Consider the following 115,343-nt stretch of genomic DNA (forward strand, 5'->3'; position numbering starts at 1 on the left):
GGCAACTAATGCATTTGCAGAGTCTTTTAATGCTAAAATTAAGGCGTTTAGAGCTGCTTTAAGAGGAGTAACGGATATAAAATTCTTTCTTTTCAGACTTACAAAGCTGTATGCTTAATCCCCCAGGTTTATCGGGTGAGCCCCGGAGACTCGGATCTCTATCAATACATCATCAATGAGCCGGATAGCTGAACACAAAAAGAGCCTCTCTTCACAGGGAGGCCCTTTTTATGTGATGCCGGAAATAACCAATAAAAACTTCCCGACACTACGGTGTTAATCATCTTATATGCTTACATAAAATTAGCAGAAGGCTTTGGTTTGCGATATACTAATAGTGTTACATTCTTTTTGACATTGCAAAGATACGTCGGCCTATAAGGGTGCGCAATACCTATATATATGTAAAAAAGGAGAGTTCGTACCTATTAATTGCTATATTCTTCTTCATGGCCAGTGAAATATGGCGTAAAAAAGGCGTGAAACCAAGTGGAATCACGCCTAAATCTATCTATGCCTTTATTTTTAATGGGCAAGCTTCAACTGATTCTCCAAAGCCTGTTTTATATACCCGTTAATCGTAGTTCCCGCCTCTTGCGCCAATGCTGCGATTCGGCTATGTATTTCTGGTGAAATACGGATATTTAACGTGCCACTATAAGGTTTACGAGGTTCCACGCCATCAGCCAAACAGCCGGCAAGATAGCTTTCTACTCCGGCTTCAAAATCCGCACGAAGTTCATCGATAGTATTACCTTCATAAAGAATTAAATCTTTACTCATACCAAGTACCTTTCCGCAAAGACAGTTATCAGCCTTACTGTACTCAACAGAACCTTTATAACCTTTGTATTCCAAATAGTCCATATTGAATCATTTCATTTAATTAAACCATTACTTTTTAAATGCTGATATATCGCTTTCATCATCCACTCCTTCATAATACTACCCGGATGCGGTTTATGAATATCAATATATTGTCCCGTCTGTTCATTTTTAAATCTCACGCGAGAACCTGACGTTGCACCTTTATTATGCTCGTTATAGCCATAAGAAGAAAGCAATTTTAAAGTTTCCTCGTAGGTGAAATCTTTAGGTAGTTTACAAAAATGCTCGATCAACTTTTCTTTAGAACCCATATCCTTGTTCTTTCTGCAAATGTAACTAATATTAGTTGCAAAACAAAAGAATATGGAGGAAAACTTCCCGACACTACAGTGTTAATCATTTAATGATCTTCTCGCTTGTAATAACTAACGCTTACCTCTGAAATAATACAAAACCGTATTTTCCAAAATTAACTATCAAGTTGTCTTGCGGGTCAATAATGGGGCCTATTGGGTGTGATGTCCTGAAAATATTCTTCCGGGATACCTATGAGTAGGTAATTAGGGTCTTATTTTACCTACTTCGGGCGATTGTAGCAAATTCTCAGCCCCTGTAATTTTGCTAAAAATTATAAAACGCAATGAGAACGTTAACAAATTTATTAGCGATTGGATTACTTTCCTTTACCGCTCTACATGCTCAAGAGAGTAATATGAGCTCTACCGTAAAGGCATCGGAGATGTATGCCGACGGTTTTTCTAAATTCCGTTTTGGAGGATATGGTGAGATGGCTGCCAGTTATATGGATTATGATTGGAATTGGGTGACACCTCAAGGTACATCACATATGAATCGGGCTACTGTCTCTATCCCTCGTTTTATTTTAGCTTTTGATTATAAGTTCTCTCCCAAATGGGTACTGAGTTCCGAGATTGAGTTTGAGTATGGAGGAACAGGCGCCGCACGGGAAGTGGAGTGGTACGAGGAGAATGGAGAATATGAGACCGAGATCGAGAAAGGTGGCGAGGTCGCCTTGGAGCAGTTCCATATCTCTTATCTGATGAACAAGCATTTAAACTTCCGTTTTGGACATATGATCGTACCGGTAGGCTTGACCAACGCACATCATGAACCCTTGAACTTTTTCGGTGTATATCGTCCGGAAGGAGAGACTACCATATTACCTTCTACTTGGCATGAGACGGGTGTGGCTCTATTTGGTGATTTAGGAAATTTCGATTACGAGTTACAAGTCGTTTCCGGTCTGGACCCACAAGGTTTCCGTATGGAGAACTGGGTTGGCAAAGGTACGCAAGGCGCTTTCGAGGAAACTCAATTTACGCATCCTGCCTTTGTGGCTCGTGTCAACTATAATGGAGTGAAGAAATTTAAAGGCTTACGTGTGGGCGCTTCTTTTTATTATAACCAACCCTCTAAGAATAGTAGCAAACCGCTGCGTAACCAAGGTGAGAAATATCCGCTTACCATCGTGACGGCGGACGCTCAATATAAAAGTCCGAACAATAATTTGATCGCCAGAGGTAATATCGTTTACGGCCATCTGGGCAACAGCAACGCTTTGACAAAGGTAAACAATAACTCATCTTCAGCTTCCGGATATCCTAATTCAACCGTGGCGGAGACCGCTGTCAGTTATGCGGCTGAGGTTGGCTATAATGTAGGTTCCTTCTTTAGTCGGAAAGCCCCTAGAATTTATCCTTTCGTTCGCTACGAATATTATAATCCGATGCAATCCGTGGAGAAAGGCAGTAATAAACTGGCGGATAGACGTCTTCAAAAGAGCGTGATTACGGCTGGCCTTAACTATTACGCATTGCCTAATCTGGTCGTAAAGGCGGATTATGCGCACCGTATTGTAGGTAAGGGTGATTATAATAGCCAGAATATGGTTTCTGTCGGTATCGCTTATATCGGCTGGTTCTTATCAAGATAATAGACTATTAACAAATATATATGTAAGAATATGAAAAAAGTACTTTTATTACCCATGATGTTGATGGGTGTGGCTTTGAGCTTCACTTCTTGTGGAGACAACGATGATCCGGGCAAGGACCCCGATGTTGTAACTTATGACTTTAAGAATCTTCCTGCGGATTCGGATGCAAAACCAACAGAAGATCAGATGAGTGCGGTTGTCGCTACTTTCGTTGATGAGGTAGCTTTGCCTACCTATAAGGACATGTTGACAAAGATGACCGCCTATAAAAATGCGGTAGACAAGTTCATCGCGTCTGGTTCTAAGAATGATTTAGCGGATGCCTGCGACGCTTGGCGTGCGGTTCGTGTACCTTGGGAACAAAGTGAGGCATTCTTGTTCGGTGTGGCGGATTTGGCACAGCTCGACCCGAGCTTGGATAGCTGGCCTTTGGATAAGAACGGTATAGAGGAGATTATAGCTACAGGAGAATTCAGCAAGATTTCAGGAGCTGTAGACGAAGATGCGGAAGATGGTCCTCAAAATTTACGTGGATTCCATACGGCGGAAAAGATGTTATTCTTAGACGGCGAGCCTCGTGATCTGGAAACAAGCCCGTTCGCAAAGAATGAATTGGAGTATTTGAAGTTAGTGTCCGAACGTATGTTATCTGATACTCAAGACTTATACAATGGTTGGTTGAAAGGCTTAGGAACTTCGGATGTTCCTTCTTCTTATGCGGAGGCTATGAAGAAACATGACGGTTCTGCCTATTCCATTGGTAATGTGTATCAGGCGATTGAGCTTATGCTGAATGGAAATAATGGTATGGCTGGAATCTCCAATGAAGTAGGTTCCGCTAAGATAACTGACCCGGTGACCGCATGGAATGGAAGTAATAAAGACGCTACTGACCCGAATAACCCCGGTGTCTTGGCTGTAGAGTCTTGGTATAGCTGGAATTCCTTGGACGACTATAAGAACAATATCGTAAGTATCAAGAACGCTTATTTCGGCGGTCGTGATTTGGATGAGGAATCCGCTTCCGAGAGTAGCTTGCATGCGTTGACTAAAATGATTAATCCTACGTTGGATAGTTTGATGGTAGTTCAAATTGATAAGACAATCAACGCTATCAATGCGATCGGCTATCCTTTCCGTAACAATCTAGGGGATACGGAGCATATCAATACAGCTACAGAAGCTTGCGCTGATTTAACGACAGGTTTGGGCGTTGTTAAGTCTAAGTTCACGAACTAATCGGACAAGCCGATACGATGAAACGAAGATTACTTCTATTATTCGCTTTATCCGGTAGTCTGCTGTGTAGTTGCGAATCCGAGGACTTGGAAAATTGGCAGGTTAAGAAACCCAATGGGCAGGTAGCTTCCGAGAAGGAATTGTCCGCGGGTATCTCAACCATTTTCTCCAATGCCCCGGATGCGTACGATACGCAGGCAAACTGGGTTACGGGCGAATTAGAGACGCGATTTAATCGTGGTGATGGATTGTACGACGATGCTCGCGGTGTTGAGAATGTGGATGGTGGAGGACTAGGGCCGCTTTATGCCGGATATTCTTGCGGTTCCTGTCATAAAAGTACCGGGCGGACCCGTCCGGCTATAGCCGATGGAGGTTCCGGCCCCGGCTTCTCATCCATGCTTATTTATATATCACGTAAAAGTGGCGGCTATTTTCAAGATTACGGCCGGGTACTACATGATCAAGCGATATACGGAACGAAACCGGAGGGAAGGGTTAAGATTACTACTACTTCCCAAAAATATACGTTCCCCGATGGGGAGGAATATGAGTTGGTCACCCCTCATTATGAGATAAAGGAATGGTATGCTGATAGTATCCCGATGTCGGATTTACGGATTTCCGTACGTCAACCCTTACGGCATGTCGGAATGGGGCAGATGATGGCGCTCGACTTGGATATGCTAAAGCAGATCGCTGCTAAAAGCAATTATCCGGAATATGGTATTAGTGGACGTATAAACTATGTGACGGAAAAGGGAAAGAAGCAGATCGGTATCTCTGGTAATAAGGCGAATCATGCCGACTTAACGGTGGAATTGGGATTCTCTTCCGACCTCGGTGTAACGAACGATCGTTTCCCGCATGAGGTAGGAGAAGGACAGAGTAATATGATGGGTTTTGCCATGACCGGGGCGCAGGTCTCTACGGAAGATATGGAAGATGTGGATTTATACCTCCAGACCTTGGGGGTACCCGCCCGTCGGAATGTGGATGATCCTACGGTTCTTCAAGGAGAGCAACTTTTCTATCAAGCGAAATGTCATTTATGCCATGTGACTTCCTTGAAGACACGCCCTCGCGGATCTGTCCTTTTGAATAATACGGAATTGCCTCAATTAGGTAATCAGGTGATCCATCCTTATTCGGACTTTTTATTGCATGATATGGGGGTTGAGCTAGGGGATGATTATCCCAGTGGCTTGGCCAACGGTAATGAATGGAGGACTACCCCGTTATGGGGATTGGGATTACAAGAGGTCGTAAACGGCCATACCTATTATTTACATGATGGCCGTGCCCGGAACCTGACGGAGGCTATTATGTGGCATGGTGGGGAAGGAGCTGCGTCGCGTACCCTATTCTCTCGCATGACAAAAGACGAGCGGGCCGCTCTGATTAAATTCCTACAAAGTTTATAAATAAATAACGCATAGAATCGAAATGAAAAAAATATATAGGACGTTGCTTGTGGTGCTTCTATCAGCAGGTGTTTTCTCCGTGAAAGCTCAAGATACAAAGAAAGAGATGGATGATAAATATGTAGAGAACGATGTGGTTTCACTAGCGGGAAAGAAGGGCTTTTCTTTTTCTACCAAGGCCGGTGATTTTTTGTTTAAGCCCTATGCGTTGGTACAGGCAAGCGCTTGCTACAACCGATATGACGACCAAGGGCTGGAAAGCCATTATGCCAAGAGCGTAGCGAACTCCGGTTTCGCGATCCCTAACGCTATTCTCGGTTTTACGGGTAAGGCTTTTGGACGGGTTACTTTCAATTTATCGCTGAATGCCGCTAAGAGTGGAGGTGCTTTATTGCAACAGGCTTGGTTCGACGTAGCGATCAAGGAGTCGTTTCGTATCCGTGTCGGTAAGTTCAAGACACCGTTTATGCATGGCTATTTAAGTACTTTGGGGGAGACGTTGTTTCCGGTACTGCCTTATTCCGCTTCCCAATCCGTATTGCTTCCTTACGACGTGAATTATGTCATACCGAATATGTCCACGGGATTCGACTTGGGTGTACAGGTACATGGTTTGATCCATGATAAATGGAATTATCAAGTCGGTATTTTTAATGGTACGGGTATCGACGTGAATTTGGCGACTAAGACAAACTGCGATGATCATAAATGGTTGCCTTCGCTGTTATATGCGGGTCGTCTGGCCTTTATGCCGAAGGGGGAGATGCCAACGTCTCAAGGCTCACCGGAGAATCTGAACGACGATAAGATGTCTATCGCCGTATCTGCCTCTTATAATGCGGAGGCCGAGTTCTTGACCAGTAGCGACACCCGTGTGGGCGTTGAGTTCGCATGGATCAAGAACCGCTGGTATGTGGCTGCCGAAGGTTACTATATGAATATGCATTTTACCAAGATCATGCAAAAGCCGGATAAGAATTTCTGGGGAGCTTACGCTCAATTGGGCTATTTCATCACTCCGAAATTGCAGGGTGCTTTGCGATATGATTTCTATGATCGTAACGCTACGGATGAGGGTGGTTTGTTGAATATGCCCGCCGCTGGTTTGAATTATTATTTCTTTAATAATAATTTGAAGCTACAGGTTATGTATCAATATCTAGGTCGTAGCGGTCATGCTACGCAGAATGACCGGGATGAGGACGCTATTGGATTGGCTCGTCACTCCGCTACGGCTATGTTGCAGTTCACGTTCTAATCTTTGGGTATGAAACGATATAGTCAATATATAATGTATGCCTTATTCCTGTTATTCGGGCTGGGTTGTGATGAGGGTAAGATTTATCCGGATGAGACGGTTGATTCCGGGCGAACCGCTACCGTGTCACTTTCTTTCACTGGCCTGAAAGCTTGGCCGAAGGAGAATATGCTCTCGTTATGCGCTTTTGGCGAGGATAAGTCGAAACCTTTGCAAACCCAGCGTATCAGTAAGCCGGCGGAAGACGGCAAAAGACTAAAACTCCGATTGAATAATGTCACTCCGGATACGAGGAGTATAGAGGTCGCTGTGATTAGTAGGGGATTGCGGTTGGTTTACTCCTATTATACGTCTCCGGTGGATGATTCGGACGAACCGCTTGATTTGTCTGTGGGCGAATTGGATTTAGCGAGCTTCAAACGTGTACAAGCGCAGGTGTTCGACTTGAATTGCCTGTCTTGTCATGGCGGGGGATCGGGATTGGCCGGTCAGCTGGATCTTAGGGACGATGTAGCCTATAAATCCTTAGTGAATGTCAAGGCGCCCCTTTCGGAAGAGGGTAAGAACTACGTGACCCCGGGTGATATAAACGATAGTTTCTTGCTGGATATATTGGAGGATAATCCGGTACATAAGGATATGTTCAATAGTTCCGGGAAACAGGAGGTCCTTGCTTTGATCCAAGGTTGGATCTTAGGAGGGGCATTGGATAATTGATAAGAAAGAAAATGATGAATTATACGAGAAAAATAGATACGGATAAAGCGGTAGAGGTTCAGATCTCTTCATTCACGGGCAAAGGTGGAACAACGGAATATCAGGTGATGGTATCGATTACAGACCCTTGTTTGTCTTTCGTGGAGCAATTGCAAAACCTTTTGCGGGTTTATGTGACTGTCGTGAAGGAAGAGCTATCGAATGACGCTACCGCCGTTTTCCGCCGTTATTTTTTAAGTGACGCGGCTAATCAGACGGATAGCGTGATGGAGTGGGAGTGCGAGAGCGCCTTTTGTCCGCTCTCTATCGTGCAGCAACCGCCTTTGAATGGAACAAAGATCGCTATGTGGACTTATTTGCAAACGGGCATGTCGGTACAAACGTACGATTCCGGTTTACTGGAAGCGTCGCATAACGGTTATAGGCACCTCTGGGGGGGAGGTGCCTTCAATAAGGCGGCCAATTCGGAATACCAGATCCGGCTTTTATTGAATGACTATGTGATGCAATTGATGGGGCAGCGTTGTACGTTGGCCTCTCATTGTGTCCGTACTTGGTTCTTTGTGCAAAACGTAGACGTGAATTACGCCGGTGTGGTGAAAGCCCGGAAAGAAGTTTTTATCACGCAGAATCTTACGGAGAAGACGCATTATATCGCTAGTACGGGTATCGAGGGACGTCATGCCGATCCCTCGGTGTTGGTACAGATGGACAGTTATGCGGTGGATGGGTTGGAGCCGGGACAGATTCAGTTCCTTTACGCTCCCACGCACTTGAATCCTACTTATGAATATGGAGTAACCTTCGAGCGGGGTACGGCTGTTACGTATGGGGATCGTAAACAGGTCTTCATCTCGGGTACGGCGAGTATAGATAACCGGGGAGAGATTGTCTATCCGGGCGATATCGTAAAACAAACCGAGCGGATGATGGAAAATATCAGCGTGTTGCTGAAAGAGGCGGACGCTACTACTCGTGATATTACGCAGGCGATCACCTATTTGAGAGATATGGCTGATTATGCGGTGGTTAAGAAGTATTTTGAGGCGCATTACCCGGATTTGCCACATTTGATAGTCTTGGCCCCCGTTTGCCGTCCCGGATGGTTGATAGAGACTGAGTGTATAGCGGTCGTGCCGACGGAGTCGTCCTTTAAGCCTTTGTGAAATAATAATAAATGTACGAGATATGGAAGAAAAAGGAGTATATTTGGCTATTCAAACACCAAGACAAGTTAGAAAGAAGCCTATGTATAAAAATGGAATGTACCGGGAAACCGATAAAATGAGTGATCTGATCTGCGAGAACTATCCGATGGTTTTAGTCATGAGCCGTTTTGGTATAGCGCTCGGGTTCGGAGAGAAGAATATCGGGGAGGTTTGCCGGCAGAATGGGGTGGATGCTTGTACTTTCCTGACGGTCGTGAATTTCTTGGTCGAGGAAGTGAATACGCCTGTCGAGAATATCAGCAAATGCCTGTCGATCGAGAACTTGATCCGCTATTTGCATAATGCCCATGATTACTTCTTGAACTTCCGCTTGCCACATATCCGTCGTAAATTGGTAGACGCTATATCCGGGTGCCCGGAGGATGTCGCTTTTGTGATCACGAAGTTTTTCGATGAGTATGCGGAGGAGGTAAATAAACATATGTCTTATGAGGAACGTGCTGTTTTCCCTTATGTCCGTAATTTGTTGGAAGGAAAGAGAGATCCGAAATACAATATTACGATCTTCCGCAAGCGTCATGATCAGATCGAGATGAAGATCACGGAGTTGAAAAATATCCTGATCAAATACTATCCGGGAGCGGGTACGAATATGCTGAATAGTGTCTTGTTCGATATTTTTGCCACGGAGGAAGACTTGGCTTCACATACCCGTGTGGAGGATTATTTGTTTGTACCGGCCATATTGGCTTTGGAAAAACAATTATAAGCATGAATCGATGAGTACAAATCTAAAGATTGCGATAGCCGAACCTTCTGTTATCATAAGGAGCGGACTGGAGAACCTGTTGAAACGGTTACCGGGTTTCCGTATCCAGATGGTGGAGATTCATTCGGTGGAATCTCTTTTCGACTCGCTTCGTATGCACAAACCGGATGTGTTGATCGTGAACCCGGCTTTGCCCGGCTATTTCACGTTGCAGCATTTGAAGGAGGAAAGCGGCTGTGCCGAGATGAAATGTATCGCTTTATTATATTCTGTCTCAGACAGTGTGTTATTGCGTTCTTATGATGAACAAATTAACATATACGATAGCGCTGATGAGATCAAGCACAAATTGGAACGGTTGAACGCCGAGGTACTTCCGGATGACGAGCCGGAAGGGGATGACGAGCAACAATCGTTAAGCTCGAGGGAAAAAGAGATCGTAGTCTGCGTCGTGAAGGGAATGACAAACCGGGAGATAGCGGATCGTTTGTTTCTTTCTACGCATACGGTCATCACCCACCGTCGTAATATCGCTCGGAAACTTCAAATTCATAGTGCCAGCGGTCTTACGATCTATGCGATTGTCAATAAGCTGGTCGAATTAGGCGACATCAAGCAGTAATCGTATATTTATAAGTAAGTTAAAGGGAATGTGGATAAGCGATAAAAGCGCCTTCCGCATTCCCTTTACTATTAATATAATTAAATTTAATGATCATATCTTATTAACGCTTATCGAAAACTAAAACCCGTTTATTCCTGTTTCTTCTTCAAATCATTAAGCTTATAAGAAATGAAGAAAGCATTTTTACTTGGATTAGCATTGTTATTTTCCTTATCTATGAGCGCACAACATTTCGCGTTGAAGAACAATCTTCTCTACGACGCGACTACGACTCCGAACTTAGGATTCGAGGTGGGCTTAAGCAAAAAGGTTACATTGGATGTCTCGGCGGGATATAATCCTTTCAAGTTCAATGACGGTAAGAAACTGAAGCACTGGCTTGTCATGCCGGAAGTGCGTTATTGGACTTGCGAGAAATTCAACGGTACGTTTATTGGCGTGCATGCGTTGGGCGGACAGTATAATATCGCTGGGATTAAATTACCCTTTGGCATATTCCCTAATTTGAAGGACCATCGTTATGATGGTTATTTGTACGGTGGCGGACTTACGTTGGGACATCAATGGATACTGAATAAGCGTTGGAGTATAGAAGCCGCTATCGGCGCCGGTTATGCCCGTGTACATTATGATAAGTATAATTGCGGGGAATGTGGCACCAAGATCGAGACCAAGAACTCGAACTATTGGGGTGTAACGAAAGCGGCCCTTTCTATCATTTATTTTATCCACTAAAAAACGATCTAGAGAGATATGAGACATTTATTGAGTATATGTATCGCTTTATTGTTCCTCGGAGGTGTGAGCCTACAGGCACAGAACGGTGTGCGAGGAACTGTTAGTTTCGAGAATGTAAGCGCAAAGAAGGACGGAAGCCAGCTTATGATGAATTTTACGACCAATCTGAGCAATCTGCGTTTGAAATCCCAAGAGATGGTCATCCTGACACCGGTATTGCAATCGGTGGATAAATCGCAGTCTTACCAGTTTAACCCGATCGTGATTACCGGGCGGGCACGTATGAAGGCGTTGAACCGTGAGTTGGGTTTCAATAGTTATGAATTTCCCCAAACTCCTAGCTTGATTATCCGTCAGACGAAGAAGGGGCCGGAATTGATTCCGGTGGAATTGTCCGTACCCTATGCGGGATGGATGCGAAACGCTACCTTGATGGTGGATGAGAATACCACGGGATGCGCTTCTTGTGAGGTCTCAAATGACATCTATGGGGTGATGAGCCGTGTATTGCCTCCGTTAGCTCCTCCCGTTTATGAGCTTAGCTATGTTACTCCTCCGGTAGAGCCTGTGAAACAACGGAGCGAGACGCATTCCGCTTATTTAAACTTTGAGGTAGGCAAGTCCGTATTGTTACGTGATTTCAAGGATAACGCTACCGTGCTGAATGAGGTGAATAAGATTGTAACGGAAGTCCGTAACGATAAGAATCTAAGCTTTACCGAATTTAAGGTTACCGGATACGCTTCCCCGGAAGGTGGCTACGATTATAATATGAGATTGTCCGAGAGTCGTGCCAAGGCTTTTGTCGCTTACATGAAAGATAAGGAGAAGATAGATCCTTCCTTGATGAAAGTGAATTGGATGGGTGAGGATTGGATCGGATTGCGTCAAGAGGTTACGAAATCGGATTTGGCGAATAAGAAGGAGATTCTGGAGATCTTGGATATTCAAGATATAAACAAGCGCAAGGCTAAACTACATGCCTTGAACGGAGGTCGGACTTATAAGATATTATTGGATAAATACTATCCTCCTTTAAGACGTATTGATTATACCTTGGCTTATATCGCACGTCCGTTCGACGTGAACGAGGCCAAGCAAGTGATCAAGACGAAACCTCAATATTTAAGTTTGAATGAGATGTTCTTGGTAGCCAATTCTTATGATAAAGGTAGCGATCAGTTCAAGGAGGTATTCGATATCGCCGTTCGTCTTTATCCGACCGACCCGATCGCTCAATTAAATACGGCGGCCCTTGAGATTGAGACTGGTGCTTACGATCCGGCCATCAGTCGTTTGCAAGGTATTAATTTGCCGGAAGCATGGAATAACCTAGGTGTCGCTTATGCGATGAAGAAGGATTATACGACCGCTATGCAATATTTCGATCAAGCTGCCCAAGCCGGCGTGCAAGATGCCGCTGCGAACCGGGATGAGCTGGCTGCTTGGTTAGCCGAGCAATAATGGAGATACTTACCTTCGAATATAAAAAAAAGCCCCCGTTTCCGGAGGCTTTTTTTGTGCTTATAATTTCGCTTTCCATTCATTCATCAACTCGGTAATGGTTTCCCGTACCGAAGTGATCTTATTCGCTCGCCAAGCGTTACTGCCGGCGAAAGCGTATCCATTCTCGAAATTCCCTTTGAAGGCGTTGTATAAGGCGGTGACGATACAATACGGGCTGCGTGATATATCGCACGTCTTGATACAGTTGAAGGGACAAGCTTTCGGTTGCTTGATTCCCGCCTTTACTTTCTCAAGGAAACTGCAATGGATGGCTCGTCCGGGCATGCCGACGGGACTTTTGATGATCTCTATGTCCTTCTCCTCGGCCTGTATATAGGTCTGTTTGAAGGCTTCCGAGGCATCGCATTCCGTGGTGGTAACGAACCGGGTTCCTAACTGAACGCCTGATGCTCCAAGGTCTATCATGCGTTTGATATCTTCACCCGTATAAATGCCTCCTGCCGCGATTACCGGGATCTTTTTGTCGTATTTCTGCTCGAAATGAGAGACTTCCTCTACGACTTGAGGTAATAATTCTTCCAATGAGAAATGCTGGTCTTCCAACTGGTTTTCCTTATATCCCAGATGTCCACCCGCTTTCGGGCCTTCTAGTACCACCGCATCCGGAAGATAATCATAGTTATTCTTCCATTTCTCGCAGATGATACGTACGGCACGTGCGCTGGAAACGATGGGAACCAGCTTGGTGACGCTATCTTTCTTGAGGAAAGAAGGCAAGTCCAAAGGCAGTCCAGCACCGCTGAAAATGATGTCTACCTTTTCCGCTATACTGGTCTTTACCAGTTCAGCGAAGTCGGAAAGAGCTACCATTACGTTTACGCCGATGATACCTTTCGCTTTTTCCCGGGCCTTGCGGATCTCTTCCGCTAACCCGAGATTCCCAGCTTCTGTATAATTGCTGGGTGACAATTTCTTATATAAAAGTCCGAGACCGGCTGCGGAGATAACGCCGATCCCACCTTCATTTGCGACGGCCGAGGCTAAGCCGGAAAGAGAGATGCCTACGCCCATTCCACCTTGGATGATTGGAATACGAGCCTTTAGGTCTCCGATTGTTAATGTCTTCATTAAAAAAATAAATATAGTGTTTCAATAATCGAGGCAAAGGTAGCACAATATCCCAATAAATGTGCGAAATGGACCAGAATTATCGCGCAAATATTCTAGTCATGTGCAATGTATGGAACGAACCGATTATTTTATGTAAATTCGTCCCTGAATAATTAGGCAAGACGTCTGTAACAGGATTGTAATGTATGTGAAACGGGTGTGAAACAGGAGCGTTGTAACTTTGCGACGCAAATATAGTTTTTATAGTTAGGAATGAAATTTGGAAAAGTTATAGCGCTCATGTTAGTGCTGCTTCCATTCAGTATGGGAGCGCAGGAGGTGGATCAGTCGGTGGAAAAACGTATCGATTCCTTGGCTACGGAAGTGACTACCTTGGATAAGGTAGTCCAGAAGCTAAGCAATTTCAAGGTTTCCGCTTATATCCAAGGACAATACCAATATGGACAGGAGGACGCTACCTTGAAGGTGGGCGATAAGAACGAGAACTTGGATAAAGGGTTTAACCGGATCGGTATCCGCCGGGGCCGTATGAAGTTCGAGTACAATGATGGGATCGGAACAGGTGCTGTCCAGATCGAGGTGAATGATAAGGGAGTAAGTTTCCGTGATCTGTATATCGGTATCAAGGACCCTTGGACGAAGCGTAGCCAGTTGATGGCTGGTGTGTTCAACCGTCCTTTCGGTTATGAGGTCTGTTATTCCACGAGTTCTCTCGAATCTCCGGAGAGAGCGACTATTATCCAGTATTTCTTCCCGGATGAGCGTGACTTGGGAGCGATGCTTACCTTACGTACCAAGACTACCAGCCCATTGAGTTTCTTGCGATTGGATGCCGGTCTGTTTGCCGGAAACAGTATCAACCGGGAGACGGATAGCCGGAAAGATTTCATCGGGCGTCTGGGTGCCGAGAAGGCGATAGGCGACTGGGGAAAATGGGGAGCCGGTTTCTCCTATTACCATGGTTTTGTCTACAACCCGACTACCGAGGCATATGAGATGCGTGGCAATCATTTCGTTAAGAGGGATATGGGAGAGACGGGTACTTATATGAAGCGCCAGTATTTAGGTTTGGATGGACAGTTTAGTTTTCTTTCATCTTTAGGAAAGACCACTCTCCGTGCGGAAGGTTTGATCGGTACCCAACCCGGTATCGCCGGGAGCAGTAAAAGCCCGAACTACAGTACCCGACCGGAGAATTTGCCGGAAAATTCTTTGTTTAAGCGCCCTTTCCTTGGTTACTTCTTTTATTTGGTACAGGATATAGGCGCCTCTCCTTTCTCCGCCGTATTGAAATATGACGTTTACGATCCGAATACGAAGGTGAGTGGAAATGAGGTAGGGGCGGAAAATAGCTTCACCTCAAAAACCGACTTGGCTCAAAGCACGATAGGTATCGGCGGTATCTATAATTTCAATAAACATATCCGTCTACAAGCTTACTACGAGTTTAACTTCAATGAGAAAAGTAACCTCGTGAAGGGCTACGAGAACGACCGGAAGGATAATGTATTGACAGTCCGTCTTCAATATAAGTTTTAATTCATAGGATTGTAATATCTGTTTCATCCCATTGAAATACCGAAGTATTTATTTTGTATCGTAAATAAAAGATAAATACAAAGTAATGAAGAAGACGATTTTATTAGCTGCCATGGCAGCGTGTTTGTTTGCTACGAATGTGTTTGCCCAGAAGATAAAGGGTAGCGATACTTGTTTGCCTCTTACCCAGACTGAAGCCGAGAATTTCATGAATAAGAACAAAGCTGCTAAGATAACGGTGACGGGTGGTGGCTCCGGCGTGGGGATCTCCGCTTTGATGGAAGGCACTACGGATATAGCGATGGCTTCCCGTAAGATGAAATTCGACGAGCGCATGAAGTTGCAAGAAGCCGGGAAGAAAACGAAAGAGGAGGTGATCGCCTACGACGCTCTGGCTGTTGTCGTGCATCCTTCCAACAAGGTATCCAATCTGACCCGGGAGCAATTGGAAGGCATTTTTACCGGCAAGATCAAGAATTGGAAAGAAGTGGGTGGTGCGGATATGAAGATCGTGGCCTATTCCCGCGAGACTTCTTCCGGAACCTACGAGTTCTTCAAGGAGAGCGTGTTGAAAAATAAGAACTATATGAACGGTATCTTGAGCATGCCGGCTACAGGTGCCATTATCCAAAGCGTAAGCCAGACGAAAGGAGCCATTGGCTATGTAGGTCTTGCTTATTTGAATAAAGAAGTGAAGCCGATCCATGTATCGTATGATGCCGGAAAATCCTACGTGGAGCCTTCGTTGGAGAACGCAAGGAATAAGACCTATCCGGTTGTCCGTCCGTTGTTCTACTACTATGAGACGAAGAATGCCTCAAAGGTGCGACCGTTCATCGATTATGTGATGTCTGCCGAAGGACAAGCGACGGTGAAGAAGGTTGGTTATATCCCGGTAAAGTAAGCGGAGAATCCGGACAGCGTTGTATGAGCACATCATACAACGCTGTCTTATGTGTTGGGATAAGATTGTCCGTCCGTCTCTTCCAGAAACTGATCCATATACAGATTCTCGCCATCCCATACGATATAAGAGAAGAATTGCATCCAATCCCCGGCTATGAGAATACGGGAGGTACGGCTTAACATCAAGTCCAACATGATGTGGCGATGGCCGAAAATGAAGAAGTTTATATCGGGATGCGTCTTTAGATATTCCTTGGCGAAAACAACCATATATTCAGCGTCTTCCCCTTGATACTTTTTAGCCTCTTGCTTTTCCAGTCCACTCTTCCGGCTGTTGAGCGACCAACCTAAAGCGAACCCGAACGTCCAGCGGGGATGTATTCCTGCATATAACCATTGGCAGAACTTATTCCGGAAAATAGCCCTGATCAGACGGAATGCCTTACTCCGGAAATCTACCTCATCGCCATGCCCGAGGAAGAAACGTTTCCCTAATAAATCGACTGTCAAGGTATCCCGATGGATGATGGCGCCTATCTCTTTCGGCAAGTAGTCGAACATCCAGATGTCATGGTTACCGATAAAGATATGTATTTCTATGCCTCTGTCCGCTAACTCGGCCAATTTCCCCAGAAAACGTACATGTCCTTTCGGCACGACGTATTTGTATTCGTACCAATAGTCGAATAGATCTCCCAGAAACCAAATGGCGGAAGCGTCTTCCTTGATGCTATCCAGCCAACGTACCAGTTTCTTCTCGATGGCTAAAGGGTCCTTGTGGAAACGGGCTCCCAGATGTGCGTCTGAGGCGAAATATATTTTCATAGAAAACCTAATTCCAGTTTAGCCTCCTCCGTCATCATGTCCTTGTCCCATTCCGGCTCGAAGACGAGGTTTACCTCTACATTGTTCACCCCATCGACCGCTTCTACCTTCATACGGACATCTTCCAATATGAAATCGGCCGCCGGACAGTTCGGGGCGGTGAGGGTCATATCGATGCGTACATTTTTTTCCTCATCGATATCTACCTTATATATAAGCCCAAGATCGTATACGTTTACGGGTATTTCCGGGTCGTATACCGTCTTCAGCATAGCGACGATCGCTTCTTCTGTTTGGAGAAATTCGTTGTTCATCTTCTTTTGTTTTATACGCGAATATACATTAATACTTCTATATACTAAACCGGGGGAAAAGAGAATTTGTTTCACCGGACCAGCCTTCCTTCATCCGCATAGCTATAATAACCGCTATCGGACAGGATGATATGGTCCAGTATCCTAATATCCATCAGCTTCGCCGCCTTTTGGATACGCTCGGTCAAGGCATCGTCGTGCGTACTGGGGCGGAGGCTACCGGATGGATGATTATGGCATAGGATTATACCGGAGGCCAAGGCGTTGATCGCCGCTTTTAATACCAAACGGATATCCACGGAAGTCTGGTTTACTCCGCCCTGACTGATTTTTACCTTTTGTATCACCTTATTTAATGGATTGGTTAGAGCGATCCAGAGTTCCTCATAAGGTAAATCGCATAGTTGGGTACGGAATAGGAGATAGGAGTCTTTGCTGCTTCGGATAGCATCTTGAGGAGACGCCTCTGAGGTTTCCCGCCGTTTCCCTAGTTCCATAGCGGCGCAGATCGTGACCGCCTTCGCCTCTCCGATACCTTTAAAGCCGGAAGTTAATTCTTTGATGGAACGTTTACCCAATGTATTCAGATTGTTGTTTACGGAGTGAAGTATCCGTTGAGAGAGTTGTACGGCCGTCTCCTCATTGTTGCCGGATCCGATCAGTATGGCGATCAATTCGGCATCGCTTAATACGGAAGCGCCTTTTTGAAGCATTTTCTCACGGGGCCTGTCTTCTTCGGCCCATTCCTTGATGGAAAGTTTTCCTGTCTTTTCTTTCATAGTCGGGAAAGGTTTATGATTTGGTTAAAAAAATAGTTCCCGCCTGCTTATCAAGCGGGAACCGTATATTTTGACAAGACCCGGATTACTCGCGGATACGGCCTACGTAAGAACCATCAGTCGTATTGATCTCGATAATCTCGCCCTCGTTGATGAACAACGGAACGCGAACTTCCGCACCAGTCTCTACGGTTGCCGGTTTCAAGGTGTTAGTAGCAGTGTCACCTTTAATACCCGGTTCTGTATAAGTAACTTTTAATTGAACTTTTGTAGGCATGTCGGCGAAAAGAACCGTATCGGTAGATGCATCAGAAACAACGTCTACAATTTCTCCCTCTTTCATGAAATCAACGCCGTTGATCAAGTTTTTGTCGATGATCACGTCATCGAATGTCTCTTGGTTCATGAAATGATAATGCTCGCCTTCCGTATAAGTGAACTGATACGGGCGACGTTCTACGCGTACATCTTCCAACTTCTCACCGATATTGAAACGACGCTCGATCTGACCGCCTTTTACAACATCTTTCAATGTGGTACGCATGATGGTATTACCTTTACCCGGTTTTACGTGAAGGAAATCGACGCAGAAATAGAGTTTTCCGTCCAAACGGATACAAGTTCCTTTCTTAATGTCTTGTGAATTGATCATATTTATTTTCTTTATTTATATATGTTATAGAGTAATCCGTAACGTTTTTCGGGTGCAAAAGTAGTACATTCCTGCTAAAGTAGCAAAAAGTTTTGCGTATTTATATGGAAAAATAGTTGCAAATCAACCGAATAACCGGAACCAAGACCGCTGTCATGATACCCATCAAGCCAATCGCCAGTCCGCTTAATGCTCCTTCGATGGCCCCGATTTGAATGGCCGCTGCTGTTCCTACTCCATGGGAGGAAGCCCCTAACGCCAGTCCTTTAGCGATATGGCTATCTATTCCCAGTACCCTCATCACGATAGGGCCCACTATACTGCCAAAGATTCCTACCGCTACGACGATGACGGCGGTAAGTGAAGGTATGCCGCCCGCTTTCTCCGCTATCCCCATAGCGATCGGGGTGGTGACGGATTTCGGCTGGAGCGTGGCGATCAACGCTTGGTCGGCTCCCATCAATTTACCGATGATGATTACGCTTACGATTCCGACAATGGCCCCGACAAATACGGAAGTCAAGATCGAAACGACATTTCCCTTTAGATATTGGATTTGCTCATATAACACATAGCCAAGGGCCACTACGGAAGGCCCCAGCATAAAATGGATCAAATGACTGCTTTGCTGGAACGACTCATATTGAATGCCTAGGACTTCCAGTACCACGATAATCACGAAGATGGTCGTAAGCAAAGGATGCAAAAGACTGATATGGACTTTCTTGTAAAGAGCCAAGGAAGTCAGGTAGGTACCAATTACCAAGGTAAGAGCGAAAATCTCGGAATGCACCAGATTATCCATGGTCTATTTTCCCTTTTCCAGTTTTTGTTGCACCAACGCTACGCTGGCGATGACTAAAATTGTACTTACTACGGAAGCGATCAGCAGGACTGCCCAATACTCGGAGATGATCCCGAAGGAATTCATAAGCCCTACACCGGCAGGAACGAAGAATAATCCCATGTTTTGGGTAAGAACCGTGGAAAGACGTTTCACCTTTTCAGGTTTTACTTTCTTGAACGCGAGGGCTAAAAACAATAGCACCATCCCAATTACGCTACCCGGTATGAAACCGTCGATAAAGTAGCTGATAAACTCTCCCGTGAAATAGAAGAAGAGAATGTAAAATGCTTCTGTTAGCATAGTTTTTCTACCTTTTTTTTGATAACCGCTACAAAGATAACAGCTATTTCGTAGATATGTTCTATAACATATTATTTTAACATAATAGGGGCGGGGTTCGCCCACCCGTGGCATCAAGCTAACGCGGAAGTAATGAACATATAAATCATCATACCGATAATATCGTTGGTAATGGTGATAAACGGTCCGGTCGCCAAGGCCGGATCTATCTTCATCTTATCTAAGGTCATGGGAACTAACGTGCCGAATATACTGGCGAACATTACGACGGCGAATAGGCTTAAAGATACGGAGGCCGTAATCCCCCGGTCTCCCAGCATGAAGAAGTTGTAAATGAACACGACCAGACTGATAATGCTGGCATTGATTAACGAGACTACAGACTCTTTTAGGATTTGCGGTACGATATTCCCTTCCTTCAAGGTATTGTTTGCCAAGCCCTGTACCACGATAGCGGAAGATTGTATGCCTACGTTTCCACCGGTACCACCGATCAGCGGGATAAATAGCGCCATCTTCGGGTTAGTGGCGAAACTGCTCTCGAAACCACCGAGGATAACGGAGTTTCCCAATCCTCCGATCATGCCGATCAGCAGCCAAGGTAGGCGGGCGGCGGTTTGGGTGAATACATTATCCGAGGTTTCCACGTCTTGCGAGATACCGGATGCCAACTGGTAATCACGCTCGTGTTGCTCGCGTACCTCATCCATAACGTCATCGATCGTGATACGTCCTACCAGACGTCCGATACTATCGACTACGGGCAAGGCTACCAAGTCGTATTTCTCGATCGTCTCCGTAACCTCCTCGATACTGTCGCTGTCGCGAACGGAGATCGGGTCTTTTTTCATGACGTGCTTGATCTTGGAGACAGATGGGTGGGTGATCAGTTTCTGCAAGGGGAGCACACCTTTCAAGCGCTCGTCGTCATCCACTACATATACATAATAGATCTCGCTCATCTCCTCCGCTTGCTTGCGCATCTCGTCGATACATTTGGGCATACTCCAATTCTCGTTCACCACGATCATCTCGGTACCCATCAAACCGCCGGCGGTGTCCTCGTCGTATTTCAACAAGTCCACGATATCACCGGCCTGCTCTACGTCCTCGATATGCGAAAGGATCTCCTCTTGGGTATCCTCGTCCAACTCACGCATCAAGTCAACGGCATCATCCGTTTCCATGTTATCGACGAAACGCTTGGCGATAAGCTCATTGGGAAGTTCCTTCAATAATTTATGACGGTCTTCCTCATCCAGCTCCATCAAGACATCCGCCGCTTTGTCGCCATCCATCAATAGATAGAGATAAATGGCCTCTTGCAAGTTCAGTTCTTGATAAAGCTCGGCTATATCGGCAGGATATAGTTCATGAAGTACCTCCTGTGCCTTCGCGTCATCTTTGGCCTCGATGATGCTTTTCAGGTTCTCGATGTAATCTTTCGTCAGTTCGATCATTGGACTCTTATATTATTATAGGACATCACCAGCCTGCTTCTCCAAATGCTTTTGGCTGATCAAGGTCAGTTCCACGAATTGCTCCACGGATAACTGTTCCGGGCGCTTGTCGAATATCGGCAAGGCGTAATCCGGGCAATCTTTACCCAATAGGGGTTTCATGGAATTACGAAGCGTTTTCCTTCGTTGGTTGAATGAGGTCTTTACTACGGTCTTGAATAACTTCTCGTCGCATCCCAGCTCCTTGCGGTCGTTACGAGTCATTTTCAATACGGCGCTTTTCACTTTTGGAGGCGGATCGAATACTTTCTCACTGACGGTAAAGAGGTATTCCACGTCGTACCAAGCTTGGAGCAATACGCTCAAGATTCCGTACGTCTTGCTACCGGGACCCGCCGCTAGGCGTTCCGCTACCTCTTTTTGTAACATCCCCGAGCAGCAGGGAATCTGGTCCTTATAATCGAGGACCTTGAAGAATATCTGGCTGGAGATATTATAGGGATAATTACCGATCACGCAAAACTCACCCGGGAATATCTTCGAGAGATCCAATTTCAGGAAATCCTCGGCGATGATACGTCCTTTCAGATCGGGGAAATTCTGGTTCAGGTAATCTACGGATTCCATGTCCAACTCGACAACGGTCAAATCATGTCCCGCCTCCAGCAAGAACTGGGTAAGGACTCCCATTCCCGGTCCGATTTCCAAGACCGGCAAGGATTTGAAAGTATCGAGTGTGTCCGCAATGCGCTGTGCTATTTGCAGATCCTTTAGGAAATGTTGCCCTAATGCTTTTTTTGGCTTAACTAATCTCATCCACTTTTCGGTGTAATGTGTTTGTTTTTAAATATTATGCTTATCTTTGCGGATGCACAAAAGTACAATAAATAATTTAAAGTTCCCTATACCTAATGGATTTTAAGAGCATTCTACGTACGTTTCTGAAGATAATTCTACCTTTAGCCTTCGGCTGTTTACTCCTTTGGTTTTTGTATCGGAAAATGGATATCACTGAGATTTGGCGAGTAGTCAAGGAGGGGGTTCGTTATGATATTATTCTGGTTTCTTTACTGTTCGGCTTGTTCGCCAATATCGTCCGTGGTTTACGGTGGGGATTGCTGATCAGTTCCTTGGGCGAGCGTTTCAAGATGAGTAACGTGATTTACGCCGTGTTGGGTAATTACGCGGTGAATCTGGTATTGCCCCGTGTCGGCGAGGTATGGCGTTGCGGCATGATCACGAAATACGATAAGATCTCGTTTACCAAGCTTTTAGGTACCTTATTGATCGACCGTGTGAGCGATACGATCATGGTCGGTTTGATAACCTTGATGATATTCATATTTAATATAAGCTTCTTTACGAGTTTTTTCGCTAAGAACCCGGCTTTGCTCGAAGGGTTCCAATCCATGTTTAATTCGATATGGATTTACGTGGCGGTGATAATTTTTGTCGCTGTAATTTGGTTTGTATTCACTTATATGAGTAACTTTACGCTGGTACAGAAAGCCAAAGGCATGTTGAGGAATGTATGGACCGGTATGAAGAGTATCTGGTACATGGAGCATAAGATGCGTTTCGTGATAGAGACGTTATTGATTTGGGGAGGTTATTTCTGTTACTTTTATATTACGTTCTATGCTTTCGACTTTACCAAGGACTTGGGTATCGTGGTCGGGCTGATCACGTTTACGATGAGTAGTATCGGCGTGGCGGTGCCTGTTCAAGGCGGTATCGGACCGTGGCATTTCATGGTGATCGCTACCTTGGTTTGTTTTGGCGTGAACGAGAATGACGCGGCGGCGTTCGCCTTGGTCGTTCATACGGTACAGACGGTATGGACGGGATTGTGCGGATTATTCGGCGTGGTGGCTTTGCCGCTCACCAACCGGGAGAACAAAGAGGCTCCGGTCGCTGTTTCGTGATGAATACAAGATATGTATTAAATATGAACTGAACTAAATTATTAACATCTATGTCAGCAGAAATCAAAGATCTATCTCCGAAGCATGTATGGGGTTATTTTTATGACCTTACGCAAATCCCCCGTCCGACCGGACATATGGAGGCAGTAACCCGTTTTATGATATCCTTTGGTAAAGGATTGGGACTGGAAACCCTGCAAGATGAGGTGGGTAACGTATTGATCCGTAAGCCGGCCACGCCCGGAATGGAAGGTCGTAAGACCGTGACATTGCAGTCTCATCTGGATATGGTTCCCCAAAAAAACTCTTCCGTAAAGCATGATTTCGAGAAAGATCCGATCGACGCTTACATAGACGGTGATTGGGTGACGGCCCGTGAAACGACTTTGGGGGCGGACAATGGCATGGGCGCCGCTCTGGCGATGGCCGTGTTGGCGGACAATAGCTTGCGTCACGGACCGATCGAGGCCCTGTTTACGATTGATGAGGAACAGGGAATGGACGGCGCTTTCGGCTTGAAGCCGCATTTCTTAAAGGGTGATATTTTATTGAATTGTGATTCCGAGAAGGAAGGGGAGTTGTTCGTAGGTTGCGCGGGTGGCGCTAACGTGAATGTCTCTTTCCAATTTAAGGAGGATACTTATATTCCGGAAGGTGACGTGGCTGTCAAGGTTAGCTTGGCTGGCTTGAAAGGTGGTCATTCCGGTGTGGATATTCATTTAGGGCGTGCGAACGCGAATAAGTTGATCTTCCGTTTCTTGAAAGAGGCGGTATGCGATTATGGCGCTCGTTTGTCTTCTGTGGCGGGTGGTTCCTTGCCTAACGCAATCCCTCGTGAGGCTTTTGCCGTGATAACGATTCCGGGTGATAACGTGGAGTCTCTTTGGGAGCTAGTGGCTGATTACCAAGATATGTTCCGTACGGAGTATATGGGTGTGGAGGATAAGATCGATTTCGTCGCGGAGATGGTTGAATTGCCGTCTACGTTGATTCCGGAGGAGATACAGGATGATTTGATCAATGCGATCGAGGGTTGCCAGAATGGTGTGATTAGCATGTTGCATGATTTCCCGGGTACGGTTGAGTCTTCCTCTAACTTGGCGATCGTGAAGACATCTGATGAGTTGATCGAGGTGAAAATCTTGGTGCGTAGCTCATCCGAGTCTCGCAGGGATTCTGTTTGCTCAAGTCTGGAAAGTGTATTCGCTTTGGCAGGGGCTAAGGTGGAGGAGTCCGGTCATTATAATGGCTGGCAGCCTAATATCAATTCCCCGATCTTGAACTTGATGAAATCTACCTATCTGGATTTATTTGGTAAGGAACCTGAGGTGAAGGTGATGCATGCCGGATTGGAATGCGGTATCATCCAAGGTGCTTATCCGGATATGGATATGGTTTCTATCGGACCGGATTTGGAATATCCGCACTCACCGGACGAACGAGTGAATATTCATTCCGTACAGAAGATCTGGGAGTTTATTACAGCTACTTTGGAGAGAATCTAAGGATCTCTTTCCTTATAGATATTAAACAAGCCCTCCAGCCTTTGTTCTTCTAACCATTCGGTTAGCGAGAATAGGACTGGAGAGTTTATTTTTATAGTTTCTCTATATCCTCAAGAGAGAGCCCAGTGTATTTTTGGATAATTGAGTGGGATAATCCATCCGCTTTCATGTTGCGGGCCGTAGATTCTTTCCCTTTCAATATCCCTTTCTCCTCTGCGTAATCGATCGTATTCTTATAATCCCTGTATCGTTTCAGAGCCTCGTCGTATTGTATGCGTTCTTCCTTGCTGAGGTTTGCCACGTCGGCTACTTCCAGCAACTTATCGAAGACCGCCTTTTTCGCCTTGAACGGCATTCTCTCTAAAGTGTCCATATGCTTCAATAAATAAATCCAACGTTCAAAATCATTCTCGCACTCGTCCGGTTCTCTCCGAAGAACAACTGGTTCAGGAAATCGATTAGTAACTCCTTGTGTACCTCCTGCCCGAATATCCGGTGAAAGCCGAAATCGGTGAAGGGATTGATAAATTTCCCCATAGTGTTTATAGGTTTTAGTGATTAATATGAAAGGGATGGTTCTTTTCCCATCTCTTGCGGTAAAGATACGCTTTTAAAATTCAACACGTACGTCTTTTTGAAAAAACATGTACGTGTTTTTTGAAGGTCATAATGTTACCGTTATATCTAGAACCTTGAAAGAATCAGATGTCTTGAAAACGGTTGTTACCTTGACTTTTTGATTGATATAAGGCTTGAATCGTGACAATCCCTTTTTGCTAGCATCGTGAAATAGGGGGAAGGGGGAGACGATAATCGGGGTTTTTTATGGAAAAGTATGGCTTTTTACGCACGATATACGGTAAAAGCCTGCGCATATAGTCGCGTTGGGTAACGCCTATACTGCCGTTGGGCATTATAAACAGTCACGAATAGGATTGGCGGTAGTCGTGAATGGGCATTGTAACCCTGTTAGAACCCAGTCGTAACCCCATGGAATAGCCAAAAGAAGTCAATAGATATGAATTACGATGAATTAATTTCGCTAGAACGGAAGGCGGTTTTTGGACATTGTTCTGCCAATGAGTGGATTACTGATTTTTTCTTGCGTATTTGGCGATGAGTTGTACGTTGGCCTAGGAAAATCGATTCTTGGGAGGTTCAGTTTACAATTTGTCAAAATGTCAAAAAGGAAAGCTTTTGATAGATGTTAGACTGAATGGAGAATATTATTAAATATGTACGTGCGTACATTGATATTTATAAGGTATAAAACGATTAGTTTAAACCTTCGTTTAAATCTTGCATTTGCAAAGGTACGCGTTTCTTTGACACTTGCAACCCTTACCCATTATTTTTTCACATCCTTATTAGCTTTCTTATCAATACAATAGCCTATCACTGACAAACCCGTCGCTTCCTCTTACGAACACCCTTCCGAAGATCTAAAAAACGCAAGATTTAAACGAAGGTTTAAGCTAGCCGTTTTTACGGAGAATTGAATGCCTTCGAATGATTTAATAGCTTGATTATCTTAATAAACACTAGTATTAATATTAATTTCAGTATTATGAACAAAAAGTTTTCTACTCTTTTGGCGGCTGCTTTGTTCGGAACTTTCTCTGCTTTTGCGGTTGCTCCGACAAATGGTAAGTTGCATCAGATTAAGATTGGAACAGAGGGTACTCAGGTTCTGTCTGTCGTAAAAAATAAGGCGAAGACAGCTGATAGTTTGGTGGTTGTGGATGCTCCGAAAAGCTCCGACATCATGAAGGATGTTTACAAGAAGTCTTTGTGGAAGTTCGCTAGCTCTAAGGTAGACAATACCCAGACGGATGTTTGGACTATGACGAACTATGCTACGGGTAGCGTATTGAGCTTGGATCTTTCCAAGGAAGGTGCTTCTTTCGTAAGTAACGGCCAGTCTAAATGGTTGGTTTCTGCTGATGGCAAGATCACGGCTATCAAGAATGGTGATACTTATTCTATCCAATTGCAATATTTGGATAAGGATGGAGAAGTTGTAGATGCAGCTGTAGAAGGTGGTAAGACTCGCGTGATTGTGAAAAAGAACAATTCCGCAGAGGCGTTCAATATCGCTAAACCAACATCTGTTGGGGCTATGACTGCCGCTCAGATCAACGGTTTGTATGGTACTTCTTCTGTTCTTGATTTCGACAAGAACTTGGATGGTAACCCAATCGATGGCGTGGCTTTCCGTGCTGTGGCTACAGATGACGCGTCTTATGTAAACGTTCGTTTGAACTCCGGCAAGTATTTGGTAGTTGACTCCGCTCAATGGACGAACACCGTAAACAACAATGTTTATTTCAAATTAGCTACTGATGCTCTTCCTACAGAGGCAGCTAAAGAGGGTTCTGTAAACGCTGCTGTAGAGGCTGAATTGTTGAAGAACGGTCGTGCCGCTGATTTCTATGCGTTCCAATTCAAGTTGGATATCGCTGCCGGTTATGTGGTAACTATCACTCCGAAGGGTGTTCCTACTTATGCTCCGACAACTCCGGAAGAAAACAAGGCTCATGCTGGTATGTCTTATGACGTAGCAGAAACAACTCGTGCTTTGGTTTACGGTAAGTTCGCTAACAGCTTGGAGGTTTTGACAGCTACTGCGGCTTCAGGCGATAAGTTGACAGACGCTAAGGCTACATTCGGTGTTGCTGAGACTCCGGATGCTTTGGACGCTGACTACACTTACTATGTACAATACTACAACAAGTATAAAAAGAATGCGGACGAAACCAAATGGTTAAGCGATAGCCGCTACAAGAAATATGAGTACTTGAATTGCGACGGTGCTAAGAAGGAAGATGCGAAGGCTTCTTTGGAGACTCCGGCTTATATGTGGTATTTGACTTCAGAAGGTTCTTTGAAAAACATGATGGCGGAAGAAACTGACACAGAATCTCCTATCGAAGGCGCTATCATCTTGATTAACGAGAAAGAGGGAGTTTACGCTTTTGGTACGGATACGGTTAAGCTGACAAAAGGTCCGAAGGTTGAGGATGCTAAGAAGATGGGCTATAAGGTAGTAACTAAGGCTGATGAGGTGAACGGTGCTTTGTCATTCCGTTTGGTTTCTCTATTGGCTGATGATTTGTATATGGTTTCTAATAAGGACAACTTTATGTATGTTGCTAACAGCGAATTGGCTGACGCTCAGAAACTGAAAGTGGTTGCCGCTGAGGTTGCTGCTGAAGAGGGCGAAGAGGCTGAGTATGCTACTGTAGGTAACAAGGTTGTTAAACCTGTTTACTATATTACGGATCGTTTAGGCAAGAACGTTCTTGTATCTGCAGATAGCAATTATAAGTTAGAGGCTATCGAGAATGAAAATGGCTCTATCGAAAATGAGAACGCTTTGAAGGTTTCTTTCTTATCAATGGGTAAGGATAATCAATATAAGATTGTTTATGGCGAAGATGAGGAATCTGCTATTACAGCTAACGCTGCTTCCGGTATCCTAGAGGAAGGTACTAAGTGTGATGACAAAAACGTCATCTTCGAGTTCGCTACGCAAGAAGCTCCTGCTTATGGCGCTCCTGCTATCGGTCACGTACAGATCTCCACGATGGAGGATGATAACAAGGTGATCGCTAACCAGAAAGATGGTTTCGCGGCATTGAAGGCTGAGGGTCAATCCATCTTGAAGAGCGATGTTTATACTCAAGATACGTTGACTATGTGGTTGGATACAGCTTGTGTGACATTCAATGAGACTATGCCGTTGTATTATATCTCTACGAAGACATTCAACGCAGAGGCTGAGACTCGCAACTTCTTGATTAACCCGGCTAATATTTCTGCCGAAATTGAGAAGAATAATGAAGATCCGGATGCGGCAGAGATCGAGAATATCTATGATTATGCTCATGTAGCTGGTGATGATACTTATCGTGCGGCATTTGCGGCAGCTTCTGTATGTGGTCTTGACTCTATCGCTATCGATGGTGATACGATCGGTTTGATGCAATTGAATCCGGCAGCTGTTGCTTTTGAAGTAGCCGCTGAGATTAGCGATGAGGCTTATCGCATCGTTTCTAAGTTGCATGCTAAAAATGAGGAGTATGATGCAGAAGTTGAGGGTTCTCTTCCTTACGTGGAATCAGAAACGACTCTTTATCTGGCTCAATTGAACAACGTATTGTTCTGGACGGAAGATCAAGCTAAGGCTGAAATCTTCGTAATCAACCGCGCTTCCACTCCGACATCTAACGAAGGCTTCGAGGCTGAGTCTGCTGTTAAGGTTATCGCTGGTAACGGTACTGTAACCGTACAGGGTGCAGCTGGCCAGACTGTAACAATCGCTACCGTATTAGGTAAGGCAGTTGCTGACGAGGTGGTTGCTTCTGATAACGCTACGATCGCTGCTCCGGCTGGTGTAGTATTCGTAACTGTTAACGGTGAGACTACGAAAGTGGTTGTTAAATAAGCACTTTTGATATAGAATGCGAAAAGCATTTGAAGAAGATATATAATTCTAAGATTCCCGTGCGGAGATTCGTCTTCAAGTAAACCGTGAGGTTGAACATGCGGGGATATTAATACTAAAGTAAAAAATTAAAGCTCTCCGTCAGTATTTCCGTGAGGCAAGAAAGCGGAAAAAGAATAAGCCCCGGTCGGTTTCTCGATCGGGGCTTTTTGCCTATTCTTTATAATTGAAACCCAATTAGGAGATTTGCGGGAAATGCGCTATCTTTGCTTTCAGTTTTAAAAGGAGGATTTATCATGAAAGCAACCATCTCATTAGACGGTATTTTAGCTTTTCTAAAGTCATTGTCACTGAGTGCGAGCAATAAAGAATGGCTAGCTGAAAAGCTTATAGAGGAAGCTCGTAAAGAAAAGAAGGCCGCTCAAAGTGAATCTTATGAAGACTTCATTAATAGAATGTGTGGGGCTTGGAGGGATGACCCACGTTCGACAGAGCAGATAATTGCAGATATACGTGGTTCGCGCCAGTTTGATGTGACGCGTCATATTATGCCGTTGACAGATGAAAAAGAGTAAGTATTTATTGGATACTAATATCTGTATATCCTTATTGAGAGGTAACAGGGATGTTGCTCGAAAGTTGATAGGGATAGGTGAAGATAAGTGCTTCTTATCGGTCATTACATTATATGAGTTGATGTTTGGTGCCTATAACTCTGGACGTAGTCAACAGGAAATTCTTAAGGTGAAAGAATTTGTGAACCGTTTTCCTGTTGTCTCGTTGATGGACTCTGCCGAGGAATATGCTTTTAGAAAAACTCAACTTCGTGCTTCCGGCATTATGATTGATGAATTCGACTTGTTGATAGCAGCTACGGCTTTATCTGGTAATTATATTCTAGTGACAGATAATATAAAACACTTTCAAAGAATAACAAACCTTAGGCTAGAAAACTGGATCAAGAGATAATATCTCTTCTTGCGTAATTATGATTTGTTATACATGAATAGGAAAATTAGACAATGGCCAGCGATGATATAAAACAGGCATGGAAAGTGCCGGAACCTACGTTAAGGAGGTTGCCGTGGTATCTTGCGTTTGTAAAGTTGATGAAAGGAAAAGGGGAAACGTTTATCTCATCCACCCAGATCGCTAAGGAGATAAATGTAGATCCTAGTCAGGTCGCTAAAGATCTCTCTTTTGTGAATATCTCCGGGAAGACGAGAGTGGGATACGATATTAACGCGTTGGTTGACGTACTGGAGGATTTCCTCGGTTTTACATCCCAGCATAAGGCATTTCTGTTTGGGGTAGGGAGTCTGGGCGCTTCTTTGTTGCATGACACCGGACTGAGTCAATATGGATTGGAGATCGTGGCGGGCTTTGATGTTCGTGAGGATTTGGACGGGAGCATGATTAATGGCATTCCCGTTTTTCATATGGATGATTTTCCTGCCAAGCAGAAAGAATATGGCGCGACGATCGGGGTGATCACCGTGCCGGTGGAGAAAGCGCAGGAGGTGACAGACCGGATTATCGAGGGAGGAATCAAGGCTCTTTGGAATTTTACCCCGTTCCGTATACGGGTGCCGGAACATATCGTAGTCCAGAATACTTCTATGTATGCGCATTTAGCTGTTATGTTTAATCGATTGAACTCAATGAATCACTAAAATATGAAGATTATCGCCGTTGGAATGAACTATGCCGCTCACAATAAAGAGCTGCATCATTCGTTAGAATTATCAGAGCCTACTATTTTTATGAAGTCGGACTCCTCTTTGTTGAAAGATGGGAAACCGTTTTTTATTCCGGATTTTTCATCGGAAGTTCATTATGAGACGGAGATCGTGGTACGGATAGACCGTTTGGGGAAAAATATAGCCGAGCGTTTCGCTCATCGTTATTACAATGAGGTTACGGTCGGTATTGATTTCACGGCACGGGATTTGCAGAATAAATTGCGTGCGCAAGGGCTACCGTGGGAGATTAGTAAGGCGTTTGATAATTCGGCTGTGATCGGGACCTTTATTCCGCTGGAGCAAGCGGGGGATGTAAACCGGCTTCCGTTCCATCTGGATATCAATGGCTCGAAGGTACAGGAAGGCAATACCTCGAATATGCTGTTTTCGGTAGATAAGATTATCGCGTACGTAAGTCGCTTCTTTACGCTGAAAATAGGCGATTTGATTTATACCGGAACACCTGCTGGCGTAGGTCCCGTGAAGATCGACGATCATCTGGAGGGATATCTTGGCGAGCGGAAGCTTCTGGATTTTTATGTGAGATGAGAAGATTAATATATATATTCATTATAGGTTTATTACTTTGCTCATATACATGGGCGGATGGTAGCCGTTATGCTTCTAAATCCCTGTTATCGGAGGGGAAATGGGTGAAGATCCGGGTGGATAAGACCGGAATCTACAAATTATCCTATGCGGATTTGAAGAATATGGGTTTCTCGGACCCATCGAAAGTCTCTGTCCATGGCTATGGAGGATGGCCCTTGGATGAGGATTTCAGTAAGGAATATATCGATGATGTCCCTTCTACACCGGTTTGGCGTGGGAGTGATTACCTGTTATTCTACGGGAAAGGGCCGGTTAAATGGGAGTATGACTCGTCGAGCCAGACATTCGTGCATACGAATAATCCTTATTCATTGTATGGCTATTATTTTGTGACCGATGCCACTCCGACGAATGATATGACTTCCGTGGCTCAAGCGAGTGGCGCGACTAATCGGATCACGACTTACGATGATTATTTGGTGCATGAGCAAGAATTAGTATCGTTGGCGAAATCGGGTAGGGAGCTGTATGGGGAAGATTTTAGCGGAGCTACCCCCCGAACCCTATCAACATTCTCTTCAATTCCGGGAATCACGAATGAAGACGCTAAGGTAACCATGAGCTTTGTATCCAAAGTCACTTCCGGTACGGGAGTCGCTTCTTTGAGTATTAATCAGTCTAATGTTCTGGACGTTTCGATCCGCTCGAATAGAGAGGAATATGTGAAGGCGCTAGAAGGGGTAAGCACGGCGGTATGGAAAGGCGAGAAGAGTGAGAAAAACAGTGTGGTCGTGTCTTATAATTCGGCTTCTCATAACAATGTACGGTTAAATTACGTTCGGTTACATTTTAAGAGGACTTTGCAGCCGTATGGGGCCTATACTTTTTTTCGTAGTATAGCTTCTATCGGAAATGTTTCCCGGTTCGTGGTACAGGGCGCAAACGCGAATACCTTGGTCTTTGATGTGACGGATGCTCAGCGGGTAAGACTGATGGAGACGGAATTGAATGGCTCCGAACTTACTTTCTCTATTCCTGCCGGTACCTTACGGGAGTTCGTTTTGGTACGGACGGATCAGAGCTTTATCTCTCCGGAGGTTGTCGGTGAGGTGGAGAATCAAAACCTACATGCCTTGGAGCAAAAAGACATGATCATCATAGCGGCTAAAGCTTTCCAAACGCAAGCGGAACGGTTGGCGGAGGAACACCGGGCAACAGACGGATTGACCGTGGAAGTCGTGGATCCTCAGTCGATTTATAATGAGTTCTCAAGCGGTGCGCCTGACGCTACCGCTTACCGCCGGTTCATGAAAATGTTCTACGATCGTAGCGTGTCTGCCGGTAACGCTCCAAAATACCTGTTATTGTTTGGCGATGGTATTTACGACAACCGGGGAATTTGCTCGGACGTGAAAAATATAGCAAGGGATAATATGTTGCTGACCTATCAGTCGAGAGCGTCCTTGTTTGAATATTCAGGATCGTTCTATAATTCTAATTTCTCGTATGTAACGGATGATTATTATGGGCTATTGGATAATGTATCCGAGGAGGCACTTGATAAGCCGAACAGTATTTGCATAGGTGTAGGACGTTTTCCCGTGCGGACGGTAACGGAGGCTACCCAAATGGTAGATAAGGTAATCGGTTATATGCGGAACGAGGACAGAGGCGGCTGGAAAAACCAAATCACCTTCGTGGCGGATGATGGTAACAATGCGGATCACTATACGAGTAGTCATGCGGAACAAGCTGATCAGCTGGCCCGGTTTATAGAGGAAAATCATGGGGCTTTCCTGACGAATAAAGTTTATTTCGATGCGTTTAAGCGAGATAATAGCGGAACGTATCCGGATGTACGTAAGCGGATCTCTGAATTATTGAAGAAAGGGCAACTGTTGATTAACTATACGGGGCATGGTAATACGACCGCTTGGTCTGACGAATACGTGTGGACACAGACGGATATCTTACAATCTACTTATACGAAACTACCCATTTGGGTGACGGCGACTTGCGATTTTACCCGTTTCGATGACGTGAATACCTCGGCGGGAGAATCTGTTTTCTTGAATGCGAAAAGTGGAGGGATCGCATTGTTTACGACAACCCGTGTGGTTGTATCTAGCGGTAACTCGGCACTGAATAAGGAACTTTACCGCAATCTCTTTGAGAGGGAGAGTGACGGACGGGCCCGTACCTTGGGCGAGGCCATGATGGAGACCAAGCGGAAACTGTCTGGTATCAATAAACTTAATTTTATTTTGATAGGTGACCCTGCTTTGAGAATCTCCTATCCGGAGTATAAGGCGCAAGTGACAGCCGTGAACGGCAAGGCCATATCAGATGAGCCTTTTACGTTTAAGGCTTTGGAGAAAATAACGGTGGAGGGAGAGATCTTAGATACGAAAGAGGGCTTGGCTAACGATTTTACCGGTATCCTAAATGCTACGGTGCTGGATAGTAAAGCTTCATTGACCACCTTGGGCAATAATACGAATGAAAAAGGAGATACGGTCCGCTTCTCTTACACAGATTACCCGAATACGATCTATATCGGGCAAGATTCGGTACGGCAAGGAAAATTTAGTTTTACATTTATGGTACCGAAAGATATCTCTTATTCGAATAAGCAGGGAAAACTGAATCTCTACGCCTCGGATGAGGTGAACAAGCATGAGGCACAAGGATCTTTCTTGAATTATATCGTTGGCGGTACCGCTGATAATGCGGAGGCAGATACGATCGGCCCTGAGATCCGGCAGATTTACTTGAATGATTCTAGTTTTGTAGAGGGTGATCAAGTGAATACGACTCCTTATTTTGTCGCTAGGCTGTGGGACAAGAGCGGTGTGAATATAACAGGTAGTAGTGTAGGGCATGATATCATGCTGACGGTCGACAGTATGCCTTCCATGAGTTATAACTTGAATAATTACTATGCACTATTACCCGATAAAGAAGGGGAAGGACTTGTCCAGTTCTCCATCCCCGAGCTGGAGCCGGGAATGCATACGGCCGAGTTTAAGGTGTGGGATATCTTAAATAACTCCACGACCTATACCTTTACTTTTGAGGTGGCGGAAGGGTTGAAACCTAATCTGATCGAGATGTATGCCACCCCGAATCCGGCACGGGATCAAGTGGAATTCTTTCTGCATCACAATCGTCCGGAGTCGAACTTAAAGGTGACGGTTATGGTTTATGATATGACCGGTAAGTTCCTATGGAGTACCGAGAAGAGCGGTTCCTCCGAGTTGTTTAAGGCTTATATCGTAACTTGGAACTTGACGGATAACGGTGGCAGGCGGTTGCGCCCGGGAGTTTATCTGTATCGGGCGGCGATTAGTACGAATAACTCGAAAGAGGCGACGAAAGCGAATAAATTAATCATTCTCGCACAATAAAGTATCGGGTAATTAGTTTATAATAAGCATGGGGGTATGTTTATTACCCTCTAGGAATGATAAATGTAAATGTATTTTTAGAATAGAATATATGGTAAGAGTTTCAAGATTCAGTCTGTTACTAGCGGTTTTCAGCTTTTTGACGGCATTTACGGCTTTATATGCCCAAGGAGGCGCAGACGATGTTAAACATAAATTCGCCCCGATTAATACGGCGATACCGTCTTTGTCTATCGCGCCCGACGCTCGCGGAGGTGCTATGGGTGATAACGGTGTGGCTACTACGCCGGATGTGAATTCCCAATACTGGAACCCGGCTAAGTATGCTTTTAGCTATAGTAAGGCCGGAGTCGCTTTATCCTATACGCCTTGGTTACGTAAATTGGTGAATGATGTGGCTTTAGCGTATCTGGCCGGTTATTATAAATTAGGCGATAGCGATATGCAGGCGATCGGAGCTTCTTTGCGTTATTTCTCTTTAGGAGAAGTACAGGAAAGCCGGGATGGAGGAATGGGTAATCAGCTCATATTGAATCCTTATGAGATGGCTTTTGATGTAAGTTATAGCCGTAAATTATCGGATGTGTTTTCTATGGCAGTCGCCTTGCGCTATATTCGTTCGGACATGGGTGCCTCGTCGGATGCGGATATGGTTCCGGATAACGCTTTTGCCGCTGATATCGCCGGTTATCTGGAGAAATACGTGATCTTAGGGAATAGCGAGTGCCTGTGGAGCTTTGGTTTTAATGTCTCCAATATCGGTACGAAGGTCTCTTACGACGGCGGAAATACCAACCAATTCTTGCCTACGATGTTAAAGGTTGGAACCGGTTTGCTGTATCCGATCGATGATTATAACCAAATCGGTATCTATGTGGATTTGAGTAAATATTTAGTTCCTACCGAACCTATTCAAGAAGGTACGACTCCCGAGGATGAGGCTGCTTATAAGGAAAAACATGATGAATATAACAATATGTCCCCGATCACGGGTATCTTCAAATCATTCGGTGACTCGCCGAATGGCTTCAAGGGCGAGTTAGAGGAGATTATGGCCTCTATCGGTCTGGAGTATAATTACAATCAGCAGTTCTTTGTTCGTGGCGGTTATTACTATGAGAATAAATATCAGGGAAACCGTCAGTATTTCTCGGTCGGTGCCGGTTTCCGCATGAGTGTTTTCCAGTTGGATGCCGCTTATCTGATCAGTACGGTACAGAGTAACCCGTTGGACCAGACATTGCGCTTCTCCTTGTCGTTCGATATGGATGGAATCAAGAACCTTTTCAGATAAATGGGTATGAAGATACGTGTAGGTTTTGGTTATGACGTCCACGCCTTGGTGCCGGACCGGGAATTATGGCTGGGCGGGATTAAGATCGAGCATACGTTGGGCCTATTGGGACATAGCGATGCGGACGTGCTGATCCATGCGGTCTGTGACGCTTTACTGGGAGCGGCCAATATGCGGGATATCGGTTATCATTTCCCGGATACGGCAGGTGAATATAAGAACATTGATAGCAAGATATTGCTTCGTGACACCATGAAGCTTTTGAGAGACGCGGGCTATGAGTTGGGTAATATCGATGCCACCGTAGCCGCCGAACGCCCTAAATTGAATCCCCATATCCCTCTGATGAAGAAAACGCTGGCCGAGGTCATGAACGTGGACGAGGAGGATATCTCTATCAAGGCTACGACCACGGAGAAGCTGGGCTTCACCGGACGGCAGGAAGGGATCTCGGCTTACGCTACGGTCTTGATACAGCGCATGGGATCGTAAACCAGAAAGTACTCCCTTTTCCTTCTTCCGACTCTACGCCGATCTTCCCGTGAAGATTCTCTAGGATCGTTTGGCAAATGGATAGCCCGAGTCCGGTTCCTTGGATAAAGGAATCGAATTTGGCGAAACGCTCGAATACGTGCGGGAGGTTCTTCCGCTCAATACCTTTTCCGGTATCTTTTACGTAAAAGTATAATCCATCTTCCCTCTCCTTGTATCCCATGCGGATAGACCCTTGGAACGTGAACTTACAGGCGTTCGTGAGGAAGTTGGTGATCACTTGGGTCAAGCGATTCTTCTCGGAATAGATAACACAATCCTGTTCGGGTATCTCGCAATAGAGAGTGACTCCGCCTTTCACCCGGCTTTGGAAGGTCTGGTATAAGCTCCGGAATAGCGTGGATACCTTGAACTCGGAATAGATGAAATCCATTTGCCCGGCCTCGATCTTCGATAGATCCAGAATATCGTTCACGAGTTGAAGGAGAAGTTCGTTGTTCGTCTCGATGATCTCGCAAAATTCTTTTGTCTCCTCGGAGGGGTTTGTTTGGGCGAGCAGGTTCGAGAACCCTACGATAGCGTTCAGCGGGGTACGTATCTCGTGGCTCATGTTCGCTAGGAAGGCTGATTTCAGCCGGTTGGATTCCTCTACCTTCGCTTTGTCCCTCAATTCCTGCTCCATCAGCTTGCGTTGGTGGATCAGGGCAGTTCCCCCGATCAGGTAGATAGGTTTACCGACGGGATCGGTCTTGCCGGTGATGGCGTAAATTTCTATCCATATATAGTTTTCCCCCGTATCGTCTAGGTAGCGGATTTCCTCATCTACTGGTTGGCCCTCGCCGGAGGCAAGTGCTTCCATCTTATCACGGAGCCGGTCTAGGTCATCCGGGTACACGCCGCTATAGAACTCATTGGGTGACATCTTGAATATCCCGTTTACGCCTTTGTCACGGGCGGATCTTTGGGTGAGGTAGACATTATTGCACTCTATGATCTCGGCTCTTACGTCCCACGTCCATGTCATCATGTTGCTGGCTTTCAAGACGAGTTGATATTTCTGGTTTAAGTCCTGCGCTTGGCGTGCGATTCGTAGTTCCTTGTCTTTGCCCTTTTGCTTTTGGATAAAGAGGTGTACCCGTAATATCCCTATCGTTATCAATAACACCAGAATGACGAGTAGGCTTATGATATGGACCTTGTATTTCTGAAAGAAACCGGGAGGCTCTTGGAAATAAGTGGCGTTTGGGGGATATAAGCCGGGATCGATTTGGTGAAGCAATAGGTGTTGGTAATTCAGGTAAGTCTTCGGGGTTCCCGAAGTCAGGGTAGAGATTTCTTTGCTATCTTTTCCCGAGAGGATCATTTCGATCGTGTTGGCCGTCACCTGCGCGTAATCCTCCGGAGAAACATAATATCCCCCGGCGAAATTCCCGTTTTCTGTTTGTACGTCTTGCAAGGTAAAGACGGGGGGAACTGAGAAGCTGTTAATCATTTTCTGGACGTTATCGACTAGGTAACGATTCTCGTTGTCCTTCTGGGTCCTGTACCATGAGTAATAAAGGACGCCGGTCTTATTGTCGAAAGAGGCCAGCCTGTCCAATAAGTTCTCGGTGGAAATGGAAGTCGTAGACAACGGCTCGAATTGGATGCCCGGGAAATCTTTCCGTAGCACGGCCTCCACATCCGCTTTCGTTTGCTGACTTATATAACGATGGTCGAAAATAAAGGCCAGCTTAGTTAATCCCGGTTGTAGCTTTTTGATTAGCTCGATCGTCTGCTTGATATAGACTGAGTATTTTATAAAAGTGGCGTTATAGCCTTTTACTACGTCCGTGATGGGGGTTAAGGTCTCGAGTGCGTTGGTATCCAGATCTATCAGATATTCTTCTTTCGGGTACATATTATCTCTGGCATAGCAGATGATAGAGGGAACATCTTTCCATTCCTTGTCAAACAACGGGCGGGTGATAAGCCAAGAGGGATCTCCTATGCATACGACTAAGGTGGGTGGCACAGGTACTCTCTCTAGGATCATTTGTCTCTTCTCTTGAAAACCTTCCATCGTGCGGATACCGGGGATCTGTAAGGGAATCGCCTTTACGGTAAACCCTTCCTTCCCGAATTTATTTTCTATATCAAGATAGGTCTGTTTCGTCCAGCTTTCCTCAAAGTTGATGGAGTGCAGTACGACTATAGACGGTTTCTCGCCGGAGCCTCGCGCACTCATGTTCAAGTGGACCGTTAGTATAATAAAAATAAAAAGAATGATATTTCTCATGGCCGTTAATTCTAAGCGATATATGTAGCGAACGTGATTCTGGCAGCAAATGTAGTGATTCCGCTTTATTAAGCAAGAGGTTTGCCTGAAAATAAAGCTCTTGGGAGGAGATAGGGGATATACCCCGGCGGGATTTATCCGCCGGGGCATATTGCCGGGGTGATTTATTGGGCAGGCATGTCCGTTTTGTTTTTCTTTGCGTTGATAGTAGACCGGGTACGTAGGATCGTCTTTCGCTCGTCTATCATCACGTTCACGTGATCAATGAAGGTAGTGTATTTCTCCTCGCCCTCAATCAAGCAAAGGGCGTTTACGGTGCTCACCAGCTGCCTGTAGGCGTTGTCTGCCTCGGAACGGCATTGCTTCACGACACCTACGATGACTCTCGACTTTTCGTCCGTTCTTTTTTGGGCCGCCTCCTTGAAGGCTTTTTCTTTGTTCTCTAGGTTGTTGATCCATGGGGTGAGCGCCAAGAGCCGCGCTTTCTCGGCGTCCAGCGCCTTGAGGTCTTGGATGAGATTGTGCAGCACTCCGCTTTCCTCAGTCTGGGCGAGGCTGGTGGGGTCGCCATAGGTATCAAATAACCTCTTGACCTCCATAGCGGCGGTGGCGGTGGCTACGTCCGGATGCTCCGTCATGGCCTTTACGTAAGCGTTGGCGCCCCGCCACGCGCTGTCTCGCTCCACGTCAGCGTCTGTCGCCAAGGCTGTGGAAGGCAGGCTGCTGGATGATTTCAGCGCCTCGTCGAATGCGTCTAACTTGGTCTCGAACGCGCTGATCTGGCCGTCCAGCACGGGGTTCACCTCGTCGGCTATCTCGTCGGGGCTCTCCGAGTCTCCACCCGATCCGCCTCGTAGCGTTACCGCCTCATCGTGGAATTGTTTCAGGAATCCGAAATCCTCCTCCACGTGAAGTGGGGACAAATTGAAAGCTTTAATTGTTCTCATGTCTATTAGATTTAAAAATGAATGATCAAGAAACTTGTGATCTCCCAAATGTAAGGAGTTAGCGCTTACGATACAAATTTAAGGCTGGAATAACGCGGGATAACGCGCTAGAAACTTCTAGGACCCCGTACTCACCCCTCGACAGGGCCGCTGGAACTTCTACGGCCTTGTACTCACCCCTCGACAGAGCCGTAGGAATTTCTAGGACCCTGTACCTACCCCTCGACAGAGCCGTAGAAACTTCTGGGAGGCTAGATGTTAAAAAAACAAATAGAATGCACTCGTCCCGGTTGCTGCGAGGCGATTTTCTTGTCGATCTTTTTTCGAGGTTTATTATTTTGCTTTTTCTGTATTATTGATTATTTATTATGTAAATTGCGACATTGATTTTTGAGTCTATATTCTTTGTGAGCCGTGAACATTATTTTCTGTATTATTCATCTAAAAACGCAAGAAAATGAAAAAATGTGTATCTATTCTAGTATTGTTGGCCGCATTGCAAGCATGTGGTGATCCTCTTCTTGATTTTCCTCCGCAAGATAAGCCAACACCGGATTCGTTAAAAACAGAAACGAACCTGAATGTATCTATGGCGGAAGTCGTAAAAGTGATCAAACGAACGACTAAAATTCAGGAAACAAAATCGGGTGATTTAGATATAACTCCAATCGTCTTTCAGAATGATACGCTGTTGTACGTGGCGAATCTGAATCCCGGTTGGCAGGTTATATCCGGGGACAAACGAACTCCAATTATTTTGGCGTATTCAGAGGAGGGTTCTTTTGACCAAGAGTCGAACCCTTTTCAGTCTGTGTGGTTAGATCAAGTAGCGAGAGATGTATCTAAGATAAAGGAATCAAAAGATGAGGATTTGAATCTAGGATATGCTCGGCAGTGGAGTATAATTGATGAATCGAATGATACGGACTTGGCCCCATTAGAGGAGAATGGACATTGGGAATTAATTAAGCAAACGCCTTTACCTAATGAGATTAGCACGAGTGATCATTTAATTAAAACTAATTGGGGCCAGAAGGATCCTTGGAATAGTAGTGTTCCGTTTGTAGATGGTTCAACCGCAAAATGCGTGGCTGGTTGTGTCGCTATATCTGGTGCTCAGATGATGTATTTCTTGCATAATAAACTCGGAGTGCCAGCGCAAATGTATTCAGCGGGCGGATATGTCGGGTCTGTTAGTAATTCTACAGCTTCGTTTGCTAATCCTACTTCTGCGGTCTGGGCGGAGATGGGAACAAATAAATACGCTTCTTCTGCGGCGAAATTAAAATCTTCTATTTTGATAGCGTATATAGGATGTGAGGTCGGTATGAAATATGGTGCGGAATCTTCTGGTTCAGCTTCAGAAAAATTAATCCCTGTATTTTTGAATTGGGGAATTTCCTCTAGATATATCGAATTTGATGCGACAGTAGCATTAAATAGCGTTAAGAAAGGGATGCCGGTAATAATAGAAGCTTATGGAAACCGTACGAATAAGTTTTTAGGGATTATTTACAAATATGAAGATGGCCATTCTTGGATTATTGATGGTTATAGAGCGGTGAAGAGTTCTACAGAACGAACCTTTGAATGGGTGTCGGATGATTCTGATTCGTATGAGAAAGATCCGGATGGAAACATCATTGGAGGATCCGGCATTTTTAAAACGAATACAGTATCCAGTACGGCTAATTATTTTCGAATGAATTGGGGCTGGGGAGGAACTTATGATGAAGGTTTTTATCTCATAGGTGGCGATTGGATCATACATGGGGATGAAGGAGACTCTAACTTTAAATATAAGCGGCATATGATTATTGATTTTGCGAAGCGATAATTTTGTTTCCTCAAAATATTAATACCATTATTTATTCTGCCGGATCGAAAGGTTTATATATCGTTCCGGCAGATTTTTATTAATCAAGGAGGGATTCTTTTCGTCTTCCTCTGCTTGCCTATCCCAAGATTTATCCGTAGTTTTGATCTCCTAAAATCAGAATAGAGATGAAGACGAACGACTGGAAAGATCGATTAGGCGTGATGTACTCCACGAATCCCGATTTTCAATATAATACGGGAGATACGGAGGAGGAAGATACGTTGCCGAAGGAGAAACAAGCTTTGCGTATTTCCTTGGACAAACGGAACCGGGGAGGGAAGATGGTTACCTTGATCACCGGGTTCCGGGGCACTTCCGAGGATCTGACCGCCTTGGGGAAACTCTTGAAAGTGAAATGCGGCGTAGGCGGCTCCGCGAAGGACGGGGAGATAATCATCCAAGGGGACCTGCGTGCCAAGGTGTTGGATATCCTCCGGAAAGAGGGCTATTCGAAAAGCCGTACGATCTAATCCCCGATCGCTATGCTAACAATCTATAGGGCTTCCGCCGGGGCGGGCAAGACGCATAAATTGACAGGGGAGTACCTGATGTTACTCTTCTCCCAGCCGGGCGCTTTCCGCCGGATCTTGGCCGTGACGTTTACGAATAAGGCGACGGATGAGATGAAAACCCGTATCGTCCAAGAACTTTATCACCTTGCTTCCGGCCGCACGTCCGATTATATCCAGCTACTCTCTTCCGCCTATTCCTTAACGGAGCGGCAGGTGAGGGAGCAGGCCCGGAAGATTTTGGTCGCTATCCTGCACGATTACTCCGCCTTTAATATCAGTACGATCGACCGCTTTTTCCAGCAAACGATGCGTGCCTTTACCCGCGAGATCGGTTTGCAAGGCGGCTATGGCATCGAGATGGACCAAGAACTGGTCTTGACCGAGGCGATCGATAACCTGCTGGCCGATCTGGAGAAGCCGGAGAGCAAGGATTTGCTAGGTTGGTTGCTGCGTTTCGCCGAGGACAAGATCGAGGATGGTGGCGGCTGGAGCTTGCGGAAGGATATCATGTCGCTCAGTCGGGAGGTCTTTAAAGAGAGTTATAAGGCATTCAGCGAGGAGGTAGGCAGAGATATCGCGGATAAGCAGGCCCTTAATGCCTATAAGAATGAGCTATACGCCATTATCCGCTCCGTAGAGGCGGAGGCGAAACGTTTAGGAGAGGAGGGAGTGGCGTTGTTGAAACAGTTTGCGTTACAACCCTCGGATTTTAAGGGGGGAAGCCGTTCCCCGTTTTTCTATTTCGAGAAGCTGGCGAAAGGTGAGATGAAAGAGCCGACAGCCACGTTCCAAGCTTTGCCGGATAATCCGGAGGCCTATACGACCAAGACGACTCCACCGGGCCTCCGGCAGATCATCGGGTGTGTATATGAGGAAGGGTTGAATGCCTGCGTAAAGAATATCGTATCCCTGTTCGCCAACCTGACGGCCTATAACACGGCCCGGGAGATCGTGCGTTATTATTATACGTTAGGGATCTTAACCGATATCTCCCGGCAAATCGCCTCTTACCGGGAAGAAAAGAATGTGATGCTGATCGCCGATACGACCGAGTTGCTGAATAAGGTCATCAGTGGCAGCGACGCCCCCTTTATCTACGAGAAGACGGGTACGCACGTAGATCATTATATGATCGATGAGTTCCAAGATACCAGCGGCATGCAGTGGAATAATTTCCGGCCCTTGGTGGAGGAGAGTCTGGCGAATGGTAGGGCGAACTTGATCGTTGGCGATGTGAAGCAAAGTATTTATCGTTTCCGTAACTCGGATTGGAAGCTATTGGACGAGCAAGTCCGCAGGGATTTCGAGGAGGAACAGGTCCGTGAGGAAACCCTGATGGATAATTGGCGAAGCTGCCGCCATATCGTGGAGTTTAATAACGGGTTCTTCACCACCGCTCCGGCAATCCTGCAAGATCTATATAATGAAGCGTTGAAAACCTCCTCATTAAACGAGGAAGAACGCACGGCCTTTTTCACGAAGATCATGACCGCTTATGATAAGAGCATTCAGCGTGTCCCTCCCCCTTTCCAGAAGAAGGACGGACATGTACGGATCGATTTCTTGTCCGGCGATGAGGAGAAGAAGTGGGAGCAAGAGGCGATGGAGCGCTTGCCGGCTACCTTGGAGCGCTTGCAGGATAACGGTTACGCGCTAAAAGACATCGCCATACTCGTGCGTACCAATCAAGAAGGCGCTTTAGTGGCTGATACGTTGCTAGCCTATAAGGAAGAGCATCCGTCCGACCGGTACAATTACGATATCATCTCCGATGATGCTCTGTTTGTGGGTAGTTCTCCGGCGGTCCGTTTCCTGATCGCCGTATTGCGCTATTTGCGAAATCCGGAGGACCAGACGAACAGGAAATTGGCGATGTATGCCTATCAAGTATTAACCGGAAAATTCGGGGAGAGCGAGGCGGATAAGTCTGTTTCTCAAAACCTTCAGTCTATTTCCCGGCAATCCTTGTACGAGGTAACCGAAGGGCTCTTCCGTAACTTCTCCGCTTACTTCCCGGAAACGGAACAGGTATTCGTGCAAGCCTTTCTGGATATGGTTTCCGAGTACGCCCAAAAAGAAAGCGCGGATTTGAACCGTTTCTTGAGATGGTGGGACGAGACCGGTTATCGAAAGACGATCGCTACCCCGGATGGGCAAAACGCTATCCGCATCTTGACCGTACATAAATCCAAGGGCTTAGGTTTTAAGGTCGTTATCATTCCTTTCGGGGACTGGGAGATCGACCATAAGCCGACAAAGCCCGTTATCCTTTGGTGCCACCCGGAGAAGAAGCCGTTTGACCGCCTGCACTTAGTTCCTGTCCGTTACGGACAGATCCTGAGTAGCACGATTTTCGCCAAGGATTATTTCAAGGAGCGCTTGCATGCTTTCATCGATAACTTGAACACCTTATACGTCGCTTTTACCCGTTCGAAAGAAGAACTGATCGTATTCTCCCCCCGTCCGAGGAAGATCAACAAGGAAGGTAAGGTTGAGAAGATAACTTCCATCGCCGATCTATTGTGGGCGGGGGTGGAGACGGATATCGAGGATGATACCTTTGAAAGGGGCGAATGGTGGCATCCAGCTTCGGATAGAACGGCAGAAGATACCTTGGAGGAAATCCCCATGAGCCGCCTGTATTCCGTTTCCCCGGATGATCGTTTACAATTACGCCTGCATGGGAAAGGGTTCTTTTTCGATAATGCCAGGCGGAAGCACGGTACCTTGATGCATGAGGTATTGAGCCGGATACGTACGCCGAAAGATATTCCTGCTTCGGTCGAAAGTTATCGGTTAGCCGGGGTGATTAATCGGGAGGAAGCGGCGGAGTTGATCAGCCGTCTGGAAGAATTATTGCAAGCGGAGGAGGTAAAGGCTTGGTATGATGGTTCCGCCCGTGTCTTGAATGAAGTGGATATCCTGTTCGGTAAAGGCTTGTCTAAACGCCCGGACCGGGTGATGATAAAAGATAACAAGGTAATTGTCGTGGATTATAAATTTGGCGAACGGCAAGATAAGCGCCATCCTAATCAGGTAAGAAATTACCTGCAATTAATTCGTAAAATGGGTTTCGAGCGGGTCGATGGATACCTTTGGTATGTAGAGTTAGGTAAAATAGAGGCAGTGAATAAGTGATATATTTTTGATATTCGGTAAAAATGAATATTTTTGCAGATTCTTAGTATAAAACGATACAGTCAAAGAAGAATGAAAGTACATAAAGAAGGAACCGGTTTACTGCTTACGTTGTTTACAATATTATTTATTGTGAATATAACTTTGTACCATACGGTAGGTAAGGGTATGCTGTTTTATTCTGTCGCTTTTGTTTCTACCGTATTGTTCCTATTGGTATTAAACTTCTTCCGTAGTCCTTTCCGTCGGTTTCCTTATGATTCGGAAGGCTTGGTGATCGCTCCCGCCGATGGTACGATCGTTGCCATCGAGGAAGTGATGGAGAACGAGATCCTTCATAAGAAGTGCCTACAGATATCTATCTTTATGTCTATCTTCAACGTACATGCCAATTGGTTTCCCGTAAACGGTACCGTTAAGCATGTTTCCCACCAGAACGGGCGTTTTATGGCGGCTTATCTGCCGAAGAGTAGTACGGAGAACGAACGTTCGGCGGTCGTGATTACCACGAGGAACGGGGTGGATGTCTTGGCTCGTCAGATTGCCGGGGCGATGGCACGCCGCATCGTTACGTATGCCAAGCCGGGGGAGAAATGTCATGTGGACGAGCAAATGGGGTTTATTAAATTCGGTTCTCGCGTGGATGTCTACCTGCCGGTAGGAACAGAGGTGTTAATAGAGATGGATCAAAAAGTAACAGGCAATCAAACGCCTATAGCCCGTTTGTCAAAATGAGTATAAGAAAACATATTCCTAATACAATTACGTGTCTGAGCCTTCTGTCCGGGTGTGTCGCCAGTGTTATGGCCTTGCACGGAAATTTTTTATCTGCGTTGATTTGGATTATTATAGCCGCGGTCTTTGATTTCTGCGATGGCTTTGCCGCTCGTTTATTGAAGGCTTACTCGCCGATGGGAAAGGAATTGGATTCCTTGTCAGATATGGTAAGTTTCGGCTTCGCTCCGGGCATGGTGGTCTATTGGTTGTTGGGAGAGGCTTCTACGGCTTTGCCTTTTGGCTCATTGAATACGTATATCCCTTATCTGGCGTTCGTGATCCCTACGTTTTCAGGTTTGCGTTTGGCTAAGTTCAATATTGATGAACGGCAAACTACCTCGTTTATCGGCTTGCCGGTTCCGGCGCATGCTTTATTTTGGGCTTCGGCTGGGTATTCTGTTTTACCGGTTGTCCATGCGAATGAAGGCTTGTTCGTGTTGGTGACTGTTATCTTGGCGTTTATTACCTCCTTGCTGTTGGTGTCTGAGATACCGATGTTCTCGCTGAAGGTGAAATCCTTAGCGTGGAAGGGTAATGAGCTTCGCTATATATTGATCGCTTGTGCCATTATTTTCGTGGCGTTATGGGGATTCTTGGGAATCTCTGGAACCATCCTGTTATATATAGTCTTGTCTATTTTTAACAAAAAGGGATAAACAAGAATTCTTATCTTTGTGTTTGTGATAGTAAAGAATCATTTAAGTATCGGATTATGTTTAAGTTTTTGTTTGTAATATTCTTTTTCTTTATCCTGTTGGTGTTTCTGATGGGTTTCTCCATCTTGCGTACCTTTAAGAACATCTTTTTTGGTAGCGGAAACAGCACTCGTAAGGGAGAACAACGTCGTCAAACAAATAGCAATACTTCCGGACATCGTTCTACGACTACTACCGCCCGGGACGATGATGATGATCGTACACCTTATGTGCACCGTAAGAAGATATTCGCCAAGGATGAAGGGGAGTATGTGGATTACGAGGAAGTTAAATAGAGCTTAGCGTCTTTGCTTAAAGAAACGCTGCATTTCTTCCGCGCACTCTTTTTCAAGGATACCTTTTTTGATAATCGCTTTCGGATGGAAGGCTTGAGGGGCGAATTTGGAGAAACCTCTTTTATCATCGGATGCCCCGTATACGATCGTGCTTAATTGTGCCCATCCGATCGCGCCGGCACACATTATGCAGGGTTCCACGGTTACGTATAGACTACAATTTGTTAGGTATTTCGCTCCTAAGACTCCGGCGGCGGCCGTAATCGCCAACATCTCGGCATGTGCGGTCACGTCGTTCAAGCATTCGGTTTGATTATGCGCCCTCGCTATGATCTGGTTGTTGCAGATGATAACAGCTCCTACGGGAACCTCACCCTCGGACGCTGCCGCACGAGCTTCCACCAACGCTTGCTTCATGAAATATTCGTCATTGAAAGGATTCATCTTCTCATCTCATTTTCGTTGAAAAGAGTCGGATAATCCTCCTCCAAGGTCTTGAGGATGTGAGAAAGGATCGTCTCTCGGTACCAACGGGACTTATTCTCGATCTTGTAGCGTGAAAGGTAACGTTTTACCGCTTTATGCTCTTCGTCATTCAGCATAAAGGTCACTTTGTGTACCCTCGGATGATTGGGGTGAGCCGATGAATATTTACGTTCTTCTCTCATACATTTGCAAATGTACGAGTGAATAGCCGAATAACAAAGAAAATGGCTATATTTGTGCAAATTAATGCGATGGCAAGACAGAACGATATGGGTCGGGAAGGTGAGTCTGAGGCTCGTGCCTATCTGGTAAAACATGGATATAACGTGTTGCATACCAATTGGCATTGGCATCATTATGAACTGGATATTATCGCTGTCAAGGAAGATGAGTTAATCGTGGTGGAGGTAAAGACACGCTCTGAGGATTTTTTGCTTTCACCGGAAGATGCGGTAGACACCAAGAAGATTCGGAGGATTGTCGCCGCTGCGGATGCCTATGTCCGTTATTTTAATATAGACTTACCAGTCCGTTTTGATATCGTGACATTGATCAAGAAAGAGACGGGTTTCCTGATCGACCATATCGAAGATGCTTTCTATGCTCCTTGCCGTTAAAAGATAAAAGTTATGAATATAGAAGAAGTACGTGAATACTGCCTTTCCTTGAAGAATACCATCGAGTGTTTCCCGTTCGATGAGGTATCGCTGGTCTTTAAGGTAGAGAATAAGATGTTCCTGCTGCTTCCTTTGGATGCGGAGGAGCCTCATGTCTCCTTGAAATGCAGTACGGACTATGTGGAAGAGTTACGGGAACGGTATACGGCGGTTGAGCCGGCTTATCATTTTAATAAGAAATACTGGAATAGCATTTATCTGGATCGGGATATGGAGGACGAGGAGGTTAAACGTTGGATCTTCCACTCTTACCGGGAGGTGATCGCTAAACTACCAAAAAATATAAGGGAGATTTATAATGATGAGCACTGATAATGAATCTCCTCGCATCTTGCGTGTGGCGGAAACCACTTCTACGAATAGCCTGCTTCGTGAGCTGGTTATCAAGGCATCTCTTCCGGAAGGAAGTGTAGTTGTCGCTGATTTCCAGACAGCCGGACGTGGGCAGATAGGGAATGTCTGGGAGTCTGAGGCGGGAAAGAACTTGATGTTTAGTACAGTCCTGTACCCTACGTGTATCCCTGCAAATCGCCAATTCTTGATTTCTCAAATAGCGGCCTTGAGCGTAAAAGAGACGTTAGACTCATATACGGATCATGTCACGGTGAAATGGCCGAATGATATTTACTGGAAAGATAAGAAGATTTGCGGAATGTTGATCGAGAACGATCTATCAGGGCATAATCTATATTGCTCCATCATCGGGATCGGCATAAACTTGAATCAAGCGGTGTTTCGGGGAGATGCTCCGAATCCTGTTTCTTTGTTTCAAATAATCGGTAAGGAAGTAGATCGAGAAGAGGTTTTGGACCGTTTCCTCTCGGTATTCTATCGCTATTATTTATCTCTCCTCCAAGAGGAATACGAGGATATTCGTATCCGCTATCAATCCGCATTGTATAGGAGGGAGGGCTATCATGCCTATAGGGATGAGGCGGGAGAATTCGAGGCCTGTATCCATGATATTGAATCAACCGGGCATCTTTTGCTAGCGTTACGGGATGGCAGTATTCGGCGTTATGCTTTTAAGGAGGTTTCTTATTGTAAGTGATGTTTTTGAGCAGCGAAGGTACGTGTTATTAATATATCTAGTTCCAGATAGCTCTATGTATTATTTGCGGAAAATAATATATCTATATACTAAGGTACGTGTACATTATATATAAATCTCTATTTATTAATGAAATTAATCGGAAAATATATATCTTTTGTACCGAACAATAGTGGGTTTGTCTTTGTAATCGGTGGTTTTGTAATGAATAGTCTATTTGATTGATAAGAAAGCCTATATGGCGAGAAAAAAATGATAAAGAAGGGTTGCGCGAATCAAAGAAACGCGTACCTTTGCAAATGATGAATAAAGTCGATCGCCGTTTGTATTGATTTTTAAGAGAGCGATCGTTGTTAAAGAGCTTATTACACTTTAGTATTAATATTAAATTATTTAATTATGAACAAAAAGTTTTCTACTCTTTTAGCTGGTGTTGCGCTTTTAAGTGCGATGTCAGCAAATGCGCAGACAACACCGGCACAAAACGTTTTGCCTACGGCAAATGGTGCTTATTCAATCGGGAAATTAGTTGAGGGTGCTAACTCTGGCCTTTTCCAATTGAAAGATGAGGCATCCGGTAAGGTCTTGTCTATGGACGAAGATGGTGTTTTATCATTGGTTGCGTCTTCCTCTACTTCCACTGGCTTAGCAAACACGCTTTGGTGTGTTACTGTTTCTTCCGAGAATCAGGGTCAAGCTCCTAAGTTTGACTTCATGAACAAGGGTACAGGTCGTATGTTGGATATCACGATGGCTGAAATTCTGAAATCTGAAAGCCAAGTGGATTTGACTCCGACTACAGGTGGAGAAATCGCAGGTTGGGCTTTCTCTAGAACTATTACGAAATTGGAAGATAAGAGACCTTTGTTCTCTTACTTTACAACTGACTCTGTTGTTGGTTTCACTACTACCAATGGTGTGAAAGTCCAGAAATGGGCAGCTAAGGATGTTCAAAATAATACTTTTGCAGCATTTACATTGCAAGCTCCTGGACAGGTTTATTTGAGCGCTAACGAGTTGAACACTATCTTTGGTAACCAAAAAGCTGATGCTGGTGTTAAGTTAGGTTTCGATAAAGATATCCTAGGTACTACTTTAACGAATCCGTTTAACGCTAATAAGTTTGTAGCTGAAGGTGCTGGTGATGCTGATAGCCGTTATTTGTTTGTTTCTGACTTGAAGAAAGAAGCTTATTTGAAAGTTGATACAGCTTATACAAATGAGACTGGTTACAAGTTCTTAGCTTATAACTGGACGAAAAAGGGTGAGACTGGTACAGCTCTAGATGCAGTAGAGAATAGTGCTATTAAAGATCAACACAAGTTCGCTTTCCTTTATTCTCCTGCTTATGATAGCTTGTATATCTATGTAAAACAAATTACATGGAAAGAAGATAACGTTAAGTATTGGGAAGATGCTGCTGCAAATACTGGTGCTAACTGGCGTGTTTCTTTGCAGGATTTGATCAAGAACGAAACTCGTATCTTGACTGTTGACAGCAAAGACCAAAATACTCATATCTCTTTGGGTTACAAGGATTGTACAGCTGTAGAGTCTACTAAGACTTCTTTGAAGGATGGTGTATATTACATCACAAATAAGGCTGGTAAGTATTTGGCTTCTCCGATCTACAGAAATGGTGAGATCGAGTGGACAACTGTTAATGCTAATGAGCAGAATGTAGCTCATATGCCGGCTTATCAATGGGTAATCTTAAAGAAGAACGTAACAGATAAGAATAATATCTCTACTTTAGAGGTTTATAACCGTGAGTTCTCTGATGGTGTTCTTGCTGATTATACTTTGAATTTGAATAAGAAGGCTGGTGCTACTTATTGGTACTTGACAGCTGATGTAAATTCTGCAAATGGTGTTACTATCAATTCTACAGATTCATTGTTCTTTGAACTTGTTCCTGCTGCTTCTGTAGCAGATTCATTGTTAGGTTACAAGAACTTGGATAAAGAAGAGTTGATGATCAACAAGTATACATTCAACTACTGGCATCCGTATGCTACAGACAAATACATCGCTAAGTCTTCAAAAGACTCTACGTTGACTGTATTAGAAGGTAAGACTGCTTTCAATTTGGATACTTTGGTAAATGACGCAGCTGCTGTTAAGGCTCAATATGGTTTCCCTGTTACTGCTGCGGTTGCTAAACGTATCAATGGATTAAAGAACCTTTACAGAACTGTTTATGTAGCAAGTAATGACAATGCTAAAAAGAATATCTGGTCTGTAAATAAGGAAGAGAAATTCAACGTAAGTCAATATTCTACTGACAATAACACGAAATTGACATCTGGTTACTACTTCAAGGAAAATAACCAAATCGATGGTAAGTGCTATCATGCTGTTATTGCTGTAACGAAAGAAGCTGGTAAATATGTGATGAAACTTACTTCAACAAAGGCTGGTGTATCTGACTATGATGGTGCTGCTACATTGAAAGCTCAAATGTTGAACGAGACTAGAACTTCTGCATTCTACATCGCTCCGGATGAGACTCCGTTGTATCGTCAATTCAACAATGCACTTCTTGGTGAGAACGTTGATAATTCAGCAGATAGCTTGATGTTTAAGGAAACTATCCGTGGTGAATATTTGATGGATGAGCATAATGGAAACTTGTTGAACAAGGATGTTGATTACGCAGGTATCTGGGGTGAAGCTAAAGCTGATGGTAAGTTAGCTTTCCGTATTGACACTGCATGGTTAACTCGTGGCGCAGGTAAGGTTAAACCTCAATACTTGGTTTCTGCTTATCGTGAGTTGATCGAGGGTGAGAAGATCATTCCTTGTACTGAGACAGGTAAGCACATCACTGCTGATGGTCAAGTTACAGACGACCCATATCAATGTGTACACGCTATTCATGTGAAGACTCCGGCATTTATCTATGGTAAGTATTTGGTTAACTACTCAGACTCTGCTGCTGCTGTTGCAGATCGTAAGGAGGCTCTTAACCCATACTTGTTCAATACGAAGGCTGTTTCTAACAGTAGCTACACTCGTGTAGGTTTCGTTCCTGCTGTTCAATATGGTGATACTTTGTTTGTCTTGACTGGCAAATACAAAGGTATGACTGCTGATCAATTGAAGAATGAGGGTATCGAGGCAATCAGCGCTGACTACCATAAGAACTATGCTAAGTTCATCAATGTATTGACAGGTGACAAGCACAAGAACGTAACTTGGTCATTCCGTTATGTAAATCCGGATAAGGCTGCATTAGCTTATGTAGATGGCGAAGAGGGTGCGAACAACTCATTCTTGATTGAGTCTAATGTATATGGTGCAACTGATAATCAATATCAGACTGTAGCTGGTGATGTTGCTAGTGCGATTGCTCCGACTAAGAAAGCTGCTTGGTTGAAGATGCACAATGGTTGCTTAGTATTGACAGATGCTAGCTCTAGATTTGATGCCGCTAAGACTGGTGGTGATGGTGCATTAGTATTCAATGCTTATCCTAAGACTGATGCTGATGATATGGTAACATCTAACGATAACATCAACAATGTTGAAGGTGTATCTGTAGTAGCTGGTAACGGTACTGTAACTGTTCAAGGCGCTGCTGGTAAGTCAGTAGTTATCACTAACATCTTAGGTAAGGTTGTTGCTGAGACAGTTCTTACTTCAGACAACGCAACTATCGCTGTACCTGCTGGTATCGTAGCTGTAGCTGTTGATGGTGAAGAGGCTGTTAAGACAATCGTTAAATAAGTAGAAAACTGACCGGATTTCCGTAAGGAAAGACACAGTTCATAAGATAGAGCCCCGTCGATGTACTTCGGCGGGGCTTTTGTGCGTTCCCCTACGAGTGTTTCATATTTAAATATAAAAACAAGGTATCTTAGTTTCATTGAGCAAGTATCCTAAGTTCATTGGCGAAGTATCTTAGGCGTATGGGGCGATGAAACTAAGATACTTTTCTCATGAGCACCTTGTGTGAGTATCGGTGTTGTCATATGCGACTACCGGCGTGGATTGTAAGGACTACTCGTGCAGGTTCTAGGCTCTACTGCCCTGTTATTCTTTCTTTTTGATAAATAAATGTCTATATGTGTGACATCCCTTTTCGGTGGAGAGCGTAAAATAGCAGAGGCTGGATGACTGTAAACGGCATTTTTCATTGAAAAAGCCCCCTTTTTGTACGTGATAAGTGGTGAAAGCCTATGCGATAGGTCGCGTTGGGCAACGCCGGTAGTGCCGATGGGCATCGTGAATAGTCAAGAATAGGGTTGTTGATACTTGTGGATGGGCATCATAACCTTGTTACGACCCAGTTCTAACCCCATAAACCCCCTCAAGCAACCCACTAAATATGAATTACAATGAATGAATTCCGCTAGAATGAAAGGCCGTTTTTCGATAAGACGCTGTCATGTAAATGATTGCTGAAATTTTTTCTCGTATTTGAGAATGAACTGTCCATCAGCCCGGAAAAATCGATTCTCCGGGACTTGATATTACAAATTGTCAAAATGGTAAACGTGGTTTAGCTATGGTTTCTCGTTAGTCATATTTATGGGATTCTTGATATGGTATATTGTTTATTCTGCTTATATTTGCGATATCATGGAAGAAAGGAAATGGTTTGAGGAGCTACCGGACTTATGTCCACCTTCGGATGCTATGGCGTGTAGTGGGGTATTTTATAGAATTGCGGAAGGAGATCCTGTGAAATCATTGGATTTCTTCTCGCAAAGAAGATGGCATGATTAAAAAGACATTCGGTGTGGCTCATTATTCTTGGTGGCGATCTTATTGTTTTGATGTAAATAAGGCAAAGGTAATGATGTTATGACTAATTTGTTTTTAGATAGGATCCTAGAGTTTTATGGTGTGCCTCAAATCCTTGTGGCTAAAGATTCTTTTGGTACGCAATACTTATGCCTGCTTTTCGATGATGGGGCTGGATGCAGGTATACGGGTATTAAGATTTCATCCTCTAGGCTGGATGATTATTTGGGAGGAAGGATCGATTTAAGGACTCTTTATCTGAATCCGGAGAATGACAATGAATATTTCAATGTGTCTTATAATGATAATCATTATGAGCTACAGTCTTTTGAGGGAAAGGCCTTGCCGGAGGAAAGGCTTCCGGAAAAGGGATATTTTCATGTGGAATCACGGTCTGAGATCTATACGATAAAGGTTCCTTCCTGCGATAAAAATATATTCCAAGACATTGCCCGAAGGATGGGATGGGTCTGTATGTAACTTAAAACTTCGTTATCATTTCCAAAAAAACACCTATATACCAGCCTTATAACCCTCTATTTGATTTATTCTGCTTATATTTGCGAGTTATCAACAGTTAGGGCGATTTATCAACAAAACAAGCATTGTTTTGATTGAACCCTGTTTGGTTCAGTTTTTAATGTTTAGTTTTGCCCTCGAATTAATTAGGTATAGTATGGGAAAGATTATCGCTTTAGCAAATCAGAAAGGTGGAGTCGGGAAGACAACCACCACGATTAATCTGGCTGCGTCATTGGCCGCTCTTGAGAAAAAGGTGCTGGTCGTAGACGCTGATCCGCAGGCGAATGCCTCATCCGGTCTGGGTGTGGATATACGTAATGTAGAACTTTCTATCTATGAATGTCTGGTAAACGGTGAGGACGCGAGCGGCGCTATCACACAGACTGAAGTGGAAGGACTGGATATCATCCCCTCTCATATCGATTTGGTGGGAGCGGAGATCGAGATGCTAAACTTGGAGAATCGTGAACGGATCTTGAAGCAGATATTGACACCGCTGAAAGAGAAGTACGATTTTATCCTGATCGACTGCTCTCCTTCTTTGGGATTGATAACCGTGAATGCCTTGACAGCCGCCGATTCGGTGATTATCCCGGTACAATGCGAGTATTTCGCCTTGGAAGGTATCAGTAAGCTGTTGAACACGATCAAGATTATCAAATCAAAGCTGAACCCGGCACTGGAGATAGAGGGATTCCTCTTGACTATGTATGATTCCCGCCTGCGTTTGGCGAACCAGATTTATGAGGAAGTGAAACGTCCGTTCCGCGATTTGGTATTTACTACCGTGATCCAACGAAACGTGAAGTTGAGCGAGGCTTCCAGTTACGGTAAACCTGTCTTATTGTATGACGCGGATTCGAAAGGATCTATCAACCATATGCAGTTGGCACAGGAGATTGTTGAAAAAAATAAAGGATTATGGCAGCATTAAAAAGATCGGCGTTAGGCCGTGGATTAGACGCGTTAATTACGATGGATGACCTGAAGACAGGTGGTTCATCGTCTATTAGTGAGATCGAGTTAAGCAAGATCCAGCCTAATCCGGAGCAACCTCGGTCTGTCTTTGAGGAAGAGACCTTGGAGGAGTTGGCTACCTCTATCCGTTCGTTAGGCGTGATACAGCCGATTACGTTGAAGGAAATCGGCCCCGAGCAATATATGATCATCTCTGGTGAACGCCGTTATCGTGCGTCGCTTAAAGCAGGTTTGGAGCGTATTCCCGCTTATATTAAGACGGCGGCCGACGAGAACGTGGTGGAGATGGCTTTGATAGAGAATATCCAACGAGAGGACTTGAACTCTATCGAAATCGCGTTAGCTTATCAAAAATTAATCGATAATTACGGCTTGACCCAAGAGGGGTTGAGCGAAAGGGTTGGAAAGAAGCGTGCTACGATCGCCAATTACCTTCGTTTGTTGAAACTTCCCGCCGAGATCCAAGTAGGATTGAAGGACAAGAAGATCGATATGGGACATGCCCGGGCATTGATCCCTGTGGATGACCCGGAGGTTCAATTAGCTTTATATGAGCAGATATTGGCTCAAGGACTCTCCGTTCGTAACGTGGAGGAGATGGTGCGTAATATAGCCGAGGGAATACAACCGGAATTGCCGGAAAAGAAAAAATCGGATCGTAAGCCGATACTTCCGGAAGAGTTTAAATTGCTGAAAGATCATTTGTCCCGTTACTTCAATACGAAAGTCCAGTTGACTTGCAATGAGAAGGGAAAAGGTAAAATTACGATTCCTTTCGCCACGGAAGAAGAGTTGGAGCAATTGATCGGGTTACTGGATAAATTGAAATGAGAAATCGAATCATACTCCTTTTGATCGGATTCATGTGCTATGCCGGGATGGGTAACGCACAGGAGGATAAGACGGAGAAAGCCGTTCCTGCTATAGTTTCCGATTCCGTGGAGGTAGCTGCCCCGGATTCTACCGTGCAAGCCGTCTTGATGGCGGCCGATTCGGTGGGCGTACCGGAAGTGAAGATGAAGCTGGCTTTTAAGCCGAATCCGACAAAAGCGGTCTTGTTCGCCTTAGTTCCGGGTCTGGGACAGATCTATAACCGGAAATATTGGAAATTACCAATCGTTTACGGTGGCTTGATGGGATGTATGTATGCCGTGACTTGGAATAATAAGAATTATAAGGATTATTCGACGGCTTATAAGGATATCATGTATGATGCCGCTAAGAATCTGGAAAATCCGGATGCTTGGAGTAAAAGTTGGCAAGACTTGACTTCCATGGCTCCTGAGGATGCGATTAATAATTCAAATTTCAAGGATCAATTGAAAAGACAGAAGGATTATTTTCGTCGATATAGAGACTTGAGTATAATTATTACGGTCGGGGTGTATGCGTTGAGTATCGTGGATGCCTACGTGGATGCCCAGTTATTCGATTTTGATATATCACCGGATTTATCCTTGCATTTGGAGCCGGTTGTTAGTCCGAAGACGAGTGTCACGCCTCGTACTTACGGATTGAATTGCAGTCTAAAATTCTGATATACATGAAAAGATACCTGCTAGCACTCATTTGTTTAAATTGTTTGGTCTCATTGGTCTATGCGCAGGAAGAGACCCGAATTGAGGAAAAAGATACCTTAAGCTCGCTGGAGTCTGAGGTCGGATTGATTCCGGAAAGCTTGGATGCGAACGTGGATAGTTTGCTCCGTACTTGGCATGTGCAATATTTCTCAAAAAGAGAGGACTTTTGCCATGATGACGACGAGAATGTCTATTTCCCGGATTCGGTCTATATCGACCGCCTGTCTAGGCTTCCCAGCGTGATCGCTTTGCCCTATAATAATATAGTGCGTGATTGTATTGACTTATATGCGGAGCGTAAACGAAATTTAGTGCGTTATATGCTGGGGATGGCAGACTTTTATTTTCCGATAATCGAGCAGGTGTTGGATGAGCATGGCCTGCCTATTGAATTGAAATATCTCGCCGTCGTGGAAAGTGCCTTGAATCCGGTAGCCCTCTCTCGTGTGGGCGCTTGTGGTTTATGGCAATTCATGCTTCCTACGGGTAAGAGCTATGGCTTGGAGATTAATAGCTTGGTGGACGAGCGCCGGGACCCCTTGAAAGCGACCGAGGCCGCTTGTAAGTATTTCAAGGATATGTACGCTATCTATGGGGATTGGAATTTAGTGTTGGCATCTTATAACTGCGGGCCGGGCAACGTGAATAAAGCGATCCGTCGTTCGGGGGGCAAGACGGACTTCTGGGATATCTTCCCTTATTTACCGAAAGAGACTCGTTCATACGTCCCCTTATTTATCGCCGCCAATTACGTCATGAATTATTATTGCGAGCATAACATCTGTCCGATGCAAACCAGCTTGCCGCTAGCCACGGATACGGTCATGGTGAATAATGCCCTACATTTGCAGCAAGTATCGGATCTATTGCAAGTAGATATTGAGACGTTGCGTGCGTTAAATCCACAATATAAAAGAGACATCGTTCCGGGTAATACCCGCCCTTCGGTTTTGAAACTACCTGCGGCGGAAACCTATGCTTTTATCGATAAAGAAGATACGGTCTATACGCATCGGATCGAGGAACTGTTGGCGAATTGCATTTCCGCGAATAACTCTAATGGCTCTTTACCAAGTGGTGCGACCCGGGAAAAAATCACCCACGTGGTATTGAGTGGTGAGAATCTTTATACGATCGCTAATCGCTATGGAGTGACAGCGAAAGATATCCGTAAATGGAACGGGCTAGGCTCCAACCGGGTAGCGAAAGGAAAACGGTTAAGATTATATGTAGATAATGGGGGTGTCGCTTTTGCCTCGGCTGCCAAGACTCCGGTGAAATCAACTGCGACAACAACGAAAAAGTCGGCTTCCGTCGCTACAAAACAGATCGCTTCCGCCAATAAAGATTTTGTCTCTTATAAGGTTAAATCGGGAGATTCACTTTATTCGATTTCCAAGAAATACCCTGGGGTTACCGCTTCTTCCTTACAAAAGGTGAATGGGCTGTCAAGTCCGGATATCCGTCCGGGCCAAGTACTGAAGATACCGGTAGGATGATCATTCGGGGATAAATTCGTCTTTAACTCTTTTTTTTCGCTTTCTTCGTGCACTGGAGAAGGATGTGAATGATTTTTTATTCCTTTGTATACGAAAAAAGATACAATCGTATGGGTTCATTGGATGAAAAGATATCAGTGGTCAAGGCTAAACCTTGGTTGGTCAGTTTGGTTTGCGCAGTGTTTATCGCCTATCCGAATTTGGCATGGATCTTTTGTGACATGAGCTATCTGGCTCCGAACGATCATCAAGGGTTTTTGCTCTTCTTTGGGTTCCGTTTTCTTTACTTTTGGGGACTTATTTGGTTTTTGCTGAAAAGTAACTTGAAGCATGAGGATTGTACCTCCTTCTTCGAGCGGTTGTTCTGGAATGCCTTGTACGTTTCTGGAGGCTTTGTTGTCTATAAATTGATCTCCTTCCTGACTATTAGTTATGATCGTTTTTTGAGTATCATTATCTTCCAGTTTATCGTGTTGGCGTTGTTATGTACCTTGATCGGCTATATACAAATGCTATATCACAATCAACGGGAAAAGGATCAATTGATCGAGAATCTGCGTGTCGAGAATTTGCAGAGCCGCTGCGATGCATTGGTGAACCAGATCAATCCGCATTTCTTTTTCAATTCATTGAATGGAATCTCCTCCTTGATACGGAAGAAAAACGATGAGAATACCTTGTTGTATGTTACGAAATTGTCCGATATATTCCGTTATATCCTTCAGAGTGATAAAAAGAATTTGGTACCACTGTCGGAGGAGCTTGCGTTTATAGAGGCTTTTCAGCATGTAATGGTAGTCCGTTTCGCCAATAAGCTGACTTTTACGATCGAAGTTCCCGAAGATAAGCGGAACTTGCGAATTCCCGTATTATCTTTGCTTCCGTTGGTAGAGAACGTGACGGTACATAATATTATAGACAGCGAGCACCGAATGGATATCTTGATCCGGCTGAACGAGCGAATGGAACTGGTTGTTTCTAATCCAATCTATCCGAAATTGACCTTACCGGATACGAATGGAACCGGGCTTAAGAATCTGGAGAATCGTTTCTTTCTATTAATGAATAAACAAATACGGGTAGAATCTGATGAGGATGAGTTTCAGGTATACCTACCCCTAAAATGATGCTATATGAGAATACTGATCGTAGAGGACGAGACCGCCGCCTATGAGAACTTAGCGGATATGTTGGTTACAATAGATCCCACGATTGAGATCATGGGAAATACGGAGAGTGTCCGGCAAACGGTACGTTGGCTGCAAGCCAATCCGAGGCCGGATTTGATTTTTATGGATATTCATTTATCGGACGGTTCCGCTTTCGCTATTTTTGACCAGATAGAGGTGGAGGTACCGATCATCTTTACTACGGCGTACGATCAATATGCGATCGACACTTTCAAAGTAAACAGCATAGACTATATCTTGAAGCCGATTAAGCCGGAAGAATTGAAACGGGCCTTAGATAAGTTTAGCCGATGGAATCATCAAGATATCATCCATTATTTATCCCAATTAACACAGTTGTCTACTACTCCTAAATACAAGGATAAACTACTGATTCCTGTTAAGGATAAATTGTTGCCTATTAGCTTGAAAGATGTGTCTTGTTTCTATACGGCTGATAAGAATACATATGTTTATTTAAAGACTGGTAATTCGTATCCATATGCTAAAACATTGGAACAGATAATTTCTTCTTTAAGTCCTGCTGATTTTATCCGTGCGAATAAACAATTCATCATTTCTCGTGATAGCGTGAAGGACATAACAATTTGGTTTGATAGCCGTTTGCTCGTTACTTTGGATATAGAAGTGCCTGAGCGTATATATATTAGTAAAAATAAAGCATCCGAGTTTAAGTCTTGGATAGTAAGTCTGGAATGATAATTAAATAGAAATGCCGGTTCTCTTAAAGCCGGCATTTTTTTGCCCTTTTCGTGTTCAATCCCCATTTTTTCCTTTTCGTCAACAATCGGAAACTGCCTATCCGATAATTCTTCATCTTTGCAATACAAACAAGGAGATACATCAATAAGATGTAAGTTGAAATTTTGATGTTAATCCGAGTTTTATCATACACATTAGATAGGTTAATAGGTTTGTAAAAAAGGATTAGTCCGAAACAAAAGAATGTTTAGGCTATCTTCTCTAAAATGAGTGTTTGTTTTGTGAATGGTTTTGTAATAGGTAAATTGTAGGTATTATGAGAAAGTTAATTATGGCGGTAGCGGTTTTGGGAATGAGTGCTACAATGAATTTTGCGAAAGCGCAATGTGTGAATGAATATGGGAATAAAGAACCGTTTGCGGTAGAGTTTAGCCGATTGAGTTCTTATCTAGGATTGGCTCCTTACCAAATGGAGGAGGTACTTAACATTAATGATTATTTTGTACAAGAACAAAGAAAGAGTTTGAGCAAAGACCTGAAGCGTCAGGATGAACGATTGCAAAAAGCCGTGTATGGCAATTTGAAGCTGATGAAAGAGGCGTTGACTGCCGATCAGTATCGCAAGTATGTCATATTGTTAAATGTAACTAACAACAATAACCGATTAACCGGAGCTGTGACATTTACGGATATCTATTTGGCTGAGAATAAATGAGTGTAACCTTGGCTCGATGTGATGTTGATTAGAAAGGCGATCCTTGTGTCGAACAGGGATCGTCTTCTTTGCTTCTGTCCTTTTCCTTTTGGAAGTGCGCTATCAGATTTTAGCGAAAGCTTGATCCAGATCATCTATAATATCATCTATATATTCGGTTCCGATGCTCAAGCGTACGGTGGATGGTGTTATGTGCTGTTGGGCAAGTTCTTCCGGACTCATCTGGGAATGAGTGGTCGTGTATGGATGAATGACAAGGCTCTTTACATCGGCGACATTCGCTAGTAGGGAAAAGATCTCCAGTGAGTCGATGAATTTCCAAGCGGCTTCCTGCCTGCCTTTGATCTCGAAGGTGAAGATACTGCCGGCACCATTTGGGAAATATTTATTGTAAAGTTCGTGGTCCGGATGGGTAGGAAGTGATGGATGATTCACCTTTTCTACTTTCGGATGTTTTGATAAATAATCCACGACTTTCAATGCGTTTGCTACATGGCGTTCCACGCGTAGGGATAAGGTCTCTAATCCTTGCAACAAGATAAAAGCATTGAAAGGAGAGATCGTTGCCCCGGTATCGCGAAGAATGACCGCACGGATACGGGTGACAAAGGCGGCGGAACCTGCTACGTCCGCAAATATGGCTCCATGATAACTTGGGTCTGGTTTGGCTAATGTAGGAAACTTATCGGCATTCGCCTTCCAGTCGAAAGTACCTCCATCTACAATTACGCCTCCTAGACTACTGCCATGTCCCCCTATGAACTTTGTGGCGGAATGGATGACGATGTCAGCTCCATGTTCGATCGGACGAATCAAGTAGGGGGTTCCGAACGTATTGTCTACGATTAATGGAATATGCTGTCGGTGGGCGACTTCCGCTACCGCATCCAGATTCGTTACGTCAGAGTTAGGATTCCCGAATGTCTCTACATAAATGGCTTTCGTGTTTTCCCGGATAGCTGCTTCTAATGCGTTTAGGTCATTTACATTGATAATCGTATTAGTAATGCCTTGGGAGGCCAGTGTATGGGTGATCAGGTTGAAGGAACCGCCATACAAATTATCGGCTGCGATAATATGATCTCCTGCCCTCACTATGTTCTGTAACGCATAGGTGACAGCCGCTGCTCCTGAAGCCACGGCCAAACCTGCCACGCCTCCTTCTAAGGCAGCTACACGTGCCTCGAAAACGCCTTGCGTGGAGTTTGTCAAACGTCCGTAAATATTCCCCGTGTCACGTAGGCCGAAACGGTCTGCCGCATGTTGTGCGTTATGGAATACATAGGAAGTTGTTTGATAAATGGGTACCGCACGTGCGTCGGTTGCGGAATCCGGTTGTTCTTGTCCTACATGAAGTTGTAATGTCTCGAAATGTAACTTCTTTGTTGCCATAGTCATCTTGTTTATTTAGTTCTTATTCTGTTGGCAAATGTATGATGTGTGTGCTTTTTGGACAAGATTCGTTGAGAATATAGAAAATAATACTATTTTTAGGGCTATAAATAGAATACATCTTCGGCGAAGGACGTTGGGGAATCAATCCGATAGAATTTTTTTCTTATGAATGTTTCAGATAAGTTAGACAAGGTGGATCTGCAAATCCTCCGAACGTTACAAGATAATGCCCGGTTGACTACGAAAGAGTTGGCGGCAAGGGTCAGTCTCTCGTCAACCCCGGTGTTCGAGCGTTTAAAACGTCTTGAGAATAGTGGATATATAAAGAAGTATATAGCGGTACTAGATGCGGAGAAGCTGAATCAAGGCTTTGTTGTCTTTTGTAGCGTGAAATTGGTTCGGCTGAATAAGGATATAGCTTTTGAGTTTACCCGGATTATCCAAGAAATCCCCGAGGTAACGGAGTGCTATAATATTTCAGGCGATTATGATTACTTATTGAAGATACACGCTCCCAATATGAAATATTATCAAGAGTTTATTTTAAATGTGTTAGGAACGATCGATAGTTTGGGCTCGTTGAGAAGTACTTTTGTCATGGACGAGGTTAAACACGACTATGGGATCCATATTTAAGCAGTAGATATTCTATTTTTGTCTTTTGTTAGGGTTTCCTTCCAAATATTTGTATATATTTGTGGCTATACAGTATAAAAATGGGAGGTGTAAAACCATGGACGATACAAAGGACACAAAAGATATAAAAGAAACGGGCGAGGCTGCGTCCGTTCTCTCTGCGGACGAACAGATGATACAAGATGGGTTCAATGCGTTGTTGAACGATTATTTGAAGTCAAACCACCGCCGTAAGGTCGAACGAATCACGAAAGCTTTTAATTTCGCTAATCAAGCGCACGCCGGAGTGAAACGGCGTTCCGGCGAACCTTATATAATGCATCCTATCGCCGTGGCTCGTATCGTATGCCGGGAGATGGGTTTGGGCTCTACCTCTATTTGCTCTGCGTTATTGCATGATGTCGTGGAAGATACCGAGTATACGGTGGAGGATATCCGGGATATGTTCGGAGACAAGATCGCCCAGATCGTGGATGGCTTGACGAAGATATCCGGTGGCATTTTTGGGGAACAGGCCTCGGCTCAAGCCGAGAACTTCCGTAAGTTGCTGCTGACTATGAGTGACGATATACGGGTGATTCTAATCAAGATCGCAGACCGTCTTCATAATATGAGGACTTTGGGTTCCATGCTTCCCGCCAAGCAATTTAAGATCGCGGGTGAGACTCTTTATTTGTATGCTCCTCTGGCGCATCGTCTGGGGCTCTTCTCTATCAAGACGGAACTGGAGGATTTGAGTTTTAAATATGAGCATCCGCAAGAATATGACTTTATCAGCGCTAAGTTGAAAGCGACAGAAGAGAGCCGTAATAAATTATTCGAGCGTTTCGCTGCCCCTGTGGACGAGAAGCTGAAATCGATGGGACTTCAGTATGAGATGCGTGCCCGTGTGAAATCGGTCTATTCCATTTGGAATAAGATGGAAAGCAAGGGTGTCGCTTTCGAGGATATTTATGATATTTATGCGGTCCGCATTATTTTTGACCCGCTTCCCGGTGTGGACGAGAAAAACCAATGTTGGGATATCTACTCGGCTATTACGGATATTTACCGGATTCGTCCCGACCGTATCCGTGATTGGGTGAGCCGTCCGAAAGCGAACGGTTATCAAGCGCTTCATCTGACCGTTATGGGACCGGATGGACAATGGGTAGAGATCCAGATCCGTAGCCGCCGTATGGATGATATCGCAGAGAAAGGCTTCGCTGCCCATTGGAAATACAAGGAATCCAACGTGGAGGAGGATACGGAATTGGATAAATGGATACAAACCATTACCGAGATATTGGAGAGTCCGGACCCGAATGCGCTGGATTTCTTGGATACGATCAAACTGAACTTATTTACTTCCGAGATATTTGTTTTCACTCCGAAAGGAGATATAAAGACATTGCCCCAAGGGGCTACCGCCTTGGATTTCGCTTATGCGCTTCACTCCGATATCGGTAATAAATGTATTGGCGCTAAGGTAAACCATCGTTTGGTGCCATTGAGTCATCCGCTGTCCAGTGGAGATCAGGTGGAGGTCTTGACTTCCCGTTCTCAGGAGCCGCAACCGGAGTGGTTGAACTTCGTGACTACCGCTAAGGCTCGTGCGAAGATCGATGCCGTATTAAAGCGTGTCCGTAAAGAGGTCGCTAAGTATGGAGAGATAAAAGTTCTTGATGCCTTCAAGCGTTCGGAGCTTGAGGCGAGTACATCCAATCTGGATAAATTAGGTATGTACTTTGGATTCTCGAAACGCGAGGAATTCTTTTATGCGGTAGAGAAGGGGGATGTGGTTTTGCCCGAGAATTTAAAGAAGCTGTTGAAGGAGAAGACGGATAATGTCTTGTTTAAGTATGTGAAACAGGCGTTGGGTGTCGCTTCCAAGAAGGTGAAACAACCCGAAGAGGAGGAAGCCAAGAAAGAGAAGCCTAAATATGATAAGAAAAAGCCTTATTTATTGAAAGAGGAGGCTTTTGAGCGTAATTATGTAATTGCCGAATGTTGTAAGCCGATTCCGGGAGATGACTCTTTAGGTTTTATCAATGACGATGGTAACGTAGTGGTTCATAAACGTTCCTGCCCGATCGCCATGCGCTTGAAAAGTAGCTTTGGCGAACGTATCTTGAATACGGTTTGGAGCAGCCATATGAACGCTTCTTTTGAGGCCACGCTAGAGGTGAAAGGTATAGACTCGATAGGCGTACTGAATACGATCACGAAAACGATTTCCGAGGATTTCAACGTGAACATCATGCGCTTGCTGATCGAGGCGAAAGACGGCGTGTTCGAAGGTAAGATAAAGATGAAAGTTCATGACGTAGAAGATATCCAGAAAATGTGCGTGACTTTGTCGAAGATACAGAATATTAAATCTGTCGGACGTGTAGCGGATTAAGTGTAGCGAAGTGCTTCGCTACACTTTTGTTTTATAAAAGCTTTATCAGCCGACAATCAAATAAGTTATATAAGCTATATAACAAGCGATCAATAGGATTCCCTCCGGCCTAGTGATGGTCCGTTTCTTGAAGAAAAGGCCAAAAATATAAAGCAATACGCATGAACCGATCATGACGCCCAAATCCAGATTGGTAATGCCTTGTATGTTCATCGGCGTGATTGTCGCGCTACAACCTAATACGAAGAATATATTGAAGAGGTTGGAACCGATAACATTTCCGATCGCCATCTCCGGGTTCTTCTTTAAGGCGGCCACGACGGAAGTCGCTAACTCAGGAAGAGAGGTTCCTCCGGCCACTAAAGTCAAACCGATAATAGATTCGCTGACACCCAGTCCACGGGCGATACCAGAAGCTCCATCCACGAAAAATTGTCCTCCGTAAATCAAACCAGCCAATCCACCAATGATGAATAAACTCGCTTTCCAAATGGGCATTATTTTAATCGTGCTCTCTCCATTTTCCTCTCCATTATGTGCGATTGCGAATGTATAGCCAAGGAAAATGGCGAAGAAGCATAATAGTAACATTCCATCGCTACTACTGATACTATTTTGCGACGCGCCGTTGATCAAAACGTCATTCGCGCAAATAAATAATACGATTGAGGCAAGCACGCAAAGAGGGATCTCTTTGCTCAACGTACCTTTCGTGACGCTGATCGGTACGATAGCGGCCGTACAGCCGACAATCATCAAGGCGTTAAATATATTGCTTCCTACTACATTACCAATAGCGATATCTGAGCTTCCTTTCAAGGCAGATACGACACTGACCGTTAATTCCGGTGCGGAAGTCCCAAACGCCACAATAGTTAGCCCGATTACTAAGCTGGAAATATTGAAGCGTTTGGCTACCGAGGCGGCACCATCCGTCAAGGCGTTAGCCCCAACTAAAATTAGTAGTAAACCGCCAATTAGTAATACGATATCCATTAGTCTTTAGAATGGCAAATCATCGATAGGATTGGCCGGTCCGAAATCAGGAGCGGATGAGGCTGGAGCCGTAGGAGCGGAAGCCGGAGCGAAATTATCCGGAGTTACTCCCATCGGAGCGGCTTGAGAAGCTGCCGCCATCGGACGGTCTACTTTCCATGCGTTGATACTGGTGAACCAGCGGCCTTGGTACTCACGGCTGTCAATGTCGAAAGAAACTGTCAATTCCTCGCCCGGCTGAATGGCCGCTTGAGCGATCTTATCCGCTCCGAATATCTGGAAGCATACTTTCTTGGGATATTGATCGTGTGTCTCTAATACGTACTCTTGTTTTTTCCATTCGTTTCCGGCTTTGCTGACACCGCCTACTTCCGGTAGGACTTGAATAATTTTTCCTGTAATTTCCATGTCTTGTATTTTATTTGCTTATGTTTTATTTAATTGGGGACGAAGGTACGGTTTTGTTCTGGTTTTATCAACAGAATAATCACACTTTCGGGGCAAAAGCATCAAATGCGTCTTTCATAGCTAACAGCTCTTCTTTGATCTGTTTCAGGCGGTTTACGATCTCTTCTTGCCGGATCGTCGTCTCTTTATTGTCCTTCAGTTTTTGCCGTGCGCCGGCCAAGGTCATCCCTCTCTCTTTAACCAGGTGGTAGATGAGGCGTACCGCGTCGATATCCTCCTGCTTATAAAAACGGGTACCTTTGCTCGTCTTCCTTGGATTGATGATATCGAACTCCTTCTCCCAAAAGCGAAGGGTGGACTCGTTCACGTCGAACATCTGCGCCACCTCGCTGATGGAAAAATAGAGTTTGAGATCTTTATTCTTTTTTAGACTCATACTGCTAATGAAGTTTAATCCATAACCTGACCATGATTCTCGGCAATCTGGATCATACGGTCATATTCCTCAGGTGAGAGATCCATGTAATAGTATTTAGATGGGTTATCATACTTCCCTCGTACGATTACCTCATAATGCAAGTGAGGGCCGGTAGATTTCCCGGTATTTCCAACCTCGCCAATCACCTCTCCACGAGTAACCTTTTGTCCGACACGTTTCTTGAACTTACTCATATGACCGTATAAAGTCTGATAGCCGTAGCCATGATCGATAATCAAACAATTTCCGTATCCCTGTTTCCAAGCGGCGAAAGTGACAACGCCATTACCTGTCGCATAGATCTCCGTTCCCACTTTAGCCGAGAAATCCATTCCAGAATGGAAACGAGGTGTACGGTAAATCGGGTCGATACGCACGCCATAGCCGGAAGCGGTACGACGCAGATCCTTATTGGAAATCGGCTGGATAGCCGGGATACATTTACTTCTCTCTTCTTGGTTCTTTCCTAGGGAGATCAGTTCCTCCAAGGAGTTGGACTGGATATATAATTGCTTACGTAGCATATCCATCTTTTGGGTCGTGGAGACAACAAGCTCCGGATTGGACAGGCTCATCAAATGCTCGTAACGGTTTGTCCCTCCAAACCCGGCTTTCCGAACGGATTCGGGTATAGACTCAGCTTGGAAGATAGCCCGGTACAGATTCTCATCACGCTGTTGGATATCATCCAATACGTCCAACGCGTTATTTAAGCGAAGGGAAAGTACCTCGTATTGAGTTTGCAATAGGCGGTTCTCCTTACGTAACTGAGATTCCATCGGAGAGTCCACCAAATGCATCATGACGAAAAAAGTGGCTACGCCGAACGCTATTCCGGTGCTTAAATGGCGGAGAACGGTGAACAGCCGGTCTTTGCTAGATGGGTATACACGCTCATAATTGAGTGTGTTCGGATTGTATAAATAGTATGTTTTGCGACTTTTAAAGAGTTTCATCTACATTTTTTGTTATCTGAATGCACGCAAAAATAATAATTTGCAGTACTTTTGCAAATTGTTTTTCAGAATATTAACGAGAACTATATAAATAGATTATGTTGACAGCAAAAGAAATCCGTGAATCCTTCAAGCAATTCTTCGCTTCTAAGGAACACCAGATCGTGCCTTCCGCTCCAATGGTGGTAAAGGGTGACCCCACGTTGATGTTTACGAACGCGGGAATGAATCAGTTTAAAGATATTATCTTGGGCAACGTGCCCCGTAAGTATCCTCGTGTCGCGGACTCTCAGAAATGTCTTCGTGTTAGCGGTAAGCATAACGATTTAGAGGAGGTAGGACATGATACCTATCACCATACGATGTTTGAGATGCTCGGAAACTGGTCGTTCGGAGATTATTTTAAGAAAGAGGCGATCAACTGGGCTTGGGAATACTTGGTAGAGGTATTGAAGCTGAATCCGGAGCGTTTATATGCCACCGTATTCGAGGGAAGCCCTGCCGAAGGCTTAGATCGTGATAACGAAGCTGCTGGTTATTGGGAGCAATATTTACCGAAAGATCATATTCTGAACGGTAACAAACATGATAACTTCTGGGAAATGGGGGACACGGGTCCTTGCGGTCCCTGTTCCGAGATCCATATCGACCTTCGTTCGGACGAGGAGCGTGCGGCGGTCAGCGGCGCCGATATGGTAAATAAGGATCATCCGCAGGTAATCGAGATCTGGAACCTTGTGTTCATGCAATTCAACCGCAAGGCCGACGGCTCTTTGGAACCGCTGCCGGCTAAGGTGATCGATACCGGTATGGGATTCGAGCGTCTGTGTATGGCATTGCAGGGTAAGACCTCAAATTATGATACGGACGTATTCCAACCGATTATCAAGGTAATCGCGGGAATGGCGGGTACGACTTACGGTACGGATAAACAGCAAGATATCGCTATGCGTGTGATCGCCGATCACATCCGTACGATCGCTTTCGCTATCACGGACGGACAGTTGCCTTCCAACGCTAAGGCCGGTTATGTAATCCGTCGTATCTTGCGGCGTGCCGTTCGTTACGGTTATACATTCTTGGATCGCAAGGAAGCGTTTATGTATAAGCTTTTGCCTGTATTGATCGAGACGATGGGCGACGCTTATCCGGAATTGATCGCTCAGAAAACCTTGATTGAGAAGGTTATCAAGGAGGAGGAAGAATCTTTCCTTCGTACCTTAGAAACCGGTATCCGTTTGCTGGATAAGAAAATGGAGGAGACGAAGGCTGCGGGGAAGACGGTCTTGAATGGCGTAGATGCCTTTACATTATATGATACCTACGGATTCCCGTTGGACTTGACGGAATTGATTCTTCGTGAGAACGGCATGGAAGCCGATATCGAGGAGTTCAATAAGGCTATGCAGAAGCAGAAAGAGCGTGCCCGTAACGCCGCCGCTATCGAGACAGGCGACTGGATCACGCTGAAAGAGGGTGAATGTAAGTTCGTGGGTTATGATTTGTTCGAATGCGAGGCAGAGATCTTGCGTTATCGCCAGATCAAACAAAAGAATAAAGTATTATATCAGATCGTTCTGGATCAAACCCCGTTCTATGCGGAAATGGGTGGACAGGTCGGTGATACGGGTTGGTTGATCGCCGACGACGAGAAGATCGACGTGATCGATACGAAACGTGAGAATAATTTGCCGGTTCATTTGGTAGCGAAACTACCGAAGGACGTAACGGCTACATTTACCGCAAAGATCAACGTGAAAAAGCGTATCCAGTGTGAGTGTAACCACTCTGCCACGCACCTTTTGCATGAGGCGCTGCGTGAGGTATTAGGTACGCACGTAGAGCAGAAAGGTTCGTATGTTTCGCCTGATTCTTTACGTTTCGACTTCTCTCATTTCCAGAAAGTGACGGACGAGGAAATCCGTAAGGTGGAAATATTGGTTGGAGAGAAGATCCGTGCGAACTTCCCGTTGGAAGAGCATCGCAATATGCCGATCGCCGAAGCAAAGGCGCTAGGGGCTATGGCTTTGTTCGGTGAGAAATATGGCGATGAGGTACGTGTCGTGAAATACGGAAGCTCCGTGGAGCTATGTGGTGGTACGCATATCCCGGCAACCGGTATGATCGGTTCTTTGCACGTGATAGGAGAGAGCTCTATCGCCGCAGGTGTCCGTCGTATAGAGGCGGTTACGGCCGAGGGCGCCGAGCAATTCGTATATGCCCAGCAAGATCTGATCCGTGAGTTGCGTGCGTTGATGAACCATATGCCGAATTTGGCGCAAGCGATGAAAAAGTCTATCGAGGAGAATGCGGAGATGAAGAAACAGATCGAGGATTATATTCGTGAGAAGTCTATGCGATTGAAAGAGGAGATCGTGGCGAAAGCTTCGGAGAGCAACGGTATCAAGGTTATGCAATTTGTAGGCAAGGCAAATGCGGACGCTATGAAGAACGTGGCTTTCCAGATCAAGGCGGAGACAACCGATAGCTTTGTCTTTGTTGCCGGTATCATTGACGATAACAAATGCACGCTCATGCTTATGTTAAGCGATGATTTGGTGAAAGAGGGCTTGCATGCCGGTAAGATCGTAAAAGAGGCCGCTAAGCATATCCAAGGCGGTGGTGGTGGACAACCCCATTTCGCTACGGCCGGCGGTAAGAACATGGAGGGCCTTTCTATTGCGGTTGGCGCTGTGAAAGAGGCTGTTGGAGTACAGTAAAATCGGTTCGGAAGAAATTGACCTTTCTTTCGGACGCAATGATAGATTCCTTCGGATCGAATAAGAATTCCATCCGAAGGAATTTTTTTATGTCGTTTTGATAATCGGAATACATGTTTTACCTTTGTGGTCTAAGGTTTTAAATAAAAAAGATATGTCAGAGCAAAAAGTGGTTATTTGCAAGGACCTGAAATCGGAACTGCAAGATTTTCTCTCCTCTCTAAAATACGATAAGTTGTTCATCCTTATGGATACGAATACCAAAGAGAAATGTTTTCCCTTGGTAGAGGATATACCGGCCTTTCAAAAGGCGCCGATTCTCGTGATGGAAGCGGGTGATATGAATAAGGGTTTTGTCTCATTAGCCCAGATATGGACAGCTTTGTCGAATGAGGGGGCTTCCCGTAACTCCTTGCTGGTGAATTTGGGCGGCGGTATGATTACGGATATGGGTGGTTTTGCCGGCGCTACTTTCAAGCGGGGCATCCGTACGATCAATATCCCTACGACCTTGATGGCGTCCGTCGATGCTGCGGTTGGCGGTAAGACGGGTATAAACTTCAATGGGTTGAAGAACGAGGTCGGTTCTTTTTATCCCCCCTTGTGTGTATTCATCGATTGCGATTTTTTGCGCACGTTGGATCGCGATAATATCCTTTCCGGTTATGCGGAGATGATCAAGCACGGGTTGATTAGTTCGATGGAGAATTATGCGTCTGTCATGCTTTTTGATATCGACACCATGAATTATTCGTATTTGAATAGTTTGGTAGGCCAGTCGGTCGCCGTGAAAGAGCGGATCGTAGAGGAAGATCCCAAGGAACAAGGTATTCGTAAGGCATTGAATTTCGGTCATACGATCGGCCACGCTTTCGAGAGCTTGTCTTTCCTGAAAATGCGTCCGATCTTGCATGGTCATGCGGTAGCGGCGGGTATCGTGAGCGAGCTTTACCTCTCGCATAAGCTGTGTGGCTTCCCGATGGAGAAATTGAGTCAAGTCGTTTATTATATAAAAGAGTATTATCCGGCGCTCTTCTTTGACTGCACGGACTACGATACTTTATATGAGTTAATGACACATGATAAAAAGAATGAGGGCGGTATCATCAACTTCACTTTACTGAAAAATGTAGGGGATGTCCGTATCAACCAATCGGTCACCAAGGAAAAAATCTTGGAGTCTCTTGATTTTTATCGTGAAAGTTTTGGCATTTAACGGAAAAAAACTACCTTTGCACCCGTAAAATAAAAGCGGGATGTAGCTCAGCCCGGTTAGAGTACGCGTCTGGGGGGCGTGTGGTCGCTGGTTCGAATCCAGTCATCCCGACTAAAGCTGAGATAAAAGGAGTTAAGTCTATGGCTTAACTCCTTTTTTTGCTCTCTATCACTTTCCTAAAACAATGAGGCAGTAGAAATTCCGACTCATCCGATATTCATGGGGGATAGCCTTAAATCATGACAATAGATTAAAATTGATATATTTCCGTTTGAATTTAGTGCGGTCATTCCAGCCTATTTTAGCCATTATTTCTGTTAATGGTTGCTTAGTGCCGACTTATCGGTGTATGCTCTGTGAGTTCAAAGTCTTTTGGGGCACGATTGTTTATCGGAGTAGGGAGGCCTAGCTGTTTGATAGAGTGCCATTGGCTGCTGAAGTGAATAACTAACGGCTTGTCGAATGAATAACTAGCGGCTATATATAGCCGCTAACTAACGGCTCGGGAAGTGAATAACTGATCACTTGGAAAGCCTTCTACGGCCTGCGAAATCAAGTATGCGTTAACCTAGAGGAGGATTTTTGGAAATTATATTATATATGTACACGTACATTAAAGAATATGATGTATATGAATAGGCTTTAGTAATACATACCAATAATATCAAGGACTGATTTATCTAATAAAACGGCTAGTATAAACGATCGTTTTAATTCGTCATTTGCAAAGGTACGCGTTTCTTTGATACCTGCAACCCTTCCGGGCTATTTTTTTCATCCCTTATTCTCTTTCTTATCAATAGGATAGCCTATCCTTTACGAAACAACCGATTCCGTAAACGAACCTCCCGTTTTCCCTCTTCAAAAACGCAAGATCTAAACGATGGTCTAGACTAGTCGTTTTGGTATGGCGAAGGATAATTAAAGAGTTGGGAGATATTTAATTAACACTATTATTAATATTTAAATTAGAGATTATGAACAAAGGGATTTTTACTTTGATGACAGCGGCTTTATTGGCCTCTGGATCAGTTGTAACACCTGCTTTCGCTGAAGCGACGTTTGCGACTTATCAAGCCGTGAACACGAACAAGGTTTTGGCGAACGGTGTGAAGTTCTATTTGCAGGTAGGCAGCGATGAGGCTACCTCCACTCAAACTGATACGAAGTATTACAAAGTTAAAAAGTTAACAATTAAGGACAAGGCTACGGTTTGGTCTTTAGAAGAGACTTTAAACCCTGACGAGGCTTCTGTTTTCGAGGTTGGCAATTACACTAAGGTTGGTGGACAGTACACCTTCTCCTTGTCTGTTGACGGCAATAAGATTTCTTTGACGAAAGACGGTGTAATTAAATCAGACGCTGCTACTACTACAGAGGCTTCTAAAACTGTGACTACTTTAATCACAGACAAGAACAAATTAAGCGAATTGAAAAAATTCTCCGCTTCTTTGATGAACGCTACGGCTATCAACGTGGTTTTGGCTACACAAGAAGAGGTGATGACGGCTGCTATGTTGAACGAGTACAACACGGAAGGTTTCACTTTCGGCTTCAACGCTAAGACAGACTTGGAAGGTAACGCTTTCGCTAAACCGATGTATGCGGTAGAGATCGGGGACGATGCTGCTACTTTAGATGCCGGTACTTATTTCGTTGTAGGCGGTAAGGATGATGCTGTTAAGGCATTGAAAAAAGCAGTGAAAGATGAAGAAGGAGTAGAGGAGGCCTTGGCTACGGAGGATATCCAACTTCTTGCTTTGAATATAGATAAAAAATATGACGTAAGAGGCGCTAAATCTCCGGCTTACATTCTACAAGTTATCAACGGTGATAAGATCACTGGGAATAAGGCAGCTTTCTCTGTTAAGGAGTTCGATAAGTTGGCGAATGAAGGTGAGTATGAGCTGAAAATAGAAGATCCTAAACAGGATAAGACTGTAGAGGAAACTGAATATGTGTACGTAGGTGCTATGCGCTTTACTGATACAGATACGAAGACTTATGTGACAACGGTTAAGGAAAATGAGAAATCTTTATTGATCTCCGCTACTTTAGGCGCTAGCACTTATTTGGATGCTTCCGTTTTATTGAAGGAAGGTGTGGCTAACTACGTGAATGTTTACTTCACTAGCAACGAGGAAAGCGAAAAAGATAAATTCCAGACTGAGTATCATAAATATTTGGTTCCGGTATCTGTAAAGGCAGATGCTAGAGCTGAAGAAACTTATACTTTCGCTTTCGACGCTAAGGCTGCTAAAGACGTAAACTTCAACTCTGCTTTATCTCAATGGGCCGTGAAGGGCTTCGACGGTAAATATACATTTACGTTGGTGAACCGTGAAACTGCTCAAGAGATTACTTTAGGCTTGCAAGAGTCTGACGTGAAGGGCGAGTATAAGGTGGTTAACGCAGTAGATGAAAATAAAGATGCGGTTTCTTTCGCTTCCTTGAAGAAAGCTGCTACGGGTGAAGAGGCAGAAGTGGCTAAATCTGTTGCTTCTACTACTGTTAAGTTCATCCCGGTTGAGAAGGTCGCTGGTTTCTTGGATTTATCCAAGGATGAGATGGCTGCCGGTATCCAATTGGAATTTACGGGTAAGACCCCGTTAATTGGTGAGAAGACTTTCTTTGCTAAGAAAGACAAGAAAACAGAAGGCGAAACAACAACTGAAACGTTGGCTCCTAGCATGAAGGCTTCCGATGCATTCACGTTGGCTATCAATAAGGCTAAAGGTAAGATCAAAGAGGATGATAAAGATGCTGTCGTAAATTACACGATCCAACCTCTTGTATTATCTTGTCTGAAAGATGGTAAGATTGTGGAATTGAAAGATACATTGTTTGTTCCGACTTACAATATCTATTATACGACTCCGGTAGAGGGTAAAGATGATATCGTTACTTACTTAGGTAAGGATTTGAAATTCGCAAAGGTAAACGAATCTGAAAAACCTGCTGAATTCGTATTCCGTGTGAACGCTGACGGTTCTTACGCTATGATGGGAACTGATGCGGCTGTTTCATTTGATGAGGATATCACTGCCAACACAAAAGTTGTAAGCGTAAATTCTACTACAGGTACAGACTTCTCAACAAACGAGGCATTATTATATAACCTGTCAGAAGGTAGCTTCGCTAGCGTAGCTGTTAAGGTACAAGATAATTCAGACAAGACTACATTGCCTGCTGAGCCTCGTCACGCTTCATTCGACAATGCGCTGGGTTCTATCAACTATCAGTTGAATAAGAATGGTATCACTGAGGGTATCCTTTCCGCTGAGAGCATGATCTTCTGGTTGGATACAGCGGATAGCAAGGCTACAACTCCGTACTTCTATATCTCTAAGGGTATTGAGGTTGCTGAAGGCGAAGAGAAACCGGCCGAGAGAATGTTCATGTATAACGCTACAGACTCTATGTCTATCTTCGATGAGAACTCTGCTCAGGCTTCTTTCAACGAGAAGTATATGCTGGAAGGTACAACTAAAGAGGATAAGATCGCTAAGGTAATCTTCCGTCCGGCTACTATCGCAGGTGTTGACACGATCAATACGGTTGTAGAGGGTAAGGCTGCTGTTGTTGCTGCTAAGGAAAACAAGGCAGAAGAAGTATTGGCTGGCTTGGATAACTTCAAGTTCGGTATCTGCTTGGCTGACGATGCTGTGGATGGCGAGTATGTTATCTACTCAAAGGCAGATAACAAGTATGTATACGCTAAGAACGGTAAGTTAGGTTTGGGTGGAAAGGAAGAGGCTATGGTCTTCACGTTAGGTACTGAGGTTCCGACTTCTAACGAGTCTATCGACAACGCCGCTTCTTCTGTCGTAGTGATCGGCAACGCCGGTTCCGTAACGATCCAAGGCGCTCAAGGCGAGACTGCTTATGTTCGCAACTTGTTGGGTATGCCGTTGGCAGAGACAGTTGTCACTTCCGATAACGCTACGATCGCTGTTCCTGCTGGAATCGTTCTTGTAACGGTTGGCGACGAGACTGTAAAGGTGGTCGTTAAATAAGACATGTAAAGGAATAATGAAAAGATAAATCGAAAATCATTCCCGTGCGGATTATCCAAGTACCCCGAGAGGGCGAACAAGCGGGAATGGATTAATATTAATACTAAAGTAATAAATTAAAGTTCATCCGTAAGTACTTCCGTGAGGATGGAAACGGATCAAAGGCAAGGGGAGACAGTATTGCGCTGTTTCCCCTTATTTGTTGATAAAGGTAGATAAGGGCTTTGTTGGTGAAATGGACGGTATTCGATCTTTTTGATTGATATAAGGGGGATATCGTGACATACCCTTTTTGAGAGAGGTATGAAGTAGGGGAGATCGGAGGGGTATAAATAGCCTTTTTCATGCAAAAGGACCACTTTTTACACACGATAGGTGGTAAAAGGCAGTGCGACTAGTCGTGTTTGGCAACGACAGTAGTGCCGTTGGGCATCGTAAACAGTCATGAATAGGGTTGTTAGTACTCATGAATGGGCATCGTAACCCTGTTATATCCCTGTCGTAACTCAATGAGATAGCCCGGATAAGCTATAGGATATGAATTAGGATGAATTAAATTCGCTAGGATAAAAGGCTGTTTTTAACTAATGCGGTATAAGACAAATGATTGCTAATATTTTTTCTCGTATTTGGGGATAAGCTGTACGTTTGCCCGAAAAAAGTGATTCTCCGGCAGTTGAGTTTACAAATTGACAAAATGCCAAGGTGCTTTTTTTGTGAGCTTATAGGAAGGGCTAGATCCGAAAACAAACCTTGATTTTAGAGAATGGCATGGGATAAATACCATGCTTGTACGTGCTTTATTCCTTCTTTGGAAGGAAGCGGCAAATCATCGAGCGAGACAACGATCTTCTCGTAATTATCCTCAATGGCCTCTAACGAGGCATATTCCCGTTCGATGGTTTCTTTGTCGATTAGTAAATAAGTGGATTGGAGATAGATAACCCTCTCTCCTTTGATAGCGACGAAATCCACCTCTTTGTTCTTTATGCTGCCTACGTATATTTGATAGCCGGCCCTTAATAAATCTAGATAAATGAGGTTTTCTAGTTTATACCCAATGCCGTAGCCAAAGCCTTGATATAAATAATTGTTGAAACCTAGGTCATTGATGTAATACTTACAATTCCCGGCGATGGTCTCCTTTCCCTTGATTTGGTATTTCTCGACTTTATGTACCAAAAAAGTGTCCTCTATGTAACTAATGTAGGAGGCGATCGTATCATAGCTGGTCTTCCTTCCCGAGCTCTTGAAATAATTGGTGATATTCCGAATTGATATTAAATTAGATGCGTTATTTACCAGATAGACAAAAATGTCCTCAAGCAACTTAGCGTCTTTTATGTTTTGTCTTTGTATGATATCACGTAGTAATACGGTGTCTTTTAATGCGGATATATAATTTCTTTGTACTTCTGGTTGAGATAGATGGTATAATTCAGGCATACCACTACTTTGCATATATTCTAGGTAGTGTACCTTGTTGTTTTCTTTTTGGGTGATTCCAAGAAACTCTGTGTATGAAAAAGGATAGATGGCAAATTCCACATAACGTCCGGCTAATAACGTGGCGAGTTCTCCAGATAGCATTTTAGAGTTGGAGCCACTAATGAATAACTCATATTCGGCGGTATAGTCTTGTGAGTATGAGTTGGCGAAGCGTTCCCATCCCTCTACATTTTGGATTTCGTCAATGAACAGATAGATACGACCTTGAGGATTTATTTGTTTTAAGTAGAGATTAAACAGGGAATCAAGATCTTCATTGGTTTTCAAAAAATAGAAGGCGGATAGCTCACAGTTAATGAAGAATATATTTCGGGGATTTACTCCACTATTGGCGAGATGGCTAGCTAACTGACGAAGGAGATAGCTTTTCCCTACACGTCGCTGTCCTACCAAGACTTTGATTAATCTGTTTCCGGTGTAGGATAATATCCTATCTAAATAATCTTGCCGTTTATAGCCTGTTGGAAAATCGTTTCCACCCCATAGGTTATACTTCTCTAATGTCTTAAATCTATCGTCCATACTCGAAACTTTTGCGTAAAAGTACAAAAGTTTCGAATGAACTCGAAACTTTTCCCGTTAAGAATGGGATATACCCTCAAAAAAATAACGGCAACCGCCTTCCGCCGAAAGCCGAGTTGCCGTTCAAAGTTAGGAATAAGGTTTGGTTTGTTCCTTTGTAATGATTTTAACATTAATATGTAATGAGAGTTTTCTACATTTTATCGATACAAAAGTAAATGCCACTTGTTACGATTTGATTACGGGAGTGTTACATTTTTAGTAAAGGTCTCGCCAAATCGGTTGATAACCTTGATCTGTACGTCTTTGACTCCGGCTGAAGGGTGGCAACGGAATAAGTGCGATGTATGATATCCGGAAGGTTTTCCGTGCATGTCGATATAGTCTTGGTCTTCATCATCGAATTGCTCCATGCAACCTTTCTCTATGCCGTTTTCGCTCCATGTAACTTGGTAGGTCGGGTCCCAATCCCATACGTTCACCACTAGGTAATCCGCTTGCGATTTGAACTCATTCGGCCTATAAACCCTGAATTGATAATCCGAATCATGGCCGGTTGCCTTATAATACCAAGTAGCGGCATTCCCTTTCACCTCAACGACCAGATAACCGTTCGGGGCGCCGCACCGATTTACATGGCCGGCCCACCAAGCTCCGCAAGCGGCTCCGATATTATGCTCGTACAGATTCGGTGTGACTTGGTTGTTCTCGAAGAAATGCGTATGCCCGGCGAAGATATGGACATTATAAGGGCTGACGATCTCTTTCAGGCTCTCAGCGTCCTCGGCGTTTCCTCCCCCTTTATCCGTCTGGTTGAATACCGGGGCATGTACGTTGATAAATACAAGTGTTCCGGGTTTAACGTAACTCAGGTCGTTTTTCAGCCATTCCAGTTGTTCCTTTCCGAAGCGTTCGTCATATTTCTTGTCTTTATAATAATCAATATCTTTTAAGGTGATGATATGTGCATCCCCGACATTGAACGAATAATTGTAAGGGCCGAAATGATCCTCGTAGATACGCTCCGCATAGCTCTCCTCGGTTACCTTTTGATTGGATAAGGCCGGGTAACGTAAGTCGTGGTCGTGATTGCCGATCACGGAGAACATCGGGATGCCTAAGACCGAGACCGCTTCCTTATAAGGAGTGAATAAATCCATGCGATCCCAAGTAATGTCTCCCAGCGCCATACCGTAGACCTCTTTTCCTTGGTAGCGCTCTATAGTCTGCTTCAAGTCGGGGATGGTCTCTTCACGGAAACGTTTCATCTGCCGTTCGTCGATGGTCTGAGGATCGGAGATTGCCAAGTAGACAAACCCGTCGATTGGCTGTTTCCTAGGGGTGAGCGTAAAATCATGTTCATTGATCTCCTTACTTTTATCAAGTTGCTGATAGAAAAGATCCGGTATACCTTTTGTTTGCTCGATCTCATAGTCACCCGGTACGGAGAGGTAGACAAAGCGGCTTTTGTCCAGATTCGAATCTAGGCTATATTCTCCCCGCTCATTTGTTTGCGTGAAATTATAACCATCCGTAACGACTACGCCTTGTAGCGGTTTGCCTGCCGTATCGGATACAGTGCCTCTTACAGTAGCGGCTTGCGCTATCCAAGTGGATAACGCAAGTAAAAGCGTGAATGATAAGAATTGTCTCTTCATCGTAATTTTTTTATGATTTGAATATAGAATATGTTAGTTAGAATTTATAACGTACGCCGATTTGAATCTGCCAAGGGTTTCCGTTCATATTGGATACACCCGTGTTTTTGTTTACGTTATATACGTATTGCTTCTTCTCCGCGTCAAAACTCTTGATGGAGTAGATATTCTGCTTGCCTAGATTATGTCCGGCACCCCAGTCCTTGTTCAGCATATTCAGGAAATTGAAAAAGTCTATCGAGGCCTCGATGGAATGAGTCTTATAGATCTTGAAGTTCTTGTTCAAGCGCAAATCGAAAGTACCGTAGAAGCCATTTACGCCACCGTTACGCTCGGCAACCTTCCCATAGTTTTTACGGATATAATCTTTTACGCTCTTCTCCGCTTCCGGGTTGTCCAAGATCGCTTGGATACCCTCACGAAGATATTGAGGCGTATTACTATCGTTCGGGTCATAGATATAAGCCAAGTCGTTGGATGATACGAAATCACCGTTCATATTACCACTAACCGCTAAAGAGTAGCGGGTTCCACCGATCCCGGAGAAACGCAAGCCTACGCTGATTCCCCAGAAAGAAGGAGCCGTACCGTAGAATACGACCTTATGGCGGAATTGGTTGTCCGAGTAAGTCATGGTACTCAAATCACGAGGATCATCTTTTACCATCAAGGCTAGAGTCGCTGTATTCGCTACGTTACCGTTGTAAGAGGTGTTATCCTTGGAATCGTTCCACGTATAGCTGAAAGAAAGCTCGCCATCCTTGAAATAACGCCAAGTTCCATCTACCACGAACGCATATTGGTTGATTTTTCCATCGCTGATTAATTCCAGCACACGGCCTACCTTATCACTTTTACGTCCTTGCATCCAGTCGGTAGCTCCGTTCTTGGTATTGATACTCTCGGCGGGGACGAACACGCCACGATTCCCCTCGGCGGCGATACGGAAGTAAGGCTCATCCACCATATTACGGTCTACGTACATATAATTATGGCGTGCCCAGTTGGCGTAAGCACTGATACCTACCCGCAAGCGATCGGAGAAGAAATGCGTGTAGCTGGCGTTCAACTTATATACTACCGGTACACGGGCATCCTTACTATTCATATTGATCGTGCTGATCTTTTGGATATTCGGGTTGTTGAATAAATCAACGCCCGGAGCGGTAGAAGGATCTTTGCGGTATGCCGGGAAATTCGGTGTCGGAACCAAATTGCCTTGTATATCCACGGACGCTACCTTCGTACCGTCGAACAGCATATTGTTGATCATGGAATAGTTGTTTAAATCCGAACCGAAGATACCGGCGCCAAGGCGGATAATATCTTGATGTTTATCATTCACGTCCCACGTGAATTGAACGCGGGGTTGCAACTGGAAGGTGGAGATTACGTTGTCCGTACGTAAGCCTAGTTCGTCATAAACAGTCTGGTTAAAGTTCGCGTGGTTGAAATAACGGGTATAATCCGCACGGATACCGGCCATGACCTCGAATCCGGTGAAAAGCTTCGTTTGTAATTGTCCGTAGATAGCGGAGTTCAAGGTATTCATCTTTACGGTAGGATCATCTACCAAGGCGATTTCCCGGGCATAGCGGTAAGGAGTCATATGCTCGAAATTATCCAGTCCCGTGAAATAAAACCGTCCGTTCATCTCACTACCGTAGAGTGATTTCATATTGGTGTACATGAAGTCTGCTCCGAATGTATAGTTGATGCGGTCCGTATTATAATACATATTGTCTACCAATTGAAGTACATTATCCTTGAAATGTTCGGGAGCGTAGCGTTGACCTCCAAGTTGGATGGAAGTGTACATGCTCTTGTCACCAGAAATAGATTCCACGTTCTCTACGATTGCTCTTGGGATATTAGAGCTTGGCAATTGCTTGTTCGGGGTCGTAGCCTCGTAAACCAAGAAATGTTGAAGCTTCAACTCGTTGGTCAGCTTTGGGCTTAATACCGAGCGTAAGGTAGCGAGTAAGCTGTTGTTATGCGATTTGCGATCGATCCAAACCTCGTAGAGATTGATACTGGAGTTATCGCTCTCGCTCTGTTTATTATCCTCGTTGATGAAATTATTGCGAATGGTTAACAAGTTGGTTGCGTTCAACTGCCAGTCGATACGGGCGAAGACCGCGTTCGTCTGCTTCTTCTTACCGAACTCCCCGAATTGAGGTTCATTCGAGACTCCGTATTTAGTACGGGCGATATCCAGATAACGGTCTAGCGTAGATTGAGTGACATTATAGCGAGACTCGTCCGCCGCCGTCTTGATATCCGCTATATAAATCGGACGGGAATCCTGTTGGTGATCCCATACGACATAGAAATGCGCACGGTCTTTCACGATCGGACCTCCCAAAGAGAAACCATATTGATAGGTAGAGAAGTCGGAAGTCGATTTATTTCCCCGTATATCATAGGAGCTGGATAACCAATCGGCACGACCGAATCCGAATACACTTCCGGTGAAAGTATTGGTTCCTGATTTCGTAACAGCGCTCACGGTACCGCCCCCGGAACGTCCGTTGGTCACGTCATATTGATTGGTTACCACCTCAAACTCGCGGACGGCTTCCATGGATATCGTATAAGCGCCGGAAGTCGTTCCGCTCGCTACGGTTCCTTTAGCCGTCATACCGTCGATGGTGTAATTCGTTGAGGATGATAATTGCCCGGCGATATTTCCTCCGCTACTCAATGGCGAGAGATCCATCAGGGATGTGAAGTTACGGCCGTTTACCGGAAGCTTCGTGATATTTTGAGCGGAGATAGATGTTGCCGCGCCGATCTTCGGAACCATGTTCTTCAAGGAATTAGCGACTACCTCGACAGCTTGGATCTCCACCGATTCCTCCGCTAGCTTGAAATCCACTCGAAGCATATCCCCTTGGTTCAATGCGTATCCTGTCTTTTTCTGTTCCCCATAACCGATATAAGAAGCTGTAACGGTATAAGGAGAACCTAGCGGAAGCTGCTTGATGGTGTATTCTCCTTTATCGTTCGTGATAGAGCCCGTGAAGAATCCGGTAGATTCATTCTTGACTTGGATCGTGGCCCCGATCACTGATTCCCCTTTATTATCCACGACCGTACCGGTGATAATGGCTTGCGTTCCTTGCGCGAATAGGAGAGCCGGTAAGCAATTAAAAAATAACAAACAGGCAAGTAACCTGCAAGTAATGCGTTTGTTAAACATCCTCATAACAATCTTTTTAAAATTAAACCTAAATATCTTTTACGGCGCAAAAGTAAGTGTCCCGTTTTGCAAAGAGATTACATCCGTGTGTAGGTTTAAATAAAGAAAAAAGCCTAATGAAGGATATCCATTAGGCTCAACGAGAAAATTATAAATGTGTCTATAAAGAAGAAGGTTAGTCCTCATCCAACGTTTTGATAATGCTAGATGCTATCTTGGATGAACTCTTGCGGCTGCTCTTTCTGAGTTTATCCGGATTCTCAAGATTCATACAGGTAAAGAAGTTATTCCCCCGATATACCTCGTTTTTATCTTTATCGAATAGGGTATAGCTGACGATATGGAAAAGTGTGCGCAACGGTTGGTCTTGCCATTTAAGATAATGCTGGTTTAATACCAGCAGATAATCAGCGCCGGCATTATCCAATACCTTTTGTAACTCTTCGGTCGGCACGGCTGAAAGATCGGAATAGCAATCCTCGCTCTCCCCGTTCACCTTGATCTCATTCAGTACCTGTCCGGTCACTTGTGTAGCGTTTGCCGGGATAAACTTACAATCTCCGTTCTTTACGGATGCGGCGATATTCTCGGCGATGATCGTATTATACGTTTGGTCGATACTATCCGCTTTCATACCGGTCTCTTCGGCGATCATCCCATTGTAGAAATAGTTTGATTTCACGTTATCGTGCAAACCTACGATGAGAATTTGCTTCGCATGATAATTGTCACCTTCCTTCTTACTTTCTTTAGCGTTCGCTGCTATAGAAGCTACGGCTAAAAAGAACATAACCGTAAAGATTCTGATTTTAAATAACCTTTCCATGATTCTTCTATTAAATTCTGTGTCTATTAATTTCGAAGGCAAAGATATTAGCGGGGTGTTGCAGGGATATTACGGTTGTATAAAGTAATAGTTACCGATAATCCCCCTGTACCGGCTTGGATATTAAAATCGTGGATTCGTTGTAAAGTCTATTCTGCCGTGTGGATGAGTTCAATCAAAAGGCGGTTACCAAGAAACTTTAAGGAGATATAGAAACAGGGGTTGTTTTTAAGGTTCAAAGAACGCTAAAAACAACCCCCGTTATTTTTACTTATTATTCTCGATCCATTTGCGAGCGTTCACGAACGCCTCGATCCATGGAGTGACCTCGTCGTTCTCCTTACGGTCGGCGGGGTAATAACCGCATTGCCAAGGGAAGATCGCACGTTCGGGGTGAGGCATCATGGCTAAATGGCGGCCGTCCTTTGAGCAAACACCGGCAACGGACCAAGGAGAACCGTTCGGGTTGGCGGGATAGCCATCGTAGTTGTATTTAGCGATGATGTTGTACTCCTTCTCCTCGTACGGGAACTCGAACTTACCTTCACCGTGAGCTACCCATACACCCAACTTCGTGCCACTCAAGGAGCCGAACATTACGGAGTTGTTTTTCGGGATCTCCAAGCTAACGAAGTTAGACTCGAACTTATGGGAATCATTGTGAACCATCTTATGCTTTTTCTCGTGCTCCGGATAAACCAAGCCTAACTCGGCCATCAACTGGCAACCGTTACAGATACCCATGCTCAACGTATCCTTACGTGCGTAATAGTTGTCGATCGCTTTCTTGGCTTTCTCGTTATACAAGAAACCGCCGGCCCAGCCCTTGGCGGAACCTAATACGTCGGAGTTGGAGAAACCACCGCAGAATACGATGAAGTTTACATCCTCCAAAGTCTCGCGTCCGCTAGCCAAGTCCGTCATATGGACATCCTTCACGTCGAAACCAGCCAGATACAAGGCGTAAGCGGTCTCACGCTCGCATTGCGTACCCTTCTCACGGATTACCGCGGCCTTGATGCCGTTCGGAGTGCGGCGTTCCGCTGAGAGTCCGTAAGAAGAAAGTTTTCCGGTAAAGTCCTTGTGGAACTTGTACTGTACGGGCTGCATCTTATAGTTCTCGAAACGGTTTCCGGCACAAACGCTTCCGCTTTGCTTTACATCCAGCTTATAAGAAGATTCGTACCATACGTCACGCATATAGTCGATGCCGAAGTGATATTGGATGCCGTCTTTCGATACCAATACATGGCGCTCGTCGGTCGGTTTGGCGATGATGGCGAAACTTACGCCAGCTTCTTCCATCAACTTTTCGAATGCCTTCTTGTCCTTTACCTGAACCAAGATACCCGGATTCTCGGCAAACAGGATCTTCACGATATCGCTCTCGGAGATCTTATCCAAGTTGACATCCAAACCACCCTCTACGTTGGCGAAGCACATCTCTAACAGGGCGGTGATCATACCTCCCGCTGAGATATCGTGTCCGGCAAGGATGAGTCTCTTCTCGATCGCATCTTGTACGGCGTTGAAAGCGTCACGGAAGTATTCCGGATCTTTCACGGTCGGAACCTCGTTACCCAGCTTGTTCAAAGCTTGAGCGAAAGCGGAACCACCCAACTTCAAGGTATCGAAAGAGAAATCTATATAATAAATGGATGTATTCTTGTCTTGAGCTACTACCGGAGAGACGATTTTCTTGATATCGCTAACCTCGGCACCGGCGGAGATAATCACCGTACCCGGGGCGATCACCTTATCGTCACCGTACTTCTGCGTCATGGATAGGGAGTCCTTACCAGTCGGGATATTAATACCTAAGCTGCAAGCGAAGTCGGAAGCGGCTTGTACGGCTGTGTACAGACGGGCGTCCTCACCTTCGTTGCGGCATGGCCACATCCAGTTGGCACTTAAGGATACGCTCTCCAACTTATCTGTCAGCGGAGCGAATACGATATTGGTCAATGACTCGGCGATTGCCATAACGGAACCGGCGGCCGGATCAACCATGGCTACCTGGGGAGCGTGACCGATAGAAGTTGCGATACCAGCTTTCCCGCGGTAATCCAACGCTACGGCACCTAAGTCGCTCAACGGCAATTGTAATTCACCTTGACATTGCTGGCGGGCGATCTTACCGGTTACGGAACGGTCTACTTTGTTTGTTAACCAATCCTTGCAGGCTACGGCCTCCAATTGAAGTACGTTCTCCAAATAATGGTGAAGTTCGGATTCTTTGTAAACAACCGGTTGATAAGATTCAGTGACCGTATGGTCTGTCATAACCGTTCTAGGCGGTTTACCGAACATATATTCCAGCTTGATATCGATAGGTTTTACGCCGTCCGCTTGTTCGAAGACAAACTTCATGTCGTTAGTAGTCTCGCCTACCACATACATCGGGGCACGTTCACGATCCGCGATACGTTTTACACGGGCTACATCTTCTTCTTTCATCAATAAGCCCATGCGCTCTTGGCTCTCGTTTCCTACGATCTCCTTCGCTGAGAGAGTCGGGTCACCAATCGGCAATTTGCTCATATCGATGTGTCCGCCGGTAGCCTCCACCAACTCAGACAAGCAGTTGAGGTGTCCACCCGCACCATGGTCATGGATAGAGACGATCGGGTTCTCGTCAGACTCGGCGATCGCACGGATCACGTTAGCCGCACGTTTCTGCATTTCCGGGTTGGCACGCTGTACGGCGTTCAACTCGATACCGCTTGTATATTGTCCCGTGTTTACGGAAGATACGGCTCCACCACCCATACCGATACGGTAGTTATCGCCACCGATCACAACCACTTTCTCGCCCGGTTCCGGATCGCCCTTCAAAGCATCACGCATATTTGCGAAACCTACACCGCCGGCAAGCATGATTACTTTGTCGTAAGCGTACTTCTTATCGTTCTCCGTGTGCTCGAAAGTCAATAAAGAACCACAGATAAGCGGCTGGCCGAAATGGTTACCGAATGTAGAGGCACCATTGGAAGCCTTGATCAAGATCTGCTCCGGAGTCTGGTATAACCAAGGGCGGGGGTCTAGTATCTTTTCCCATTCGCGAGCGCCTTCTGTACGCGGGTAAGAAGTCATGTAGACAGCTGTTCCCGCTATCGGCAAGGATGCCTTACCACCGCCCAGACGGTCACGGATCTCACCACCTGTTCCGGTAGCGGCACCGTTGAACGGTTCAACGGTTGTCGGGAAGTTATGCGTCTCGGCTTTCAAGGAGATAACCGTCTTGATATCTTTTACGGCGAAGAAATCAGGTTTGTCACCGGATAGGGGAGCGAATTGCTCTACCGTCGGGCCTTCATTGAACGCTACGTTATCTTTATAAGCGGAAACCAATTTATTAGGGTTCTCGGCGGAAGTCTTCTTGATCAAGTTGAACAAGGAACTTTCTTTTTCCTCGCCGTCGATGATGAATACACCTCCGAATATTTTATGGCGGCAGTGTTCCGAGTTTACTTGAGAGAAACCGAACACCTCGCTATCGGTCAACTTACGTCCCAACTTCTGGCTTACCTCGTTCAAGTAAGCGATCTCCTCTTGGCTTAGTGCCAAGCCCTCTTGTTGGTTGTACACTTCCAAATCCTCAATATAGACAATAGGATCTGGTTTTTTACTGATCGTGAAGATCTCCTGATTCAAGCCATTGTAGATACGTTGTAACATCGGATCGTGATCCGCGTCGCCAGAAGAAACAGGAAAATATTCCTCAATACGGGAAATACCGGTCAGGCCCATGTTCTGGGTAATTTCAACGGCGTTCGTACTCCACGGGGTAATCATTTCCCGGCGTGGCCCTACGTACCAGCCTTCCAATGTTTCTGATTGAACAGGAGTTGCCTCGCTAAACAACCAAACCAGTTTTTGAGTGTCTTCAGGAGAGAAAGCGTGCGCGGCCTCTACAGCCAGCACCGTCTTTGTTGAAGATTGAAAGAATAGAATCATATCGTTGATTTATTAGTATTTATCACGAAATAACGAATAAGCCTCTTTTAGAGAGTGCAAAGATAATGATTTCCCGTGAATTATTATGTCAATACGTTTTAAAAGAAAAGAGGGCGGAACCTCCCGGTCTCGCCCTCTCATGTCCCCTACATAGTAAAAAATAAGAGTGTGTCTATGTTTACCAGCCTGCGTTTTGTTGTGCGGCTAGTGTGGGGTTACGTAATAAGTCGTTTTGCGGGATCGGCCAAATGAAACGTTTGTCCGTGTATGGAATGAACGCCTTGTTACTGCCGAACCACTCGGATTTCACCTCACCACCTACCACGAAGGCACCTTGCCCTTTCGTGTTGTTGTACTCTATCTTAGCGGGGATACCTCCGGAAGGACAGAGGTCGTCCGCTGCTAAACGGTGAATGTCTTCCCAACGACGTCCCTCTCCGTGGAACTCGATACGTCGTTCCCAAAGGATCGCTTCCGTCAAGGCCTTCGTGTCGGCGAAGTCATTTGCCTTATACGTTTGGCTGGCAGGATCCGCCAAGGAGCGATCGCGTACTTCATTCAGTTTCTTCAAGGCCAAGTCCTTGTCTCCTTGACGTGCGGCAGCCTCCGCCTCATTCAGCAATACCTCCGCATAACGAATGATCGGGGCATATTCCTCACGTGTAGTCGGATTCTGATACTTGTCGCAGAAATAGTATTGGTCAGACTCCCGATAGAGTAATAGATTGCGTCGTTTGTCATCACCTCTCCAAAACTTGGAATTGTAAAGAATCGGAGAAGACGGACACATCGCACGGCCACCGTCGCGTGCCGACATCATAGAAGACATCGCGCCGTTCACGCTGGCATTGTCATCCGAGCTATTGGCGATCGAGAAGATAGACTCCATGTTATTTGAATAGGAGGTAAATGGAGTGGCGGGATCCGACTCCAGTTTGAAGCGACTATTTTCCAGCTTCTTCGCATCTTCGATTACGCCTGCCCAATCACGCATGTGCAGGTGTACGCGGCTTTTCAGTGCGATAGCTGCGCCTTTGCTCGCACGGGCGATCTTGTTGACTTCGATCACATCTGGAAGCAGGCTCTCCGCTTCGTCGAGGTCTTTCAATATCTGCGCATATGTATCTTTTACGGAAGAACGTCCGATTTGCAATTGGTTTTCCACTTGCGCAGGGTCGCTTACCGCGTTCAGATAGATTGGCATACCATAATTATTGTTGCCCTCCACGTTGTAAGGTAGCGCGAAATGGATCATCAAGTTGTGATACGTCAGCGCACGCAAGAACAGTAACTCTCCTTTGTACTGGTTTCCTAATTCTTGGGAGATTATTCCGTTGGCAACAGCTCCCTCGATGCCGTCCCTTACGATGTTGTAGCGATTGATCGCCTCGAACGAGGTCTCCCACATCGCCACGTTATTGGCGGTAGACACGTTATAGGTCGCGGAATAAGTATAATCATAGAACACGGCGGTCAGGTTCATGTCCTCCCCGCGCATCTCGCCTTGTAAAATACTGGCAGCCCCAAAAGGGTAACCACGTGTACGGCCGTTGCCTGTGTTGATATACAGACCGCATTGTGCGGCATCATAAGCACCGATTACGGATAGCTCACAACGATCAGGCGTGCTGTAAGCTGTCAAATCCGAGAACTTGTCGATAGGTTGCAGATCCACCACATCACTTTCGCAGGCGGTGAATAGCGGTAGCGAGAAAAGGGCTGTGCCCAACGCTACGGTTAAAATCTTTTTATATATTTTATTCGATATCATAATTGTATTGTTTTCAACAGTTGTTATTTATGCGAATTTCTCGAAGTGATTAGAATGTAACGTTAGCACCGAACGTGAACGAGCGTTGTTGTGGCATACCATTCCAATCCACACCATTACGAGACTGTGTCTCCGGATCCAAACCGCTATAGCCGGTGATCGTGAATAAGTTCTGTCCTTGCAGATAGAGGCGGATCTTAGACATACCCAATTTGGACACGATCGTCTTCGGGATCGTGTAGCCTAAGGTTAGTGTAGCCAGTTTCAGGTAGCTGGCGTTCTCCACGAAGTGAGAATCACTGAACCCGTCATTGAAAAGCGCGGCCCCGTCACCGTAACCGATCTTCGGGGTCATACCATCACCCGGTTGCTCGGGAGATACCCAACGGCCTAAGAGCTCCGTTCCGTTGTTTGCGAAATCCATGTTCAGCAATGAGCTTTGACGTGATGCGTTCATCAACTTGTTGCCACCGGAGAAACGGAAAAATACATTCAAGTCGAAATCTCTGAAAGTAACCGTGTTGTTCCATCCTCCGTACCAAGTCGGCATGGATTTACCCAATATCTTACGATCGTCGTTGGTCAATGACGATGGTTTGGATACATCTTCGGGGTTGGAAGGATCGTATTCGGCATAATCATATGCTCCGAAAGTATCGAACTGTACCAAAGAGCCGTCCGCCTTTCTCCAAATCGGATTACCGTTGGCGGCATTCACACCGTAATAATCATAACCGTAAAGTGATTGGTAAGATTCACCTTCCCGAATGATCGTATAGTTGTCGATGATATCCGTTCCACCATACAGCTCTTTCACCGTGTTCTTCACGGTAGAGAAGTTGATGTCCGAATGCCAATTCCAGTCCTTCGTATTGATAATCGTACTCCCTACTGTCAACTCGAAACCGGAGTTCTTGATCTTTCCGATATTGTCATAGTAGTAGTTGTTGGGGATACCCATCGTCGGAGGAGTCGGTACTCGCAATACTAGGTCTTTGGAGTTCTTCTGCCAATAAGCGATCTCGAAAGTCATACGGTTATTGAAGAGAGCACCATCCAAACCGATATCGAAAGTCTCGGTTGTCTCCCATTTCAAGTTATTGTTACCCATTACGTTCCAAGCGATACCTGCCATCGGTCCTACCAATTTGGCACCATACGTTCCCAAATAGGGATAATCGCTGCCTAAAGCAGAGTTACCGATTGTCGCATAGCTGGCACGCAAGCGGAGGTCGTTGAACCATTCGTTGACAGGTGCTTCTGTCCAGAATTTCTCGCGAGACAAGCGCCAAGCGGCGGAAGCCCCCCAGAATGTACCCCAGCGAGTATCCTTCGGCAATTTAGAGAGGCCATCGTAACGAATGGAAGCGCCGATATAATACTTGCTATCATAATTATAGTTCGCACGGAACATATAAGAAGCCAAGCCATTCTCCGATTTCCATCCACCTACGTCCTTCTGTCCGAACGTATTGCTGATGATATGCTCGGAAAAGAACGGATCAGACAACTCATAGACACTTCCGTCCATATATTCTGTCTCGCTGTGTGTATATTCTTGTACAGCCGTAGCAGTCAGATTATGTACCGAGTTAAACGTGCGTGTGAAGTTCAATACGTTCTGCCAGTTCCAAGTGGCGTATGTGGAGTTTACCTCCTCGATTAAACCGCCATATCCGTATCCATCACCGGATTCTGTATCCCAATACATATAGTCGCGTACGTTAGCGATGTCTAGGCCAGCTTGTGTCTTAAACGTAAGACCATCCATAAAGGTGATCTCACCCCAGCCACCTCCGATTACACGGGTGTTTGTCGTACGATTCACGTTGTTGTCTAATGCCCATACGATGTTCTGCACACCGTTATCGATATAACTCAAGTTGCCACCACGTCCCAAGGCTTTGCGGTTTTCCGCATCGATATTGTAGCCGGTAGGATCGTCTGGGTTGTACACATCCACGTTCGGCAACATACGGGTTCCGGCGAAACCTACACCGCCTAAGGAGTTTTCTCCATTCATGACACCATTCATGATCGTGCGTGTCATTTGTCCGTTCAATCCGATTCGGAACCATTTCGTAGCCTGCTGCGTCAAGTCTGCTTTCAAGCTCAGGCGGTTCAAGTCGTTGGCACGTACGATACCTTCCTGCTCCGTGAAACCGAGCGATACGTAATATTGGCTCTTATCGGTACCGCCGCTGGCAGACAAACTGTGATTGTGCTGGAAGCCCGTACGGAAGATATAGTCGTTCCAGTTGGTATCCGGGCCGTTCGGGTCGTATACGGCTTGTCCCTTCATACCCCAGTTCTCGTATTTCTCGTTAGCGATAGTGACGAAATCCTTCGCTCCTAACAGGTCATGCAATTTAGCCGGGCTGGCCGCTGTGATATAACCATCGTAGTTTACGCTGGTGCGTCCCTTGGAGCCCTTTTTCGTTGTGATCAAGATAACGCCGTTTGCCGCACGGGAACCATAAATAGCCGTAGCGGCACCGTCTTTTAAGATCTCGATCGACTCGATATCGTTCGGATTGATATCCGACATGGCGTTATATTCAGCATACAACATACCCATACCGGTGGATCCGGAACTGTTGTCTCCTACCGCCAATGGCATACCATCGATGATGAATAAAGGTTGTGAGCTTGCGGAGATGGTGCTCATACCACGTACTTTAAACTGAGGGCCGGAACCCAACACGCCGCTGGGTGTCGTTACTTGTACACCGGCGGCACGGCCTGCTAATTGGGTATCAAATGAAGGTGCCGCTAAGTTAGCTAGGTCTTCACCCCCAACTTTCGAGATGGCGCTTGTTACATCCTTTTTTCTTTGTGTACCATAGCCAACTACTACAATTTCATCCAGATTCTGCGAGTCTGATTCCATGCTAACTTTAATAATCGGTTTTACTGTTACTTCTACAGATTTCATACCGATGTAAGAGATGATTAGCTTTTGGGCATTGGAAGGAACATCTAGTGTGAACGCTCCATTGTGATCGGTTACCGTTCCGATAGTAGTTCCTGCTACTACGATAGAGGCTCCGATGATAGGTCCATCGTCTTCCGCCGAGATAACCGTACCGGTCACCTTCGCGGTCTGTGCTGTTGCGAACGCTATACTTGCAAACAAGCATAGTAAAAGATAAGTCAACCTTTTCATAGATACATACTTTTTTGTTTAATTTGTTAATAAATAGATCGTTATAATCAATTTCTGCCATTTAGTAGATCGACGTAGTTTCCGGAGAACTTCATGAGAGCAAGGTGTTTTTGGTGTTACTTTTTAGCATTGATGCGGGATTGAGTTAAAAACAATTTGTATATTAATGCCATATATTAGTATTATAATGCACTAATTTAACACATATCCCAAGGAAAGCAATATTTGTAAATTGCTACATAAACTCATTTTTACCACTAATATGCTTGTTTATTGCAAATATATCTTTATATTTACAGCATAAAGATCAAAATAAAGCACTTAATGTAAATAATACAATCAGATACAGTAGGTGTTTATATAGACTGTATACTTTATAATTTATTAAGATATTTGTAATAATTAATAAATACCAAGAGATGGATTGATTTAGTTCTCCGGAAACTAAGTTCTTTCATGAATACTATCTAATGTATTTAAATAAAAAAGAGTATCTAACTAAAGATACTCTTTAAATATGTGTGAATAAAGTGAACTATTCTAACTCCTATAGGCTTTTGGGAGGATATAATGCGTTCCACCACTCGGGCTGGTCTTTCAGCCATTTAGCGAACCATGCGTAAATCGTGTTATTCCACAATATTCGTTTGTCATAATCCAATATATGGTGATTTTCTCCTTCTACCTGGACAAACGCTGTAGGCTTACCCAATAATTTTAATGCGGTAAACATCTGGATGCTCTCTCCAATCGGAACATTCGTGTCTGCGGTTCCATGTAAGAACAAGATCGGGGTATTGATCTTGTCTGCGTTAAACAGCGGACTTTGTAAAGTGTACATATCCCGGGCATTCCATGGATAACTGTTAGCGCTAGCCAACGAGCTGTATGAATATCCCCAGTAACCTTCTCCCCAATAGCTGGTGATGTCGCTGATTCCCGCATGAGACATGGCCGCCGCGAATATATCTGTTTTTGTTTGTAGGTATTGAGTCATGAAACCTCCGTATGAAGCCCCCATGCAACCGATTTTCTTCGTGTTGACAAAAGGATGCTCCTCACAGAACTTTTTCGTGCCTTCGATGATCTCGTCAGCGGTAAGTTTACCCCATGCGTTGACATGGCGTGCGGAGAACTCTTGGCCGAATCCAGTCGCTCCACTGGGCTGTATGATGTAGACGATGTACCCTAAGCCGGCGTATACATGCGAAGGATAACGGCTTTCCATCACCCGGGCCGTAGGGGTTGTTCCTCCGTAATAATTCACGATCATCGGATATTTCTTGGTCGCATCAAAATGAGGAGGGAGATAGAAGCGGCCGTAAATCGTATCCCCTTGGGCGGAAACGAAATTCCAATCTTGCACTTCTCCTAAAGTGACGTCTCTCAAGATCTCTTTGGAGAGATCGATCAAGCAGGAAGAGGCGTCGTTTTTCAGGTTATAGGTATAAAGCCTTTGGGAATTGGAAGCGCTTAATCCGAAATAAACCATTTCGAAAGCTTGATTGGCGATGGAGTAATCGGAGATGACATCTTCCTTGGCTTGAAGTTGCTTAATCTTTCCGTTGGACGGGTTTAGACTATACATGCGAACACGGTCCTTATCTTTCGCCGTGATATAGATTTGTTTATCGAGGGCGTTCCACTCGTAGGAATCGACAGAGGGGGCAAAATCTTTCGTAAGCGGCTTTATACTTTTATCTGCTATATTGTATAGGAATAATTGCCCGTCGCTCGTATTCGATGTCTGTCCTTCTTTGATCTTTAATCCGATACCATCGAAAGCCTCTCCAGACGCGTCAACGAGTAATTGGGTGGCATCCGGGGAGAAAACGGCACGGCTTACGAATTTCTCACCTTTTATAAGGGTATCCACATGCATGGTTCGTAGATCCATCTTATATATATATGTACGTGAGAAAGGGCGCTCCGTTAAATTCGGTTCCCTGCGACTGAATAGCAGATAGTGGCCGTCTTGAGATATATCGTTGATGTAAGTAGAAGTATGTCCATAGGTGAGCCGTTGGAACAATCCGGTTCGCAGGTCATATTTATGGATAAACATACGGTTTCTCCATCCCGGTTGGCGATCATCCGGCACCAGTATCTCTTGGATCTCTTTTCGTTCTTGCGGTCCTTTCTCCCGTATGGAGAATAATAGATAGTCTTCGGTAGGCCCGAAGCTGAAAGAACCTTCAGGCAATTGGCTGGAAAGGATGTTCTCCTTTTTACTGGTAGGGTCTAAGGTCACCAATTCCGTGCCTTTCATCCCTTTCCGGGTGTAATAGGCCAGATTGCTTTTAGGCATCCAGCGTAAGCTCTGTCCGTTCTCAACTAATACGGAACCGGTAGCCTTGTCTAGTATCTGGGTAAATGAGGACTGCTTTCCGCCGGGATAGGTCTCTTGATAGGAGACGATAATGAATTTTCCATTCGGGGACAGGCTGGCGGATTGGATGCGTTTACCATCAAATACATCACTTAATGTATAACGTTTCTCCGGATTGACGGTCGCGGTTACCACCGCGTCTTTTTCCGGGTTGAATGAGGCTTTTAAGGCATTCTCTTTGTGGCTCTCAGATAAATATTTAATTACGATTTCATAGCGTCGCGGCTCCAAGGTCAACGAGGCTTCTCCTTGGGTTAGTTTTATGGGTTGTCCATCCACGTAGACTTCTAAAATCTCAGGGCCATTGATCCTTAAGGTGCCTTTTGTATAGCGGTCACTATTCAGGTAGAAGGAAACCAAATGTAGCGCGTAGGAAGAGGCCGAGGTTGGCAAGGTCAGCTCTCCGGAAGACGCCGCGTCAAGGGTTTGTCCGCTTTGGGAAAGGTTGCATAAAGGAACGGTCGTGTTCAATAGTTCCTTGTCAGAGAATCTCTTACTGTTTACATCCAAGCTATCTGCTAGGAAAGGCTTTTTCACCTCGTAAGGGCCGGCGTAATTATAATGTCGCACGACAACCTCATCCGCCCATAGTGAGCAACAGGAGCATAGGGCTGAAAGAATTAAGATGTTTTTGTTTATCATGATATTTGTTATTTAGTTTAAAATAAGAAAGCGAGATGGCAGGTATCTCTCAGCCATCTCGCTGTATCATTATCTTATAAGATTTCTATCTCATCTACGAACAAGAATGCGGGACTTCCGGCGCCACCGTGCCATTTTGGTAGTTTGCTGCTGTTGATGATAACCTCGACATAGCGGGCCTTTACCGGGGCGAAGGATATCTCTTGGGGATATAAACCGTCCTTGTCGTTTTGGGTTAGCTCCGGGATTTTCTTGGAAGCTACTTCCTTGAAATTCTTGCCATCGTCGGATACCTTTACGGTTACGGCGGAGGCTCCCATGATCCAATCGCCTTTCACCACATTCGTATTGAAAGATACCTTTTGGATTTCGGTTGGTTCCTTTAGATCGATCGTGGCGTCAAGGTCTTTTCCTTGGAAACCCAGCCAATGGCCGGTCTTGTAATTACTACCTCCACGTAAGCCGTCTACCAATACCTGTGCCCCGTTGAAAACGTATCCTTTGCTGGGTTGCTCTTTCAAGGTGATGGGCTTCATCGTCGCTTTATTGAAGAAGATATCTTCTGAGAAGATGCGGCTCGTACCGTTCGGACGGACAACGATCGCCTTGAATTCGCAATCTTGGTTGATCTGTACCGGGCCTTCATACTTGATGCTGGCGATCGTAGGATCGCTACCGTCTACCGTATAATAGATATCTCCTTCACCCAACTTCGTCAAGGCAATGTCGAGTGTTCCGTTCTCCGTATTGGTGGTCAGGGAGGCGTTAATATCGAAGATATGCTTTCCGTAATTATATCCCAAGCGATCGTAAAGTTGTGTCATGCGGGCCACACGGGGCAGGAACGTCTGATAATCTTTCTTGGACGGATCGCTCCACTGGATATCGGCTACGGCGTCGATACGGGGCATGATCATGTATTCTACCTGTGAGAAGGTCGGGATATATTCCGTCCAGAGGTTGGCTTGCGCCCCGATCACGTACTTCTGGTCTTCAGGAGAGATACCGGCTGTCGGCTCAAAAGAATATACTTTCTCTAACGGCAAGTAACCACCGATAGCATCGGGCTCAAGATCCGTATCCGCTGATTGATAGTAATCCATATATACATATGTATTCGGTGTCATGACCACGTTATGCTTTTGCTTGGCGGCCTCGATACCTCCATCCATGCCTCTCCAGCTCATTACCGTGGCATTCGGGGCCAAGCCTCCTTCTAGGATCTCGTCCCAGCCGATGATATGGCGTCCTTTGCTCTCCACGAATTTCTCCATGCGGGAGATCACGTAGCTTTGCAAATATTCCTCGGCGGAATGTTTCTTGTCCCCCTTGATACCTTCCGCCTTGATGCGAGCTTGGCATTTCGGGCATTTCTCCCAACGTACCTTCGGGCACTCATCACCGCCTACATGGATATATTCGGACGGGAAAAGATCGATGACCTCGCTCAATACGTCTTCTAGGAATTGCATGGATTTCTCGTTTCCGGCGCAGATCACGTCGTCGGCTACTCCCCATTGGCCCCATACGTCATAAGGGCCCCCGGTGCATCCCAGTTCCGGGTAAGTAGCCAAGGCTGCCAATTGATGTCCCGGCATATCGATTTCCGGGATGATCGTGATATGGCGTTCGGCGGCATAGTTGATGACATCGCGAATCTGGTCTTGTGTATAGAAGCCCCCGTATTCTTTTCCGTCATATGTTCCGGAGTTATGGCCGATCACGGTTTCCTTACGTTTAGATCCGATCTGTGTCAATTCCGGATATTTCTTGATCTCGATACGCCAACCTTGGTCATCGGACAGATGCCAGTGGAACGTATTTTGGTTGTGCAAGGCAAGGATATCGAGATACGTTTTTACCGAATCCACGGGGAAGAAATGGCGGCTGACATCCAGCATCATGCCTCTATAGGCAAAACGGGGATAGTCGTTGATGGTAGCTGCCGGTAATTCTACGTTCATCCCTTGGGCCGTGGCCGGGATCGATTTACGTAATGTCTGGATACCATAAAATACGCCGGCATCCGTGCTTCCCGCGATCCGTATCCCGTTATCGCTGACGCTCAGTTGGTATCCTTCCGGATTTTGGATGCTTTGGTCGATGACGAGGCTGATCCCCTTACCGGGCTGGCCGGTAGCGGTCGCTAATTCATAGCCCGTGATTTCCTGGATATAAGAAGCGAGGAACCGGGCGTTCCTCTTCATCTTGTCATTGCCCTCCGGATAAGATATCTTCGTGGATGGACTCAGGACGAAGGGGGCTCCGTTCGTCAATGTTACTTCTTGTGGCAAAGGCACTACTCCGTAATCTCCTTTTACGGCCTTACCACCGGAGCAAGCGATCATTCCCGCGCAAAATGCCAGGACGAGCGCTAGTTTGCTTAGGCTGTTCATGTGTTTAGAGTTTAGAATGTAAAACAATAATTGATTCAGTATCACCGCCCAAAGATAAAAAGAATTAGCCGTTTTATCTAATGCTTTTACATTTTTGTCTTCTTAAGGGGTATTTCCTTGTCTTTTTTGTAATAGGTATTCACGCGTTTTACGGTCGTGCAGCGGATGTAAGCGTCGTGGCAATAAATGATCGCTTGCCCTTCCCTGGCGGCTTCCTCCAGCATGCGCAGTTTCTCGTTATAAGAAGTGACCGGATAGGTGTCGTAAGCCGAGATCCATTCCGGAGATACGCTGGCCACAAGGGGGATAACATCCCCGGCAAAGACAAAGGTCCGGTCCTCCGTATGGATATAGGGAACAATTTGTCCCGGAGTATGCCCATCGTACAGGCGTAGCTCTATAGTGGGGCAAATCGATGTGTCGGAATCTAGCAGCCGTAAGGAATTAGCATCCGCGACGGCTTGCATATTCTCGATGAAATAGGAATCTCTCTCCAAAGCGTTCGGATGAAGGAAATTCTCCCATTGCTTGCGGCTAACCCAGTGGTTCGCGTTTGGGAATGAGAGAAATAAATGTCCGGTAGATTCATCCTTTTGCGTGGTATAACCGCAATGATCGAAATGGAGATGGGTGAGGACAACATCCGTGATTTCCTCCGGTTGAATTCCCCGGTTTCGTAGTTCCGTGCCGAGGTCTACCAAGTTGAAGAAGCGGTAATAACTTAGTTGTTTTAAGTGTTTATTTCCCGCTCCGTTATCTACTAGGACGATGCGTCCGTCATCTGTTTTTATGACAAGGCTACGCATGGCGAGCACGCAACCATTTGTCTCGTCGCTCGGATAGCGACGGCTCCAAGCGCTTTTAGGAATGGCCCCGAACATGGCGCCTCCGTCGGCGTAGAAGTAGCCGGTATCGATGATTTGTAGTTTCATGGTTTCTGCATTCTTTCTTTGGGGGAGTAAAGGTATGTTTTTTATCATACTCAATAGTATAATAAATGTAAAAACGGCTGGTCTAAACGATCGTTTAGACCAGCCGTTTTTCGCGCAAAGGCACGCTATTTCTTAACATTTTATTTATAGCCTGATATGCCATTTAATCCCCTGATGTTAAAATATATGGGCTAAAAAGATGTTTAGGTAAATATTGTATAATTAAAAGAAATGATTACCTTTGCGAACGACTAGTCTAAACGATGGTTTAAGCTAGTCATTTTCAGTGAAAACACTAAGAATATTATATAAAGGAGAAATATCACGTGTTTGATTTTTTTGTTAATCTCAATTAATAATAAACCATTAAGAAAATGGAGAAAAGTAGTAAGACATGCAAGCAATTATGCTTAGGCTTGCTCAAGCCAAGCGTTATGTTGCTTACCACGGGATTCCTGTCTATGGCTTTTAGCCCGGCCTTGGCCTCGGTTGAGCCGACGGTCGGCCACGGGCTGAAGATGGAATCGGTAACCCAGAAAGGTAAGACAGTCACGGTTAAGGTTTCAGATTCTATGGGTGAGTTGATCGGCGCGAACGTGCTGGTCAAGGGAACGACCATTGGTAACGTTACGGACATGAGCGGAGTAGTCGTATTGCAAGACGTGCCCGTAGGAGCCATCCTCGAGGTGTCTTATATCGGCTACCTCACGAAAGAGGTGCCGGTAGGCAGCGGCAGCCTTATCAACGTGACCCTGGAGGAAGACTCGCAGAAGCTGGACGAGGTAGTCGTAGTGGGTTACGGTACGATGGAGAAGAAACAGGTGACGAGTGCCGTTACCTCTATCAAGGCGGACGACTTGATGGTCGGTGTGAGTGGTTCGGATATCTCTACCGCCTTGCAAGGTAAGATCGGCGGTTTGGTGATGAACAACTTGGGTAGTGCCAACGCTACCACCACCTTCCAGCTGCGCGGTATGACATCCATCAACTCCGGTAAGTCTCCGCTGATCGTCATCGACGGTTTCCCCGGCGGCGATATCCGCTCGCTTACGCAAGAGGATATCAAGTCTATCGACGTGCTGAAGGACGGTTCCGCCGGAGCTATCTACGGTACACGCGCCGCTTCCGGCGTGATCTTGATCACCACGAAGAGCGGCTCCAACACCGACGGCAAGGTGAAGCTAACCTATAGCACCGAGTTTTCCAAGAAGCAGAACTACAACGCCCCCGAGATGCTGAGCGGACGGGAGTACGCGCAGCACAATATCGGTACCGATTACGGCTCGGACGTGGACTGGTGGGACGAGATGATCAATCACGACAACTTCTCGCAGAAGCACCACCTGGCCCTCGAGCTGGGTACGGAGAAGGCGCAGGTATATACCTCTTTCTTCTACGAGAAAAACGAGGGTATCGCCATCAACGATAGCCGTCAGGACTACGGTGGACGTATCAACGCCAACTTCAAGCTCTTCGACGACTGGTTGGAGGTGCGCCCCTCCGTGGATTACCGCCAGGCTGCCCGCAACAATAACTTCCCGAACTTCCAGCAGGCCATGCGTAACAACCCCACGCGCTCGCCGTACGACGCGGACAGCGAGACGGGATACAACGTCTGGACCAACGAGTCGCTGGATTACAACGTGGTGGCCGACTCTTACTTGCGCGACTATTACGGCCTCGACAAGTGGTTCAAGCCGGAGGTTACCTTGAAGCTGAACGTGAAGCCCGTGTCCGGCCTCTCCTTCCAACAGGTGTTGGGCTATGAGAACCGCCAGTGGGAGAACCATACGTATAACCCGAGCACGCACCGCGACGAGATCGAGAACTCCCGCAAGGGAACCGCTTACCTGGGCTTCAGCAAGACGGAGAACATCACCTCCGAGGGCTATTTCACTTACCTGAAAGAGTTCAAGGGCGGTCATAACATCAACGCGACGGCCGGTTACTCCTATTTCGAGCGGAACGGCGAGGGCTTCAACATGACCAACTATAACTTCTCCGTAGACGGTATCAAGTATTGGGACATGAACCAGGGCTCTTACCTGCGCGACGGAAAGGCGGCCATGAGCTCCAGCAAGGACATCTCCGAGAAGCTCTTCTCCGTGTTCGGTCGTGTGAACTACTCTTACAATGACAAGTACATGGCCTCGGCATCCATCCGCCACGAGGGATCCTCGAAGTTCGCCGCCGATAACCGCTGGGCTAACTTCTGGTCTGTGACAGCCGGTTGGCGTATCTCCAACGAGGAGTTCATGAAGGAGATCGACTGGATCCAGGACTTGAAGGTACGTTTCGGTTATGGTGTGACGGGTAACAATGATTTCGACGCTTCCTATATGGCCAACCTGCTGGGTTCCGACACAAACTGGATGTTGCCCAACGGCGTATGGGCCTATTCCTACGGAAAGACACAGAACGTGAACGCCAACCTCGGTTGGGAGCAGAAGAAAGAATGGGACTTGGGTGTGGACTACTCCTTCTTCGACGGACGGCTGTACGGTAAGTTCGACTACTATCGCCGTAAGATCGATAACCTGCTCTATAGCGTGAAGGTGCCGCAGCCGCCTTACACGATCGGCTCGCAATACCAGAACATCGGCTCGATGGAGAGCAAGGGATGGGAGTTCGAGGTAGGCGGCGATATCATCCGCACGAAGGACTTCACTTGGACCTCCAGCATCAACATGAGCCATAACACAGGCAAGATCCTTACGTTGTGGGGCAACAATACCTACTACAACGGCAACGGTTTCGTGGCTCCGGGTACGCCGGGCGACGCCGCCCGCATGGAAGAGGGATCCACGATCGGCTCCTTCTACCTGTGGAAGTTCGCCGGATTCGACGACGACGGCAACTTCTTGCTCTACAACAAGGACGGCGAGGTGATCCCCGCGTCCGACAAGAGCGAGAACGACAAGCAGTATATGGGCAACTACACGCCTAAATTGATCTTGGCATGGAACAATACCTTGTCTTACAAGAACTTCGACCTGGGTATCAACATGCGTAGCTGGATCGACTTCGATGTGTACAACACGATCAACATGTATTACGGCATCCAAGGCCGCGGTAATACGAACGTGCTGAAAGACGCTTACGGCAAGTTCAGCCATATCAAGGGCGAGAAGCAGATCTGCGACTACTACCTGGAGGACGGTACCTTCTTGAAGATCGACGCGATCACGCTGGGATATACGCTCCCTATGAAGAAGTACACGAAGAACTTGGTGGATCGTATCCGTATCTACGCCACGGTGGGTAACGTATGCACGATCACCGGTTATAGCGGTATGAATCCGGAGGTAGATATCGCCGGTTGGGATAAGGGTACGGAGAAGTTTTGGGATACGGACTATTTCTATCCGTTGACGCGTACATATACGCTAGGCTTGCAGTTTAATTTCTAAATCAGTTGTCTAAAAATGAAAAATATATTTAAATCACTATTGATGGGTGTGGCTTGCCTCGCGGCGGCTACCTCTTGTAACGTGGATCCCGAGTTCTACTCGCAGGTCGTACCGGAAACGTTCTATAGTTCGCAGGACGCTGTCTGGCAACGTTTCAATCGTTCTTTCACGCACTGGCGTTGGTATGTGGGACAAGATGATCCCCGCTGGGCCTTGCAGGAGTTGGGCACGGACGAGTATGTGCTGCCGACACGCGGAAGCGACTGGTTCGACGGTGCTAACTACCAGAAGTTCCATCACCATGAGTATACGGAGGATATGACGCGTATCGAGACTGGATGGACTAACTTCGCCATGGGCGTGGCATTGGCCTGGGACGCGGTGGAAGACCTGAACGAGGTGGATTTCGACAAGCTGGGCTTCGAGCCGGGTACGAAGGAATCCATGATCGCCCAGCAGACTGCCCTGGCGGCTTCCCTTTACCTGGATGGCTTGGACTTCTTCGGAGGCGTGGCCTTGTACACGACGACCAAGAGCGAGGTGAGAGGACGCTCTACCGACGTGGAGACGTTCCACTTCATCGACTCCTTGCTGGACGTGGCTATCCCTAACCTGCCGATCAAGACGGAGATGGGCAAGATGGAGACCGGCTCTATCAACCGCGCGGCTGCCGCTATGACGAAGGCCCGCCTGTATTTCAACGCGAAGTCTTATATCGGCAAGGAGATGTACGCCGAGGCGGCACAGATCTGCCAGGATATTCTGGATGGCAAGTATGGCGCGTACGAGCTGGATGCCGACTGGACTACCACGTTCGGCTTCAGCAACGAGTTCAGCCATGAGATCATCTGGTCCGTTCCTTCCCAGAACTCCCAGACGGAGACGGATGGCGGCTATTGGACATGGCAGGTGCCTTACAACTATAAGAACTACTTGGGTGGATTGGAAGGTTCCGGATCTAATAACGGTATCGGTCTGACCCCGGGCCTGGATCCGACCGGCAAGCCTTATACGTATAAGTTGGGTAGCCCTTACCGGAAGTTCCACGACAAGGATATCCGTAAGCAACCGTATGTGTACGAGGGTAACGGTAAGTATCGCGGTATGTTTATCGTGGGCAAGTTGGTGAATCCGTTGAATCCGGACTGGGTTTGTACGGGTAGCCGCGAGTATGCCGACCAGCCGCTTACGGTGGTAGACCAGGTGGCCTACTTCGCGAAGGTAGGTACGGAATATGCCTCCGTGGCCGATCTGCCTTCTACGATCGCTACGGCCGAGGAGAACTCTTGCGTGCGCTTGATGAAGCGTTGCCCGCGCCCGAACCAGGAGGAGTATAAGCTGAAGGGTAATCCGGACGTGCCGGTGATCCGTTTGGCGGAGGTGTATTATACCTTGGCGGAGTGTAAGATGCGTGCGGGTGATAAGCAGGGTGCGGCTAACTTGATCAATACGGTGCGCAAGCGTTACTTCCCCGAGGGAGACCCGGATCCGGTGACCGCTTCCAACTTGGACAAGTATCGTATGCTGGACGAGTGGATGATGGAGTTCTTGGGCGAGGGCCGTCGCCGTACGGACTTGGTACGTTGGGATGCTTACGTCACCGAGGACTGGTGGGATCATAAGGCCACCAACAATAAGAACCTGAACCGTTTCCCGATCCACTACAGCTTGATCGGAGCCAATAACTTATTGGAGCAGAACCCGGGATATTAATTGTTCGTAGGGTTTGATACTACGGTAAGCCCTTGGTGAGCCGTGGTCTGATAATAGGAAATCAGTCCTGACTTGGTGCGATGATTCTCTCATCGTGTCCGAGTCGGGACTGGTTGTTTTATGCCCCCTTGAAAAAGTGTCTTAAGTTCGAGTATTGAAATCATACAGACTTATTTTGTACAGGTAAAAAGGAATATCTATCTTTGTTCATGGTAAGTATATCTAAACGATCGTTATGAGTCAGACAATTTATCCTATCGGCATACAGAACTTTGAGAAGATCCGTAAAGACGGTTATCTCTATATTGATAAGACAGCTTTGATTTATCAGTTGGCTAAGACCGGAAGTTACTATTTCTTGAGTCGTCCGCGGCGTTTCGGCAAGAGTCTCTTGCTATCTACGTTGGAGGCCTATTTCCAAGGGAAGAGGGAGCTGTTCGAGGGGTTGGCGATGGAACGGTTGGAGAAAGACTGGGAGGTATATCCGATCTTGCATTTGGACTTGAATGCTCGTCATTATAAAGATACTGCCGCTCTGACTAGTATCTTGAATGAGTTCTTGGAGAAATGGGAGGCTTTATATGGAACGGAGAAACAGGATCGTGCCTTGGAGGAACGTTTCAGTTTTGTGATAGAACAGGCTTACCGCCAGACCGGGCATCGCGTGGTGATATTGATTGACGAGTACGACAAGCCTTTGCTGCAAAACCTGCACGATGAAAAGACGCAAACGCAATTGCGGAATATGTTGAAGCCTTTCTACGGCGTGTTAAAGACGATGGATAGAGCCATTCGTTTCGCTTTGTTGACAGGGGTGACGAAGTTTGGTAAGGTAAGCGTGTTCAGCGATTTGAATAACCTTATGGATATCTCGATGGACAATCGCTACGTCGAGATATGTGGCATCACGGAGAAAGAGATACATGCCTACCTAGAAGAGGAGTTGAAGGAGCTGGCTGAGACACAGGAACTGGATTATGAGGAAACCAGCCAGAAACTCAAGGAGCGCTATGACGGATACCATTTTACCGCCAAGTCTGCGGGAATATACAATCCCTTTAGCCTATTGAATACCTTCGCCAAGATGGAGTTCGGAGATTATTGGTTCGAGACCGGTACGCCCTCTTACCTCGTTGAATTACTCAAGCATACCCATTACGACCTTTACGAGATGGCGAACACGGAGACTGATGCGGATGTGTTGAACAGTATCGATGCTGCCTCGAAAAATCCCGTTCCCGTAATCTACCAGAGTGGTTACTTGACGATCAAGGATTACGATCCTGAATTTGGTATCTACCGGCTAGGTTTCCCGAACCGGGAAGTGGAAGAAGGTTTCGTGAAATATCTCCTTCCATTTTACACGAGTGTTAGTGCGCCCAAGACCCCTTTCGAGATCGGGCAATTCGTACGAGAGATACGCTCCGGTGATTACGATGCGTTCTTCCGCCGTTTACAAAGCTTCTTCGCTGATACACCCTATGAGGTGATCGCCGGCCAGAAGCCGGAGCGTGATACGGAGTTGCATTACCGGAACGTGCTTTTTATCGTATTTAAGTTGGTTGGACTTTATACGCAGGTGGAATATCATACCTCACAAGGGCGTATTGATCTCGTTCTGAAGACCGATCGCTATATCTACGTGATGGAATTCAAGCTGAACGGCACCGCCGAGGAGGCGTTGCGCCAGATAGAGGAGAGACCGTATGCGCTTCCCTTTGCGAGTGATCCACGGCAAGTTTTTAAGATCGGCGTGAACTTCTCCTCTGTGACCCGTAACATCGAGCGATGGTTGGTGGAATAATAATCTATTAAGTATATGAACTGGAAACAAACACTTTTCTGGTCTTTTTCGACAGCTGCTATTTTTTATTATTTCCTGCTTTTTGGCGTGTTTGTGTTTGTCGGTCAGGAGGAGATGCAATTGTTTATACCTGAGTGGTGGTATATCCGGGAGTTCCTTTTTCAGCCGGGAGGATTTTGCGCTGTCGCCGGGCAATGGATCATTCAATACTACCGGCAGCCTATGTCGGCGGTGGTTCTCCATACGGTTTTACTCGTTGGTTGCGGGTTTATGGTCTATAGGATCTTGCGTTGTTTTTCTGACAAGACCTACCTGCTGTTCCTCTCTTTATTGCCGGTCCTGTATCTGGTTAAGATGAGTATTCATGGGGAGTATTTGGTGGACGGGACGGTTGGCGTGGTTTTGATGCTTTTAGCTTTGTCGGTCTCGCTAAAGGTGCGGCGGGCGGGTTCTATTGCCGGATACGGAATTGCCTCTACACTTTTTTTATGTGGGCTGACCGGGCTTCTTTCGGTCTGTTACGCTTTCTTATATACGCTGTTAGCCTTACTCCGCTACAAAACGTCGCGGCAAAGATTGGCCGCCGCTGCCTGCTTGATCCCAGCGCTTTTTATCTATTTGTTTAGCGGATGGTTAGGGATTCCTGTACCTTTGTCTGATGGATGGATGCCGGAAGCCTATCTGGAGATACAGCGATTACCTCATTATTATATGTATCGTGTATGGACTTTCTTTACCCTTTCGATTGTCGGTGTTGCTTTATTTGCTCGCTTTGTTCCGGTGATTGGCGAGAAGAGTAAATGGATGGATCGGGTAGCCCTTGTTGTTTGTCTGATCACGGCGCTGGTATCCATCCGGTTTTGCCTGCCGGAACCTTGGCATGCGCAACGCATGATGCTTGACGAGCTCTCTTTCTTAGCCCGGGAGAGGCAATGGGACGCCATTATTGATAAGTACCGGGGAAAGCAGATCTATAATTATGTTAGCTTAAACTATTTGAATATGTCGTTGGCCCATAAGGGAGAATTGGCCGACCGGATGTTTACTTTCGATCAGAAAGGAACGAAAAGCTTATGTGCCGATTGGAATCAGACCTTTTACATGGATCGTTTATTGAGCGATGTTCATTTTCTTGTTGGCGATGTCTCTTTGTCTGAAAGCTTTGCGATGGACGGATTTACGCAAGCCAAACGTAAAGGGAGTGCCCGCATGATGCAACGTTTCGTGCAAGTTTGTCTGATTAGGGGTGAGGTGGCGCTGGCCAAGAAATATTTGGACTTGCTTGCCGCTATGCCATTCTATAAAGATTGGGCTTGCCGTTATGCTACCTATCTGGTACATCCGGAATTAATGGATAAAGATCCGGAGTTGAGTGACAAATATATGCCTGTTGAGAAAAGGGATCGACTGAGTTTGTCCGTACCTGTCGATTCCTTATGGAGTGGATACAATCTTCCGGATCATCGGATCGGTTGGGAATACCGGGGATGTTATTATTTGTTGGGTAAGAAGCTGGATGCATTTGGCCGATTCTTGGAAGAGACACCTTTCATGAAGGGGGAACCGATACCCCGGCATTTCCAAGAAGCCGGATTGTTGTTGGCGGACAAAGACAGTATATCGCTTTCCTCCTATTCCATACAGCCGGAGATCGTAGATCGATACCGGGAATTCAAGCAGGTTTTGGGACGATCTGCCAACCAAGTGGATGTGTCCTCGATGTATCGACAATTTGGAGATACCTATTGGTATTATTACTATTTCAAGATCTTTAAAGGAGAAGAATAATGAAGCGATTATCTATCTGTTGGATTATAGGTTGTCTTTTGGGACTTGTGGCTTGTAGACCGGAAGTTCCTGCGCAAGCGGAACAAGGAGAAACTGACGTGTTTCCGGATTACAGGGAAGTTACTGTACCGGTCAATATGGCCCCTCCCAATTTCAAGTTGGTTGATCAACAGCTACAGGGGATAACTCGGTTGAAAACTATGAATAGGGAGTTGATAATCGCAGCCGATCATGGTGTTTTCAACCTGCCGGAAACGGATTGGAAGGTCTTATCGCAGGACGCACAAGGAAAACAAATAGATGTGACGGTTTATTTTCGAGAACCTCAAAGTGATTGGAAACAAATGAGTTTCTCTATCTATGTGTCAAGAGATTCCGTTGACGCTTATTTGGTGTATCGCCGTATTTTTCCCGGATATCGGATGTGGAACGAGATGGGGATTTATCAACGATGTGTTGAAAACTATGTTGAAAAGTCTATTCTTGATAACCAATCGACAAATAATAGTTGTATGAACTGCCATGCCTTTTGTGAGCGACAAGGGGAACAAATGCTTTTTCATCAGCGGGGTTCTCATAATGGGACTTACTTGATTGATCATCGGCAGGTAAAGACGATTGCGTTGGAACGGGACGGTAAGCCGGCTTCGTTCGTTTATCCGTATTGGCATCCATCCGGCCGGTATGTCGCTTTTTCTACCAATGAGACCCACCAAGACTTCCATCTTTCCGATGAGAATCGGATTGAGGTATATGACGTGGAATCGGACGTGCTGATCTATGACACGGAGAAGGAGAGGGTATTCAGTTCGCCATTATTGGCTTCCATGGCGTGTTATGAGACTTTTCCCACTTTTACTCCGGATGGTAACTATCTGCTGTTCTGTTCGGCGGATTCTGTCTGTATGCCGGAAAATTATCGGGATGTCCGGTATAACCTGCTACGAGTCGCTTTTGATCCGGAAGACGGTTCGATTGGAACCCAAGTGGATACCTTATATAATGCGAGGGAAGCGGGCCGGAGTGTTAAGTTCCCGAGAGTCTCTCCGGATGGGAAGCGTCTACTTTATACGGTGTCCGATTATGGCAATTTCTCTATTTGGCATAAGGATGCGGATTTGCATATGCTGGATCTGTCTACCGGGGCAATCGATTCTTTGCCGGAAGTGAATAGCCCGGATGTAGAGAGCTATCATTCTTGGAGCGGCAATAGTCGTTGGTTTGTCTTTTCCAGCCGCCGGGACGATGGGCTTTTCACACGCCCGTATTTGGTACATGTGAATGAGCGGGGGCAGTGCGGTAAACCTTTCTTGTTACCGCAAGCGTCTCCGGATTATTATGAATGCTCCCTGTTCTCGTTTAATGTTCCGGAATTTATACATACTCCGGTTATAATCTCGAAGGAAAGGCTGGTCGAGGCTTCACGAAAAGAAGACACTACGACCATTAAACATATCGAGGGCATCTAATTTTTCACTTCTTTGTGCCGAAGGTATTTATAAAAGTCGTACTTTTGCGCTAAAATCAAAACGATGCGAAAAGTTCATTTGATCTCCGTAACCGAACCTTTGGTTTTAGATCTAGCCCTAGCACTTCGAGAAAAAGGATATGAGGTAAGCGCTTCCGGTTGTGGTCTGACTGAAGAGATGATAGGAAGACTTCATAACGCGGGCTGTACCTGTTATGGGGATGGGTGGTTTCCGGAGAAATTAATAAAAGATATTCACTCGGTGGTTTTGGGTGCTAAAGTAAAGCAAGATAACCCGGAATTATTGCGTGCGAAGGAATTGGGGATGTTAATCCAATCCATTCCGGAATTTATATTTCAACGGACTCGGTCGAAAACTCGGGTTGTTGTGGCGGGTAGTCGTGGAAAGAAGACAATTATTTCCATGATGGTCTGTGCGTTGCGCCGGCAAAAGTTGGCGTTCGACTATGCGTTGACTAGCAAGGTGGACTCGCTTCCGAATCGGGTACATTTGAGTTATGAGGCACGTATCGCTTTGATCGAAGGAGATGAGCATATCACCTCTGCCTTGGACAAGCGTTTCCAATTGGAATTCTATCGTCCGCATATCGCCATCCTGACGAATTTATCTTGGTCTACCGAGACGGATCATGCGACTCCGGAGGCCTATTTATCCACTTATCAATCTTTCTCCGTTTCTATTGAGCGGGAAGGGAAATTGATTTATTTTGGAGGTGATGATACTGTCAGTCAGTTGGCAGGGGACGTTCGGAGCGATATCACCGCTATCCCTTTTGAGGAACATCCGGTCGTGGAGAAAGACGGGCAGACTTTTCTGCATACTCGCTACGGAGACTATCCGGTACGGATTCCCAATCGCTATTTCTTGATCAATCTGAATGCGGCACGTTTGGCTTGCCGGCAGTTAGGCGTTAAAGACGCGGATTTTTATCAAGCGTTATCGGAATATAGTTTATCTTTGCCGATATGATAATAGCTAGACAAAAAAGAAAAGAGAATATCGCTGAATATCTGCTTTATATGTGGCAGGTTGAGGACTTGATCCGGGCGAATAAGTTCGATATGGATTCGATCAACCGCACGGTGATCGCCCATTACGACCAGCCCGAGGAGGTGAAGAAGGAAATCGCTCAATGGTACGAGGAATTGATCGAGATGATGCGTAGCGAAGGGGTGATGGAGAAAGGTCATATCCAATTGAACAAGAATGTGATTATTACTTTGACCGATTTGCATCTCCGTCTTTTGAAATCTCCGAAAGAGATGGTTTATAGCGCGGCTTATTATAAGACGCTTCCTTATATCGTACAGCTCCGGGCTAAATCGGGTGGAGAGGATCTGCCGGAGTTGGAAACTTGTTTCGCCGCCGTATATGGCTATCTGCTTTTGCGTATGCAAGGGAAAGAGGTGAGTGCGGAGACGTTAGAGGGCATTAAACAAATCAGTTCCTTCTTGGCGTTGCTCGCTGAGAAATATAGGGAAGATATGAAAGGGGAACTTAAACTAGAGGATTAATAATAGATATAGACATGAAGACAGTTTTGGTAACCGGAGCGAACGGTCAATTGGGAAGTTCTATCCACGCTCGTATCAGCCAGTATCCCGGCTATAATTTTCTTTTTACGGATATAGATACGTTGGATATTTGCGACAAGGAGGCCGTCCGGAAATATGTCTTGGAAAATGATGTTCAATATGTCATGAATTGCGCCGCTTATACAGCGGTGGATAAAGCGGAGGAGCATGAGGATTTGTGTATGCGCATCAACCGGGATGCGGTACGGAACTTAGGTGAGGCCGCTCATGCCGTAGGTGCGAAGGTGATTCATGTATCTACCGATTATGTGTTCGATGGAACGAGTTGCCGTCCTTATCTGGAAAGCGATGCGACTTGTCCTGTTTCCGTATATGGACGTACGAAACTGGCGGGAGAGCAGGCCTTGATGGAGGTGTGTCCGGATTCCGTGATTATCCGTACGGCTTGGTTGTATTCCGAGTATGGAAACAATTTTATGAAGACGGTATTGCGTTTGGGAAAGGAGCGGGATGAGTTGCGTTTCATATTCGACCAAGTGGGTACGCCTACTTATGCCGGAGATTTAGCGGTCGCTATGCTTACCGTGCTGGAACGTGCCGAGGCGGGTAAATTTATACCGGGTATCTATCATTTCTCGGACGAGGGGGTGTGTAGCTGGTATGATTTTACGGTAAAGATCTTGCAAATAGCAGGTATGAATAACCGGGTGATACCCATAGAGACCAAGGATTATCCGACACCGGCCAGTCGGCCGCATTATAGCGTATTGAATAAAGGTAAGATAAAAAGCACGTACAGACTGACGATTCCCCATTGGGAGACTAGCTTGGCCTACTGCATGAATAACAAAGTGTAACTGATAACAATATATACATATAAAATAGAATGAGCCAGTATTCAGAAGAGATTGAAAGAAGAAGAACGTTTGCCATAATCAGCCACCCGGATGCCGGTAAGACTACGCTTACCGAGAAATTATTGTTATTTGGTGGCGCTATCCATGTAGCGGGAGCGGTGAAGTCTAATAAAATCAAGAAGACTGCCACGTCCGACTGGATGGAGATTGAGAAGCAACGCGGTATCTCCGTAGCTACCTCCGTAATGGCTTTTGATTATTCCGATCATAAGATTAATATCTTGGATACACCGGGCCACCAAGATTTCGCCGAGGATACGTTCCGTACCTTGACGGCGGTGGATAGCGTTATTATCGTAATCGATATCGCCAAGGGCGTGGAGGCGCAGACTCGTAAGTTGATGGAGGTTTGCCGTATGCGTAAGACTCCGGTGATCGTTTTTGTCAACAAGATGGACCGTGATGGTAAAGATCCTTTTGATTTGCTGGATGAGATAGAAGAAGAATTACAGATAAAGGTACGCCCATTGAGCTGGCCGATCGATATGGGACAACGTTTCCGGGGCGTATACAATATTTTTGAGCAGAAACTGAACCTATATACCCCGAGTAAGCAATATGTGACGGAGAATGTGGAATTCAAGGATATCACTAGTCCGGATCTCGAGACTTATATTGATCCTACGCAAGCTGCGAAGCTTCGTGAGGATATAGAGTTGATAGAGGGGGTTTATCCCGAATTTGATGTGAATACGTATTTGGATGGGGATATCGCTCCGGTATTCTTTGGTTCCGCTCTGAATAACTTCGGTGTGAAAGAGCTATTGGATTGCTTTATTCGTATCGCTCCCTCGCCACGTCCGATCCATGCGGTAGAGCGTGTGGTAGACCCGAATGAGGATAATTTCACCGGCTTCATTTTCAAGATCCATGCGAATATGGACCCGAACCATCGCAGTTGTATCGCTTTTGTGAAGATTTGTTCCGGTCGTTTTGAGCGTAACGCGAACTATAAGCATGTACGCTTCGGTAAGATGATGCGTTTCAGTAGCCCGACGGCTTTCATGGCTCAGAAGAAAGAAGTGGTGGATGAGGCGTTCGCGGGTGATATTATCGGTTTGCCGGATACCGGGAATTTTAAGATAGGGGATACGTTGACTTCCGGAGAGGAATTGCATTTCAAGGGATTGCCGAGCTTCTCTCCCGAAATGTTCAAATATATAGAGAACGCCGATCCGATGAAGGCAAAGCAATTGAACAAAGGTATCGAGCAATTGATGGACGAGGGTGTCGCCCAGTTGTTTACCAATCAATTCAATGGCCGGAAGATTATCGGTACCGTGGGACAATTGCAGTTTGAGGTTATTCAATACCGCCTGTTGCATGAGTATGCCGCTCAATGTAAATGGGAGCCGATCAGCCTATATAAGGCTTGCTGGATCGAGAGTGATAACCAAGAGGCATTGGAGAATTTCAAGAAACGTAAGGCGCAATATATGGCGTTGGATAAGGAAGGCCGTGATGTTTATTTAGCGGATTCCAGCTATGTATTGATGATGGCCCAACAGGATTTTCCGGATATTAAGTTCCATTTTACATCAGAGTTCTAATATGAAAAGTCAATTCTCCATTTTTTGTTTACTTGTTAATATCTTGTTGATAAGTTGTGAACAGGCTCCCCAATACTATGAGGTATCCGGAAGGCTTCATACACCTTATCATATTAAGTTTGAGCATACTAAACCATTGGATAAGGAGATTGACGAGCAGTTGAAATATTTCTACCACCTGTTTAATGCTTTTGATTCTACTTCGGTAATCAGTCAGGTAAACCAGAACCGTGACATACGGGTAGATACGCTCTTCCAAAAAGTCTTTAAGAAGGCGCTTGAAGTGTCTACTGAGACAAATGGGGCCTACGACGTGACTTGCGCCCCGTTGATCAACCTTTGGGGGTTTGGCTTCAGCCGGAAGGATAGCGTAACCCCTGCTCATATCGACAGTGTCCGTCAGTTTATCGGTTTTCAGAAAGTTCGTTTAGAAGGGGATCGCATCGTGAAGGACGATCCTCGCTTGATGATGAACTTTTCTTCTTTGGCGGATGGAACGGTTTGCGATATGATAGCCCAAATGCTGGAGAAGAAAGGGGTCCGTAATTATTTGGTGGAGTTTGGTGGCGAGATGCGTGTGAAAGGTGTGAATCCCTCGGGCATGGATTGGCGCTTAGGGATCACGAAGCCTACGGATGACGCTGCCGGCATGAATCAAGAACTCGAGCAGATCGTTAGCTTCCCTAAACCGTTAGGAATGGCTACATCAGGTAATTACCGTAATTTTTATATAAAGGATGGACGTAAATACGCCCATACGATCGACCCTCGTGAAGGTTGCCCTGTACAGCGGGATATCCTTAGCGCTACGATCGTCGCTCCGGATGCCATGACCGCTGATGCGTATGCTACCGCATTTATGGTCTTAGGCTCGGAGGAGGCTAAATCCTTATGCGCTAAAGTGCCCGGCCTTGACTATTTTATTATTTGTTCCGATTCGATAGGAGACGGGTATCATCCGGAATACTCTGAGGGCTTTCGCCGATATCTGGTGACTGCCGATAAGTAATCGATTTATTTATAAGCTGTTAAGATGTTGTTCTTAGAATAGGCATTGTAAGATCTTTATGATGCCCATTCTAAGGAGCTTATAATGCCCATCGTAAGCATGCTATAATGGGCATTGTAAGAAAGGTCTGTTTATAGGATGGATTTGATCTCTTCCAGAGAGCGGACTGTATGGGTCGGGTTGAATCCATCGGCAGGTAATCCTTCCGGATTCAACCATATCTGGTCGATCTTGGATTGGTAAGCCCCAATGATATCAGCTTCCCAGCTATCCCCGATCATTAAGCTCTCGGACCGGCGTGAGTTCGTGTTCTTTAAGGCGAAGTCGAAAATACCTTTATGGGGTTTTTGTATATTAGCGTCCTCGGACAGGATCATCCGTTCGAAATAAGGAGCCAAGCCAGCGTTGCTAAGTTTCTTGAATTGTACCTCACGGAATCCATTGGATAAAATAAATAACCGATAGGAAGGGCGGAGATATTCCAGTAATTCAATGGCTCCGGGCACTAATCGGGTTTTGGTGGTCGTGCGTTGCAAGAAATCATTATTTACCGATAAGACGGTTTTCTTATCCTCTATTCCTAACGGACGAAGTACATAGAGAAATCGATCCAAGATTAAGGTTTGCCGGTCTATTTCCCCCGAACGGTATTTGGCCCATAAGTCTAGATTATGAGGCATATAAATATCAAAGAAAGCCTCGAAGGAGGCATAATACCGATTAAAGTGGTAATCGGTATATAGCTCTTCAAGGCATTCTTTATTGTTATGGTACGTATCCCAAAGGGTATCGTCCAAATCGATAAATATACTTTTATAAATCATTATCCAACTTCGATCACTAAATACTTGCCTAGGCTCCAGAAAGCCTTCTCGTCATTTATTTTCAAGGTCAAGTTTCCGTCTTCATCCTCTACGAACTCATAAGATCCTTCCGGATGATTGGATTTTAGTTTAGCCTTGCTTGCGAACAAA

Annotated in this window: 89 protein-coding genes, 1 tRNA gene and 2 pseudogenes (1 of these 92 running past the window's edge); 58 read left to right on the forward strand and 34 right to left on the reverse strand. The window is 45.4% G+C overall.

The genetic code is table 11. The annotated features are described in order from the left end of the window. A pseudogene (locus tag NBH16_RS03445) lies at positions 1-118 on the forward strand (ISAon1 family transposase); the annotation flags it as partial. A gap of 407 nt (positions 119-525) precedes the next feature. Here NBH16_RS03445 and NBH16_RS03450 read toward each other — a convergent pair. Further along, positions 526-867 (reverse strand): type II toxin-antitoxin system HicB family antitoxin, encoded by a 342-nt coding sequence (locus NBH16_RS03450; RefSeq protein ID WP_005866743.1) that lies wholly within the window; start codon positions 865-867, stop codon positions 526-528. A gap of 11 nt (positions 868-878) precedes the next feature. Further along, positions 879-1,139, reverse strand: a complete 261-nt coding sequence (locus NBH16_RS03455) for a type II toxin-antitoxin system HicA family toxin (RefSeq protein WP_036615281.1) — start codon at positions 1,137-1,139, stop codon at positions 879-881. Positions 1,140-1,468: 329 nt separating this feature from the next. On the opposite strand from NBH16_RS03455, the gene NBH16_RS03460 reads away from it, so the two are divergent. The 10 genes from NBH16_RS03460 to NBH16_RS03505 all read left to right on the forward strand — a co-directional run bounded on the left by NBH16_RS03460 (position 1,469) and on the right by NBH16_RS03505 (position 12,188). After that, positions 1,469-2,782, forward strand: coding sequence for a porin (locus NBH16_RS03460; RefSeq protein ID WP_005861166.1), 1,314 nt, complete (start codon positions 1,469-1,471; stop codon positions 2,780-2,782). A 30-nt stretch (positions 2,783-2,812) separates the two neighbouring features. Beyond that, positions 2,813-4,024 carry an imelysin family protein gene (locus tag NBH16_RS03465; protein ID WP_250788105.1) on the forward strand — a complete coding sequence of 404 codons (1,212 nt, stop codon included), beginning with the start codon at positions 2,813-2,815 and terminating at the stop codon, positions 4,022-4,024. Positions 4,025-4,041: 17 nt separating this feature from the next. Further along, a complete protein-coding gene (locus tag NBH16_RS03470; RefSeq protein ID WP_005866749.1) occupies positions 4,042-5,448 on the forward strand; it encodes a di-heme oxidoredictase family protein in 1,407 nt (468 codons plus the stop codon). A 22-nt stretch (positions 5,449-5,470) separates the two neighbouring features. Further along, complete coding sequence (locus tag NBH16_RS03475; protein ID WP_005866751.1) at positions 5,471-6,706, forward strand: porin; 1,236 nt, start codon at positions 5,471-5,473, stop codon at positions 6,704-6,706. A 9-nt stretch (positions 6,707-6,715) separates the two neighbouring features. Next, positions 6,716-7,423: a hypothetical protein gene (locus NBH16_RS03480; RefSeq protein ID WP_211738482.1), complete on the forward strand. Its 708-nt coding sequence runs from the start codon at positions 6,716-6,718 to the stop codon at positions 7,421-7,423. An 11-nt stretch (positions 7,424-7,434) separates the two neighbouring features. Then, positions 7,435-8,589: a Rid family hydrolase gene (locus tag NBH16_RS03485; RefSeq protein WP_008778471.1), complete on the forward strand. Its 1,155-nt coding sequence runs from the start codon at positions 7,435-7,437 to the stop codon at positions 8,587-8,589. An 82-nt stretch (positions 8,590-8,671) separates the two neighbouring features. Beyond that, positions 8,672-9,361 (forward strand): hemerythrin domain-containing protein, encoded by a 690-nt coding sequence (locus NBH16_RS03490; protein ID WP_010185248.1) that lies wholly within the window; start codon positions 8,672-8,674, stop codon positions 9,359-9,361. 10 nt (positions 9,362-9,371) lie between these two features. Continuing rightward, a complete protein-coding gene (locus NBH16_RS03495) occupies positions 9,372-9,983 on the forward strand; it encodes a response regulator transcription factor (RefSeq protein WP_005866756.1) in 612 nt (203 codons plus the stop codon). Between the two features lie 171 nt (positions 9,984-10,154). Then, complete coding sequence (locus NBH16_RS03500) at positions 10,155-10,721, forward strand: DUF3575 domain-containing protein (protein WP_121961248.1); 567 nt, start codon at positions 10,155-10,157, stop codon at positions 10,719-10,721. A gap of 18 nt (positions 10,722-10,739) precedes the next feature. After that, entirely contained in the window at positions 10,740-12,188 is a 1,449-nt protein-coding gene (locus NBH16_RS03505) for a DUF3868 domain-containing protein (RefSeq protein WP_121962003.1), read from the forward strand. Between the two features lie 60 nt (positions 12,189-12,248). Here the strand turns inward: NBH16_RS03505 and NBH16_RS03510 are convergent, their stop codons facing one another. Next, complete coding sequence (locus NBH16_RS03510) at positions 12,249-13,319, reverse strand: NAD(P)H-dependent flavin oxidoreductase (RefSeq protein WP_005861189.1); 1,071 nt, start codon at positions 13,317-13,319, stop codon at positions 12,249-12,251. 255 nt (positions 13,320-13,574) lie between these two features. On the opposite strand from NBH16_RS03510, the gene NBH16_RS03515 reads away from it, so the two are divergent. Together NBH16_RS03515 and NBH16_RS03520 are read left to right on the forward strand one after the other, a co-directional pair. Continuing rightward, on the forward strand, positions 13,575-14,861 hold the full coding sequence (locus NBH16_RS03515) for a putative porin (protein ID WP_121962002.1): 1,287 nt from the start codon (positions 13,575-13,577) through the stop codon (positions 14,859-14,861). 85 nt (positions 14,862-14,946) lie between these two features. Next, a complete protein-coding gene (locus NBH16_RS03520; RefSeq protein ID WP_005861193.1) occupies positions 14,947-15,765 on the forward strand; it encodes a PstS family phosphate ABC transporter substrate-binding protein in 819 nt (272 codons plus the stop codon). A gap of 47 nt (positions 15,766-15,812) precedes the next feature. Here NBH16_RS03520 and NBH16_RS03525 read toward each other — a convergent pair whose 3' ends face one another. The 8 genes from NBH16_RS03525 to rsmA all read right to left on the reverse strand — a co-directional run bounded on the left by NBH16_RS03525 (position 15,813) and on the right by rsmA (position 21,760). Beyond that, complete coding sequence (locus tag NBH16_RS03525) at positions 15,813-16,592, reverse strand: UDP-2,3-diacylglucosamine diphosphatase (protein WP_005861197.1); 780 nt, start codon at positions 16,590-16,592, stop codon at positions 15,813-15,815. Next, the gene (locus tag NBH16_RS03530) at positions 16,589-16,906 is read right to left on the reverse strand and encodes a metal-sulfur cluster assembly factor (protein ID WP_005861198.1); all 318 of its coding nucleotides are present in this window, start codon (positions 16,904-16,906) and stop codon (positions 16,589-16,591) included. The genes NBH16_RS03525 and NBH16_RS03530 overlap by 4 nt, the downstream gene beginning before the upstream one ends. 71 nt (positions 16,907-16,977) lie before the next feature. Beyond that, complete coding sequence (gene radC, locus NBH16_RS03535; protein WP_005866762.1) at positions 16,978-17,685, reverse strand: RadC family protein; 708 nt, start codon at positions 17,683-17,685, stop codon at positions 16,978-16,980. Between the two features lie 85 nt (positions 17,686-17,770). After that, a complete protein-coding gene (gene efp, locus NBH16_RS03540; protein WP_121737042.1) occupies positions 17,771-18,337 on the reverse strand; it encodes an elongation factor P in 567 nt (188 codons plus the stop codon). 100 nt (positions 18,338-18,437) lie between these two features. Next, the gene (locus NBH16_RS03545) at positions 18,438-19,142 is read right to left on the reverse strand and encodes an LrgB family protein (RefSeq protein ID WP_122382579.1); all 705 of its coding nucleotides are present in this window, start codon (positions 19,140-19,142) and stop codon (positions 18,438-18,440) included. Positions 19,143-19,145: 3 nt separating this feature from the next. Continuing rightward, positions 19,146-19,484 (reverse strand): CidA/LrgA family protein, encoded by a 339-nt coding sequence (locus tag NBH16_RS03550; protein WP_005861203.1) that lies wholly within the window; start codon positions 19,482-19,484, stop codon positions 19,146-19,148. A 113-nt stretch (positions 19,485-19,597) separates the two neighbouring features. After that, positions 19,598-20,944, reverse strand: coding sequence for a magnesium transporter (mgtE, locus tag NBH16_RS03555; RefSeq protein ID WP_005861206.1), 1,347 nt, complete (start codon positions 20,942-20,944; stop codon positions 19,598-19,600). A 15-nt stretch (positions 20,945-20,959) separates the two neighbouring features. After that, positions 20,960-21,760, reverse strand: a complete 801-nt coding sequence (rsmA, locus tag NBH16_RS03560; RefSeq protein ID WP_036615240.1) for a 16S rRNA (adenine(1518)-N(6)/adenine(1519)-N(6))-dimethyltransferase RsmA — start codon at positions 21,758-21,760, stop codon at positions 20,960-20,962. Positions 21,761-21,855: 95 nt separating this feature from the next. On the opposite strand from rsmA, the gene NBH16_RS03565 reads away from it, so the two are divergent. Together NBH16_RS03565 and NBH16_RS03570 are read left to right on the forward strand one after the other, a co-directional pair. Further along, positions 21,856-22,869 (forward strand): lysylphosphatidylglycerol synthase transmembrane domain-containing protein, encoded by a 1,014-nt coding sequence (locus tag NBH16_RS03565; protein WP_122144441.1) that lies wholly within the window; start codon positions 21,856-21,858, stop codon positions 22,867-22,869. A gap of 50 nt (positions 22,870-22,919) precedes the next feature. Next, positions 22,920-24,374: an aminoacyl-histidine dipeptidase gene (locus NBH16_RS03570; protein ID WP_005866769.1), complete on the forward strand. Its 1,455-nt coding sequence runs from the start codon at positions 22,920-22,922 to the stop codon at positions 24,372-24,374. Between the two features lie 91 nt (positions 24,375-24,465). On the opposite strand, the pseudogene NBH16_RS03575 reads toward NBH16_RS03570, so the two are convergent. Together NBH16_RS03575 and NBH16_RS23550 are read right to left on the reverse strand one after the other, a co-directional pair. Beyond that, positions 24,466-24,804: pseudogene (locus NBH16_RS03575) on the reverse strand (PD-(D/E)XK nuclease family transposase); the annotation flags it as partial. Then, complete coding sequence (locus NBH16_RS23550; protein ID WP_005866772.1) at positions 24,753-24,911, reverse strand: PD-(D/E)XK nuclease family transposase; 159 nt, start codon at positions 24,909-24,911, stop codon at positions 24,753-24,755. The pseudogene NBH16_RS03575 and the gene NBH16_RS23550, both read right to left, overlap by 52 nt. 1,030 nt (positions 24,912-25,941) lie before the next feature. Here NBH16_RS23550 and NBH16_RS03580 point away from each other — a divergent pair. The 8 genes from NBH16_RS03580 (at position 25,942) to ispF (ending at position 36,308) form a co-directional block, all read left to right on the forward strand. After that, on the forward strand, positions 25,942-28,821 hold the full coding sequence (locus NBH16_RS03580; protein ID WP_250788106.1) for a DUF6383 domain-containing protein: 2,880 nt from the start codon (positions 25,942-25,944) through the stop codon (positions 28,819-28,821). Positions 28,822-29,117: 296 nt separating this feature from the next. Continuing rightward, positions 29,118-29,396 carry a hypothetical protein gene (locus tag NBH16_RS03585; protein WP_005866776.1) on the forward strand — a complete coding sequence of 93 codons (279 nt, stop codon included), beginning with the start codon at positions 29,118-29,120 and terminating at the stop codon, positions 29,394-29,396. Beyond that, positions 29,383-29,790 carry a type II toxin-antitoxin system VapC family toxin gene (locus tag NBH16_RS03590; protein WP_005866778.1) on the forward strand — a complete coding sequence of 136 codons (408 nt, stop codon included), beginning with the start codon at positions 29,383-29,385 and terminating at the stop codon, positions 29,788-29,790. Before NBH16_RS03585 ends, NBH16_RS03590 begins: the two co-directional genes overlap by 14 nt. A gap of 53 nt (positions 29,791-29,843) precedes the next feature. Beyond that, positions 29,844-30,494 carry a redox-sensing transcriptional repressor Rex gene (locus NBH16_RS03595; RefSeq protein WP_005866780.1) on the forward strand — a complete coding sequence of 217 codons (651 nt, stop codon included), beginning with the start codon at positions 29,844-29,846 and terminating at the stop codon, positions 30,492-30,494. 3 nt (positions 30,495-30,497) lie between these two features. Beyond that, entirely contained in the window at positions 30,498-31,112 is a 615-nt protein-coding gene (locus NBH16_RS03600; protein WP_005861219.1) for a fumarylacetoacetate hydrolase family protein, read from the forward strand. Further along, positions 31,109-34,522: a type IX secretion system sortase PorU gene (gene porU, locus NBH16_RS03605; protein WP_250788107.1), complete on the forward strand. Its 3,414-nt coding sequence runs from the start codon at positions 31,109-31,111 to the stop codon at positions 34,520-34,522. The genes NBH16_RS03600 and porU overlap by 4 nt, the downstream gene beginning before the upstream one ends. A gap of 91 nt (positions 34,523-34,613) precedes the next feature. Next, positions 34,614-35,816: a type IX secretion system outer membrane channel protein PorV gene (gene porV / locus NBH16_RS03610; RefSeq protein WP_005861221.1), complete on the forward strand. Its 1,203-nt coding sequence runs from the start codon at positions 34,614-34,616 to the stop codon at positions 35,814-35,816. Between the two features lie 6 nt (positions 35,817-35,822). Further along, entirely contained in the window at positions 35,823-36,308 is a 486-nt protein-coding gene (gene ispF, locus NBH16_RS03615) for a 2-C-methyl-D-erythritol 2,4-cyclodiphosphate synthase (protein WP_005866785.1), read from the forward strand. On the opposite strand, the gene NBH16_RS03620 is transcribed toward ispF, so the two are convergent. Both NBH16_RS03620 and NBH16_RS03625 read right to left on the reverse strand, forming a co-directional pair. After that, the gene (locus NBH16_RS03620) at positions 36,277-38,586 is read right to left on the reverse strand and encodes a sensor histidine kinase (protein WP_250788108.1); all 2,310 of its coding nucleotides are present in this window, start codon (positions 38,584-38,586) and stop codon (positions 36,277-36,279) included. The genes ispF and NBH16_RS03620 overlap by 32 nt on opposite strands. Positions 38,587-38,750: 164 nt before the next feature. Then, positions 38,751-39,533, reverse strand: a complete 783-nt coding sequence (locus NBH16_RS03625; protein ID WP_005866789.1) for a DUF6261 family protein — start codon at positions 39,531-39,533, stop codon at positions 38,751-38,753. 457 nt (positions 39,534-39,990) lie between these two features. Between NBH16_RS03625 and NBH16_RS03630 the strand changes: the two genes are divergently transcribed. The 6 genes from NBH16_RS03630 (at position 39,991) to NBH16_RS03655 (ending at position 46,830) form a co-directional block, all read left to right on the forward strand. Then, positions 39,991-41,370 carry a C10 family peptidase gene (locus tag NBH16_RS03630; protein WP_196008874.1) on the forward strand — a complete coding sequence of 460 codons (1,380 nt, stop codon included), beginning with the start codon at positions 39,991-39,993 and terminating at the stop codon, positions 41,368-41,370. 167 nt (positions 41,371-41,537) lie between these two features. After that, a complete protein-coding gene (locus NBH16_RS03635) occupies positions 41,538-41,882 on the forward strand; it encodes a translation initiation factor (RefSeq protein WP_005866798.1) in 345 nt (114 codons plus the stop codon). 12 nt (positions 41,883-41,894) lie between these two features. After that, positions 41,895-45,062 carry a UvrD-helicase domain-containing protein gene (locus NBH16_RS03640; protein WP_250788109.1) on the forward strand — a complete coding sequence of 1,056 codons (3,168 nt, stop codon included), beginning with the start codon at positions 41,895-41,897 and terminating at the stop codon, positions 45,060-45,062. A 72-nt stretch (positions 45,063-45,134) separates the two neighbouring features. Next, a complete protein-coding gene (locus NBH16_RS03645) occupies positions 45,135-45,797 on the forward strand; it encodes a phosphatidylserine decarboxylase family protein (protein ID WP_005861238.1) in 663 nt (220 codons plus the stop codon). Further along, the gene (locus NBH16_RS03650) at positions 45,794-46,495 is read left to right on the forward strand and encodes a CDP-alcohol phosphatidyltransferase family protein (RefSeq protein ID WP_005866802.1); all 702 of its coding nucleotides are present in this window, start codon (positions 45,794-45,796) and stop codon (positions 46,493-46,495) included. Before NBH16_RS03645 ends, NBH16_RS03650 begins: the two co-directional genes overlap by 4 nt. 56 nt (positions 46,496-46,551) lie before the next feature. Then, on the forward strand, positions 46,552-46,830 hold the full coding sequence (locus NBH16_RS03655) for a DUF4834 family protein (protein WP_005861240.1): 279 nt from the start codon (positions 46,552-46,554) through the stop codon (positions 46,828-46,830). Positions 46,831-46,833: 3 nt separating this feature from the next. Here NBH16_RS03655 and NBH16_RS03660 read toward each other — a convergent pair whose 3' ends face one another. Together NBH16_RS03660 and NBH16_RS03665 are read right to left on the reverse strand one after the other, a co-directional pair. Continuing rightward, positions 46,834-47,274, reverse strand: coding sequence for a nucleoside deaminase (locus NBH16_RS03660; protein ID WP_005866805.1), 441 nt, complete (start codon positions 47,272-47,274; stop codon positions 46,834-46,836). Then, positions 47,271-47,498: a hypothetical protein gene (locus NBH16_RS03665; protein WP_005866807.1), complete on the reverse strand. Its 228-nt coding sequence runs from the start codon at positions 47,496-47,498 to the stop codon at positions 47,271-47,273. Before NBH16_RS03665 ends, NBH16_RS03660 begins: the two co-directional genes overlap by 4 nt. 69 nt (positions 47,499-47,567) lie before the next feature. Here NBH16_RS03665 and NBH16_RS03670 point away from each other — a divergent pair, with 69 nt between their 5' ends. The 13 genes from NBH16_RS03670 to NBH16_RS03730 all read left to right on the forward strand — a co-directional run bounded on the left by NBH16_RS03670 (position 47,568) and on the right by NBH16_RS03730 (position 60,979). Then, positions 47,568-47,933, forward strand: a complete 366-nt coding sequence (locus tag NBH16_RS03670) for a YraN family protein (protein WP_008773876.1) — start codon at positions 47,568-47,570, stop codon at positions 47,931-47,933. A 12-nt stretch (positions 47,934-47,945) separates the two neighbouring features. Then, positions 47,946-48,305: an MmcQ/YjbR family DNA-binding protein gene (locus NBH16_RS03675; protein WP_005866809.1), complete on the forward strand. Its 360-nt coding sequence runs from the start codon at positions 47,946-47,948 to the stop codon at positions 48,303-48,305. After that, complete coding sequence (locus NBH16_RS03680) at positions 48,292-49,044, forward strand: biotin--[acetyl-CoA-carboxylase] ligase (protein WP_250788110.1); 753 nt, start codon at positions 48,292-48,294, stop codon at positions 49,042-49,044. The genes NBH16_RS03675 and NBH16_RS03680 overlap by 14 nt, the downstream gene beginning before the upstream one ends. Positions 49,045-49,443: 399 nt before the next feature. After that, a complete protein-coding gene (locus NBH16_RS03685; protein WP_005866815.1) occupies positions 49,444-52,773 on the forward strand; it encodes a DUF6383 domain-containing protein in 3,330 nt (1,109 codons plus the stop codon). A gap of 855 nt (positions 52,774-53,628) precedes the next feature. Beyond that, positions 53,629-53,775: a hypothetical protein gene (locus NBH16_RS03690; protein ID WP_226766666.1), complete on the forward strand. Its 147-nt coding sequence runs from the start codon at positions 53,629-53,631 to the stop codon at positions 53,773-53,775. A 78-nt stretch (positions 53,776-53,853) separates the two neighbouring features. After that, the gene (locus tag NBH16_RS03695) at positions 53,854-54,273 is read left to right on the forward strand and encodes a DUF6575 domain-containing protein (protein ID WP_005866817.1); all 420 of its coding nucleotides are present in this window, start codon (positions 53,854-53,856) and stop codon (positions 54,271-54,273) included. A 196-nt stretch (positions 54,274-54,469) separates the two neighbouring features. Then, positions 54,470-55,249 carry a ParA family protein gene (locus NBH16_RS03700; protein ID WP_005861254.1) on the forward strand — a complete coding sequence of 260 codons (780 nt, stop codon included), beginning with the start codon at positions 54,470-54,472 and terminating at the stop codon, positions 55,247-55,249. Continuing rightward, positions 55,237-56,124, forward strand: coding sequence for a ParB/RepB/Spo0J family partition protein (locus NBH16_RS03705; protein WP_008773872.1), 888 nt, complete (start codon positions 55,237-55,239; stop codon positions 56,122-56,124). Before NBH16_RS03700 ends, NBH16_RS03705 begins: the two co-directional genes overlap by 13 nt. After that, a complete protein-coding gene (locus tag NBH16_RS03710; protein ID WP_005866821.1) occupies positions 56,121-56,831 on the forward strand; it encodes a DUF5683 domain-containing protein in 711 nt (236 codons plus the stop codon). Before NBH16_RS03705 ends, NBH16_RS03710 begins: the two co-directional genes overlap by 4 nt. Positions 56,832-56,836: 5 nt before the next feature. Next, positions 56,837-58,372, forward strand: coding sequence for a lytic transglycosylase domain-containing protein (locus NBH16_RS03715; RefSeq protein ID WP_048927948.1), 1,536 nt, complete (start codon positions 56,837-56,839; stop codon positions 58,370-58,372). 68 nt (positions 58,373-58,440) lie between these two features. Next, complete coding sequence (locus NBH16_RS03720) at positions 58,441-59,499, forward strand: sensor histidine kinase (protein WP_172514233.1); 1,059 nt, start codon at positions 58,441-58,443, stop codon at positions 59,497-59,499. A gap of 6 nt (positions 59,500-59,505) precedes the next feature. After that, the gene (locus NBH16_RS03725) at positions 59,506-60,261 is read left to right on the forward strand and encodes a LytR/AlgR family response regulator transcription factor (RefSeq protein ID WP_250788111.1); all 756 of its coding nucleotides are present in this window, start codon (positions 59,506-59,508) and stop codon (positions 60,259-60,261) included. 319 nt (positions 60,262-60,580) lie between these two features. Continuing rightward, positions 60,581-60,979, forward strand: coding sequence for a hypothetical protein (locus NBH16_RS03730; protein ID WP_005861266.1), 399 nt, complete (start codon positions 60,581-60,583; stop codon positions 60,977-60,979). 102 nt (positions 60,980-61,081) lie between these two features. Here the strand turns inward: NBH16_RS03730 and NBH16_RS03735 are convergent, their stop codons facing one another. Further along, positions 61,082-62,371 (reverse strand): O-acetylhomoserine aminocarboxypropyltransferase/cysteine synthase family protein, encoded by a 1,290-nt coding sequence (locus NBH16_RS03735; RefSeq protein WP_048927951.1) that lies wholly within the window; start codon positions 62,369-62,371, stop codon positions 61,082-61,084. A 168-nt stretch (positions 62,372-62,539) separates the two neighbouring features. Between NBH16_RS03735 and NBH16_RS03740 the strand changes: the two genes are divergently transcribed. Together NBH16_RS03740 and NBH16_RS03745 are read left to right on the forward strand one after the other, a co-directional pair. After that, positions 62,540-63,010 (forward strand): Lrp/AsnC family transcriptional regulator, encoded by a 471-nt coding sequence (locus tag NBH16_RS03740; protein WP_005861270.1) that lies wholly within the window; start codon positions 62,540-62,542, stop codon positions 63,008-63,010. Between the two features lie 97 nt (positions 63,011-63,107). After that, positions 63,108-65,393: a RelA/SpoT family protein gene (locus NBH16_RS03745; protein ID WP_005861271.1), complete on the forward strand. Its 2,286-nt coding sequence runs from the start codon at positions 63,108-63,110 to the stop codon at positions 65,391-65,393. 45 nt (positions 65,394-65,438) lie between these two features. On the opposite strand, the gene NBH16_RS03750 is transcribed toward NBH16_RS03745, so the two are convergent. The 4 genes from NBH16_RS03750 to NBH16_RS03765 all read right to left on the reverse strand — a co-directional run bounded on the left by NBH16_RS03750 (position 65,439) and on the right by NBH16_RS03765 (position 68,231). Beyond that, positions 65,439-66,389, reverse strand: a complete 951-nt coding sequence (locus tag NBH16_RS03750; RefSeq protein WP_005866891.1) for a calcium/sodium antiporter — start codon at positions 66,387-66,389, stop codon at positions 65,439-65,441. A 6-nt stretch (positions 66,390-66,395) separates the two neighbouring features. Beyond that, entirely contained in the window at positions 66,396-66,797 is a 402-nt protein-coding gene (locus tag NBH16_RS03755; protein WP_005866893.1) for a DUF3127 domain-containing protein, read from the reverse strand. A gap of 79 nt (positions 66,798-66,876) precedes the next feature. Then, the gene (locus NBH16_RS03760) at positions 66,877-67,233 is read right to left on the reverse strand and encodes a MerR family transcriptional regulator (protein WP_005861277.1); all 357 of its coding nucleotides are present in this window, start codon (positions 67,231-67,233) and stop codon (positions 66,877-66,879) included. A gap of 14 nt (positions 67,234-67,247) precedes the next feature. Then, positions 67,248-68,231: a M23 family metallopeptidase gene (locus NBH16_RS03765; protein ID WP_005861279.1), complete on the reverse strand. Its 984-nt coding sequence runs from the start codon at positions 68,229-68,231 to the stop codon at positions 67,248-67,250. Positions 68,232-68,329: 98 nt separating this feature from the next. On the opposite strand from NBH16_RS03765, the gene alaS reads away from it, so the two are divergent. The 4 genes from alaS (at position 68,330) to NBH16_RS03785 (ending at position 76,183) form a co-directional block, all read left to right on the forward strand. Beyond that, the gene (gene alaS / locus NBH16_RS03770; RefSeq protein ID WP_008773865.1) at positions 68,330-70,951 is read left to right on the forward strand and encodes an alanine--tRNA ligase; all 2,622 of its coding nucleotides are present in this window, start codon (positions 68,330-68,332) and stop codon (positions 70,949-70,951) included. A 154-nt stretch (positions 70,952-71,105) separates the two neighbouring features. After that, positions 71,106-72,167, forward strand: a complete 1,062-nt coding sequence (gene aroB, locus NBH16_RS03775; protein WP_005861282.1) for a 3-dehydroquinate synthase — start codon at positions 71,106-71,108, stop codon at positions 72,165-72,167. 36 nt (positions 72,168-72,203) lie between these two features. After that, positions 72,204-72,278: transfer RNA gene (locus tag NBH16_RS03780), tRNA-Pro, on the forward strand. Positions 72,279-73,144: 866 nt separating this feature from the next. Further along, the gene (locus tag NBH16_RS03785; RefSeq protein WP_250788112.1) at positions 73,145-76,183 is read left to right on the forward strand and encodes a DUF6383 domain-containing protein; all 3,039 of its coding nucleotides are present in this window, start codon (positions 73,145-73,147) and stop codon (positions 76,181-76,183) included. A gap of 759 nt (positions 76,184-76,942) precedes the next feature. On the opposite strand, the gene NBH16_RS03790 is transcribed toward NBH16_RS03785, so the two are convergent. From NBH16_RS03790 to NBH16_RS03835, 10 genes are all read right to left on the reverse strand, one after another. Then, entirely contained in the window at positions 76,943-78,214 is a 1,272-nt protein-coding gene (locus tag NBH16_RS03790; RefSeq protein WP_122378451.1) for an ATP-binding protein, read from the reverse strand. Between the two features lie 239 nt (positions 78,215-78,453). Next, the gene (locus NBH16_RS03795; RefSeq protein ID WP_172514231.1) at positions 78,454-79,872 is read right to left on the reverse strand and encodes a calcineurin-like phosphoesterase C-terminal domain-containing protein; all 1,419 of its coding nucleotides are present in this window, start codon (positions 79,870-79,872) and stop codon (positions 78,454-78,456) included. A 37-nt stretch (positions 79,873-79,909) separates the two neighbouring features. Further along, complete coding sequence (locus tag NBH16_RS03800; RefSeq protein ID WP_250788113.1) at positions 79,910-83,080, reverse strand: TonB-dependent receptor; 3,171 nt, start codon at positions 83,078-83,080, stop codon at positions 79,910-79,912. A 169-nt stretch (positions 83,081-83,249) separates the two neighbouring features. After that, positions 83,250-83,900, reverse strand: a complete 651-nt coding sequence (locus NBH16_RS03805; RefSeq protein ID WP_005866912.1) for a hypothetical protein — start codon at positions 83,898-83,900, stop codon at positions 83,250-83,252. A gap of 267 nt (positions 83,901-84,167) precedes the next feature. Continuing rightward, positions 84,168-87,857: a phosphoribosylformylglycinamidine synthase gene (gene purL, locus NBH16_RS03810; RefSeq protein WP_005866914.1), complete on the reverse strand. Its 3,690-nt coding sequence runs from the start codon at positions 87,855-87,857 to the stop codon at positions 84,168-84,170. A 178-nt stretch (positions 87,858-88,035) separates the two neighbouring features. After that, positions 88,036-89,628 (reverse strand): RagB/SusD family nutrient uptake outer membrane protein, encoded by a 1,593-nt coding sequence (locus tag NBH16_RS03815; RefSeq protein WP_005866917.1) that lies wholly within the window; start codon positions 89,626-89,628, stop codon positions 88,036-88,038. Between the two features lie 49 nt (positions 89,629-89,677). Then, complete coding sequence (locus NBH16_RS03820; RefSeq protein ID WP_250788114.1) at positions 89,678-92,794, reverse strand: SusC/RagA family TonB-linked outer membrane protein; 3,117 nt, start codon at positions 92,792-92,794, stop codon at positions 89,678-89,680. A 547-nt stretch (positions 92,795-93,341) separates the two neighbouring features. Next, positions 93,342-95,825 carry a S9 family peptidase gene (locus NBH16_RS03825; RefSeq protein WP_196009905.1) on the reverse strand — a complete coding sequence of 828 codons (2,484 nt, stop codon included), beginning with the start codon at positions 95,823-95,825 and terminating at the stop codon, positions 93,342-93,344. 74 nt (positions 95,826-95,899) lie between these two features. After that, complete coding sequence (locus NBH16_RS03830; protein ID WP_250788115.1) at positions 95,900-98,221, reverse strand: glycoside hydrolase family 20 protein; 2,322 nt, start codon at positions 98,219-98,221, stop codon at positions 95,900-95,902. Between the two features lie 86 nt (positions 98,222-98,307). Then, positions 98,308-99,153 (reverse strand): MBL fold metallo-hydrolase, encoded by an 846-nt coding sequence (locus NBH16_RS03835; RefSeq protein WP_250788116.1) that lies wholly within the window; start codon positions 99,151-99,153, stop codon positions 98,308-98,310. 374 nt (positions 99,154-99,527) lie between these two features. Between NBH16_RS03835 and NBH16_RS03840 the strand changes: the two genes are divergently transcribed. From NBH16_RS03840 to NBH16_RS03885, 10 genes are all read left to right on the forward strand, one after another. Further along, positions 99,528-102,563, forward strand: a complete 3,036-nt coding sequence (locus tag NBH16_RS03840) for a SusC/RagA family TonB-linked outer membrane protein (RefSeq protein WP_217788580.1) — start codon at positions 99,528-99,530, stop codon at positions 102,561-102,563. Between the two features lie 15 nt (positions 102,564-102,578). Then, complete coding sequence (locus NBH16_RS03845; protein ID WP_217788579.1) at positions 102,579-104,276, forward strand: RagB/SusD family nutrient uptake outer membrane protein; 1,698 nt, start codon at positions 102,579-102,581, stop codon at positions 104,274-104,276. Between the two features lie 235 nt (positions 104,277-104,511). Beyond that, on the forward strand, positions 104,512-106,080 hold the full coding sequence (locus NBH16_RS03850) for a PD-(D/E)XK nuclease domain-containing ATP-binding protein (RefSeq protein ID WP_250788117.1): 1,569 nt from the start codon (positions 104,512-104,514) through the stop codon (positions 106,078-106,080). Positions 106,081-106,095: 15 nt separating this feature from the next. Continuing rightward, positions 106,096-107,868, forward strand: a complete 1,773-nt coding sequence (locus NBH16_RS03855) for a DUF6057 family protein (protein ID WP_250788118.1) — start codon at positions 106,096-106,098, stop codon at positions 107,866-107,868. Further along, positions 107,868-109,337 (forward strand): TolB family protein, encoded by a 1,470-nt coding sequence (locus tag NBH16_RS03860; protein ID WP_057328084.1) that lies wholly within the window; start codon positions 107,868-107,870, stop codon positions 109,335-109,337. The genes NBH16_RS03855 and NBH16_RS03860 overlap by 1 nt, the downstream gene beginning before the upstream one ends. A gap of 63 nt (positions 109,338-109,400) precedes the next feature. Then, positions 109,401-110,327, forward strand: a complete 927-nt coding sequence (locus NBH16_RS03865; protein ID WP_005861318.1) for a Mur ligase domain-containing protein — start codon at positions 109,401-109,403, stop codon at positions 110,325-110,327. Further along, on the forward strand, positions 110,324-110,872 hold the full coding sequence (locus tag NBH16_RS03870) for a DUF4924 family protein (RefSeq protein WP_005861320.1): 549 nt from the start codon (positions 110,324-110,326) through the stop codon (positions 110,870-110,872). The genes NBH16_RS03865 and NBH16_RS03870 overlap by 4 nt, the downstream gene beginning before the upstream one ends. A gap of 14 nt (positions 110,873-110,886) precedes the next feature. Further along, positions 110,887-111,750, forward strand: a complete 864-nt coding sequence (rfbD, locus tag NBH16_RS03875) for a dTDP-4-dehydrorhamnose reductase (RefSeq protein ID WP_250788119.1) — start codon at positions 110,887-110,889, stop codon at positions 111,748-111,750. Between the two features lie 29 nt (positions 111,751-111,779). After that, on the forward strand, positions 111,780-113,360 hold the full coding sequence (locus tag NBH16_RS03880) for a peptide chain release factor 3 (RefSeq protein ID WP_005866938.1): 1,581 nt from the start codon (positions 111,780-111,782) through the stop codon (positions 113,358-113,360). Between the two features lies 1 nt (position 113,361). After that, on the forward strand, positions 113,362-114,369 hold the full coding sequence (locus tag NBH16_RS03885; protein WP_250788120.1) for an FAD:protein FMN transferase: 1,008 nt from the start codon (positions 113,362-113,364) through the stop codon (positions 114,367-114,369). A 131-nt stretch (positions 114,370-114,500) separates the two neighbouring features. Here NBH16_RS03885 and NBH16_RS03890 read toward each other — a convergent pair whose 3' ends face one another. After that, complete coding sequence (locus tag NBH16_RS03890) at positions 114,501-115,193, reverse strand: YjjG family noncanonical pyrimidine nucleotidase (protein WP_008773844.1); 693 nt, start codon at positions 115,191-115,193, stop codon at positions 114,501-114,503. Next, positions 115,193-115,343: the final stretch of a Cbp1 family collagen-binding glycoprotein adhesin gene (locus NBH16_RS03895; protein ID WP_005861330.1), read on the reverse strand. The gene runs 722 nt beyond the window's last position; 151 of the gene's 873 nt are visible here — the last part of the coding sequence; its start codon lies off the right edge, out of view — the gene reads right to left on this strand; it ends in the stop codon at positions 115,193-115,195. Before NBH16_RS03895 ends, NBH16_RS03890 begins: the two co-directional genes overlap by 1 nt.

Source organism: Parabacteroides sp. Y3-G-102 (assembly GCF_023656845.1).
GTDB lineage: Bacteria > Bacteroidota > Bacteroidia > Bacteroidales > Tannerellaceae > Parabacteroides > Parabacteroides distasonis.

Bases quoted from the DNA above. Each gene is read 5' to 3' on its own strand.
- NBH16_RS03590 (WP_005866778.1), top strand. From the start codon at position 29,383: ATGAAAAAGAGTAAGTATTTATTGGATACTAATATCTGTATATCCTTA.
- NBH16_RS03565 (WP_122144441.1), top strand. From the start codon at position 21,856: ATGGATTTTAAGAGCATTCTACGTACGTTTCTGAAGATAATTCTACCT.
- NBH16_RS03755 (WP_005866893.1), bottom strand. From the start codon at position 66,797: ATGGAAATTACAGGAAAAATTATTCAAGTCCTACCGGAAGTAGGCGGT.
- NBH16_RS03710 (WP_005866821.1), top strand. From the start codon at position 56,121: ATGAGAAATCGAATCATACTCCTTTTGATCGGATTCATGTGCTATGCC.
- radC (WP_005866762.1), bottom strand. From the start codon at position 17,685: ATGAAAGAAAAGACAGGAAAACTTTCCATCAAGGAATGGGCCGAAGAA.
- NBH16_RS03705 (WP_008773872.1), top strand. From the start codon at position 55,237: ATGGCAGCATTAAAAAGATCGGCGTTAGGCCGTGGATTAGACGCGTTA.
- NBH16_RS03760 (WP_005861277.1), bottom strand. From the start codon at position 67,233: ATGAGTCTAAAAAAGAATAAAGATCTCAAACTCTATTTTTCCATCAGC.
- NBH16_RS03700 (WP_005861254.1), top strand. From the start codon at position 54,470: ATGGGAAAGATTATCGCTTTAGCAAATCAGAAAGGTGGAGTCGGGAAG.
- NBH16_RS03620 (WP_250788108.1), bottom strand. From the start codon at position 38,586: ATGAGAAATATCATTCTTTTTATTTTTATTATACTAACGGTCCACTTG.
- NBH16_RS03485 (WP_008778471.1), top strand. From the start codon at position 7,435: ATGATGAATTATACGAGAAAAATAGATACGGATAAAGCGGTAGAGGTT.
- NBH16_RS03640 (WP_250788109.1), top strand. From the start codon at position 41,895: ATGCTAACAATCTATAGGGCTTCCGCCGGGGCGGGCAAGACGCATAAA.
- NBH16_RS03785 (WP_250788112.1), top strand. From the start codon at position 73,145: ATGAACAAAGGGATTTTTACTTTGATGACAGCGGCTTTATTGGCCTCT.
- NBH16_RS03505 (WP_121962003.1), top strand. From the start codon at position 10,740: ATGAGACATTTATTGAGTATATGTATCGCTTTATTGTTCCTCGGAGGT.
- NBH16_RS03650 (WP_005866802.1), top strand. From the start codon at position 45,794: ATGAGTATAAGAAAACATATTCCTAATACAATTACGTGTCTGAGCCTT.
- NBH16_RS03840 (WP_217788580.1), top strand. From the start codon at position 99,528: ATGGAGAAAAGTAGTAAGACATGCAAGCAATTATGCTTAGGCTTGCTC.
- NBH16_RS03730 (WP_005861266.1), top strand. From the start codon at position 60,581: ATGAGAAAGTTAATTATGGCGGTAGCGGTTTTGGGAATGAGTGCTACA.
- NBH16_RS03690 (WP_226766666.1), top strand. From the start codon at position 53,629: ATGGAAGAAAGGAAATGGTTTGAGGAGCTACCGGACTTATGTCCACCT.
- NBH16_RS03630 (WP_196008874.1), top strand. From the start codon at position 39,991: ATGAAAAAATGTGTATCTATTCTAGTATTGTTGGCCGCATTGCAAGCA.
- NBH16_RS03740 (WP_005861270.1), top strand. From the start codon at position 62,540: ATGAATGTTTCAGATAAGTTAGACAAGGTGGATCTGCAAATCCTCCGA.
- NBH16_RS03680 (WP_250788110.1), top strand. From the start codon at position 48,292: ATGATGAGCACTGATAATGAATCTCCTCGCATCTTGCGTGTGGCGGAA.
- NBH16_RS03725 (WP_250788111.1), top strand. From the start codon at position 59,506: ATGAGAATACTGATCGTAGAGGACGAGACCGCCGCCTATGAGAACTTA.
- NBH16_RS03865 (WP_005861318.1), top strand. From the start codon at position 109,401: ATGCGAAAAGTTCATTTGATCTCCGTAACCGAACCTTTGGTTTTAGAT.
- NBH16_RS03475 (WP_005866751.1), top strand. From the start codon at position 5,471: ATGAAAAAAATATATAGGACGTTGCTTGTGGTGCTTCTATCAGCAGGT.
- aroB (WP_005861282.1), top strand. From the start codon at position 71,106: ATGTCAGAGCAAAAAGTGGTTATTTGCAAGGACCTGAAATCGGAACTG.
- NBH16_RS03670 (WP_008773876.1), top strand. From the start codon at position 47,568: ATGGCAAGACAGAACGATATGGGTCGGGAAGGTGAGTCTGAGGCTCGT.
- NBH16_RS03470 (WP_005866749.1), top strand. From the start codon at position 4,042: ATGAAACGAAGATTACTTCTATTATTCGCTTTATCCGGTAGTCTGCTG.
- NBH16_RS03515 (WP_121962002.1), top strand. From the start codon at position 13,575: ATGAAATTTGGAAAAGTTATAGCGCTCATGTTAGTGCTGCTTCCATTC.
- NBH16_RS03820 (WP_250788114.1), bottom strand. From the start codon at position 92,794: ATGAAAAGGTTGACTTATCTTTTACTATGCTTGTTTGCAAGTATAGCG.
- NBH16_RS03625 (WP_005866789.1), bottom strand. From the start codon at position 39,533: ATGAGAACAATTAAAGCTTTCAATTTGTCCCCACTTCACGTGGAGGAG.
- NBH16_RS03635 (WP_005866798.1), top strand. From the start codon at position 41,538: ATGAAGACGAACGACTGGAAAGATCGATTAGGCGTGATGTACTCCACG.
- NBH16_RS03480 (WP_211738482.1), top strand. From the start codon at position 6,716: ATGAAACGATATAGTCAATATATAATGTATGCCTTATTCCTGTTATTC.
- NBH16_RS03655 (WP_005861240.1), top strand. From the start codon at position 46,552: ATGTTTAAGTTTTTGTTTGTAATATTCTTTTTCTTTATCCTGTTGGTG.
- NBH16_RS03695 (WP_005866817.1), top strand. From the start codon at position 53,854: ATGACTAATTTGTTTTTAGATAGGATCCTAGAGTTTTATGGTGTGCCT.
- efp (WP_121737042.1), bottom strand. From the start codon at position 18,337: ATGATCAATTCACAAGACATTAAGAAAGGAACTTGTATCCGTTTGGAC.
- NBH16_RS03500 (WP_121961248.1), top strand. From the start codon at position 10,155: ATGAAGAAAGCATTTTTACTTGGATTAGCATTGTTATTTTCCTTATCT.
- NBH16_RS03675 (WP_005866809.1), top strand. From the start codon at position 47,946: ATGAATATAGAAGAAGTACGTGAATACTGCCTTTCCTTGAAGAATACC.
- NBH16_RS03830 (WP_250788115.1), bottom strand. From the start codon at position 98,221: ATGAACAGCCTAAGCAAACTAGCGCTCGTCCTGGCATTTTGCGCGGGA.
- NBH16_RS03800 (WP_250788113.1), bottom strand. From the start codon at position 83,080: ATGAGGATGTTTAACAAACGCATTACTTGCAGGTTACTTGCCTGTTTG.
- NBH16_RS03880 (WP_005866938.1), top strand. From the start codon at position 111,780: ATGAGCCAGTATTCAGAAGAGATTGAAAGAAGAAGAACGTTTGCCATA.
- NBH16_RS03460 (WP_005861166.1), top strand. From the start codon at position 1,469: ATGAGAACGTTAACAAATTTATTAGCGATTGGATTACTTTCCTTTACC.
- NBH16_RS03530 (WP_005861198.1), bottom strand. From the start codon at position 16,906: ATGAACAACGAATTTCTCCAAACAGAAGAAGCGATCGTCGCTATGCTG.
- NBH16_RS03450 (WP_005866743.1), bottom strand. From the start codon at position 867: ATGGACTATTTGGAATACAAAGGTTATAAAGGTTCTGTTGAGTACAGT.
- NBH16_RS03805 (WP_005866912.1), bottom strand. From the start codon at position 83,900: ATGGAAAGGTTATTTAAAATCAGAATCTTTACGGTTATGTTCTTTTTA.
- NBH16_RS03550 (WP_005861203.1), bottom strand. From the start codon at position 19,484: ATGCTAACAGAAGCATTTTACATTCTCTTCTTCTATTTCACGGGAGAG.
- NBH16_RS03545 (WP_122382579.1), bottom strand. From the start codon at position 19,142: ATGGATAATCTGGTGCATTCCGAGATTTTCGCTCTTACCTTGGTAATT.
- NBH16_RS03765 (WP_005861279.1), bottom strand. From the start codon at position 68,231: ATGAAACTCTTTAAAAGTCGCAAAACATACTATTTATACAATCCGAAC.
- ispF (WP_005866785.1), top strand. From the start codon at position 35,823: ATGAAGATACGTGTAGGTTTTGGTTATGACGTCCACGCCTTGGTGCCG.
- NBH16_RS03600 (WP_005861219.1), top strand. From the start codon at position 30,498: ATGAAGATTATCGCCGTTGGAATGAACTATGCCGCTCACAATAAAGAG.
- NBH16_RS03580 (WP_250788106.1), top strand. From the start codon at position 25,942: ATGAACAAAAAGTTTTCTACTCTTTTGGCGGCTGCTTTGTTCGGAACT.
- NBH16_RS03890 (WP_008773844.1), bottom strand. From the start codon at position 115,193: ATGATTTATAAAAGTATATTTATCGATTTGGACGATACCCTTTGGGAT.
- NBH16_RS03660 (WP_005866805.1), bottom strand. From the start codon at position 47,274: ATGAATCCTTTCAATGACGAATATTTCATGAAGCAAGCGTTGGTGGAA.
- porV (WP_005861221.1), top strand. From the start codon at position 34,614: ATGGTAAGAGTTTCAAGATTCAGTCTGTTACTAGCGGTTTTCAGCTTT.
- NBH16_RS03455 (WP_036615281.1), bottom strand. From the start codon at position 1,139: ATGGGTTCTAAAGAAAAGTTGATCGAGCATTTTTGTAAACTACCTAAA.
- NBH16_RS03860 (WP_057328084.1), top strand. From the start codon at position 107,868: ATGAAGCGATTATCTATCTGTTGGATTATAGGTTGTCTTTTGGGACTT.
- NBH16_RS03520 (WP_005861193.1), top strand. From the start codon at position 14,947: ATGAAGAAGACGATTTTATTAGCTGCCATGGCAGCGTGTTTGTTTGCT.
- NBH16_RS03465 (WP_250788105.1), top strand. From the start codon at position 2,813: ATGAAAAAAGTACTTTTATTACCCATGATGTTGATGGGTGTGGCTTTG.
- NBH16_RS03525 (WP_005861197.1), bottom strand. From the start codon at position 16,592: ATGAAAATATATTTCGCCTCAGACGCACATCTGGGAGCCCGTTTCCAC.
- NBH16_RS03495 (WP_005866756.1), top strand. From the start codon at position 9,372: ATGAGTACAAATCTAAAGATTGCGATAGCCGAACCTTCTGTTATCATA.
- NBH16_RS03850 (WP_250788117.1), top strand. From the start codon at position 104,512: ATGAGTCAGACAATTTATCCTATCGGCATACAGAACTTTGAGAAGATC.
- NBH16_RS03825 (WP_196009905.1), bottom strand. From the start codon at position 95,825: ATGATAAACAAAAACATCTTAATTCTTTCAGCCCTATGCTCCTGTTGC.
- NBH16_RS03490 (WP_010185248.1), top strand. From the start codon at position 8,672: ATGTATAAAAATGGAATGTACCGGGAAACCGATAAAATGAGTGATCTG.
- NBH16_RS03585 (WP_005866776.1), top strand. From the start codon at position 29,118: ATGAAAGCAACCATCTCATTAGACGGTATTTTAGCTTTTCTAAAGTCA.
- mgtE (WP_005861206.1), bottom strand. From the start codon at position 20,944: ATGATCGAACTGACGAAAGATTACATCGAGAACCTGAAAAGCATCATC.
- NBH16_RS03845 (WP_217788579.1), top strand. From the start codon at position 102,579: ATGAAAAATATATTTAAATCACTATTGATGGGTGTGGCTTGCCTCGCG.
- NBH16_RS03510 (WP_005861189.1), bottom strand. From the start codon at position 13,319: ATGAAGACATTAACAATCGGAGACCTAAAGGCTCGTATTCCAATCATC.
- alaS (WP_008773865.1), top strand. From the start codon at position 68,330: ATGTTGACAGCAAAAGAAATCCGTGAATCCTTCAAGCAATTCTTCGCT.
- NBH16_RS03855 (WP_250788118.1), top strand. From the start codon at position 106,096: ATGAACTGGAAACAAACACTTTTCTGGTCTTTTTCGACAGCTGCTATT.
- NBH16_RS03715 (WP_048927948.1), top strand. From the start codon at position 56,837: ATGAAAAGATACCTGCTAGCACTCATTTGTTTAAATTGTTTGGTCTCA.
- NBH16_RS03570 (WP_005866769.1), top strand. From the start codon at position 22,920: ATGTCAGCAGAAATCAAAGATCTATCTCCGAAGCATGTATGGGGTTAT.
- NBH16_RS03745 (WP_005861271.1), top strand. From the start codon at position 63,108: ATGGACGATACAAAGGACACAAAAGATATAAAAGAAACGGGCGAGGCT.
- NBH16_RS03665 (WP_005866807.1), bottom strand. From the start codon at position 47,498: ATGAGAGAAGAACGTAAATATTCATCGGCTCACCCCAATCATCCGAGG.
- NBH16_RS03790 (WP_122378451.1), bottom strand. From the start codon at position 78,214: ATGGACGATAGATTTAAGACATTAGAGAAGTATAACCTATGGGGTGGA.
- NBH16_RS03750 (WP_005866891.1), bottom strand. From the start codon at position 66,389: ATGGATATCGTATTACTAATTGGCGGTTTACTACTAATTTTAGTTGGG.
- NBH16_RS03685 (WP_005866815.1), top strand. From the start codon at position 49,444: ATGAACAAAAAGTTTTCTACTCTTTTAGCTGGTGTTGCGCTTTTAAGT.
- NBH16_RS03815 (WP_005866917.1), bottom strand. From the start codon at position 89,628: ATGATATCGAATAAAATATATAAAAAGATTTTAACCGTAGCGTTGGGC.
- NBH16_RS03595 (WP_005866780.1), top strand. From the start codon at position 29,844: ATGGCCAGCGATGATATAAAACAGGCATGGAAAGTGCCGGAACCTACG.
- NBH16_RS03720 (WP_172514233.1), top strand. From the start codon at position 58,441: ATGATTTTTTATTCCTTTGTATACGAAAAAAGATACAATCGTATGGGT.
- NBH16_RS03835 (WP_250788116.1), bottom strand. From the start codon at position 99,153: ATGAAACTACAAATCATCGATACCGGCTACTTCTACGCCGACGGAGGC.
- NBH16_RS03645 (WP_005861238.1), top strand. From the start codon at position 45,135: ATGAAAGTACATAAAGAAGGAACCGGTTTACTGCTTACGTTGTTTACA.
- NBH16_RS03795 (WP_172514231.1), bottom strand. From the start codon at position 79,872: ATGAAGAGACAATTCTTATCATTCACGCTTTTACTTGCGTTATCCACT.
- NBH16_RS03735 (WP_048927951.1), bottom strand. From the start codon at position 62,371: ATGGCAACAAAGAAGTTACATTTCGAGACATTACAACTTCATGTAGGA.
- porU (WP_250788107.1), top strand. From the start codon at position 31,109: ATGAGAAGATTAATATATATATTCATTATAGGTTTATTACTTTGCTCA.
- NBH16_RS03870 (WP_005861320.1), top strand. From the start codon at position 110,324: ATGATAATAGCTAGACAAAAAAGAAAAGAGAATATCGCTGAATATCTG.
- NBH16_RS03885 (WP_250788120.1), top strand. From the start codon at position 113,362: ATGAAAAGTCAATTCTCCATTTTTTGTTTACTTGTTAATATCTTGTTG.
- NBH16_RS23550 (WP_005866772.1), bottom strand. From the start codon at position 24,911: ATGGGGAAATTTATCAATCCCTTCACCGATTTCGGCTTTCACCGGATA.
- purL (WP_005866914.1), bottom strand. From the start codon at position 87,857: ATGATTCTATTCTTTCAATCTTCAACAAAGACGGTGCTGGCTGTAGAG.
- rfbD (WP_250788119.1), top strand. From the start codon at position 110,887: ATGAAGACAGTTTTGGTAACCGGAGCGAACGGTCAATTGGGAAGTTCT.
- rsmA (WP_036615240.1), bottom strand. From the start codon at position 21,760: ATGAGATTAGTTAAGCCAAAAAAAGCATTAGGGCAACATTTCCTAAAG.